Here is a 115,343-nt window from a genome sequence, read left to right on the forward strand (position 1 = left end):
CATTCGGGCCAGTTGATGACAGCTAATCGGATGCTCGTCCAAGTGTATCTTTTAAAAAAAGCGCGAACTCTTTGGTGAGTCGTGCTCCTTTCATAACCAGATCCCAGTTACGAGATACAATTTCGCCTGTAGACTGAACTTCCCAACGGCGACGTTTTATGCTTAATTCTACTTTGTTCTCGCGAATCGGAAAGTCCTGTACACGAACTTCCGGATAAAACCCTTTGGAGTGAAGCGTTTGACCTGCGTATTCGGCCGGAGGTAGGTTCTTTTCTTCTAAAAATAAAACCAACCCTACTTTATCTTTTACAAAATGCGTTATATCAAAATATTCAAGTGTCCCTGCTGGTAAAAAATAGCCTAACAATTCTTTTTCCTGGTCCTTTTCCAATGTTTCTTGTCCGTTTTATTAGGCTGCAAAACAACAACTTTCTCCTAAATCCCCCAATTTTTCAACCTGATCCGGTAAAGGCACCTGGTATGCTACGAAAGTCTGAAGATGTATCTTTTCAGCAAATAATGACAAAAGAGGTTCCAGTTTGTTGGAACCTCTTTTGTCTTGAGTGCTCCCCCTGCTGGACTTGAACCAGCGACCCTCTGATTAACAGTCAGATGCTCTAACCAACTGAGCTAAGGAGGAATATATTTTCCCATTCCGAATCCTCTTACAATCAGGTGATTATTTATCACCTCTCCGAAATGGGCAGCAAAAATAAGGAATTTCCCATTTTAAAAACCAAGGAAAAAAGAAAAAATCACAATGATTTGTACATTTTTTTAGGTTCCGGGAGCTTGATTCCCCGGCTAACAAATATTTCGATCATCAGCGGGCATCAGATCCCGATCTTTCCCGATAAAGCGTTAAGCATTCAGCGCAAGGGCCAACAAAGTTTGCCTGTTGGCGGCCATCCTGCTGCTACAGCCAGCCAAACAAGCCTCCATCGGGTATTCCTACAAAGATCGCTTCCTCCCGCACTTCAACCGGGTAGGTCTTTAAATAATAACCCTCCCCACTCGTATTGCGGCCATTTTTTAAACTGAATTTATACCGGTGCACCGGGCAAACTACATTACCCGCCGCATCAATATACCCTTCCGACATAATACCACTGGCATGCGGGCATTTATAGGCAAAGGCAAACCACTCGCTCCCGAACTGTGTTATACAGATCTTTTTGCCTTTTACTTCCACCACGGCAATGCCTTGCTGGTTAAAAGCCAGTTCAGAGGAATGGTCAGCAATATGATGATACTGGAATTTTTTTTCAGTCATGGAACTGTGTTCGCCGTCATCGATGGTAAGCGGTCATTAATAAAAGCCTGTTTTATAAGGATACCGTATAGTATATAACTCCTTTACCTTATGTAATATAGTGCTTCGAAGCTCGTCGATATTCTTCCTTTCGGTAGCAGAAATAAACACACAATTGCCCTGTAACTGGTTTTCCCAACGTTCTTTCAGGTCTTGCAGGATCTCGGTCCTGATCTCTTCTTCCAGCCAGGGATCAAATGTATTTTTTTCATATTGATCCATCTTGTTGAAAATGGTGATCGTTGGTTTATCTATGACATCCAGTTCCTGCAGGGTTTTGTTCACGACACCAATTTGATCTTCATACTGCGGATGCGAGGTGTCTACCACATGTAACAGGATATCAGCCTCGCGCACTTCGTCGAGCGTGCTTTTAAAACTTTCTACCAGGTGATGCGGCAATTTGCGGATGAACCCAACCGTATCGCTCAAAAGGAAAGGCGTGGTCTCAAAAACCACTTTGCGGGTAGTGGTATCGAGCGTAGCGAAAAGTTTGTTTTCGGCAAACACTTCACTTTTGGCCAGCAGGTTCATGATGGTGCTTTTGCCAACATTGGTATACCCCACCAGCGCCACGCGAATAAATTCACCCCGGTCTTTGCGCTGGGTAGCCGCTTGTTTATCTATTTCGCTTAACCGCTTTCTTAACAGAGCTACTTTTTCACGTACAATACGACGGTCGGTCTCAATTTCCGTTTCCCCCGGTCCCCTGGTTCCAATACCACCGCCCAAACGTTCGAGGTGTTTCCACATCCCACGCAGGCGCGGCATCAGGTACTGGTACTGGGCCAGTTCCACCTGTGTTTTTGCCTGTGCTGTTTTGGCACGCCGGGCAAAAATATCCAGGATCAGGTCACTTCGGTCAATGGTCTTTACATCCAGCACTTTTTCAATATTGGTGATCTGCGACCCGCTGAGCTCGTCGTCGAAAATCACAATATTGATGTCCCGGCCGTCGATATAGTTTTTTATTTCCTCCAGTTTTCCCTTTCCCACAAAAGTGCGGCTATCAGGATGTGGCAGCTTTTGTACAAAACGTTTGACGGCTTTGGCGCCGGCTGTTTCTGCCAGAAATGCCAACTCATCCAGGTATTCGGTAACCTGTTCTTCCGTTTGAAGTTTGTGTACCAGTCCTACCAGTACAGCCTTCTCTTCTTTTTGAATAATGTTCTTCTTATCTAACAAATTCCTTTAATTTTCGGTGCAAAAGTAAGTTGAAAATCCGGAAATGCCGGTGGCTTCGCTGATGGCGCGAATCCTGCTGCACTGGTGCAGCCTCGCCGCATTCATATCTATTCAATTTTTTGGCCAGGAAAGAAAAATCCGGAAGAAGCCTCGCTTATGCGAAATCTCCTTCCGGACCATATAAAACGTTTCTATTAAAATGCTTACCTGAAATTACTGGCTGGTTTACAGACCGCTGATCGATATTCCGATCTGGAAGGGCCTGATGTCTACCAAACCGGCGTTCGGCGAAGCCCCATCTTTTATTAACTGGTTGATCTGGTACATGCCATAAATGCCAAACACGCCTTTGCTGAGTCGGCCCGTAACCGCCAACCGGGTAGTGTTGAAGAACCGTTTTGATTTAATTTTTTCTGTATATGACAAGGTTCCGCCATTGCTGCTGATGAGGTTCTTCCCTTTTGCCATCGCGCTCAGCATGGTGCCCACTTTGGCGCCAATAGCCGCTTTCCAGCTTTTATTGGTGTTTTCGGGGTTGGCTGCAAACCTTAGCTCAATGGGTAGCTCGGCGAAAGTAGTAGCGATCTTGTATTTTTTGAAATAAGTAGAATCACTTCTGAAGGTAAGCTGGCCGGTTTCTCTTCCTGAAATGTCTACTGTCATTTTATCGAGGTAGAAATTGTCGGTTCCCAAACCAACACCAACACCTACGCTAAAGCGTGGATCGGTTTTGAAGGGAAAATCGAACATGAAATACATATTAAAACTACGGGGGATGCCTTTGGTAGCAATAGTATCTGGTATCGACGCCCACCCATTGTAGCCAATTTGTAACATGAAGTGATCATTAGGCCGGTTGGAGAGATTGATCTTGCTCCAATCCCTTTTCTTAGGTTTTGCTGCTATGGTAGAATCCTGTGCAAATAAGGGAAGTACAGATGCCAATGCGAGGGAAAGCGTAATCAATTTTTTCATACTGTTCTCAAATGATTGTCAAAAGTATCTTTCACAGGGTTAATGAAAGGTTAAGGTTACAAAAAAGCCCATAGCACTGCCATGGGCAAAATGAGGTAATGGTTGACTTTTGCGGATCACTCCATTGGTTTGCTATCGGGCAGCGATACGTCAAACATGGAAATATACACTACAGAGACCCTGTTCTAATCGACTAATGATAGTCGCTTGTGTAGGGGGTACTCTAACCCTTCCCGATAATTTTTGGAAAGAAAGCCAACAATGAAATAAGAACTGTGTGGATCCTGTTGGGATCGAACCAACGACCCCCTGATTATGAGTCAGGTGCTCTAACCGTCTGAGCTAAGGATCCATCCCGGTTTTAACCGGAATAATATCTCTTAATTTAAGAACTTTCAGTTTCAAAGAGCAGCAAAATTAGAAAAATTCATTCAGTACCCGGCACAAATCTTATTTAATTTTTTAAATTACCTTGCGCAGCAGCTTTCAACCGACCTCTTTGGTCTATTTTTTCTGAACGTTTTGTGGTTTTTTATTATGCTTGCTAACGCTCACATCCAGGAACTGCAACAGCGTATTGCGTTATATGACGACCAGTCCGCCTATAAGCAATTGTTTGCCCTTTTCTATAAGTCGCTTCAGCAATTCGCCATCTCCTTTGTTCGCTCGCCCGAAACTGCTGAAGAGATCGTTTCCGATGTATTTATAAAGGTGTGGAAAAAGCGGGCCGGCCTCCACCGCATTCAGAACCTCAAGCTTTACCTGTTCGTAAGTACAAAGAATGGCGCCCTCAATTATCTCCGTACACAAAAGAAGGTATTCCTGCAACCTGAGCAATACTTCGTACAGCTGCAAAGCATCTATTTCGATCCGGAAAAATTAATGCTCACCGCCGAGATGATGAACCGGGTGCAAAAAGCCATTAACGATCTACCTCCGCGCTGCCAGCTCATCTTTAAACTCGTAAAAGAAGATGGTTTGAAATACCGGGAAGTAGCGGACTTGTTACAGGTTTCCCTGAAAACTGTTGAGAACCAAATGTCTATTGCCATCCGTAAGATCGGGCTGGCTATTCATTTCGATATTCGTACTACACTGTCGTCCTAGTTAAAGCGGGGCACCATTTTCCCTATGGTGGAAAATACGACACTATCGATAACCAGTTATCTAAAAAATCTTTCACTGCCTTGGGGGTATGACTTTTATAGTAGTGTCCTTATGAGTATATATTACTATTATACACATGAGTAAGGATAGAATCTGGTTTTTAGTTGGCAAAAAACTGGCTGGTGAGGCAAGCACTGAAGAATTGAATGAACTGGAAGGGCTGCTGCGTAGCGATCCGGATATGCATTATGCCCTGCAAAATATAACTGACTTATGGAACCTGCCTGCCCCCGCCAATCCCGAGGTGGAGGCTGTATTTAACCGGCATGTTAAGCGATTAAAAGATGCTGGTACAGACTGGGATCAAAATGAAGAAACAGAACCTCAACCTTACTACATACCTTTTCAAAAGCGTTCCCGAAAAAAAATAATGCTCATAAGCGCAGCAGCGGCGGTGCTTATGGCAGCCAGCATATACTGGTATCACTCCGTAACAGACCGGGCAACATCAGCCCGCCCTTTTGTGGCCAGCAAAAACGGCGAAAAAAATGAAGTGAGTACCCGCAATGGTTCCAAAACCACCATCACCCTGCCCGATGGCTCCAAGGTCTGGTTGAATGCAGGAAGCATACTCACCTATAATAAAGACTTCGGCGGTAAAATACGGGAGGTGCATTTAAGCGGGGAAGCTTTTTTCGAAGTGCAGCCCGCTGTTTCACCTGTAACCGAACAAAGAATTCCCTTCATCATCCATACCCAACATATTGATGTACGCGTGCTGGGCACTGCTTTTAATGTGAAATCGTATCCCGGCGAAAGGCAAACGGAAACCAGCCTGGTGCATGGCAAGGTGGAAGTGGTGATCCATAACCGCCCCGATGAAATATTCACGTTGCGCCCCAATGAAAAACTGGTGGTGATGAATGAGGAAATGAACCCTGCAGATTCCAATAAAACAAGCGAAGCCAGGCATGAACCCTTTGTTTCTCTTAGTAAATTGAATTATACCGATGCCGACAGCCTGCTTGTAGAAACTGCCTGGGTGCAAAACAAACTGGTTTTTGACAATGAATCATTTCTTGCAGTGGCTGCAAAAATGGAGCGCTGGTATAATGTGGAGATTGAATTCAGGGAGGAAAAAATGCAGGAACTGCGCTTTACAGGGATTTTTGAAAATGAAACCATCCAACAGGCATTGGACTATATGGCTATAACTGCTCCCTTTCATTATACAATGCATGGGAACAAAATAACGATAGGTAGATGATTTTTTAATCAAAACGAATTGCCAAATGATAAACAACAGCTCCTAAGCCTCCAATAAAAAGCGGAACCTCATTGCAGTGAGATTCCGCCAGGTAAATACAGGCTGAAATTAGTTTCCTGTTTAAGGCCAGGAAACACCTATTATTTAACCTTCCAATTAACAAAGTATGAAAAAAAACGGAATTCTGCTGAGTTTCGGCAGTGACCCGCTTTTGTTAAAGTTCATCCGCATTATGAAGCTTTCGTTTGCCATAATTCTGCTTAGTTGTCTTCATGTTGCAGCCGGTGGCTTTTCCCAGAACAGGATCAGCGTCGACTTTCAATCAACACAACTGAAACGCGCGCTGTCACTCATTGAAAAGAAAAGCGACTTCAGGTTTTTGTACAATGAAAACCTGGTTACCAATGCCCCCCGCATCACCCTCACCATGGTAAATGCGGAGGTGACAGATGTTTTGAACCGTGTGCTCAACAACACAGGGCTATCGTATCAATTAATGGCCAATAAACTCATCATCCTGAAAACAGGGATCTCGCCTGTTCAGGATCTGAGGGTTTCCGGCCGCGTTACCAGTTCTACCGGTGAACCAATAGCAGGGGTTTCGGTACTTGTAAAAAATACCAGTATCGGTACCACTACCGATGCGTCTGGAAACTATGCACTAACAGTTCCCGACAGCGCCATTCTCGTGTATTCTTCATTGGGATTCGAAACCCAGGAAATTCCCGTCAACGGCCGCACTACCATCGATGTTAGTTTAAAATCGGCAGACGCTTCTTCCCTGCAACAGGTGGTGGTCATCGGTTATGGTACCACTTCGCGAAGGGACCTAACAGCCCCGGTTGGTGTGGTAAATCCGGAAGATCTCAATAAACGTATGACGGCCACTCCCATGCAGGCCTTACAGGGTAACGCACCTGGCGTTCAGGTGGTAACCAATGGCGCTCCGGGCGGCTCACCTACCGTTCGCATCAGGGGGGTGGGGTCTTTCAATAATACAAATCCGCTGTATGTGGTGGATGGCATGTTCGTTGATAATATCGACTTCCTAAACACCAACGATATCGGTGACATGTCGATTTTGAAAGACGCTTCTGCAGCCGCCATTTACGGCGTGCGCGCTGCCAATGGGGTGGTAATTATCACTACCAAAAAGGGAAGATATAATATGAAGACCCGGGTAACATATAATGGTTACTTCGGGGTTCAGCGGCCCACGGGAGACTTTAAACTGGCCAATGGCGCTCAATATGCCGCCATGCAGTTGGCCAAGGGCACGGCCACTGATAGCGCCCGCGTCACCTTATCCTCTTCAAGGTTTGGCGGTTCTGGCGTAAATCCAACCACAAGCACCGACTGGTACGATGAAATATTGAAGAGCTCTGCCCTCATGCACAATCACAGCATCGACCTGGCAGGAGGCGCCAGCAAAGTAAATTACACCCTTGGGTTGAATTACCTCTACCAGGATGGGATCATGGAAACGGAAAATAACTTTAAACGGTATAATGTCCGTTTTCAACTGGAAGCAAAACCCTACGAATTCCTGAAACTGGGCATCACCTCGCATTTAAGCAATTTTACCCAGCGCAACCCGAATATCGGGGCATTTTCGCTGGCTTATATGGCTTCACCGCTGTACCCGGTTTTCGATGAAAGCAATGCACTGGCATTTCCTGAGAAGTATACTTCATCTTCTTCCCTTGGCTTCGCCAACGGCGTGTTCAACAACCCCGTGGCCGCTGCCAATTACTGGTTCGATAAAACGAAAGGATTCCAGTTTTTACCAACCGTATATGCAGAAGCAGACATCATCAAGAATAAATTGTCGTTCAGGTCGCAGCTCAGCCAGCGTTATGGTTCTAACCTCAATCAGAATTACCTGCCCGAGTATTATGTAGACAATATTCAACGTCAGGTGGTATCTACATTAACTACTACTGAAACAAGATCAGAGAACTACATTCTCGATAATCTGATAACCTACAGAGATGAGATCGGGGATCACCACTGGACCTTGCTGTTAGGTCAATCGGTGCGTGATGAGCGGTTCCGGAGCACCCAGGTAATTACCGACAGTGTGCCCTCACAGGAAACCTTCTGGTATGCCGACCAGGGCATCCGCCGCACCAATGGATATAATGAAACCGGTTTCAGAAATTCATCGGCATCATGGTTTGGAAGGATCAGTTACGATTTTGCCGGCAAGTACCTGCTCACAGGTACCTTCCGTGCCGATGGTACTTCGAAGTACCAGGACAAATGGGGCTATTTTCCTTCAATTGGTTTAGGCTGGGTCATTTCAGAAGAAGGATTTATGAAAGGCCAGCAATTGTTCGATCAGTTGAAGATCCGCGGATCCTGGGGCAAATTGGGTAATGATAATGTAAGCCCAAGCACCGGTTACGCAGTTGTATTCACCGGCAACGACTATTCAGGCGTATTCGGCAGCACCAGTGGAGCCAATGGCACTACTCAGACCGGTTATCGCATCGATCCTATTTTTGGTACGGTTAACTGGGAAGTAGTTACCGAGTGGGACGCAGGTATTGATTTTTCGCTGCTGAACAGACGGTTGAAAGGATCGGTGGATTATTATCACCGTCAAACAGAAAAACTGGCATTTGAAAGAAACATCCCTTTCATTGGTATTCGCCAGTATGGGAACTGGGGTAAAGTAAATAACAGTGGTATTGAAGTGGATCTAAGCTGGGCCGATAAGATAGGGAAACTGGGCTACCGGTTCAGTGGTAACCTCAGTACGCTAAAGAATGAGATCGTAGATCTGCAAGGCTTGAAAAACCTGCCTGGCGGTCCTGCAGAATTTCCAACCCTGTCGCGGGTAGGCGATCCTTTCAATTTCTTCTATGGCTACCAGGTAGCAGGTATTTATCAAAATCAGGCAGAAATAGATGCTGACCCAATTGCCCAGGCAAACGACGTAAAACCTGGTTACTTCAAATATGTAGATCAGAATGGTGATAAAGTGCTTGATGCCGAAGACAGGGTGAACCTCGGAAGCTATTTGCCTAAGGTTACCTATGGATTCAACATGGAGTTGAATTATAACAATTTTGACCTGAGTATTTTCTTCCAGGGCGTAGGTGGCAACTCCATTCTTAATTACAACCGGGCTACCCGGCAGAAATTCCCCGACATGAATGGTGATGAAGAATTCGTAACAGGCTTGTGGACTGGCGAAGGATCTACCAATAAATTCCCGTCGGCCATAGCTACTACTGCATCGTGGAACAACAATGCGAGTTCATTTTATGTAGAGAACGGCTCTTACCTGCGCTTGCAGAACGTTCAGCTGGGCTACAATTTTAAATTGGGAAAAGATGGGAATGGCCCTTCCTTCCGCGTGTATGCAACAGCTGACAGGCCTTTGATCTTTACCCGGTACAGCGGTGTAACGCCTGAAGTAGCTGGTTCTGCCGTTTTGCAAAAAGACAGGCAGGCAGCACCATCCAATACACCGGCCACCGTTATTTCATCAACAGGATATGATAATAACGTTTACCCTACCACCGCTGTGTATACGATCGGTGTAAGGATCACTTATTAATTTTTAATACTTCGCATCATGAATACGATAAAAAATATATTACTGCTCTTATTGGCGACAGAGATAGCGGGGTGTAATAAACTCCTTGACCGCGATGTGGAAGACCAGACCAGAAGCACCATTATAAATTATACGAACCTGAATTCGATGTATTCACCCGTGTCGGGCGTTTACAGAACGGCAGCAGGCGATAACCCGGGGCTGGTTCACTGGATGGATGTTGGTGTGCGCACGGTACGCGGCGATGATGTGGCCAAAGGCTCAGCGCCCAATGACCAGTTAACGCTCACTGATATCAAAAATTTTCAGAACAATAACCCTGGCGTCGTTTCTTTCTGGGGAAATAACAATTACTGGAATGACCATTTTGGCCTCGTGTTGTATTGCAATGAAGCCATAAACGATTTGAACAGGTATGAAGTTAATATTCCTGCCGGCGATAATCCCAACCGGGCAAACTATAATCAGTACAAATCAGAGATCCGGGTGATCAGGGCCTTCGCACATTTACTGGCCTCCCGGGTTTTTGGCGATGTGCCCATTGTATTGGATAATACAACGCTTACCCAGGTACCTAAAAGCACAGTACGCGAAGTACGCGAATGGATCATCAGTGAAATGGATTCTTCTATTTCATTTCTGGAAGATGCCAGGCCAAACCAGTCGGTGCACAGGGGTGCAGTAACAAAGTATACGGCGCTCCTGCTGAAAGCCAAAGCGGCCGCAGATCTGGCCGGTAATGATAATGGAAGTACGTACTGGGATGTTGTACTGTCTGCTACCAACGAAATTATCAACAGCAATAAGTTCAGCCTCTTCCCCGATTTTTATCAGTTGTGGAAAATTCCGGGCAAACTCAGCGATGAATCTTTGTTCGAATTGCAGTATACAGATTTTGGAACAAGTACAGGAACAAGTATTAAACCGGGCGCATTTTGGGACTTTCAGGGTCCAAACGGAAACCAGCGGGGCAGTTTTATAAGCGGCTGGGGTTTCCTGGAACCTACGCAGAACATTGTTGATTTTTTCAATACCCGTAATGATTCTGTTCGCCTTAAAACAAGTGTACTTTTTGCAGGTCCTGATGAAGATACATATGTAATTACACCCAGTGGTGATAGTATCTATGGCAATACAAACGGCCAGCGGCGGTTTATGGGCAAGGCTTACCTGCCCAGGAACCAGGTTACATCCGGAAGAAGGGAGTATGGAACAAACAACAACGTGCGGGTGCTGCGATATGCCGATGTATTGCTGTTAAATGCTGAAGCAAAAGTGCGCAAAGGTCAAAATGGGGATGCTCCTTTTAACCAGGTTCGCCAGCGGGCCAAATTGAATCCAATAACAGGTGTTACCTTACAACAGGTATTGGACGAGCGCCGCGCCGAGTTTGCCTGCGAATGGTGGGGTGAGCGGTATAACGACCTGATACGAACAGGCCAGGCCGCAACTGTGTTGGCGCCTGCAGGCTTTAATCCGGGCGAAGAGTACCTGCCCATTCCCATAGCGCAAAGAGATCTGAACCCAAATTTGTAGCAAGCTGATCAACTGGTTAAGGTCACCTGATCCGATGGCTGGGTTTTCGCGCCGGCCATCGGATCATTGAAAATGTTCGATCCATACCCCAACAAGTACCGAAACCAAACGCAACGCCGCAATGATAAGATACAGGGTAACCCTAATTACAGTTTTGTTTTCTTTTTTACTGATCCGTTGTACCAATACGCAAAAATCCGTAAACCATGAGGTTAAGTTCACCCCGGAAGATGAAGAGCTGTTCACGACAGTGCAGGAACACACCTTTCATTATTTCTGGGATGGTGCCGAACCTGTCAGCGGCATGGCAAGAGAGCGTATACATGTAGATAATATTTATCCGGAAAAAGATCAAACCGTTGTTACCAGCGGAGGTAGCGGCTTTGGCGTAATGGCCATCCTCGTGGGTATCCACCGCGGCTTCATTACGCGTGACCAGGGCCGCGAGCGCCTCGAAAAAATTGTGGAATTCCTGAAGACGGCCGACCGTTTTCATGGCGCCTGGCCGCATTGGTGGTATGGTCAAACCGGTAAAGTAAAACCCTTTAGTCCCAAAGACAATGGTGGCGACCTGGTAGAGACCTCTTTCATGTTACAGGGTCTCTTGTGCGCCCGGCAGTATTTTCAACGGGGCGATTCCGCCGAACAGGTGCTTGCCGCCCGTATCGATACCTTATGGCGCGAAGTCGAATTCGATTGGTACCGGAAAGGCGAAAATGTATTATACTGGCATTGGAGCCCTGATCATAAATGGGAAATGAATTTTCCGGTGCGTGGTTATAACGAATGTTTGATCATGTATATCCTGGCGGCTTCTTCACCAACACATGGGGTGCCGCCTGAAGTATATCACGAAGGCTGGGCACAGAACGGCCGCATCGTTGAACGGGCGCCCGTATACGATTATTCCCTGCAGTTGTATCACCAGGGCGATTCGCCGTACGGGGGGCCCTTGTTCTGGGCGCATTACTCTTACCTGGGGCTCGATCCGCGTGGATTGCGTGACCGTTATGCCGATTACTGGACTGAGAACAAAAATCAAACGCTGATCAATTTCACCTGGTGTGTAAAAAATCCTAAACACTATGTAGGATATGGGCCTGATAACTGGGGGCTTACTGCCAGTTATTCTGTACGTGGGTATGCAGCGCATGCGCCCGGCAACCTTTCCGATCATGGAGTGATCTCACCCACCGCAGCTTTATCCTCATTTCCCTATACCCCACAGCTCTCTATGCAGGCCATGCGCCATTGGTACAATGATATGCGCGACAGGTTGTGGGGGCCCTATGGTTTTTACGATGCGTTTAGTCAAACCGCCAACTGGTATCCCCAGCGTTACCTGGCCATCGATCAGGGGCCTGCCGTTGTAATGATGGAAAATTATCGCAGCGGTTTATTATGGCGATTGTTCATGAGCTGTCCCGAAATAAAAACAGGGTTGAAAAAGCTTGGGTTTACAAGTCCGCATTTAAAGTAAAACGGGCGCCCAGGCGAAACCAAAACCTGCAGGCAGCCGGATGCTGCATGTAGCCGGCGCTGCCGGGTATGCCGGAAGCCGTGCGGTGGAAGTTCGAATTAAAAAATTTTTTAGAAAATGTTTACAAAACTTCTTTATAAAGTCTTTTTGTTCATTGTTATACTACCAGTACCACAGGTGTTCCCTCAAAGCAAGGTTGATAATAAAGGTGGGTCTCTTTCTGACAGGAGGCCCGCCTTACCTAATTCTTCTCCCCGTACCTACTGCAATCCCCTGAATATTGATTACGGCTATACCCCCATACCCAACTTTACCGAATGGGGCCGGCATCGCGCTACGGCGGATCCCGTCATTGTCACTTACAAAGGCGACTATTATCTTTTCAGCACCAATCAATGGGGATACTGGTGGAGCAGTGATATGAGCAACTGGCATTTTATTTCGCGTTTATTTTTGAAGCCTTACCATAAAGTGTATGATGAGCTTTGCGCACCAGCCGTTTGGGTGCAGGGCGATACCATGTTCGTGTTTGGCTCAACCTACACCAGTAATTTCCCAATATGGATGAGCACGAACCCCAAGGGCAATGAATGGAAAGAAGCGGTGGACTCTTTTGAAATAGGCGGCTGGGACCCGGCCTTCTTCCTAGATGATGATGGGAAATTGTATATGTATAACGGCAGCAGCAACCGATATCCGTTATATGGGATTGAAGTTGACCGTAAAACATTTGATCCCAAAGGCACCCGCAAAGAAATGTACATGCTGGAAGACTGGCGTTATGGCTGGCAGCGATTTGGTGAACATTATGATAATACTTTTTTAGATCCCTTCATCGAAGGGGCCTGGATGACAAAACACAACGGTAAATATTATTTGCAATACGGGGCCCCGGGTACCGAGTTCAGCGGTTATGCCGATGGCGTGGTAGTAGGTGATCATCCACTGGGGCCATTTACTCCGCAATCGCTTCCCTTCAGCTTTAAGCCCGGAGGTTTCGCCCGCGGCGCCGGACACGGCGCTACCTTCAAGGACCCGTTCAATAAATGGTGGCATGTGTCTACCATCGCCATTTCGGTCAAAAATAATTTTGAACGACGGATCGGCATCTGGCCGGCCGGATTCGATAAAGACGATGTGATGTATATGAATTCGGCTTTCGGTGATTACCCATATTATTTGCCGGGAAAGAACGGATCTGCTAATGATACTAACCGGGCTGAAGCCGGCGTATTTACCGGCTGGATGCTCCTGAATTATAACAAACCGGTTACGGTTTCATCTACCCTCGGCAGTTACTACCCTAATTTTGCCGTGGATGAAGATATTAAAACCTACTGGAGCGCTGCCAGCGGCAACAAAGGCGAATGGATAAGCACTGATCTCGGCAATATCGCTACCGTACGGGCCATCCAGATCAACTATGCCGACCAGGATGTAGATTTCCTGGGCAAGACAAAAGATGTTTATCATCAGTATAAACTATATCATAGTGCCGATGGAAAAAAGTGGACCTTGCTGGTCGACAAGAGTAATAACAAGACCGATGTGCCGCACGAATATATTGAACTCCAAAACCCTGTTCAAACCCGTTATCTGAAATTAGAGAACATTCATATGCCCGGGGGAGAATTTGCACTCAGCGGCCTGCGGGTATTTGGAAATGGCAATGGCAGCAAGCCCGACTCAGTTAAACAATTTGTTGTGCTGCGAACCGAGAAGGACAAGCGCAGCGCCTGGTTAAAATGGTCGCCGGTTGATAATGCATACGCTTATAATATTTACATGGGCATTGCTCCTGACAAATTATACAATTGTGTAATGGTGTATAGCAGCAATGAATATTACTGCAAAACCATGGATAAGGAAAAACCTTATTATTTTTCTATTGAAGCCATCAACGAAAACGGCGTATCGGCAAGAACCAAAATTGTAAGAGTAGATTAATAATGAAGCGGACCGACCGCAGTCCTATAGAAAAGAATTAAAACGAAAGACTCAAAAAAATATCAATATGCCGAGGTTAATTTCAACGATTGTAGGTTTATTTTTCCTGTTTCAGCTGGCTGCACAAACACCCGATGCAAAAATGAAAGCATACGTGGCCAATCTCATGAGTAAAATGACCCTTGAAGAAAAGATCGGTCAGCTGAACCTGGTAACACCCGGCTGGGGCGTTCCTACCGGCTCTGTAGTAAGTAAAGGCGTGGAAGATAATATCCGCAAAGGCCGGGTAGGTGGCTTGTTTGGCATTTTCGGTGCCGACAAAGTGCGCCAGGCGCAAACACTGGCTATTAAGGAAAGCCGCTTGCATATCCCCCTGTTATTCGGTCTCGATGTAATTCATGGTCATAAAACTATTTTTCCCATTCCTTTGGCCATTTCCTGTTCCTGGGATACGGCATTGATCGAGCGCAGTGCCCGTATAGCTGCTATGGAAGCAACGGCCGATGGCTTGTGCTGGGTATTCTCGCCCATGGTAGATATCGCCCGTGATCCGCGCTGGGGCCGCATTGCAGAAGGTTCCGGCGAAGACCCTTACCTGGGATCAAAGATCGCACGCGCCATGGTAAAAGGTTATCAGGGCAATGACCTGTCGAAAGACAATACCGTAATGGCTTGTGTTAAACATTTTGCCTTATATGGCGCTGCCGAGGCCGGCCGCGATTACAACACCACCGATATGAGCCGCATCAGAATGTACAACGAATACCTGCCGCCCTACAAGGCGGCAGTGGATGCGGGCGTAGGCAGTGTTATGAGCTCTTTCAATGAAATCGATGGCATACCGGCTACCGGCAACCGGTGGTTGCTGACCAATTTATTACGCCAACAATGGGGCTTTAACGGACTGGTGGTATCTGATTATACCTCCGTTAACGAGATGACTGCCCATGGCCTGGGCGACCTGCAGGCTGTTTCCGCCCTGGCATTGAATGCTGGTTTGGATATGGATATGGTGGGCGAAGGGTTTTTAACCACCCTGCAAAAGTCGCTGAAAGAAGGCAAGGTTACCACAAAACAGATCGATGATGCCTGCCGCCGCATCCTTGAAGCAAAATATAAGCTGGGCTTGTTTCAGGACCCCTACCGTTATATTAACGAAGCGCGTGCAGACAAAGAAATTCTCACTGAAGAAAATAGAAAAGCGGCCCGGGAAATAGCTACGCGTTCAATGGTGCTGTTGAAAAATGAGCGTCAGATCCTGCCATTGAAGAAGACGGGCACCATTGCTTTGATCGGTCCCCTCGCCGATAACCATTCAGAAATGTTGGGCACCTGGGCTGTATCGGGCGATAAAACAAAAAGTGTTACCATAAAACAGGGGATCCAGAATGTAGCCGGTACCGGCTTACAGATCATATATGCAAAAGGCGCAAACATCACCGATGACACGGCTTTTGCCAAACGGATCAGTCCCTTTGCAGAACCAACCGAAATTGATGCCCGCTCGCCGGACACCCTGATCCGCGAGGCGGTTGAAGCAGCCGGAAAAGCAGATGTGGTGGTAGCGGTAGTGGGCGAAGCAGCGGAAATGTCGGGCGAGTCGGCCAGCCGTACCGAACTCGATCTTCCCGGCAGCCAGCGTAAATTGATAGAAGCATTGGCAAAAACCGGGAAACCCCTGGTGGTGGTATTGATGAATGGCCGCCCCCTCGCAATACCCTGGCTCCACCAGCAGGCGCCCGCCATACTGGAGGCCTGGTTCGCAGGCACTGAGGCTGGTAACGCCATTGCAGATGTGTTGTTTGGAAATTACAATCCATCGGGCAAACTCACGACTTCCTTCCCACGAAGTGTGGGCCAGATCCCCATTTATTATAATCACAAAAACACCGGAAGGCCCTATGAAGGCGGGAGCCCAAAGTTCAAATCGAACTATCTCGATGAGGTAAATGAGCCCTTATATCCTTTTGGCTACGGACTCAGCTATACGACCTTTACCTATGATACAGTTACTTTAAGTCAAACTGTTTTAAGGCCGGGCCAGTCGATAACCGCATCCGTTATGGTTAAAAATGCAGGTAACCTGACCGGGGAAGAAACGGTACAATTGTATATCCGTGATCTGGTGGGGTCAGTAGCCCGGCCCGTAAAAGAATTAAAGGGCTTTCAAAAAGTACAGTTGAATGCGGGCGAATTGAAGAAGGTGGAATTCACCATCACCGAAAATGATCTGAAGTTTTATAACAGCGATCTGAAGTATGTATCAGAACCAGGCGATTTCAAACTTTACATCGGCACCAACAGCCGCGATGTGAAGGAAGCAGCTTTCAGGTTGGTAAAATAATTATGAACCGTAACTTGCGCCCAAATCAACCATCAATGGCACCTGTGAAAAGTATCATTTTTGATTTGGGCGGAGTTTTACTCAACCTCGATGTAGCGAAAACCAGTAAAGCATTCAAGGATTTAGGCATTACACAAATAGATGAACTTTTTCGGATAGGGTTCGCGGCCTCTTTTTTCAAAGACTATGAAAAGGGCACTATTTCCGACGAGGAATTTGTACAAAGCGCCCTGGAGCTAACGCATCCCGGCACTACAAAGGAGCAGGTCATCGATGCCTGGAATGTGATGCTGCTGGATTTTCCGGCCGAACGGGTAACCTTTCTTAAAGAACTGAAAAGCAAATACCGATTGTTTTTATTCAGTAATACCAATCACATTCATTTGTTGTCTTTTCATAAAACTTACCGCGAGGTGTATGGCAGCGAAATGGATGAACTGTTTGAAAAAGCATACTACTCACACCTCATTAAACTGCGTAAACCGGATGTGCCGGCTTTTGAATATGTAATTAAGGATAGTGGTGTAAATGCCGCAGAAACCCTCTTTATCGACGATGCGCTGGTAAATGTGGAGGGGGCCAGGCTGGCAGGTTTACAGGCCATTCACCTGACGGATGGCAAAACGATTTTGGAGCTGGGACTTTAAGTACCTTTTCCTGTACTTCCTTCGGGTTGTGGTTTGGTTGGGGTTTGGTTGTGGTAATATCAGGTTAACCTTTTCTTTACCCCCCGGGTAATAAAAAGGAAATAAAAAGATAAAGGCAACCAAACCCTGATATTGCCGGGACCAGAAGAAAAGGTAAGCGGGAGGTAAAGAAGGGGTAAAGAAAAGTAACCAATACCTGGGGAATAGGTAAACAAGAGGTAAAGAATAGGTAAACAAGAGGTAACCACGGTTCAAAAGCGAAAAGCTTACAAAATTGTAAATCTGATGGTTGCGACGCATAAACAAGAGAGGCAACCAGGAGCTGAAAAAAGCCTGAGCGCCTTTTAACTGCCAAATGCGAACTGTGAACTGCGACTGCGAACTATTATTCCTTTACTTCTTCAAAATCAATATATTCACCTGATTTCGGAGTTGGCGCGGTTGAGCCGTTGCCGGAAGATGGCCGGTTGGTGCTGCCGTTCTGTTGAACCGGGTCCTGCTGTTGCTGTTGCTGCCGCTGGAACTCCTTTATCTGACGGCGAACCCGCCACGACATTTTGATTACAGGCACGAGGAAGTTAACTACAAACTTGTATAGGAAGATGGCAAGAAAGATATAGAACAGAATGCGGAATATGCTCATATTACAAAAACTAAAGGTACAATTACAGCACCTAACAAATTGTTAAGGTGGCTGAATGAAAAGTAATTGTCGGCCGTCCTGGCAAAACTATGTCAAATCAACAAGTATAGTATACTGAAAGTTCATGACAGGCAATTTTCAGAATTTTTGCCCATTAATTGACAGCCGTCACATATTCATTACTGGTTTATCAAAATTAACAACCAGTATTTTGGAAGTAATTATCTATTTACCTTACCTTTGCCAAGGCAAAAGAAGATTAGAAAGGGAACGGAAATCGTTCCCTTCTTTATTTCCCATAAGGACATGGAAACACCAGTACAGGCAATTGAAAAAATGGTACAGGATATGCTGGCCAATGATCCGGCATACTTCCTGGTAGAGATCAAAGTAAAACCCACCAATAATATAAAGCTTTTTTTGGATGGTGACCAGGGTTTGACTATAGAGAAGTGTATCTCCTGGAACCGGGCTTTATACAAGAAGATCGAAGAAGAAAATCTATTCCCTAATGGAGACTTTTCGCTTGAAGTATCCTCTCCCGGCGTTGATGAACCTTTGAAATTGTTACGGCAGTATAAGAAGAATGTAGGCCGAACAGTGGAGGTCATCCTAAAAGATGGCATTAAAATTACCGGTAAAATGATCGAGGTAGGCGAAGAAACCATTACTGTAGAAGAAACAAGAGGAAAAAATAAAAAGAAAGAGGTGATAACGCACCAAATTCAATTAGATCAAATAAAATCAACAACAATTCAAACCGTATTTTAATTGATCTCCGGCGGGTAACCGTTGGGGGAAAAAATTGTTAGTATATGGCAAGCATAAACTTGATAGAGGCCTTCGCAGACTTTAAGGAAGCAGAAAATATTGATCGCCCGACCATGATGAAAGTGGTAGAAGATGTTTTCAAAACCCTGCTGCGTAAAAAATATGGCAGTGACGAGAATTTTGACGTAATTGTGAATGCAGAAAAAGGTGACCTGGAAATTATGCGCCGCCGGACGATTGTTGAAGACGGAACCGTAATGGATCCCCTGGCCGAAATCGCTTATAGCGATGCCATTAAAATTGAACCTGACTACGAAATTGGCGAAGATCTGTATGAGGAAGTGAATATCCTCGATTTTGGCCGCCGCGCCATCCTGGCAGCAAAACAAACCCTCGCCAGCCGTATCAGCGATCTGAAAAAGAACGTGTTGGTGAAAAAATATGGCGACCGGATCGGTGAAATTATCAGTGCAGAAGTGTACCAGGTATGGAAAAAAGAAATTTTATTGCTCGATGAAGAAGGGAATGAGTTAATATTGCCTAAGTCTGAGCAAATTCCGCAGGACTATTTCAAGAAAGGTGAAAATATCCGCGCCGTTGTTAAAAAAGTAGAATTAAAAAACAATTCTCCGGTCATTATTTTATCCCGTACCTCTCCCTCTTTCCTTGCAAAACTGCTTGAAATTGAGGTGCCTGAAATATTTGATGGTTTAATTGTTATTAAGAAAATAGTTAGAGAGCCAGGCGAAAGGGCCAAAGTAGCGGTAGAGTCGTATGACGACCGTATTGACCCTGTTGGCGCTTGCGTTGGTATGAAAGGTAGCCGTATCCACGGGATCGTACGGGAACTGAAAAATGAAAATATCGATGTTATAAACTGGACAAACAACGTCCAGCTGTTGATCCAACGGTCATTAACACCGGCCAAGATCACCACAATGGAGCTTGATAATGATAAAAAGCAGGCCAATGTTTACCTCAAGCCCGACCAGGTGTCGCTGGCAATTGGTAAAAAAGGCGTCAATATTAAGCTGGCACAGGAATTAACAGGATTTAGCATCGACGTTTATCGCGATACAGAAGGCGAACCCCAGGAATTCGATATCGATCTGGAAGAATTCAGCGATGAAATTGAAACCTGGATCATTGATGAACTTAAACGCGTTGGTTGCGATACCGCCCGCAGTGTACTTGACCTCACTGCCGAAGAGCTGGAAAGAAGAACCGACCTGGAAAGAGAGACCATCAATGATGTACGCCGCATCCTGAATGAAGAATTTGAAAAAGGATAGGCAAAACCGCAGGTCAAATGGGTCATTGGTCTGTAAGTTACTAATCAGATATAACTTATATGACTAGTCTGACTGAATTGACCAGGAGAAGCAAAGACCGTCAGGAAGTTGAAAAGGCTAAAAAGTCAGGTATGACTTATATGACTAATTTGACTTATGTGACCAGTTTGACTTTTTCGGAGTAATTTGCTTATCCAAACAGCGAACAAAACAAAAAATTGTCTTACAATAACGAATGGCAGAAACAACAACACTTAGATTAATGGCCGCAGCCAAAGAGTTCAATATCGGCAAGGAAACGCTGGTAGACTTTTTGGTAGGAAAGGGATTTAGCAAAGACGATCTCAAACCCACGTCAAAATTGACGGAGGAAATGTATCGTGCTTTGCAACAGGAATTCCAGAGTGATAAAGTGGCCAAGTTAAAAAGCGACCAGATAGATCTGCCGAAGGGAAGCCTGGAAGCGAAGAAGAAGAAGGAAGACGATGCTGCGGCTGTTAAAAAAGAGGTGGTTAAAAAACAGGAGCCAGCTCCGGTTGTAGAAGAGAAAAAAGAAGAAAAGGTAGAGAAAGTTGAAAAAACCGAGAAAGTTGAAAAGGTTGAAAAACCTGAAGAGCTAATACCGGAAGTTGTGCAGGAAGCGCCTGTGGTTGCCGAAAAAATCGAAACTCCGCCTGTAGAAGAGCGGAAAGAAGTGGTAGAAGAACCCAAGCAAGAGGAGAAACAGCCTGAGATTACCAAGGTGGAAGCACCCGGAATAGAAGGGCCCAAAGTACTTGACAAGATCGATCTGTCTGCAATAGATTCTTCAACAAGGCCAAAGAAAACGCCTGCTGTTGCAAAGAAAGAGGAGCCGCCGGTAAAGGCAAAGGAAGAAACGCCACAACCGGTTACTGAAGAAAAGGCATCAACGCCAATAGAAGTGCAGGAGCCGAAAGAAGAACAGCCTGCCACTGCTCCTACGCCTGTAGTTACCGCTGAGGAAAAAGTAGAAAAGCCAAAAGAAGAAGTGGCGCAACCTCAGCAGCAACAACCTGCCAAACGGGTAGTTGTTGAAAAGAAAAAAGAACAGGAGCCGGTAAAGGAAGTGCCGAAAGAAAAAGAACCGGAAAAGGAAGAAGCACTGCCGCCGGTTATTGAAAATATTAAAGCCGATAAACTTACGGGACCAAAAATTCTGGGCAAAATTGAATTACCGGTTGGCGACGAAGCCCGCACCAAACCGAAGCCCAACGAGGAAAAGCGGAAGCGCAAGCGCATTCCCATTGAAAAGAAGGACCAGCAGCAGCAAACTGCTCAGGAGCGGGCTCAACATCTTTTCAAGAAGCGAGAACCGGGTCAGCACGGAGGACAACAAGGTGGTCACCACGGCGGCCAGCATGGACAGGGCCAACAGGGTGGTCAGCACCGGCAAGGTGGTGGTCATGGTCAGCAACAGGGCGGTGGTTTCAGACGGGATAACCGTCCCAATAACCGCCCGGGACAAAACCGCCACGTGTCGCGCGAGCCTAAAGAGATCAACGAAAAAGAGATCCAGGATAAAATTCGGGAAACACAAGCCAAGCTGTCTGGCAACAAAGGCGGAAAGAGCATTAAAGCAAAACGCCGCCATGAAAAACGCCAGGGCCTGGCCGAACAGGGCGGCATGGAAGGGCAGGACAACAAACTGCAGGTCACTGAGTTTATCAGCGTAAGCGAACTGGCCAACCTGATGGATGTAAGCTTTGCCGAAGTGATCAGCAAGTGTATGAGCCTTGGTCTCATGGTGTCTATAAACCAGCGGCTGGATGCTGAAGTAATTGAGCTGGTGGCCGGTGAATTTGGCTTTGAAGCCGAATTCATTGATATGGAAAAGCAGATGGAAATGGAAGAGGAAGTTGAAGAGGATAATGAAGAAGATCTGCAGCACCGCGCGCCCATTGTTACCATCATGGGTCACGTAGACCACGGTAAAACATCTTTGCTCGACTATATCCGCAGTGCGAATGTGGTAGCCGGTGAGGCAGGTGGTATCACCCAGCACATCGGTGCATACGAAGTAACACTTCCCAATGGTAAAAAGATCAGTTTCCTCGATACACCCGGTCACGAAGCGTTTACCGCCATGCGTGCCCGTGGTGCCAAAGTAACCGACATTGCGGTTATTGTGGTTGCTGCAGACGATGCGGTGATGCCACAAACCAAGGAAGCCATCAGCCACGCACAGGCTGCAGGCGTACCAATGATCTTCGCCATTAACAAGATAGATAAAGAAGGCGCCAACCCGCAAAAGATATACGAACAGCTGGCCGGTATGAACCTGCTCGTTGAAGAATGGGGCGGTAAATACCAAAGCCAGGAATTGAGTGCCAAGAAAGGATTGAACGTTGACAAACTCCTGGAAAAGATCCTGCTCGAAGCCGAATTATTGGAGCTGAAAGCGAATCCAGACCGCGAAGCAACAGGCACCATCATCGAAGCTACGCTCGACAAAGGCCGTGGTTATGTAGCTACAGTGCTTGTTCAGAACGGAACCCTGAGACATGGCGACCTGGTAGTATCGGGTCAGTTCTTTGGCCGCGTGAAAGCAATGTTCAACGAACGTAACAAACGTGTTGATGAAGCGCCTCCTTCTACCCCGGTACTTATCCTGGGCTTAAACGGAGCCCCACAGGCCGGTGAGAAATTCAGGGTCTATGAAGATGAAGCAGAAGCCAAAGAAGTGGCTAACCGCCGTGCACAGATCCTGCGTGAACAAGGTATCAGAACGAAGAAACACATCACGCTCGATGAAATTGGCCGTCGTTTGGCACTGGGTAATTTCAAACAATTGAACCTGATCCTGAAAGGCGACGTGGATGGTTCGGTAGAGGCCCTGAGCGATTCATTACAAAAATTGTCAACCGAAGAGATCGTTGTATCGGTCGTACATAAAGCCGTAGGTGCTATCAGTGAAAGTGACGTAATGCTGGCTACCGCATCAGATGCCATCATCGTAGGTTTTAACGTACGTCCTTCCACCCAGGCAAACCGCCTGGCTGAGAATGAAGGCGTGGAAATCAAACTGTACTCTATCATCTATAACGCCATCGAAGAAGTGAAGAGTGCGATGGAGGGTATGTTGGAGCCGAAGATCACTGAAAAGATCGTGGCCAATGTGGAAGTTCGCAACGTATTCAAATTCGATAAAGCTACCGTGGCCGGTTGCTATGTGCTCGACGGAAAAATTCAACGTAACTCAAAGATCCGTGTTATCAGGGATGGTATCGTTGAATATCCTAAGGGTGAAGGGCAAAGCGCTGAGCTGCAGTCTTTGAAACGCTTTAAAGACGACGTTAAGGAAGTACCTTCAGGTATGGAGTGTGGTTTAACCGTTAAGAACTTTGCTGATATCAAAGTAGGCGATATTATCGAAGTATTCGAACTGGAAGAAGTAAAAAGAACATTATAAGTTACAGGTTACCGGTTTCAGGTTTCAGGGAGATCGCATAAGCTAACCCCTGCAACCTGCGGCTTGTAACCTGTACCATTTTAAGGCATATGCAATCCCGGTATGGGTTTAGCTTTCCTGACCGGCACCAAACTTTTGTTAAATAAGGGCTACAACTCTCCAAATGCTATGGTAACCAGTAAATTTGAGCCGATCCCTTATAATTTTTTTCAGATGAAGTCTGTATTTATACTTGTAACAGCCCTTTGTTTAGGCACCCTTGCAATGGGCCAGGCAACACGTAAAGTGGTAGCCGATAAAATCGTAGGAATTGTGGGTGATAAGATCATTTTACGGTCTGATGTGTACAACGATATCCTCGATCGCCAGCGTCGCGGTGAGCCGATTCCCGAAAATGCCGACTGTTCAATCATGGAGCAGATCCTTACCCTGAAAGCATTGGTGCTGCAGGCCGAGAAGGACTCTATCCAGGTGGGTGATGATGAAATTGACGCCCTGCTCGATAACCAGATCCGCGGCTTTGTTCAAATGTACGGTTCCAAGGAAGCCCTGGAAGAGATTGCCGGCCGTACCGTGTACCAGATCAAAGAAGATTTTCGCCAGACTTTCAAAGAAAGAAAACTTGCCGAGCGTATGCGTGATAAGATCGTAGAAAGCATCAAGATCACACCGCAGGAAGTAAAAGAGTATTTTTTGAAGAAAGATCAGAATAACTTGCCGTTTTATGAGTCTAACCTCGTGATCGGCGAAATTGTATCCTACCCAAAAGCAAGCCGGGAGCTGGATCTGCTGACCATCGAAGAGTTGAATGATTTCAAAAAGCAGGTAGAATCCGGCACACAGAAGTTCGAGACCCTTGCGCGTTTATATACCGATGATCCCGGCAGCAAGGAAAACGGCGGACAATATTCCATCAACCGTACGGAGAAGACCTGGGACCCTGCCTTTCTCAACAACGCATTCCGGCTTAAAGAAGGACAGATCTCCCCGGTATTCAAATCTAAATTCGGATACCACATCATTCAAATGGTAAGCCGTGCGGGTGACGATGCCATTGTTCGGCATATTTTGCGTATTCCGAAGATCACCGATGAAGAAGTAAATGAATCTATAAAAAAATTGGACTCTGTTCGCGCTAAATTAATTTCCGGTACCATCGAGTTCGGCGAAGCCGTGGCCAAATACAGCGACGATGAGAATGCAAAATTTACCGGCGGTATAAAGCAGGGACAAAATGGTTCTACCTTTCTGGAAGTAGGTCAGCTGGAGAAAGACCTGGTTGAATTACTGGCAACCACCAAACTTAAACCAGGCGAGTTTTCAAAACCAACGCCATTCACTGATGAAAGAGGTAAAAAAGGCGTGCGGATCGTTTATTTGAAAACACGCACTGAGCCTCACCGGGAGAATATTAAAGATGATTATGACCGTTTGGCTAAAGAAGCAATGGAATTGAAAAAGCAACGGGCACTGGAAAGCTGGTTTGCTGCCAAGATCCCTTCCTATTATATTATGATTGATAACGATTTTAAAAATTGCGGCACGCTTAGTAAATGGATGCAATATGCATCAGCAGGCAGCAAGTAAGCAATATAAGATTCAAGATCATATAATGGGCCCTGGCGATACCGTCAGGGCTTTTTTATTGGGGTGTTTGGGTAGAAATTTCGCATATACTAACGGAAAACTGCGGTTATATGCTTTTGAAATAAGGCATTATTCATTGTAATTAATAGTCATTTAATCATAAGGGTAAACCCTTAAATGGGTTAGAAACGCACTCCCGATCCTTGGCATGAAGCAGCTTTTAAGTATTTTGTATAAGTATTTACATGTAAATATCACGTAAATGTATATCATGTAATTACTGCAAACTGCTGTATGTTAAAACAGTCGAAGAAATCCATCCCTGAAGTAACACCTGATTATACCGCCCTCAGCCTGCAAACAGACAAGGCGGGTATTATCATATCAGCTTCAGCTGACTTGCTTTCTTTTACTGGAAAGCATGAGGAGGAACTGATAGGCAATTCATTTAAAAAAATCATTGACGCCGCCGATAAGCCTAAACTACAAGCTCTCTTAAATACCGGGATTGATGCCGGTCTCATCGTACAATTAGCATTAAAAGGAAAAGCAGGCGTGTGCCTTATGGGGTTCACGGCCAAATATCAAAATAACAGGAGCATACCAGGTGATATTATAGACTGGAATGCCGTTCCGCTGTACAAACCTGCAGCCGCATCAACTACCGATGCAGAAACCGCTTTACAGAAAGTTCGCCAGGAGCTGCAGGAAGTAACTGACCGCTATAAAACTTTCGTTCAGCAAAGCTCTGAGATCATCTGGCGCTGCGAATTACCTACACCCATTAGCATAAACGACCCCGAAGAAAAACAATTACAAGAATTGTTTGATGGCTATCTGGCAGAATGTAACGACCAGATGGCCCATTTTTATGGGTTTGAAAATACAGCCGGTATAATCGGCAAAAAAGTGTCTGTTTTCTTTGACCCCAAAGAACCGGTTACCGAACAGGTAGTACGCGAATTCATTCAACAGGGGTATAAAATATACCGCCGCCTGTCAATGCATTTCGATCACCAGGGCAATAAACGATACTTCATCAACAACCTGGTAGGCATAGTGGAAAACGGTAAACTATTACGCGTTTGGACCACTCAAAATGAAATAACCCAGTTGCGAATGGCTGAAAAGGCCAATCGCTACCAGGCCAGTGTGCTGGAAAATGTATTCGATGCGATATTGTCTACCGGTCCAGATTTTCTGATAAAAAGCTGGAACCAGGCCGCAGAAAAGTTATATGGCATCAGCGCCGAAACAGTAATGGGGCATACCATCCAGGAATTTATCAGTTTCACGTATCATAATACCAGCCGCGATAAACTGCTGGAAGAACTGTACGCAACAGGCGCCTGCAGTGGTGAAGTTTCATTTGTCAGACCTGCAGACGGGAAAAAAATTATTATATCGTGTGCAGTTACCCTGCTCAAGAACAATAAAGGGCATATCACTGATATCATTTCGATTAACAAAGACATTACCGAACGAAAGCAGGCGGAACAGGCGATCCGTGAGGGAGAAAAACGGTTCAGGCAGTTTGCCGATGCGGCCCCTGTTATCATTTGGGTGGCCGATGATGCCGATAATACGATCTATGTAAATAAATGTTTTGAGCAGTTTACCGGCATAACGCTGAATGAACTGGAAGGCAATAGCTGGAAAAAGATCGTTCACCAGGCCGACCTGCCGATCGCTATAGAAAAATATAAACGCTATTTCAACTATCGGGAACCGGTAGTGCTGGAATACCGTTTAAAGAATAAGGATAATGAATACCGCTGGGTGCTCGATCATGGGGTGCCGCGCTTTTTGGAAGATGGCACTTTTATAGGTTACATCGGATCCATCGTTGATATTCATGATCGTAAGCTCGCCGAAGAAAAGATCCGCTTCCAAGTGCAGGTGATGCAGGATGTTTCAGAAGGCATCATCTCTACCGACCTCGATTTTAATATTATCTCATTTAATAAAGCCGCTGAAAATATCTATGGCATTCCCGGCCATGAAATTATTGGTAAACGCCTCAACGATTTTATAAAGCTCAGTTACCTGTCGAATACCTGGGAAGAAGCATTACAGCATTTGCATGAATATGGCAGCTGGGAAGGACAAGCGTACTATAACCGGCACGATGGTAAACGCATTTACCTGAACTGCGCATTGTCATTTGTAAAAAATGACCGTGGTACCCGTATCGGTGTTGCCGGTATTTACCGCGATATTACGGAAACCCGCCAATCGCAGGAGAACCTGCGCATTAATGAAGAAAGATACCGCTCGGTAGTACATGCCCTGGGCGAAGGCATTTTGATGTACGATAAAAATGGTGAGATCATCGCCTGCAACCGCAGCGCTGAAATGATCTTGAATGTGCCCGCCAACGTACTGATAGGTAGGTTTACAGGTGTAGGCAACGCCTGCATTTATGAAGATGGCACACCTTTCCCTCCGCAGCAACATCCGTCCCTCATCACCCTGAAAACCGGGCGTTCGCTACAGAATGTGATCATGGGTTTTCAGCGCTCAGACGGTAGCCTGGTCTGGATCTCGATCAATACCGAGCCGGTTTATTATACCGAGCAGCGCGTGCATCCCGATGCTGTGGTTTCTTCGTTTGTAGATATTACGCAGAAGAAGGCTGCAGAAATTGAGTTAAAACAAAGCCAGCAACAGTTAAGAGAATATTCAGAGCGCATTACAAATATTTTAGCCAGTATAACCGATGGTTTTATTGCAGTTGATAAGAACCTGAATATCTTTTTATGGAACCATGCCGTTGAACATATCACCGGTCTGGATGCAAAGCAGGTAATTGGTACCAGCGTTGAAGAGATCTTCCCGCATTTTGCCGGCACGGCCGCCTATCAACAATATAGAGATGCCATTAATAAAGGCAGATCTTCCACCTTTGAACATTTTCTGCCAGCCTTTGGCCGCTGGCTTGAAACAAGTGTTTATCCTTTTTCCCAGGGAGCATTTATTTACTTCAGGGATATTACCGACCGGAAGAAGCAGGAACGTTTACTGGAACTGGAAAAAGAAGTGCTGGCTATAAACGCCCAGCCTACCGCTTCCTTAAAAACAACCATCGATTATTTCCTCGATGGGTTGGAAAAGACATTTCCCGGCATGTTCTGTTCGGTGATCACGCTGAGTGACGATAAACAAACCATTCAGCATTTGTCGGGGCCCAGTTTGCCCGATGAATTCACCTCAGCCATTAATGGTCTGAAGATCGGTCCAAGGGTAGCTTCCTGTGGTACGGCCATGTATTTAAAGGAAACAGTCATTTCTGTAGATATTGAGACCGATCCGTTATGGGATGGCTACCGCACACTCATTCAGAAGCTCGGACTGAGGTCCTGTTGGTCTTTCCCCATTGTGGGCGCCGGTAATGAAGTGCTTGCAACCATTGCAGTGTACCACACGCATCCATCAACGCCGACTGAGGCCGAGTTTAAATTATTTGAGCGGGTGAGCAGTCTCTTGCGGATCATTATTGAAAACAAGAATGCCGAATTAAAGATCAGGTTGAGTAATGAAAGGTATTTGCTGGTGACCAAGGCCACCAACGATGCCATCTGGGACTGGGATGTAAACACCAATTCCCTGTATTGGGGCGAAGGCATCTATACGCTTTTTGGCATTAAGCCCGGCTATGTAGATAATGCAGCCAGTTTCTGGGAAAGTTGTATTCATCCTGAAGACCGCGAGCGGGTCGTAAATGGAATAAACCGGTTCTTAAAAGACAGCACTTCGAAGATATGGGAAGATGAATACCGGTTCATAAAACCCAATGGTGAATATGCATTGGTGTTCGACCGGGGTTTTCTGATCTTTGACCGTTCCGGCAAAGTGGCCCGGATGGTAGGCTCCATGCAGGATATTACCGATAAAAAAGAACTGGAAAAAAAATTACTGAAGCAGGAGGTTGACAAGCAGAAAATAATTGCCCAGGCAGTAGTGAATGCCCAGGAAAAAGAAAGGGCTGAAATTGGAAAAGAGCTGCACGACAATGTGAACCAGATACTGTCAACAGCCAAATTATATCTCGAGTTGGCCCAAACAGATGATGACAGCCGGCTCGACCTGATCAACCGCAGCACCAAAAATATCTCTGATGCCATTAATGAGATCAGAACCATTTCCCGCTCCCTGGTGCCGCCAAGTATTGGCGACCTGGGTTTAATAGAATCGGTGCAGGACCTCGTGGAAAATATCAAAGCAACGAAGAAATTACACGTTGAGTTCTATTATTCCGGAACCATTGATAATATCCTGGATGAAAAAAGAAAGCTGATGCTTTTTCGCATCATTCAGGAGCAGGTAAATAATGTATTGAAGCATGCTTCTGCCCAAAACCTCGTCATTGAACTGATTGCAGATAGTGAAGGTTGTGCCGTAGACCTTACCATCAGTGATGACGGGAAGGGGTTCGAGCTGGATAAAGTGCGGTCTAAGAAAGGAGTGGGCTTGTCGAATATCGCCAGCCGCGCCCAGTTGTTCAATGGAAGTGTGCATGTAGTAACGGCATTGGGCGAAGGCTGCAAACTGAAAATAAATGTCCCTATTTCAAATATCTAAACCCCCTTATTGATTATGGAAAAAATTAGTGTACTGATCGCAGATGATCACAAATTGATACGGGAAACCTGGAGCTTTATTCTGAACAACGATCCCCGTTTTACCGTGGTAGCCGAATGTGGCGACTCGGAACAGGCGGTGGAAATGGCCAAGAACAAAAAGCCGCAGATCGTGCTCATGGATATCAACATGCTGCCCATTTCAGGTTTCGAAGCCACTGAAAAGATCAGGAAGGTTTCACCTGCTTCCCGCATCATAGGCATATCGATGCACTCGCAGCCGGCCTATGCCAAGAAAATGCTGCAGATAGGCGCCCGTGGTTATGTTACCAAAAACTCTTCCAAGGAAGAAATGATAACGGCCATTATGGAAGTGCATAGCGGCAATAAATACATCTGCGATGAAATAAAGAATAATATTTCAGAGCTGGTGCTGGAAGAAAATAAGGATGTGCCCAATGTAAATGCGCTCACCGAACGGGAGATTCAGATCATCAACCTGATTAAAGAAGGGCAATCGTCGAAAGAGATCGCCATGAGCCTGAATATTTCGTTAAAAACAGTGGAAGTGCATCGCCATAATATTTTGAAAAAGCTGAAGCTGAAGAATTCGGCCTCGCTGGTGAATTTCATCAACAATGTAGCTACCAGCATGTGAGATTAGGTATTTATATGTGTTTTATAATTAATATTTATTATTAAGCATCTAAGGGACCTTAATAATCAATTCGGGGGAATTGTAACACGCACCTAGGGGTAAACCTTTATTGATGGCTGAAAAAATTCATTAAGTGTTTAAAAGACATGGAATAAATTAGGATTTCTTTCAGAAAAATGATGAATTTAGCGCTACCAATATCTATAGTTAAACAAATAAAATCCAACGTCCGAATCCAGATCCTACAGAAAACCGAACCGTCCAATGTCTGTTTAGATTAAAAAACAAACAGGCGCAGATATTGATCCAATGTCCTGATGAGGAACAACCCCCATACCTATGAAGACTGGGGGTTTTTTCATTTTCTCCTTTAACTTTCCCTTGTTTCTTCTTCTCATATATTCCTTGTAACTTTGCGCTTTCTTTTTATAATCGGGAGTAATTCATGAGTGATGCAATAAAGCATGAATGCGGTTTAGCATTCATCCGTTTAAGAAAGCCGTTCTCCTACTATTTGCAACAATACGGTACAGTAATGTGGGGCCTTAACAAGCTGTACCTGCTCATGGAAAAGCAACACAATCGTGGCCAGGATGGAGCCGGTTTGGCTTCGGTGAAGCTGAATGTTGAGCCCGGTTATCCGTTCCTGCAGCGCGTTCGCAGCAGCGCCCCCCAACCCATTGCGGATATTTTCAGACAAGTAAGTCACGAAGTAAAAGAGCTGGAAAAATACCAGCCCGATGTAATGAAACATCCCGGTTTAATGAAAGGGCATATTTCATACCTGGGCGAGCTGTTGCTGGGTCACTTACGCTATGGTACGCAAGGGAAAAATAATGTAGAGTTTTGCCACCCCTTTATAAAACGCCATACGATCCCTGCGCGCAACCTGGCGCTGGCCGGCAATTTTAATCTGGTGAACACCGATGAGCTGTTCAACCTGATCAATATTGAGCCCGGCGAATTTCAAAAGCAAAGCGACCTGGCCGCAATGATGGAGGTGATCCATCATTTTATCGTAAAGAGCGATGAACAGTCACCCGGTGATATGGATGTGCTGAGTGCATTGCGCAAAGCGGTACCGCTCTTCGATGGTGGATTTACCGTTGGTGGTTTGTTGGGCAATGGCGATTCATTTGTATTTCGTGATGCCCATGGGATTCGCCCGGCCTATTATTATATAAATGAAGATGTAGTTGTAGCAGCGTCGGAGCGGTCGGCCATCCGCACCGTTTTCAATGTTGGTGAAAATGAAGTGAAGGAGCTGATGCCTGGCATGGGGCTGATCATTAAGGCAAATGGCGACATTACCGTCGATAAGGTAACAGAGCCCAAAGAACGCAGGGCCTGTAGCTTTGAGCGCATATATTTTTCACGCGGAAGCGATGAAAAGATCTACCGCGAGCGGAATGCCCTTGGTTATAATCTGAGTCCGCAGATCCTGAAAGCTATAGATTACGACCTGAAACACACCATATTTTCCTTTATTCCGAATACAGCCGAAGTGGCTTTTTATGGATTGTGGAAAGGATTGGATGATTACTTAAAGCAGGTTAAGATCCAACGTATTTTATCATGGGGCAACGATATCACCGAAGAGAAGTTGTCGGAAATGATCAATCGTAAAATACGAATTGAAAAGATTGCTATTAAAGACGTTAAGATGCGTACATTTATTACGGAGGATGTAAGCCGTAATGAAATGGTGCAACACGTATATGATGTTACCTACGGTACGGTGGAAAAGGGGGTTGATACATTAGTGGTGATAGACGATTCTATCGTTCGGGGAACTACATTGAAAGAAAGTATTGTACGCATGCTGGCCAGGCTGGAGCCGAAAAAGATCATTATTGTTTCATCGGCGCCACAAATACGCTACCCGGATTGTTATGGCATTGACATGAGCAAACTGGGTGATTTCATAGCCTTCAAAGCGGCCACGGAATTGATGAAAGAACATGGCAAGGAACATTGTTTGAAGGAATTGTACGACAGATGTAAAGAATTGCAACGTTTAGACCAGCTGCATACGGAAAACGTGGTTCAGCACGTTTATAAACCATTCACAACCGAACAGATCACAGATAAAATTGCTGAATTGATTACCCCTAAAGGGCTTAACTTGCCAGTGCAGGTAATTTTTCAGACAATAGAGTCCCTTCACCAAGCATGCCCAACCAATACAGGCGACTGGTATTTTACCGGTAACTACCCGACCCCCGGTGGCAACCGAGTGGTAAATAAAGCTTTTATTAACTACATGGAGGGTAAGAACGTAAGAGGGTATTAATGAAAATCTATAAGCTTGAATACTATAAGATTATTAATTCATTTTTAATCTTAAGTTTGCGTATATCAGGAAAAATGCTTAATATCAGGTACGGGATTATATGTAACCTCTTCTATACCCCAAAGAAAACAGCGGTATAAGACTCATCCATTAGTAGTTGCACAAAAGCGCTAAAAACGGCTTTGGCTGTTTTGCGTGCATTGTGCAGAAACTAAGCTCATTCTCACACTAATGAAAAAAAAAATTCGTATGAGTAAAATTACCATCATGATTGTTGATGATCACACTTTGATCCGCGAAACCTGGTCATATTTGTTAGGACGGAATGAAGAGCTGGAGGTTATTGCTGAATTAGGGGATGGTCAGCGAGCCATTGAGATCGCAAGGGATAAACGCCCTAACATTGTCTTGCTTGATATCAATATGTCGCCTCTCAATGGATTCGACATCCTCAAAATGATCCGTAAACTATCACCCGGTTCAAAAGTCATTGCGGTGTCAATGCACTCACAACCAGCGTATGCCAAGAAAATGCTGCGGCTGGGCGCCCGTGGATATGTAACCAAAAATTCTCCCCGTAAAGAAATGTTGGATGCAATTCACCAGGTGACTGCGGGCAATGTTTATATATGTCAGGAAGTGAAGAATATTCTATCAGAACAAATGATGAGTGAAGATGAAGGTGGAGATGGACTGAATCAGCTTTCAGAACGTGAGATCGAAGTGATCAATCTCATCAGGAACGGTTTGTCATCGAAAGAGATAGCCGATAAACTGGCCATATCAATAAAAACGGTGGAAGTGCACCGCCACAATATCTTAAAGAAACTAAAAGTAAAGAACACAGCATCCCTGATCAACTATATAAATTCAAGCGGGCTGTAATTTCACTCGATCACCCCTGTTCATAATACACATAAATTAAACGTATTTTCCCCCATGTGTGAATGCGTTTGGCAAAGTATTTGCGGCAAGTGAGCTTGCCGACCGTTTAGCTTCCTATGGGGAACCATTTTTAATAACAGGCCTGTTAAATTTCTGATTCCTTTGATCGAACTCATTATTTTTAGGGGGATTTATTCCCCCTATTATTTTTTATACAACGCCGGATGAAATCAGTTATAATCATACGTCACGCGAAAAGTAGTTGGGATCATTCCGATCTAAGCGATTTTGATCGTCCCTTAAACGAACGCGGTAAAGAAGATGCACCCAAGATGGCTAACCGGTTGCTGGAACGGAACATTAAGATCGATGCATTCATTTCAAGTTCTGCCAAAAGAGCCCGCAAGACAGCCGCGCTCTTCATTAAAGAATTCGGTGGTCATAAAGAAGACATTATACTGGTTCCTGAATTATACCTCGCCGGCCCCGATGCATTTTACACAGCCATTGCGCAGGCCCCTGAAAAAGCAAATACCATCGCCCTCTTTGCCCACAATCCCGGTATAACAGAGTTTGCGAATGAGTTAACCGATGTGCGGATAGATGACATGCCTACCTGCGCCGTTTTTGCCGTGAAAGCCGATATTGATCACTGGTCAGCCTTCAGGGATGCCGAAAAGCAATACTGGTTTTTTGATTACCCGAAAGCGAAATAAGACCGGGTCAGCTTTTTCTGATCTTCCGGATCATCTCCCCGATTACTTCCTTGTATGCCTGCATATTAAATGCATGAAGCCGGAATGGAAACTGCCTGGCTGCAGCCTGGGCTTCCGCTAACGACAACCGTGATTGTGATACTGAATACGCCAATCGTTGTTCATAAAGATGAGCCGCCAGGTATTCCTGTTCTGCCTGACCCGGCGTAGGCACCAAAATACTTTTCTTACCAAGTTTCAGCAGGTCCATAACGGTTGTATATCCTGAACGGCTGATCACCCACTCAGCTGCACAGATCAGGCTGTTCAGCAGGCTGGCCGGGGCATGATTGTAAATAGTACCATTTTCTGCATGCGCAATAGGATCGGCTGCCTGCGGCAATCCCCGGACCAATACCCATTTTACAGGCTGATCTTCCAGTTGCTTTAATATCAGGTCCTCAAACAGGCTGCGCTGGGGCTCAGGTCCCGAAAGAATGATAAGGAGATCAATTGACGGGTTAAGGCTTTCACAACCGGTAAACCGGCTAAGGCCCCCTAAATACCGCACCGGTATTGCCGGTAATTGGCGCGGGTTTGATAAAAGGCCTGCCAGTGAATCTTTTCCCTGGTAATCGGGCACCCAGCAGGTGGAGAAACGTTCAATGCGCCGAAAATTTAACCATTGCACCAGCCGGTTGGCGAACCGGCCCAGCCCTGTTTTAATGTACAACTGATGCGTAATGAACACCGACGGAATGCGAGGCGCGTAAAAACCGAACCGGTTGTCTGAAATGATAAGATCCACCGCTTGCGATTTCAGGAAATTATTCAACCAGCTATTTTCGGTATTGATTTTGGTCAATATTTTTGGTGTCTGGATTAAAATGCGAACGATGGTGCCCCACCTCGTTTTGCTGTAGGTAAGATCATATCCTGATAAATGCTCGTATTGAAGCTGGGGGAACTCCTGGATCAGTAAAGCTTTTTGCGTTGAATTACAGGCTATAATAATGTGGCAACCCTGATGTAGCAATTCGTGGATGATGGGTATACAACGGGTGGTATGCCCCAGCCCCCAATCCAACGGCGACAGTAATACGATGGGTTTTTCCGAACCGGTGTTAAAATTGTTGCTTTCCCGCAATTTGAAATACTAATTTGTTCGTAAAATAGTTTAATTTAGTAAGAACCAAGTATATGAAGAAAGTCAGTTATTCTGTGATCGTTTTGTTAATTATCAGCCTCGTTATGGCCAGTTGCAGTTCAGGTAATCGCATTGGCGGTTCATCCAAAAAATGCGGCTGTGGTTTAAACAAGGGATTTGTAGGTTATTAAAGCCGAACCAGACAATGAAAAACTCAAATCGTGATCTGCTTGTCCTTGTAAAGGATGCCTATACAAATAAAGAAGCTATGCAATATGAGCTTCAACAGTTAAACACGCTTTTGGTGAACTTTGAAACGCTCGAAAGTTTTTGCATGGCCCATGAAGTATTTGATATTCAAAAGTATCGCATACTCACCAAAAGATCACAGGTGAAGAAGATCATTGAAAAAGAATCATTGAAACCCTTTGTATTTATCTGCAATAAGAATTAGCCGGTATTTTCTACATAAAAAAAGAGAGATAGAGGATGCCCTTTATCTCTCTTTTCTTTTATAGCTGTGTCATCTGCCGGCTGGCGGATGGCACAGCTGAATATCCCTTTTTAACTTAGTTTCTTCAAAGCATTTCTAAGCTGACTGATCATTTCGCCGATCTCTTCTTTTTTACAGGTGCCCACACTCAGGCGGTACCAGGGCGAAGACTTATCGGCCCCAAAAGCATAAAATGGAACCACGGCCAGTTTAGCTTCATTCAGCAAATAAGCGGTAACATCACTTTGTTGGGTCAGCGTTTTGCCATCGGCTGTTTTTTTGCCAACCAGGTCTATCTTGATAGTAAGGTAAATGGCGGCCTGTGGCGCAATAGCGTCTACTGAAAAACCTTCGGTCTTTAATTGCTGCAAACCTGCATAAATTGCACGCAAACGTACTTCCACATCCCCTTTGAATTGCTTCAGGTAACTGTCAATTGCATCTTTATTGTACAGGAAACGGGCAACAGCTTTCTGTTCGGCCATAGGCGCCCAGGCGCCCACATGGCTTAAAATAGCTTTCATTTTATCGAGGATCACCTGCGGACCAAATGCCCAACCCACGCGTACGCCGGTGGCGGCGAACACTTTGCTGATAGCATCGATGAAAATGGTATAGGCGTGCATGGCCGGGCGTAACGATACAGGGTTGTAATGCTCAATATCGCCGAAGGTGAGCTGCCAGTACATTTGATCATACATGACGTACAATTTCTTTTCCCCTTCGCCCCGGCGGCTGTTCTCTTCGAGCACCATATCACAAATGGCTTCCAGGTCGTGTTTGGTGAAGGTGGTACCGGTAGGGTTTTGCGGCGAACAGAGGGCCAGTAAGCTTGCGCCTTTCAAGTGGGGGCGAATGTCTTTGGCAATGGGCATAAAGTTATTTTCTGCCCTGGCTTCTATCACTACGTGCTCGGCGCCTACAAAATGGGTATAATGGTTATTGTTCCAGGAAGGAACGGCATAGATCACCTTATCTTCCTGGTCACATATTGCCCGGTATAAAGAATAGATCAATGGCCGGCCCCCGGAAGCTACCAGTATTTCAGGAACAGAATAATTTAGCTGTTCGCGTTCTTTTAAAAAATGAGCAATGGCTTCCCGCAGGTCTAAATTTCCCTCTGCGGCAGGGTAATTGGTGAAATGATTGCGGTAGGCTGTGATAATTTCTTCTTCCAACGCTGCAGGAATAGGAAAGATCGCAGGATCAAAATCACCCACAGTAAAATTATAGATCTTTTCTCCTCCCCGGATCTTATCGCGTATTTCGCCGCCCAGTTTTACAATTTCCGATCCAATCAAAGTTTCTGCAAGATGGCTGAGTTTCATCTGTAAGTATTAGTTAGTGCAAAAATAGATCATCGTAATCAATACCTTACATCCCTTCACTGTAAGTTTTCACCCTGTCAAACGCCGGAGACCGTGAATTTTTGCAAGTGATTAACAACTTAGTTCTTTTTATTTTCAATAATTCAGGGATTTTTCTGTTATTGCAATACTTATGAAAAGACTATTATCGCTTACTATACTATTGATAAGCTGTAAGTTAGCTCTGGCGCAAGGTGGTTACAATATACCTATTACCTTAAAACCCTATAAGAACGCCTATATTTATCTGGGTTATTATTATGGCAAAATGAAAGCCCTGGCCGATTCAGCCTTGCTGGATGCAAACGGAAAAGGCGCTTTTACCGGCAAAAAGCCGCTCGATGGGGGAATCTACTTTATTGTTTCGCCCAAAAAAGAGATCTTATTTGAAGTACTGATCGATAAACAACAGCAGTTCTCGATCAGCGCCGATTCTGCAAGCCTGCCCAACAAGGTAGTGTTTACCGGCTCCCCTGATAATTCCCTCTTCCATTTGTATACGCGGTTCACCAATCAGATAGGCAGCGAGATCAACAACATAAATGCCAGTTTCGCCTCTGCAAAAAATGAAAAGGATTCCGCTAAGTTGAGAACCCGGTTAAAACAGCTTACAGACAGAATGCAGTTATATCGCGACAGCATGATCGCCAAAAATCCCAATTCTTTTTTAACTGCCCTCTTCCAGGCGATGAAAGAACCGGTGATCCCACCTGGGGCCAAACATCCGGGTGGAAAATACGACTCCATGTATGCTTACCAATACTATAAAGCGCATTATTGGGATGGCGTATCTTTCAGCGATGGCAGGCTGGTAAGAACCCCCTTCTTTGAAGCAAAGCTGGAAAAATATTATAAAGAACTTGTAGTGCCCAATCCTGATTCAATAAAGCGGGAAGTAGACCATATGTTGTTGTACGCAAGAAGTAATGCCGAAATGTTCAAATACCTGCTGGTGCATTTTGTTCAGAAATATATCAATCCGGAATACATGGGCCAGGATGCCGTATTTGTGCATTTGTTTGAAAAATATATCAATACCGGCCAGGCTGAATTCTTTACCGAGAAGTATCGGGAACATGTGAACAAAAGGGCCTATAGCTTAATGGCTAACCTGATCGGTCAGCCGGCAGCGAACCTCGAGCTGGTAGATACACTTAACAAACCGAATTCTCTATACAATATCAAAAGCGATTTCACGGTGATCTGCTTCTGGGACCCCACCTGCAGCCATTGTAAAGAAACAGTTCCTAAGGTGGATTCTATTTACAAAGCCAAATGGAAGAACCAGGGAGTTACTGTATATGGGGTAATGGTAGATGGCGGACTTGACCTTTGGAAAAAATTCATCAACGATAATAAACTTACCGGATGGACGCACGTATATCAATTGCCTGCACAACAAAAAGAAGAAGAAGCAGCCGGTAAACCCAATTACCGCCAGTTATACGATGTGTACCAAACCCCCGTTTTGTATCTGCTCGACAAGGATAAACACATCATAGCCAAAAAGCTTACCTACCTGCAATTAGATGAAGTGATAGATCTTAAACTTAAAAATAAAAAATCCAATTAGCATTATGACTGTTATCAGTAAAGCGGCGGGTGCTACATTATTGATCTTCATGACTGCCACCGGAAACGCCCAACAGCTTTTCACATACGGCGGAAAAACGGTTACCAGGAATGAGTTTTTAAAGGCCTACAATAAGAACAATTCGGAAAGCAAACCTACCGAAAAATCGTACCGCGATTACCTGGAACTGTTCATCCGCTTTAAATTGAAAGTACAGGCGGCGCTCGATAGTAAGCTCGATACCCTGGCCAACCAGCAGGCCGAGCTGCAGAGCTTTCGCAACCAGATCATGGATAGTTATGTGCGCGATGAGGCGAGTATCAATGAGCTCACCTCGCAAGCTATTATCCGCAGCAGGAAAGACATTCATATTGCCCATATATTCGTAGCTACCCCTAAAGAGGCAACAGAAGCTGACATTAAGAAGGCACAGGAGAAGATCAATGCAGCCTGGAACCAGTTGCAAAAAGGCCAGGATTTCGGCAAGGTAGCACTTGCCTATTCAGAAGATCCCTCCGTTTCACAAAACAAAGGTGATATCGGCTATATTACCTCGCTGGTACTGCCCTACGAACTGGAAAATGCGGTTTACGCCACCGCTCCCGGAAAATATTCGGCGCCTGTTCGCAGCAAAGCAGGTTTCCATATTTTCAGGAACCTGGGAGAACGGGAAGGACTGGGCAGAATGAAAGTAGCCCAGATCTTACTGGCATTTAAACCAGAAGATACAGACGCCCAGAAAGAAGCAACCAGGAAAAGAGCCGATTCTATTTATAATGTATTGACCAATGGCAGTGATTTTAAAGTACTTGTTACAAAATTCAGTGACGATAATGTTTCCTGGCGTACCAACGGTGAAATGATGGAGTTTGGGGTGGGACAGTACGAACTTCCATTTGAAAATGCTGTTTTTTCCCTGAAGAAAGATGGCGAGATCAGTAAGCCCTTATTGACCAGTTATGGCTACCATATTATTAAGCGTTTGCAATGGAAGCCGGCAGGCGGTGATACGGCCAATGCGCAGCTCCGCGAAGAATACAAACAGCGCATACTGCAAAGCGACAGATTCCATGTGGCGCAAAAAATGTTGTTGAAGAAAGTGATGCAGCTCACCGGCTTTAAAAAGAATAAATTCAACGAGCATCACCTGTTTGTCTTCGCCGACAGTGTGTTGGAAAATAAACGCATTCCGGTTTTTGCAGATCTGAATGCGAAAACACCTTTGTTCACCTTTACTAAAAAAACGGTGACCGTAAAAGATTTTCAGGATAACCTGGAAAGCATACGCAATTATGAAACCATGAAATATGGTAAAACCAAAGCGCAATTGTTTGAAGAATTCATTGAAGTAAGCGCCTTTGATTATTACCGGCAACACCTCGAAGAATTCAATAAAGAATTTGCCTACCAGCTCAACGAGTTCAAAGAAGGCAACCTGTTATTTGAGATCATGCAGCGCAAGATCTGGGATCCCGCTTCGACAGATTCAGCAGGATTAAAGAAATATTATACAGCGCATAAAGACAAGTACTGGTGGGATGCCAGCGCGGATGCCATCATTTTTACAGCCGGCAATGAAAATGCATCGGAGGAGTTCAGAACTAAAATAAAAGAGAATTATAAAGACTGGAAGAAATTGATCGAGAACAGTGGCGGGCAATTACAGGGCGATTCGGGCCGCTTTGAATTAGCGCAGATCCCTGTCGTTGGAAGAACAAATTTTACCGAAGGCCTGGTTACAGCCAATGTAAAAAACGAAGCAGATAATTCCGTAACATTCGCTTATATCGTTAAGGTATATATGGATCGGGAACCCCGTGGGTTTGCCGATGCCCGTGGTTTTGTGATCAATGATTACCAGGTAGAACTTGAAGAAAAATGGATCGCCGAATTAAAGAAAAAATATCCGGTAAAAATAAATGAGGCGGTAGTTGCAGGACTTACCAAATAAGTTTTAAACCTAATGCAATTGTGCTGGTCAAAGTTTGACTTTTACTAAAATAACCCTGTAAAAACTATCCACTATGATCTCAAAACGATTGATTAATTTATTGATTATCAGTTGTATTTCCACTGCCTCTTTTGCTCAGACCGATGCTGCCTGGTTAAAAGGCGGTGTAAATTTTGCGAATGTATCTTATAATAGCGAAGGCGAAGTAGATGATGCCAACATGTTGACTTCTTTTCACGTTGGTATTACAGGCGACATAAACATTGCAAAGGTACTGGCCATTCAACCGGGCATTTTGTTTACGGGCAAAGGATCCAGGATTCAAAGCGGCAGCCCGAACGATGTAACCTATTATAAAGCTACTGTTAACCCTTTGTACATTGAAGTACCTGTAAATCTCGTTTTTAAATTGCCCCTCCCATCCGACGGATCAAATATCTTCTTTGGCGCTGGTCCTTATATAGCAATGGGCGTCGGCGGAAAAAGAAAAATCGAGGGCAAGTATTTGAATGTGGCGTTCAGCGGCAAGGAAAAGATCGAATACAGCAATGATGACCCTTCTACCTTTAACAATGAAGAAGGTACCGGATTAGGCGTCATGAGAAGATTTGATTACGGCTTTAATGGTACAGCGGGATTTCAGTTTAAGAGTACAATGCTGGCCGTTAATTATGGGTATGGCCTGGCAAAACTGCAATCCGGTTCAAACAATTCAGCGGACAATAATAATAAACACCGGGTATTGAGTATATCTGTTGGCTTTAGATTATAATGTATTATAAGAAACACCGGGAGCTTCGGTAACAATGCGTACCAAAGGCTCCCGGTTTCCTTTTGCCTCCAATTGATCTCCTGCTTGTTCACCGTATCTCGTAGATATAGAGGCTGGTATTTTGCAATAAAAGTTTTTCTTTCAAAATAAGAAAAGGAAAAGCGGCATAGTCTTTTTTCGAAACCAGGTAGCGGATCGGAAATTGTTTAAGGGATTCATAGCGATTATCGGTCCAGCTACCGTAATACCTGCATTTCAAATAATAACAAAGTTGTGTTGATTCTGTACTATAGCCATCAGAAGCAATAGACTGATGGCGCAGAAATGCCAGTTGCGGTAAATGCTGGTAAAAGCTTTTATAATATTGGTATTCGCCTGAACTGCGGGCTAATTTACGCTGGCCCATGATGGCAAATGGTATGATACTTACCGCCAGCAAAACTGCCATAACAGGCATGAAGATCTTTTTATGTAGGAACTGCCATGCCAGCTGTACAATGAAAAAAAGGAACAGGTGAAAAAGAATAATGCAAACCAGGACATACCGGTCAAGAACAAAGAGCGGCAGGTACAACAACGGATAACAAATAAAGAACAAGGCGATCTTGTAGATGCTTTTATTATATTTAATGGTGAGCTTCTTTCGGTTTATATATAACACTAAGAGGGAAATGCCAAACACAAACCACTTGGCGCCGGTTGAATCAAGATAATTGATGAGGGTTACCAGCGATTTTCTGATCAGGTTTACCTGGTGCGAAAAGCTTCGCCCGTCGGCAAGCGGCGACCAGCCATATTCATCTAACAAATGTGCCGGGTTTGTGTGGGCGCTATATGCTTTTTCATAAGGAGGCGCATATAAATTTACGTCAGTGGGATATGATTTACCCCAATCAGGGCTCATGAAATTATGGTTGAACCGGCCTGCCGTGGTAACAACCGGCTTGCCTTCATGAATACTCAACACGGCTATCCAGGAACAGGAAAGCAATAGAAATACAGCGTATGCTTTCAATAGAGGCCAACGTTCTTTAGCAGGGGCGGATCTTTTATTTATAAATGTGAGCAATACCGATATACCCATGAATATGTTGACCGGTACAAAATTGTATAACTTTGAAAAATAAGCACAAGCTGCTGCCAAGCCAGCCAGCAGCGGCATTCGTTTGTCAAATACAAATTGCGCATCTGTGACCAGCAAGAGGAACCAGCAACAAAATACGGCAGCCATGAGGTCGGGCGTTAAAGCCGACATGGCATAGAATAGCATCAACAGGAGGGCATACAGGCTGAATATGCCATAAAAAAGAAGATGGGTAATATACCGGCTGGCCAGCTTGCAGAGAATATACAGGCCAATCCCTGCAACGAAGAAGTTGATCACATAACAGCTTTGTAATAACGGCAGTCCCGCCAGTGTACAAACGCATAAAATCCAGCAGTACATGGGCGACCAAAACCCATTAATGGCGTGTTGCCAATCGCCCTCCGCATATCTTTCAGCAATATTGATATAAGATAGGGTGTCGTTATTTAAGAATTTGTGGTAGCTGAACTGGAAGTATAGCCCAACAACGGCTCCAATAACAAACAGGCTGGCGGTGAGTATTTGTAAGCCTGCTTTTTTGGTCATGTTGAGTGGGTTTATATGATCGTATAAATAACGAAGGGTTTAGCAAAGCATTGTAATACCTGGCTAAACCCTTCCTTATAAAAAGCTTTTTGAGTTACCTGATCTCTTTTACTACGTTGTAGATCACCTTCGGTTTTCCCAATGTATAATAATGCAGCACGGGAACGCCGGCCTTTTTCAATTCTTTCGACTGCAGCAGCAACCACTCGGTGCCTACTTTTTCCACATCTGCATCCGTTTTACAGTTCATGATCTCATTGCTGAGGTCATCGGGAATATCAACATGGAAGGTGCGCGGAATAACAGACAGTTGTTTTTTGCTGGTAATAGGCTTCAATCCCGGAATGATGGGAATATTGATATCGTTCTCACGGCAACGTTTTACGAAATCAAAATATTTCTGGTTATCGAAGAACATTTGCGTTACTACATAATCGGCGCCGGCGGCAACCTTGGCTTTTAAAAAGGCCAGATCGGTTTGCAGGTTGGGCGCTTCAAAATGTTTCTCAGGATAACCGGCTACGCCAATGCAAAAATTGGTGCGGAAGCCATCGCGGATATCTTCTTCGAGGTAAATGCCGGTATTCAGGTTTTGAACCTGTTTCAGCAGGTCCAGTGCATACTGGTTACCCCCTTGTTCTGGTTCAAATACGGTTTCATTCTTGGCGGCATCACCCCGTAAGACCAGTACATTGTCAACGCCGATAAAATGCAGGTCGATCAGGGCGTCTTCTGTTTCCCGTTTGTTAAAGCCACCACAGATCAGGTGAGGAACTGCGTCTACCCTGTAATGGTTCATCAGGGCAGCGCAAATGCCAACGGTACCCGGGCGTTTGCGCACTTCTACTTTCTCAAAAGTGCCATCTGCCTTTTTCTTGAAAACATGCTCACTGCGGTGATAGGTAACATTGATGAAAGAAGGTTTGAATTCCATCAAAGGATCCAGATGTTCGTATATCGAGTTGATGGTCTTTCCTTTTAACGGGGGCAATATTTCGAAAGAAATAAGTGAATCTTTTGCCTGACGGATGTGGTCAATGACTTTCATGTAAATTAAGACAGTTTTTCAAAGGCCTCACCATTATGCCCGTTTCTGAACAGAACACCGGTGCACCTTGCATGTATGCTATTTATTTATGTAAATGAACCCAATTTGTACCATTGAATATAAGCGCATTAGTAAAAATGCGCAGGTTTATGCCGTAAATCCGGCCTGCAAACATAAGGCAGGAAATCCGGATGGCAAATAGCTGTTAAATTACCGTACCGGAACCCTTCTATTTAAATTAGTTCTGGTATTTTTGCCGGAAACCTTAAATACAATTGGTCAGCGAGATTTATACACAGGAACTTGTAAAAATTTACCGTAACCGTACCGTGGTAAATCATGTTTCGGTAAACGTTAAACAAGGTGAAATAGTAGGGTTGCTGGGTCCGAACGGAGCCGGAAAAACCACTACGTTCTACATGGTGGTCGGTTTAATTAAACCAGATGAAGGTAAAGTATTCCTTGATCAGCAGGAGATCACCAAACTCCCTATGTACAAACGGGCCCAGATGGGCATTGGTTATCTGCCCCAGGAGGCTTCGGTATTCCGTAAGCTGAGTGTGGAAGATAACATAAAGGCCGTACTTGAAATGACAAAGCTTACCAAAGCCCAGCAACGTCAGAAACTGGAAAGCCTGCTCGATGAGTTCCGACTGCACCATGTGCGCAAGAACAATGGTGATTCCCTGAGCGGAGGCGAACGCCGCAGAACAGAAATAGCCAGGGCATTGGCTGTGGATCCTAAATTCATATTACTGGACGAGCCATTTGCCGGGGTTGATCCCATTGCCGTAGAAGATATCCAGGCAGTGGTAGCCCGCCTAAAATATAAGAACATCGGCATTTTGATCACCGACCACAACGTAAATGAAACGCTCTCTATTTGTGACCGCGCTTACCTGTTGATCGATGGAAAGATCTTCCAGCATGGTACGGCCGAAGAACTGGCCGAAAATGAACAGGTACGCCGCCTGTACCTCGGCCGCAATTTCGAATTACGCCGCAAAGATTACCTGCACGAGGAAGCACTGCGGGGTATGGACATTACGCCCAACAAATAGCCGGGGCTGGTCCGTTTATTGCATAAAAGATAGCACGTCAATTAGTTATTAACATTTTGGGACGTATAAGGCCAGTTTTAGAGGGATATTCGCGCTGACCTTATGCCGCCTGATGTTTATTCCGTCAAATTCTTTATTTTGCCGGTGTTGAAACTCCTATTGTGAAATTACTGTCGCCTGCCATATCATCTTTAGCCCGCATGCGCTTATGGCGCATCGAGGGATGGAAAAATAATCCTGCAGATGCCCAACGGGAAGTGTTGCAGGACCTGGTCACCTCTGCCCAATACACAGAGTTTGGCAGAAAATATAATTTTTCCTCGCTGTTCAACGTAAAGACCTTTAAACAAACGGTTCCTGTTCATGAATATGAAGACCTGCAGCCATATATTCAGCGCATTATGCAGGGAGAACAGAACCTGCTGTGGAATACACCGGTGTACTGGTTTGCCAAAAGCAGTGGCACTACGAGCGATAAAAGCAAGTTCATTCCCGTAACCGATGAAAGCCTCGAAGACTGCCATTACAAGGCTGCCAAGGACGTGCTTACATTATATTACCAGTTCAATCCCGATTCTGACCTCTTAACCGGCAAAGGCTTGGTCATCGGCGGAAGTCATACCATCAATCCACTGAATGCTGATGCGCAGTACGGTGACCTGAGTGCTGTATTGTTACAAAATTCCCCTTTTTGGGGGCATTGGCTGCGGGTGCCCGATCTGAGCATTGCCCTGATGGATGAATGGGAAAGCAAAATTGAAAAACTGGCCAACAGTACGATTAAAGAGAATGTCACCTCTATTTCCGGTGTGCCCACCTGGACTTTGGTGCTCTTCCGGCGGATCCTGGAGCTGACCGGCAAAAGCACCATGGCTGAAGTATGGCCGCACCTGGAATTATATATGCATGGCGGCGTATCATTTACTCCCTATAAAGAACAGTTCGAGAAAATAATCGGCAAGCCTATTCATTACCTGGAAATGTATAATGCCAGCGAAGGTTTTTTTGCAGCACAGGACATTCCGGGTGAAGAAGGTATGCTGCTGTTCACTGATCATGGCATTTTTATGGAATTCATGCCATTGGAAGAGTATGGAAAACCGCATCCCCATACCATCGGTTTACAAGAAGTGGAGCTGGGCAAAAATTACGCGATGATCATAAGCACCAATGGTGGCCTATGGCGGTATTTATTGGGCGATACCGTTCAGTTTACGTCATTACATCCATTCAAGATCAAGGTGAGCGGGCGCGTAAAGCATTTTATCAATGCATTCGGTGAAGAAGTGATCGTTGATAATACCGACAAAGCCATAGCAGTAGCCAGTGAAAGAACAGGCGCCATTGTGAATGATTATACCGCTGCGCCGGTGTACTTCAGCGACAATGGCAATGGCGGTCATGAATGGTTGATAGAGTTTGAAAAAGAGCCCGCCGATCTGAACCATTTCGCGCATGAGCTTGACAACGCATTGAAAAGTGTGAACAGCGATTACGAAGCCAAACGCCATAAAGATATTGCGCTTTGCAAACCATTGATCAGGCCCCTGTCGAAAGGGGTATTCACCAACTGGCTAAAAAGTAAAGGTAAACTGGGCGGCCAGCATAAGGTACCCCGCCTGAGCAACGACCGGAAATATATTGAAGAAATACTTTCTTTCCATTGATTGAGGTCTGAAGTCGGAGGTTTGAACCCCCAAGCTCAGAGATGCGAAGATTTCCTATTCGGGTCTTAAAATTATTGGTTACCTGGGGCATGGTACTTCGTACGTCTTTCTTCCGGCTTTTGAGGTGCGATCTCCATCTTCTCACTTCTGACTCCTGGCTCCATGCCTCCCCTCCGTTTTCCGGCTTCATTTCTGTACTTTTGCTCACCCAAATACGATACTATGAAATTATTAGAAGGAAAAATTGCTATTGTAACCGGTGCAGCCCGTGGCATTGGTGAAGCTATCGCTTATAAACTGGCTGAACACGGCGCTCATGTGGCATTTACCTACGTGAGTGACAGCAGTGCCGAAAAGGCGGCTCAGCTGGAGCAAAGGATAAAAGCACTGGGCGTTAAATCCAAGGCCTATAAAAGCAATGCCGGTAATTTTGCCGAATGCGAGGCATTCGTAAATGATGTAGTGAAAGAATTCGGTACGGTAGATGTTTGCGTAAACAATGCAGGTATTTCAAAAGATAATCTGTTGCTGCGCCTTTCACCTGAGCAATGGGATGAGGTAATAGATATAAACCTGAAAAGCGTTTATAATATGACCAAACAGGTCATCCGTCCCATGATGAAGGCCAAAAAAGGCAGCATCATCAATATGAGTTCGATTGTAGGGGTACGGGGTAATGCGGGGCAAGCCAGTTATGCTGCCAGTAAAGCCGGGATCATTGGATTTACAAAATCCGTAGCACATGAACTGGGCAGCCGCAATGTACGTTGCAATGCCATTGCGCCTGGTTTTGTTGAAACAGATATGACCCATTACCTGAAAGACGGGGAGGGTGCAAAGGCATTTCTCGAAAAAATTCCTTTAGGCCGCTTCGGCAGTGCAGAAGAAATTGCCAACACCACTTTGTTCCTGGCTTCTGATATGAGCTCTTATATTACCGGCCAGGTGATCAGCACCTGCGGTGGTTTGAATATTTAGTATGTTTTGCAGCTGCCGGTAGAGGCAGCGTTTACATATCGTATCTTTAAGTGAATGCCTTCTGCAAAGAAGGCATTTTTTTTAGCAGGTCTTTCCGGCGAAGTAAAAGTTGCATGTGCCAGTCATGCAGGCATTGTCAGAAGCCGGAACATGTAACAGCCTCTTATTTGGTTTTCGCTTTAAACTTCTCAATAGCCATTCGCGTAAAAGCGCTCAATACCAGTCTGCCGCTGATGGCCGCTCTTTGCAGCAAGAGCTGATCCCAGTTTTCAGTGCCCTTCCAGAACATTTTTTTCATTTCTTCCATTGCCTCCGGATTGCTGTGCGCCAGGGTATATGATAAACGGTCAACCGATTCATCCATATCCTCAACAGAAGCATGCAGTTCAGAATACAATCCTTTTCTTTTTGCCCATTCGGCATTGCGCCACATGGTGGCATCGATGGCCAGGTTGTTGAAAGCGGCCAGCCCCACTTTCCTTTCTACCGCAGGGCCAACAACAAATGGTCCAATGCCAACGGCCAGCTCACTAAGTTTGATATCGGCGCCTTCGGCGGCAATGGCATAATCGGCGGCGGCTGCAATACCAACGCCACCACCTACACATTTGCCCTGGATGCGGGCTATGATGAATTGGGGGCATTTGCGCATGGCATTGATCACATGGGCAAAGCCACTGAAGAACTCGATGCCTTCTTCCTGGCTTTTTATGGCCACCAGCTCATCGAATGAAGCCCCGGCACAAAACACTTTTTCGCCGGCACTGCGCAGCACGATCACTTTGGTATCGTCATCATTGCCGGCCCCGTGAATGGTTTGCGCCAGTTCTTCCAACAGCTTACCCGGCAGGGAATTACTTTGTGGGTGGAAGAATTCTATGGTATTAATGCCGTTATGATCAATATGCGATTTTACATATCCTGAAGACATAACATTATTTTTGTAAAAGTGAAAGAAAAGAAAGGTGTCTGATATCAGCAGTAATCCCTTTATAAAGTTATCAAATACCGGCCTAAAAAACAGCAGGTGTTCAGGGCCTTAACGAACCGTTATCAACGCACCCTTCGATGTCATCAGTGAGTTTATTGATCTTTTTTGGCAACCATGGTGAGAATGGTGGCAACGGCAACCTGCTCACCGGTTTCGTCTGTTACCTGCACCAGCCATTTTACAATGCCTTTCGCAATATCGTTCTCGTCCTTCTTCTCCTGCTCGATCTTTTCTTTGCAGGTGAGTTGTACGCCGATGGTTGCGCCGGCATACACCGGTTTAATGAAGCGGCATTCTTCCAGTCCGTAGTTCAGCATAACCGGTCCTTTTTTAGCATCCACGAACAAACCGGCTGCAGCACTTAATATAAAATAACCATGGGCTACCGGTTTTTCAAAAATTGTTCCCTGTAAAGAAGTATGATCAGTGTGTGCATAGAAATGATCCCAGCTTACATTGGCGAAGTTCACGATATCGGCTTCAGTAACGGTTCGTTTATGCGTAATGATGGTATCACCGATCTGCAGCTCTTCAAAGTATTTTCTGAACGGATGTTTATCTTCTTCGCGGGTTAAAGCGCCGGTTTGATATACATTGGTAATAGCTGTCATGGCAGTGGGCGATCCCTGCAGGGCCACCCGTTGCATATAATGATGTACGCCCCGCACGCCGCCCATTTCTTCTCCACCCCCAGCACGGCCCGGTCCGCCATGGACCAGCATAGGTAACGGGGAACCATGGCCGGTGTTTTCTTTTGCGCATTCTTCATTCAGCACCAGGATCCTGCCATGATGCGTCGCTGCACCCAATACAAATTCCCGTGCAATGCCATAGTCAGCGGTAACAATGGAGCAAACGAGTGAGCCTTTTCCTTTTTTGGCCAGTGCAATGGACTCATCGATCGTATTGTAAGGCATAATGGTGCTTACCGGGCCAAATGCTTCTATGGTATGCACCGCCTCGCCGTCGAATGGATTTTCATTCTTCAACAGCAGGGGGCTCATGAAGGCGCCTTTTTGGGCATCGGCATCGATCACCTGTACGCTGTCGAGCGAACCATACACGATCTGCGAGGAAGCTAATAATTTTTGTACCTGGGCTTTTACTTCATCCCGCTGGATTTGCCCCGCCAGGGAGCCCATGCGAACCTTTTCATTTTCGGGATTGCCGATGGTGGTCTGGCTGAGCGCTTTTCCGAGGGCCAGCCATACGTCTTCCATTTTATTTTGTGGAACGAATATGCGCCGGATGGCTGTACATTTTTGTCCGGCTTTTGTGGTCATTTCTCTGCGCACTTCCTTAATGAAGATCTCCCATTCCGGCATAGAGGGGGTAACGTCTTCACCCAACACAATACAGTTCAGCGAGTCGGCCTCCATGGTAAAGGGTACATTTTCCGCCAGCACGCGGGGGTGCGATTTCAGTTGTAAACCGGTAGACGCTGAACCGGTAAAGGTGATTACATCCTGCGCGCCAACATGGTCGAGCAGGTCACCGGCCGAACCACAGAGGAGCTGCAGCGCCCCTTCCGGTAAAATGCCGGATGCTATAATTTCCTGCACGACCGCTTCGGTAAGGTAGGAAGTGATGGTAGCCGGTTTTACGATAGCCGGTACGCCTGCCAGCAGGTTTACGGCGATCTTTTCAAGCATGCCCCAAACGGGAAAATTGAAAGCGTTGATATGAATGGCTACCCCTTCTTTAGGCACCAGGATATGCTGGCCGATAAAAGTGCCGCCTTTGCCCAGGGCATGTGGTTCGCCGTCCATACAATAGGTTTCATTAGGAAATTTCCGGCGCAGCGAGGCATAGGAAAAGAGGTTGCCAATGCCCCCTTCAATATCAACCCAGCTGTCGGCTTTGGTGGCGCCGGTCTTATAACTTATTGCATAGAATGTAGAAAGATGATTGCGCAGGTGTAAGGCCAGGGCCTTCAGCATTTTACCGCGTTCGTGAAAGCTGAGTTTGCGCAAGGCCGGGTTACCTGTTTTTCTTCCATAGTCGAGGATGGCCTTGAAATCGAGTCCGCGGGTAGATGCATAGCCAATCGTTTCGCCGTTCACGGCATTGTACAATGCCTGACCGTCGCCGTCGCCGGTGATCCAGCGGCCGGTAACATAATTACCCAGTTTTTTCATGTAAAAATGTAGTTTTTGTATTTTTTCAATGGCAGCGGTTCACCTTATCTAATGATGATCGCTGCTGCTAATGTAGCATATCCGCGGCTAATACCGTCATACTGTAAACCGGTATAGGCCACCTGAACGTTCAGGCGGTTGGTTTTTTTAGGCAGGTTGATGCCACCGGCCAAGCCATAGCCTAACCGTACCCGCGCCGAGGACATATGGTTAAGGAGGAAATAAACTGCCCCCGTTCGCAAAGCAGCATAGATGTTGGAAGTGGGGTATGCTTTTATGCCGGCCAGCAGTGGAATGGCGTAGGACTTATTTTTGGCATCAGCATATATCGTTTTATCGCCTGTAAAGTAATTATAAGAGGCTTCCGTTTCAACAGCGAAGTGTTTTGAGATCATTTTTTCGGCGCCAACAAGGCCGCCGATGCCAACATGATTAGATGTAAGATTTGATAATCCAAAGGAAACCGTAGCCCCGAGCCGGAATATGGGAGGCGCTGGTTTCATTTGAGCAGTACCGGTTTTTACAAGCATAATAAATGCTAAAAAGGTAAGCCGGACACAATGTACCATTGTTCTGCAGGATTAATGGTGCGAAAATAGGTAAACCCGATAATTAAACGGATTTAAAACACCGTAGCGTATAAAAGAAGTTAACTTTGACGGGATTTTTTAAATAGCCAAAAACAAACATATTTATGTCGCGGTTTATTATAGCCATTGTAAGCATGGCGCTGCTCACCAACACCTGTAATGATGAAGCTTCCTCCAATGAAACCGATCGCAAAAACGGGTATGCGCCTGTATTAAAAACGCGTGAAGATTCATTGTTTCACGATGTGATGGAGGGGCACGATGCAGGCATGGCCAAAGTGGGTAAACTGCGCAGGAATATCAATGAAACTGCCCGCCGGCTCGACAGCCTGAATAAACTGCCGGCCAGCAAAGTAAATGCAGCCTATAAGCAAGCCCTGACCGATGTGCATGCTGCCTTGAACACTGCGAACGATGAAATGAACAGCTGGATGGAATCCTTTAAGCTGGATTCTGCTTCAGATAATAAGGAATTGCGTATTAAGTACCTGCAAGGTGAAAAAGAAAAGGTAGCGGTGGTGAAAGAACATATCTTTTCTGCTTTGCAGCAGGCGGATTCGGTGTTAACCAATAAGTAGTTAATGGGCGTGCTGCCGCAGCCTAAAAAATTTCTGAAGTCCAATAAAAATTTATAATATCAACTATTTTACAACAGGGCCTCGAAACAAAATGGCCGCACCATTTTTGTTTTTTCTGACCATCTAATTTTTAGCGGCCTGGTTATATTCTTTCGATCCATTTAATTTTCTGAAAGCACCTTAAAATAAATAACTGCTATTGTTTTTCTTTTTTCAGCCCCATTTTTTTCATCATCTGGCCTTAACTAGAGACTTTGCTGTCATTTTATTTTTTTTCCGGGTCATTTAATTTTTAACTGCCCCCTGAAGTGAAATTTCACTATCAAAAAATTTATAAACCAGGTCGGAAAATAATTTGAAGGGTAGCAGAATTTTTTCCCGGCCCAATTAATTTTTAACTAAGGCATAAAATAAAATATACGACCCAAAAGTCGAATTAAAAGGAGGCTCAAAAAGTTTTGCAGGTGGAATTTCATTTGCAAGGACATTATTAAAATATCGAAACCTGTCCCCATTTCAACTGCGCTCATCCCAACTTGTCCCCGGCTTTAATAGGGCGGTTGCTCCGCCATTGTGGCACAAAACGGCTTCGGCAGATAATTTGCGACCTGCCTGGCTATGGAAACCATTCAAACTACTCCCGTTCAATTCATACAGCATACCGACCAAACACTGTTGGATGCTTATTCAAAGACCATCACCGGCGTTGTAGGCAGTGTCGCCGAATCCGTTGTACATATCGAGGTGGCAAAAAAAGTGTCGGACCGGCGTACCAGACAGGAACGCATAGCCCAGGGCAGTGGTTCCGGCTTTATCATTTCTTCTGATGGCTTTATCGTTACCAATCATCACGTTATTGAAAATGCCAGTGCAATTAAAGTGTCCCTGGCCGATGGGCGAACCGTAAGCGCCGAATTAAAAGGCAGCGACCGCAGCACTGATATTGCCGTTCTTAAAATATATGAGAACAGTTTGAAAGCATTGTCTTTTGCGAACAGCGACCAGCTGCACGTTGGGCAGATAGCCATTGCCATTGGGAACCCGCTCGGTTTACAACATACCGTTACTGCAGGTGTGGTAAGCGCCCTGGGCCGAACGCTCCGCGCTTCCGATGGCCGCCTTATCGATGATGTCATTCAAACAGACGCTTCGCTGAATCCCGGTAATTCTGGCGGTCCGCTCGTGAACTCCCTGGGCCAGGTCATTGGCGTTAACACGGCCATGATACCTACGGCACATGGCATCTGCTTCGCCGTATCGTCGAACCTGGCGGCCTATGTAAGCGGCAAACTTATTATGCAGGGAAGGGTTAAACGCGCGTATCTGGGTTTGGCCGGACAATTAGTAAACCTCACCGAACGGATGGTGGCCGCCAACCGGCTGCAGCGTCATACCGGTGTTTATATTTCAGAAATAGAAGCCGATATACCGGTGTATAACAGTGAACTGCATGTGGGCGATATCATTGTTGGCTTTAATGAACATCCCATTGCTACCATCGATGATCTGCATAAACAGCTGAATGAAAGAACGATTGGCCAAAGGATCATCGTACAGGTGCTGCGCGGCGGGCATAAGACAATGGTTACCGTTATACCGGGGGAAATGAGATAGAAGGCGGATCTTGTCAGGCTACAAGCTTATTTTCCCGGCTACGCTATCATCAAATGTGCATAACGAAATGGACATCAACCGTGAACCAACGGGCGCCCCTCCGGGGCCAACCTTCACCGGCTGGCGGGATTAAAATAAACAAGGCGTGCTTCGACTAAACGGAAGCCCGCCTTGCAAATTTATTGGTGCAGTTATAGTCCTGGTTTAAAGAAGAACTATAAACTGTGAACTTTGAACTGTTTAAGCCGGTTGTTTGGCTTCAATCTTAGCTACCAGCAGCCGGAAGATGTCGTCGATGCTGCCTTCACCCTTGATCTTGGCCACTTTTCCGAATTTAGCATAGTAATCAGCCACGATAGCTGTTTTGTTATGGTACTCCTGCAGGCGTTTGCGGATAACATTCTCATCGCGGTCGTCGCTGCGGGAAGAAGTTAAACCTCTGTTCAACAGCCGGGCTACCAGCTCTTCTTCACTAACTTCCAGCGCCAGCACCAGGCTTATTTCACTGCCTTTGCCGGCGAGTAAATTATCCAGCGCTTCTGCCTGGGCTTCTGTTCTCGGGAAGCCGTCGAACAGAAAGCCTTTGGCATTTGGGTTTGCGTCCAGCGCAGAACCGATCATGCCTATCACTACTTCATCAGGCACCAGTTGGCCTTTGTCAATAAAAGCCTTTGCTTCCAGTCCAAGCTGGCTGGCATTGGCTATTTCCTTACGCAACAAATCGCCGGTCGACAGGTGGATCCAACCAAATTTTTCGATCAGTTTTTCCGATTGAGTTCCTTTTCCGCTGCCGGGAGGTCCGAATAATATAAGATTAAACATGTTTTCTGAGTCCCTTTGTGAGGCGGCAAATATAAACCAACCCTAGAAATAATCCCTTTAGAATATAGGCTTTCTGATTAAAAATTATTTAAAGGGAATGTGGTTTTTTTGCGCTGAATGCTGCCAATGGATGGGGTTAACGCGTTTTTAGTTAACAGGTTAGCCTGGCGGCGGAGGCCCTGATGCAACTATCGCCTACAACAAAATGTTAAGCTCCTGTACAGTGTCGTTCAGCAGACATCCAAACAGCTGGCGGGAAACGTACATTTGAGCATACAATCAATTTTTTATGAAGCGTGTTTTACAGTGCCTGTCACTCCTGATGCTGGCTGTTACATTACAACAATGCACTTATTCTCAATCTAATACAACGAAAAAGGAAAATATGGATACATCTAAAAAGAACCCGGTTTATTCCCGCACCGATTCGGCGAAGGTGAATATCAGCGAAGAAGAATGGAGAAAGATCCTGCCGGCCGATGTGTATGCCATTGCGCGCCAGAAAGGAACCGAAAGGCCCTGGACCAGTAAGTATGAAGAATCAAAGGAGGTGGGAACCTATTACTGCGCCGCCTGCGGCAATGCGCTGTTTAAAAGTGATACCAAATTTGAAAGTGGCTGCGGCTGGCCGAGTTTTTACCAACCCATCACCAAAGGCAGTATTATTTATGCGCCCGACAATTCTCATGGCATGAGCCGTACAGAAGTGATGTGTGGCCGGTGTAAGTCGCACCTGGGTCATGTGTTTGAAGACGGACCGCCGCCTACCGGCCTGCGCTATTGCATAAACGGGGTGGTTCTTGACTTTGAAAAAGCACAGGCTGCGGAAAAAAAGTACAACGAAGGGGGCCAGCAAAATGGCGCCGGCAAAACAAGTGAGTAAGAAGCTGGTTTTCAATCTAAACTTTTCCCCAATACAAGGCTAAAGGAAAAGGTTTACCAAATGTAAAATAATAAGCAAAAATCAAAATAACAGCAACCTTATACAACCGGTCTTTGTTATTTAATTAACGACTGTGGTTCTTTAATCACTGGTCTATTTTTGCTTGTAATAATAGCGTGAAGGTGGCAGCCCTGTTAATTCAGGGCTGCCTTTTTTGTTATACCCAAACCCCACTTAATTATCTTTGCGCAATGAATAAAAAGAAGACGGTGTTACAACAGGTTACTGTTGAAGATTATGCGGCAGAGGGCAAGGCGCTTAGCAAGATCGACGGTAAGGTAATCTTTATTGAAGGGGCGGTCCCTGGTGATGTGGTGGATGTACAGTTATCAAAGAGCAAAAAAGAATGGGGAGAAGGGAAAGCCATTCATTTTCATACCCTGAGCCCCGACCGGGTAACACCGTTCTGCCAGCATTTTGGCGTTTGCGGCGGCTGTAAATGGCAAATGCTGCCTTATGAAAAGCAATTGTTATACAAGCAGAACGAGGTGGTGCAAAACCTGAAGCGCATCGGCAAAGTGCAGTTGCCCCCGATCCAACCCATCATTGGTTGTACCGAAACCGCCCGCTACCGTAATAAACTGGAATTTACTTTCAGCAACCGGCGCTATCTGCTGCCCGAGGAAATTGCAGCGGCTAAAGAAACGGTTATTGAGCAGGAGAATGCCCTCGGTTTTCACGTGCCCCGCCTTTTCGATAAAGTGATCGATATCACTACCTGCCATTTAATGGCCGAACCGGTAAATGCCGTTAAGAATACCATTCGTGATTATGCCCGCCAGCACAACCTGCCTTTTTACGATATCCGTTTTCACCAGGGCTGGCTGCGAACGCTGATCGTTCGGGTGGCAACCACCGGCGAAGTGATGGTGAACCTGTGCCTTGGCTACGAAGACGAAAAAGAAAGGATCCGCCTGTTCGATCACCTGTTGAAGCAGGTGCCCGGCATTACCACTTTGCTGTATACGATCAATCCCAAAAAGAATGACACCATCTACGATCTGGAACCAAAGGCCTACCATGGCAAAGGGTATATCATAGAAACCCTTTCGCGGGGAACAGGTGCAGAAGAACTGAAGTTCAAGATCGGACCAAAATCATTTTTTCAAACGAATACGCGCCAGGGCGAACGCCTGTACCAGGTTACGCGGGACCTGGCTGAACTGACGGGCCGGGAAACGGTGTACGACCTGTATTGCGGCACCGGCAGTATCGGACTTTTCGTTAGCGACAAAGCCAAAAAGATCATTGGGGTTGAGACCGTGCAGGAAGCCATTGCCGATGCGAAGGAAAATGCAGCCCTCAACCATATTGAACATGCGCAGTTCTTCGCCGGCGATGTAATAGACGTTTGTACCAGTGAATTTTTTCAGCAGCACGGGAAACCCGATGTGGTCATTACCGACCCGCCCCGCGCCGGGATGCATGAAAAGCTGGTGCGTAAGATCCTGGAAACCGCAGCCCCGCTGGTTGTGTATGTAAGCTGTAATCCGGCCACCCAGGCTAGGGACCTGAACCTGCTTGACGAAAAATATGAAGTGACCCGGGTACAACCGGTAGACATGTTCCCGCACACCCATCATATAGAAAATGTAGTGCAATTGAAACTTAGGAGCCAGGGTTCTTAAATATTGTTAAGATGCCCGATATTCAAAGAAACATACCGAAATTCACGTAATAAATTTTGAAGAATGGCAGATATCCGAATGCGGGGGTTTCAATCAATTCCGCCGGTAATTAAGAACCTTGTAATTATAAACGTTTTATTCTGGCTGGCTGAGATCACTTTCAAAGAACCATTTATAAATATTCTTGCGCTTCATCATCACGGGAATCCTTCTTTCGGCATATGGCAGTTGGTGAGCTATATGTTCCTGCACAGTCTGGCGCCATTTCATATCATCATGAACATGTTTGTGCTCTGGATGTTTGGCTCCCCGCTCGAAGATATCTGGGGCAGCAAGCGCTTCCTGATCTTTTATCTGATCTGCGGTGTTGGCGCCGCCCTGGTGCAACTGGGCGTTTTGGCCATTAGTATGAATATGCTGTATGATAAACTGGCCGATGGCAGTATCTCACTGGAGCAATTCAGGGAGAGGGGTTCCGTTGTATATAATACAACTGTTGTTGGGGCTTCGGGCGCTATCAACGGGGTAATGGCGGCTTTTGCCTATCTTTTCCCAAACACACCACTGTTCATTTTTCCATTACCGGTTCCCATAAAAGCCAAATACGTTGTTATCGGCTATTTCCTGCTCGACCTGTTTGGCGGCATCAACCCATCGTATGGCGACAATGTAGCTCATTTTGCCCACGTGGGAGGCGCAATAGTTGGTTTAATTTTAGTAATAACTATGAACAGATCAAATCGCCGCACCTTTTATTGACCGTTTGCAACTTTAACAGGCCTTTAGCTGTTAATAAAGCGGATTGCAGGTAAGGGAAACGTACTAAGAAAAAGAGACGGGGTTTGATGGATTGACCGGATGCGAAGGAATTTGTAAATTCACTAAAATATATTCCGTGCTAAGAGAAGATCGGTATAGGAAAAGGATTGGTCTCGGCCAGGAGGGAAATTCCCTGGTCCTCTTAATTGGTGTCATTGCCATCATCTTCTGTATTTTCAAATTCATCTGGCTGGTATATAAGATTGCCGATAAAGACCTATCGGCCTACGACCAGAATATCTTCAACTGGTTGGTGATACCCGGCGATTTTGAAAAAATGATGACCCGCCCGTGGACCCTGCTGTCGTTCATGTTCATGCATAGCAATCCCTGGGAAATGGTTGGGAATTTGTTATGGCTATGGGCATTTGGTTATATTTTCCAGGATGTTACCGGAAACCGGAAACTGATCCCGCTTTTTATCTACGGAAGCGTGGGAGCCGGCATCTTCTTTACCTTTTGTTATAATCTTATTCCCAAGCTGGTGCCCATGGGGCCGGCCGTTACCCTGGTGGGGGCATCCGCCGGTATTTTGGCCATTGCAGTAGCCGCAACTTCCATGGCGCCCGATTACCGCATTTTTCCCATGATCAATGGCGGCATCCCGTTATGGATAATGACCGTATTATATTTGATCATTGATTTTGCACTTATAGCGGCTCAAAAAAGCCCGCCCGGTTATTTTGCACATCTCGCCGGTGGTTTTGTTGGATTTTTGTTTATTTATCAAATGCGCCGGGGGAACGACTGGAGCAACTGGATGAACAATTTCTTTGACTGGCTCGGCAATCTGTTCAACCCCGACCGGCAGAGTTGGAAGAAGACCGCAAGGACCGACCTGCATTACAATGCACGGGGAACCCAGCCGTACAAAAAAATACCGAATATAACCCAAAAGAGGATTGATGAAATATTAGATAAAATCAATCAACAAGGCTATCGTTTTCTCACCGATGAAGAAAAAGATATTCTAAAGCGGGCCGCAGAAGATGAAGAATTGTAATTTTAAATATGGCCCGGTTTGTTAGAACATTCACAAAGCGGTTATGCATTATATTGAACGTGGTTATCGCCGGTCTGTTCCTGATAGCCTGCGCCAATGCCTGGCTGCATCCTTCTAAATGGTGGTTCTTTTCTTTGCTTGGACTGGGTTTTCCGGTGCTGCTGATCTTTTTATTTGCCTTCCTGGTCTTCTGGCTCATCTTTCGCTCAAAATGGGCGCTGTTACCGGCCCTGGTGCTCTTGATCGGCTTCAGTAATATCCGCGTCTTCCTGGGCCTTCATTTCGCTGCCTCCTTCAAACCCGAAAAAAAAGAGAACGCCATCCGCGTGCTTACCTGGAACGTGCACTGGTTCGATGAGCATAACAGAAAGCTACCCGAACACCGCGACTACCGTAAAAAGATGATCGAATTCATCAAAGAACAGCATGCAGATATCCTGTGTTTCCAGGAGTTCCTGGAAATGGGAAAGACCTTCGCCAACAGCAATACCAACGCTATTATACAGCTTAATTATCCTTACTATTACCGGGTGATTGATTATGGAGCCGCCAGTGGCGGCCGCTTTCAGGCGGGGGTGGCCATATTCTCGCGTTTCCCTATTGTTGATACCCAACGCATACGGTTTCCTGATCCGGCCAAATTGCGGGCTGCTGAAAGCCTGATAGGGGTCGACGTGCTGGTGAATGGTAAAAAGATCAGGGTGTACACTACCCACCTGCAATCTGTGCTCTTCCAGAAGAATGATTACCGGAATATCGAGATCATAAAATCGGCTGATGACAGTATGGTCACCGCCTCCCGTTCCATTATAAAAAAGCTGCGGAATGGCTATGCCTCCCGCGGGTTCCAGGCCGACCTGGTGCGTAATAAACTGGACAGCTGCCCGTACCCCGAGATCATTTGCGGCGATTTTAATGATGTGCCCAACTCATATACTTATTTTAAAATAAAAGGGAACCGGCAGGACGTCTTTGTGAGAAAGGGCAGCGGCATTGGCCGCAGTTTTACTGCAGTGTCGCCTACCCTGCGCATTGATTATATCCTGGCCGACAAAGCATTTGACGTACTGCAATACAATCGCTTCCTGGTGCCTTATTCAGACCACTACCCGGTGGTGGCGGATTTAAAACTGGCTGAGGATTAAAATGTACATGCCGGCCCTGAAGAAACAGTTACAGGGTACAAGTTGCAAGTTACAGGGAGCCCCCATTGCAGACCTGGAACCTGTAACCTGAAACCTGCAACATCTAACCCGTAACTTTCAATATTACAATAATTACTTTTATATTTGATTCATGATCCATTTCTTCACATCTTCCTGTTGTTGCTGATTCCATTCGCCGTTCTGGCGGGATACATTTACTTTTGCATTTACCGGCTTTAATTTAACTATCAGAAAGATTAATGAATTTTTATGAGTGAACTGAAAGTGCTCAACTCCTATACAAGGCAAAAAGAAGTATTCACACCGATCACGCCCGGCCATGTGGGCCTCTATGTGTGCGGACCTACAGTAAGTGGTGAAAGCCACCTCGGCCATGCGCGGCCGTATGTGACCTTCGATGTGATCTACCGCTACCTCATGCACCTCGGTTATAAGGTACGCTATGTGCGCAACATCACCGATGCCGGCCATTTTGAAGAAGAAGGAAGGGAAGCCGAAGATAAAATTGCCAAGAAAGCGATACTCGAGAAACTGGAACCGATGGAGCTGGTTCAAAAATATACCAACCTCTTTCATTGGGGCATGAAACAGCTCAACAACCTGGACCCCAGCATTGAACCTACCGCCACCGGTCATATCGTTGAGCAGATAGAAATGATCAAAAAGATCATGGAAGAAGGGTATGCATACGAAATGAACGGCTCCGTATATTTCGATGTAAAAAAGTATGCGGAAAACTATCCCTACGGTAAACTCAGCGGCCGTGTAATGGACGACCTGTTGGAAACTACCCGCGAGCTGGAAGGACAGGAAGAAAAGCGGAACAAACAGGACTTTGCTTTATGGAAAGCGGCTCCGCCCGAACACATCATGCGTTGGGTAAGTCCCTGGGGTGAAGGCTTCCCCGGCTGGCATATCGAATGCTCGGCGATGAGCAGTAAATACCTGGGCGCGGAGTTCGATATTCATGGGGGTGGTATGGACCTTCAATTCCCGCATCATGAAAGTGAAATTGCCCAAAGCACCATTTGCAATAAACATGTGCCTGCCCGGTATTGGATCCATAACAACATGATCACCATCAATGGCCGTAAAATGGGTAAAAGCTATAACAACGTGATCAAGTTAACGGAACTGTTCAGCGGCGAACATCCCCTGCTTGAAAAAGCCTATAGCGGGCAAACCATTCGTTTCTTTATCCTGCAAACGCATTACCGCAGTACGCTCGATTTCAGCAATGAAGCATTGCAGGCATCTGAAAAAGGATTGAAGCGGTTATGGGAGGCCTATGAAGTGTTGCAGAAGATAGATATTGCCGCATTTAAACCAGCTGCCGGTGATGCAGAGCTGGAGAATAAGATAAAGACCTTATTGCTGGAGCTGGACGAATTCATGAACGATGATTTCAACACCGCCAAAGTGCTGGCGAATATCTTCGAGCTGGTGCCGGTGATCAACTCCATAAAAGATAAACATTTTACGCCCGATGCCATCAGTGCCGATACGATGAAATTGTTGCAGCAGTATTTTAAACAATACCTGGAAGATATACTCGGCCTGAAAGGTGACATGGAAAAAGAAGATGGCAAGCTGGAAGGGGTGATCGGACTGCTGATTGAAATAAGAAAAGAAGCCAAATTGAGAAAAGACTATGCGACCTCAGATAAGATCCGCCAGCAATTGCAGCAGCTGGGTATTTTATTGAAAGATGAAAAAGACGGCGGCGTAAGTTATTCATTTGCCTAACCCTAACGCATCAATAGAAATGTGCCACACTTTCAAAATGTGGCACATTTCTATCACTGTCTTCAAACTGCGTGAAACTATAAGTAAGCGATCTTACGGATTTTGTTTTCATTAGCACATTGGCAAATTATCGCATCAGCGCATTGCTCGTATCATTTCCCTTTTGCCGGGCGGTCCCGGAATTTTCTCCACGCTGAAACCCGCTGCTATCATAGCCCGTCGTACATCTCCCTTGCTACAATAGGTTACAAGGATACCATCCGGCGCCAGCATATTCAGCAATTGCTCAAATACTGTTTTCGTCCATAATTCAGGCTGTGCAGCCGGGGCAAAGGCGTCGTAGAAAATAACATTTACCGGTTCCCCGGGTGTATAGTCGGCGAGTGCGGTTTTCATCTTTTTAAAAGAGAAGAATTTGGTGAGGGTTTGCGTTGAGTTCCATTCAGCGGAATGCAGCGATTCAAATACCGGTTGCCACTCCGCCTGCTCCAGCGCCTCACAATAATTCAGTTGTTGAGTTATAGCAGGCTCCAGGGGAAAGGCTTCTATCGTTTCATATAGTACACTTCGTTCAAGGCGTTTGGCCTCCATGGCCGTCAGCAGGGCATTGAGCCCGGTACCAAAACCCATTTCGAATAGCACGCAGCGGCTGGCAGTTTCATGCCGGCTGAACCAGTACCGCAAGCCGGCTTCGATAAATACATGCAACGACTCCTGTACAGCACCATGTACCGAATGATAGGTGACCTGCCATTCCGGAATACCAATAGTATGAGACCCATCCTTTGTAAGGATCAAATTTCGTTGCATGAGAACAAAATTAACCGGTAAATTGCAAATGAGCCGGAACAAACGCCATCAAAAGAATCAGAGGCAAGCCCGGGCAAACAGCAATCATATGGCCAGCGAATACACCTTACACCTTTCAAAAGATAAAAAACTCAAAAAGCTTATAGAGCAGAACGGTGTTTTTAAGCTCAGGAAGCAAAAGAATGTATGCACATGGCTTTGTGCATCTATTATGAGCCAGCAGCTCTCAGTGAAAGTGGCCGACGTGATCTATAGACGCTTCCTGAACCTGTACCAGGGCAGTGAGCCTACACCGGAGCAGATCGTTGCTACCCCGCCGGAAACCCTGCGCAGCATTGGCCTGTCGAACGCCAAGGTAAGTTATGTGCTGAATGTAGCGCGCTTTACATTGGAACAGGGTATGGACCACCGTAAGCTGCATAAAATGGATGATGAAGAAGTTATTGAGTACTTGACGCAGATCAAAGGAGTAGGCCGCTGGACGGTTGAAATGCTGCTGATCTTTGCGCTGAGCCGCGAAGATGTATTTGCTATAGATGATCTTGGTATTCAGAATGCCATGATCGCGCTGTATAAACTCGATCGTACCGATAAAAAACAATTTCGCCAAGACATGCTGCGTATCGCTAAAAAATGGAGCCCTTACCGCTCCTATGCATGTATGTATCTGTGGCGTTATAAAGACAATGCACCCCCCTTAAAGAAAGCATAGCCGGATTCATTAGCCCATTAGCCAATTAGCACATTGCCTATACCACGTTCCACCAGGGTTTATCGTTATCCTCTTTCTTAGGCGTGCCGTTATTATTTTGAACCGGTGGTGTTTGTTGTTTACTTTTTGCATTGGTAGTTACTGCAACCGGATATGGCAGGCGGTTCGTTTGCAACAGGCTCAGGATTTGCTGCTGAAAGGCGGCGCCCTGTGCCGGTTTTACCATCTTTACAAAATTGGCATAACCGGTTACCGCACTCGCCAGGTTGCCCTGGCCCCACTTAAGGGTATCGGCTTCTTTGGTTTTTAACTGGTGCAGCACGGCGCGGAACTGCCGCAGCTTCTTACGCGGGATACCGGCTTTTTCATTGACAACAATGCCCGTTACTTCCTGGCAGGCTCCCTTTCGCATAATACGGATCTTTTCGGGATGCACCGTAAAGCCTTCATCGGCCAGTATTTTTTTAATGCGCCACACCAATTGCTGCGCATTGGTAGCGGGGTTATTAAAGGAGAAGGTGATATCATCGGCATACCGGGTGAAACTGCATTGGTTTTGAACAGCCAGGCCTTGCAGCCTTTTATCCAGCTGATAACAAAGGATATTCGTAATGGCCGGACTGGTTGGTGCTCCCTGCGGTAATACCCGGTTTCCCTTCTGCACAAAATAATTTTTACCGTCAATGCTCACCTCTTCTGTTACTGCTTCGGTGCATATCAATGCCAGGATCACCGCGATCTTTTCAGAAAATCCTAACTGTTGTAATAATCCTTTTACCCTTTTATAATGAATAGAAGGGAAGAAATCTTTCACGTCGATATTCACCACAACAGCTTTGCCAATATGCGGCTGGGCATTGCTGACGATCGACCGTTGCAGGGTAAAACCATGCACAGCCGGGTGAACAGCGATCTTATTGAAAATATTTTCCAGGATCCAGTATTGTACCTGTTTCAAGCGGGGCATGGGCGCCGAGATCAATCTTTTGCCGCCCGATTTTTTAGGAATGTAAAATTTGCGGTAGTGCGATACGGTAGATACTTTGCGGGAGAATGATAAAAAGCGCAGCTCTTTTAAAGGAATGCCAATTGCCTGCGCCAGTTCGTTCTCATTATTAAAAACAGGCAGATGGTGTTTTTGTAAAGCCGCTACATTGTTATCGGTGTTGTTCAGTCCAACAGATACGCCTTCGCCCAGATAGATGATCTCTTTTTCTTTTTGCTTTTTCCAGGCTTCTGCTTTTTCGAAACGTTCCTTTTCTTTTTTCTTTTTGTTTTCCTCGCGCCTCAGTTTGGCTTCCGCCATCCGCTTCATGCGCATTTCCTTCAATACGGCTTCCTTATGCTGGTACTTCCGTTTCTCTTCATAAAGTTTGTTAAGCTCTTTATTAAGCTCAGCTTCTTTTTTGATCAACAGCTCGGGAACGGTAGGCCCTTTGTCGTTTTTATTCCAAAAGCCCATTCGCTTCATTTCTTCCAGTACCACTTCGTCTTTCGAAGCTGCGCGGATGCGGTCATATAACTCCTGCCGGATATTTCTGTTATCTGCCATGTTGGGTGAGGAAAAGAGATCATGTTCTGACAGAGGGAAGCATGCTGCCTTCGTGCCTGCTGGTGACCAGATTAATCAACGCAAGGCATATGGGTACCATTGTACTATTTAGGCACATAGTGCCAGTACTGAAAATAGTACAATGGTACCTATATGCCATAGTAAAGATTACATTTGGTGATGCATGAAATATTCATGTTGCATGAGCGACGAAACATCGCTCTTTCCTTTCGGAAGCAAGGTGCATGTTGTTATTTCCCCTCTGTCAAAGAACACGAAATGTGGTTAACAAATATAATTTCCTATTTTTTAAATTCTAAATAATTCAGCCTTCTTTTTTTATTACTTATTCACGTTCTTCCTCACCTGAAACCTTCGTTTATTCTCGTTTTATTAAACGACTGGCGAATTGCCAGCATATGTTCACAAGGCCCCTTGTATAATTTATTTTCTATATAGTAACTGCAGTCGCAACTGGCCGATCTTATTTTTTCGTCGGCATCTATCAGCAATTGTATATTATACGTTTTACGGCTGGCTTTCACAGTTCCGTTTAGCTGTATGCTGCCATCGGCCTGCGGCTGAGCCGTGTATTTTATTTCCTGCGATTGCAGCAGGGCCGCCGCCATTTCTTCCCTTGGGTTATCGAACCGGAGTTTGTCAAATGGCAATGGCTCGCGGCTCAATTCGCGCAGGCGGTATACATTGCGGTTAAGGTCATAGATCACCCGGCCGGCCTGCGTATAAGCGCTTAAAGCACCCGACACCTGGGCGGTATCGAGGTTCAGTTGTTTGGCAAATTGCTGTGAAGTGCCAAACCAGTCTTTTTGAATGGCACTGAAAACTTTTGCTTTGATGGCATCATCTACCTGAAGCCTCGGCGCCAGCAGATCAAAATTACCTGCATGACTCCAGTCGTTGGTCGTCCACCCGCTTAAGCCCAGGGTGAAATTCATATCACCCAGGTCAGCTATATAAAAGGAAGGTAAACCGGTGCCCAGCAAATGAACGGTGAATTTTCTGGCAACGGGGATCAGTCTCTCCATTATCAGTAACCGCCTTCTGCCCCAGGTTCTTACTTCCTGTTTGGTTGGCCCGGGATAAATACTGCGCGCGCAAATAATTTCCCTGCCCCAGGGCTCCAGGATGATCTTTACCGGTTGACCGGGTTCGAGCACATAGCGCAGAGAGCGCGGGCCTCTCTTTTCTTTAAAGCGGCGCAGCAATAAACAGATATTGTAAATATCCATCGGGTGCAGGTCGAACTGAATGGTGGGCAGGGTCATGGCGCTGCTCACCTGTAAAAATCCACGCACCCAGCTATCGGGCAGATCGATCTTTACTTCCTTGTACTGCTCCTCGTGGCTGGTTTGCACGGTGAACCCGCTGGGATCCACTTTCAATTCTGTTTCCTTATAATCGCGGATCTTCTGAAATTCTTCATACAGGGCAGAAGAATAATCAACATTGGTAGTACCGCATTTATAATCGTCTATTTCCTTGAACACATTGTAATTGCAGCCCAGCTTTCCATAGGTAGATTCATCCTGGCTAAAGCATTCGAAGAACAGCTCGTCGGGATGAATGGTGATCACGGGGTCAAGCACGATCCAGGCTTCCCGGTTCTTTTCATACAGGTAATTGAAATATTTTGACCGGGCGTTGTAAAAAGGCGCCAGTAATTTTTCTTTCTGTGCACGAACTTCGTTCAGTTCCTGCCTTAATTGTTCAATGCGGTTATTGGCCGCATCGGCATCATAACCGGCCATATATTCGGCCAGGAACAAGGCCTCATTTTGCGCCACCCATTCTTTATAGGCGGTCTTATCTTTCGGTTTAAAGCGCAGATCGCTTATCACCACATCGTGCAGGGCGGAGATCGCTTCGCGAAAGGCGAGCTTTTTGTGCAGTTTGCCTACAAACCAGGCGCTTTCCCGAAGGGTATCGGGCGCAAACGACAATCCGGTCTTATGCGATGTACTGGTTACAGTACTGTTACCTGCAAACCTGTAATTAAATAACATGAACGATATTTTAGTGCTATGAGTGCTTTGTTTCAGTTGTTCCTCGTTTTAACTTGCGTCACCGGTTACCAGTTACCAGTCACCGGAAAAGGAAACATTTGATGAGCTGTTTGTAATAAATTCCCGGCAACCGGTGCCCGGTAACCGGTAACTTTAAACCACTCACCATTAACTACCTCGTTTCAATTTCTTTAACCAATAACGGTGATTCCACCTCATACAAGGACTTCAGTTGCAGCAAGACCTCAATACATTTGGCCTTGTCGCCGATGGCGGCTATGGCCGAAATATCGGAAAGCAGGGCGCTGATCACTTTGGCAGCGGCTTCTGATTTGCGCCCCTCGGTTAGGAGGAACTGATACAGCCTGTTCTTGGCGATCCGACTTTTGTTCACCCGCGTTAATACCGAACGGAAATAAAATTCCAGCGATTGTATTCTCTCCACGTCATCAGCCGCAAACCGCTCCAGGTAATTGGTGGCGAACAGCTGCATATTTTCGCTGGGGTGCTGGCTTAGTTTTAATAAATAGGTTAAGCCATTTTCACTGGTGAAGAATTTTGTGATCAGCTCACGGCCATAGGCTTCCACATCGGGTTTTACTGAATCTGCCAGGGCGATCAGGGCTTCCGGCGACCAGTCATCAGCGTTAAACTGTTCCCGGAAATACTGCATGGCAAACTGGCGGCTATCGCCCCACTTGCTATCGAGTAATTTAACGGCAGCATCTTTTTCATATTTGATCCGGGCGACCTGTTCTTTATAAAATTTCCAGCACCAGTTACGTACGTTCAGGTTCTCATGACCTCCCAGGGCAATTACCTGCGGTATGGTCAATTGAGAAGGATCAGTATATTTTTCCAGGATGATAATGCCTACCTGTTGTGCGGCAGTATAATTGCCGTACAGCAGGTTTAAGGCCGTTTCCTTATTGGCATTTTGTAAATAATTGCTCAGTTCATTGCATAAGAGCCTGCTTACATCATCGTGCAGGCCTTCGCTGCTTTCTTTTCTCAGCAGGAATGGCATTAACAGGTCGGCTGCTTTTTCACCAAAGGTCCTGTCTTTTTGCGCCAGGCGGTAAACGACCGGCGCTATACCGCGCCGCACCTGCTGGAAAGGAGATGTACAACTGAGTATGATCTCATCCGCATATTTAAACAGGATCTCTTCTGGCAGATCGTATAATAAAGTAAGTCCAGCCTCGCGTACCGGTGCATAGCTGTGTTGCAGCAAACCGAATAACAAAGAACTGTTCAGGTGCTGCAGGTTGAGGGATGGCTGTCTGGCTTTTAACAATTGCAAGCCGAACAGCAACACCGGCGGTACATCGTGTTGCAGCAGATCGCTGATTATTGTAAGCGGAACCTCGTTCAGTTCCTCGTTGAAATGTTCCTTTAAGGCATGGGAAACCCGGTTGATGATCTCCTCATGCTCGCTGGTCATCTCCCTAAATGACATCAGGGCTGCAATGGATTTGCCAACGACCACTTTTTTTATTTCGTTACCAGGCTTGTTTTTCGCGATCAGGTCCAGTGCCCAGCTGAAAATATCGGCATCCGCCGCAAAGATCAGGTCTTTGACAAAATCACTTTGCTGCAGGTAATGCTGAAGGTATTGAGTGGTCCATTCTTTTCCTTTCTGGCGCGCATCGGCATGGCGGGAATTCAGCAGGGCGCTTAGCAGGTCGGCATCGACCTGTGTGCCGGAGAATTTTTCCGTGGTAATGCGAAAGCCAAAAGCCGCCGGTATAGTAAATGGAGACAGGAGGAGCTTTTTGCAGGCATGTTTGTCGAGCTTTTCCCTGATGGCAGGCCATTGCGGATGGCTGGTTAAACCACCCTGTGCAAATTCATGGATCTCTTCCAGCTGCGCTTCCATAAGCAGCTGTACATACGACTGCGGCAGTTTATTCCATAAATGCAGAAAGGGTGTTCCATTTTCATTAACCGCCGAACTGGCTGCATCAGCTGTCTTGTCTGCAGGAGCTTGCGCTGCTTCTTTCTTTTTCCCAAAAAGACCGGTGATCTTCTTTAATAAACCGGAACTATCTTTTTTGCCAGCAGCTGCATTATTCTTCGCCCTGGCCGCCAATAACTCATGTTCTGTTTTAATTCGCCAGATATCATTGCGCAGTAAGACCAGTTCGGGATGATCGCCGCTTAATATTTTATGCAGAAAAAAAGCATGTGCATTCTGTGGGAACCGGAGCTCCGTTCTAACATAATTGCGGCCATTCCATTTATAATCGGAAGTGGAATAGGCCTCTTTGATATCGGTGTTCTTATAAGAAAGCAGGATACCGGTAGCCAGTTTTACATAATCCAGGCTGTTCACTTGCCCATACATTTGTAAACGGCGGTTCACCCGGTGGCGCAAATAACGGCGGGTTCTTTGTGAATAAGCAAGCCGGCTGTTCTTTTTGCGCAGTTCTACGTTTGGATTTACATATCCATTCACCTGAACAAAATAATTTTCTGCTTGCAGGTTTGTATTGGTGAAGTGGTGAACAAATTGTTCCCGCTCCCGCTCAAAGCGCAGGGCCAGCATGCCCGAAAATTCGAAATCATCTAACAGCTCTGCCTGTTTGAAGATGGCGCGGATATGTTTAAAAAAGCCGGCTTTTAAAGGCACTTCCAACAACAGATTTTTCAGCACCGGGCGCATCCATCTCTTTTCCGTGCCAATGAGATAAAGGGCTTCGAGCCAGTTATATTGCGGTTCCTGCTGTTTGATCCTTTCCATTACAATTGGCTCCAGCGCATCCGCTTTATTGGCATCAACAGCCGCTTTTATCGTTTCAGGTAACGATTTCAAAAAGATACCGAGGTGATCCTCCTTTGCAGTTCCATTTAATACCTGCAATAAGCCGGCGCCTGCTACTTTCCTGATCACCGGCGATGTATGTTCCAGGAAAATTTGTTGTAACGCCGAAGCTGCGGATCCATTGCCACAGCGCGCCAGGGCCCAGGTACAACAGTATTGATGAACAAGGTCGTCGGCATTGTTATACAACCTGATTATGTATTGGGCTGCCTCGGGGATCCTGTATTCTCCGGCTTTCCAGATCACCCGGGAGAGTTTCCAACCGCTGCGGTAAGCAGTGGTATTGCCCTGTACAGCATTATATAAGCGCTGCAGTATTGCTTTGGTACGGCCGGGCGGCATCGACATAAAGTCGGCGCCAATGGTCGTTTCTGTCGTTAATTTGAATGTGCTGGTCTGCGGGGCGGAAGAAACGCCGCTTTCTGAAGCAGTATAGCCTTTTGATAACTTTTCATTTTCCACTTCATGAAAAAGTCTTTCTGCTTCGGTGAGCGCAACGGGCACCGGGGTTTTACTGCCTTCTTTTAATTTGGAATACCTTCGACCATACCGGAAGTTCACCACGTATTTATCATTGCCTACATCGCAAAGGTCGATCTCATATACTTTGTCGGAATTCCCTTCTTTAAAATATAGAATACTTTGTTTAACAAGGCGCATGGATAAGCTACAAATTAGGTGCGGGTAAGATAGATAAAAACATTTGATAAAACCAGTCCCCTAATTATATTTAATATGATTAAAAATGGAAAGTGAAAATACCCATTGCTATTTTATTTTTTGCAGGAAGAAAGTCACAATGGCCCGTCATTCGGGTAAATGGGTACTGTATTATTAATTATAAGCACAGGAATTTATACACAGTACGGGGAGATATTAGGGAAGGGAATTTGAATAATTGCCCTATTTTAGGCCCTGCTGCTGGATGAACCTGAAAATCATTACAGGAGTTGTGAATATGAAACAGGAAGACATTCTGTATTTGCTTACTGCCAATCCTGCCATACAAATGATCCGGTCACGGAGTGCCCGTTGGTATTTACCGTTTTTATATCATGTATATAAAGAGGAGAACCGCTTTGTTATCGGGGAAGATACGCTCATACAGTTATTATCAGAAACCCTGTCACACCAGGAAGATGGTACCGAAGATTTTGAAGAAGCTAAAATAGTTTTTGGGGAAGATGAAGAAACCCGAAGCCGCAAATACATTTTGAGCTGGGTACAGAAAAGAATTCTGCAGGACCTGCAGGATGCGGAAGGTAATATTCAATACCAGTTGAGCGCCCATACTGAAAAAGTGTTTCAGTGGCTGCTTACGCTGCAGGCCCGCAATCATGTTGGAACGGAAAGCCGGTTTAAATTATTGTTCAACTCATTACAGGATATTGTAGAAAAAACCGAAGACGACCGGCCCAAACGCCTGCAAATGTTAAAAGACCGCCGTGCAGAGATCGATAAAGAGATCAAGGCCATAGAACTGGGTGTAGCGCCCGATAATTACAGCAATGCGCAGGTGCAGGAAAGGCTCGATCTGTTCACCCGGCTTTGTTATGAGCTCATCAGCGACTTCAGGGAAGTGGAAGACAATTTCAAACAGATCCACCGCGCGATTGTAGAGCAACATACAAAAGCGGAGCAGAACAAAGGCGCTATCGTTGGGTTTGCCTTTGCTGCGTATGATGCCCTGCGTAATAGCAACCAGGGCAAAAGCTTCTATTCATTCTGGGACTTCCTGATCTCCCGGGCGGGTCAGCAGGACTGGAAAGAACTAACCGAACAATTGCTCGATCTGTTAAAAGACCGCGGCATTGAAGCCGATGAGCAGTTCCTGCAAAACATAAAATCCCTGCTGCTTGAGCAGGGTAAGACCGTGTACGATGCCAACGATAAAATGGCCGAAAAGCTCAGCCGGATCATTTCTGAAAAAGAAATAGCGCGGCACAAACGCCTGCGGCAGCAGATCGGCAATATCAAGGAACTGATCTTTGATCTCATGGATGAAGAAGTAAATGGTGGCATTCATTTGGATGAAGGCGTGGAAATAAAAATGCTGATGGAGCGGAAGCTGCAGTTCGAACAGAAAAAAGCAACCGCATCGGTCAAACAACCAGTGACCGCCACTGAAAAGATCGCCGATCCCGAAAGGTTCAGCCGCATCATGAACACAAAACATATTGATAAAAAAAGGTTATGGCAAAAAGTGGAGCACGCGTTAAAGGAAAAGCAAACGGCCACCCTCAAAGAAGTGCTGGAACAGCAGCCGCTTGAGAATGGCATTGCCGAGATTGTAAGTTACTTTGGTTTTTTGCGCGATAAAGCAAGCCGCGTTCAGGTGATCCATAATACCAGTGAGCATATTCCGTTAAATGAGGCTGCCACCAAATTTGTAGAAGTACCTTATTTATTATTCAGCAAATAACCGATATGAGCACTCAGCAAAGAATATTACCATATACCTCTGTATTTATAAAACTCCTCAAAGGGCCCGTTGAATATGTAGAGAAAAGCACCTGGGAAAAACTGATCCAATATAAGGTCGAATTGACCGGTTTCCTGCTGCAAATGGGCCTGGCCCTTGTACTCGATGAACAGGATGGTTACGCTTACATAAAACATTACCCGTTTGAAGAAGATGAGAACCCGGTAAGCTGGATCCAAAGAAGGGCGCTTACCTATGAAGAAAGCGTGATGCTGGTATTGCTGCGCGAAATGATGGCAGAATTTGAAGTAGGTGAAGCGACCAACCGGGAACTGATAAAAAAACGCCGCGAAATAAAGGAATATGCAGAGCTCTTCTTTAAAGAAAATGCGAGCCGGGTGAAATTCCTAAAAGAAATAGACCGGCTGATCGATAAGGCGGAAGAAAATGGTTTCCTCGATAAAACAGAGACCAGTGACCTGGCCGATGAACAGAAGTTCCGTATAAAGAAGATCATCAAAGCAAAGGTCAGCAGCGAAGAGCTGGATCATTTCTACCAGCAATTGGTAAAGATCAAGGAAGAAAAGGATAATAAAGCTGACCAGGAACAATTGGAAGGCCATAAGGAATACCTAAGGTCTGAATAGTTAGAGGTTCTAAAAGTAAGCCAGGACCTGGCAGGCTTAAATACCAGATCTGACAGGCATGGCGGTTCGATATAAAATCAGGAATAACATTTATGCAGTTAAGCGTTTTTAGTACTGATAGTCAAAAGAGCGGATTCCGGTTGCAATACATGGAGATCTTTAACTGGGGTACCTTCGACGATGTGGTGCATAGCATCAGGCCGATGGGTGAAACCTGTTTACTTACTGGCGCTAACGGAAGCGGTAAGACCACTTTTGTAGATGCCCTGCTTACCCTCATCGTTCCCGAGAAAAAGTACCGTTTTTACAACCAGAGCAGTGGTAGTGAAAAAAAGGGCGATCGTACGGAGGAAACCTATGTTATGGGCGGCTACGGCACTATGAACAGTGAAAGTACCGGTTCCCTGAAAACCCTGTATCTCCGCGAAAATAAAGAGGAGGCCTACAGCATCCTGCTGGCGCATTTTGCCAATGAAGCGGATCAGGCTGTCACACTTTTCCAGGTTCGCTATTTCTCCAATGGCGATATGAAAAAGCTTTTCGGTATTGCCCATAAAGCCTTGCGCATCGATGAAGACTTTAAACCTTTCGACTTGAACGGCCAGTGGAAAAAGACATTGGATCAACGGTACAACAAGGGAAGCCGTAAACAAATTGAATGGTTCGATGCCGCCAGCAAATATGCCCAGCAATTAGTGCATGTATTGGGTATGCAGAGCGTGCAGGCCTTGCAGTTGTTCAACCAGACCGTAGGTATTAAGGTGCTGGGTAACCTCGATGAATTCATACGCACCCATATGCTGGAGCCCAGGAATATGGAAGAATCTTTCCAGGACCTGAAAAAACACCTGGCTACCCTGCTCGATGCCCGCCGGAATATTGAAAAAGCCGAAGAGCAAATAAAGCTGCTACAACCGGTGGAACAACATTTCAAAGCATTTAATACTTTAAAGAATGATATTGATCTAACGGAGCAGTTGTTACAAACTGCCCGCATCTGGAACAGTTATACCCGCAACAAATTGCTGCACCAGGCCATTGAAGAGAGCGATGCAACCATCAAAGACATTCAGCAAAAACAACAGGTTGTAAAACTCACTTATGATCAGTTGCAGGAAGAAGAGCGGGTTATAAAAAATCAGATCGATCAGAACAAGGCAGGGCAGCGGATGCAACAGCTGGAAAAAGAAGCGCAGGAGCTGGAATTGGAAAAGCAGGAAGCGACCGCTGACCTCGCTTTATTTGCCAGCTGGTGTGAGGAGCTGCATCTGGAAGAAAAACTACCTGCCGATGAAGCCGCTTATCACCGCATCGTAAAGGAAGTAAATCGCAAAAGACTCGAGCTGGAGACGAAACAAAGGCTCAATGAAGAAGATGAATACAGCGCTAAACGTAATAAAGAGAAGGCGGATGCAGAGAGGAAGAAAGTTGAAGATGAATTGAATAACCTGCTGCAAAGTAAGAACAATATTCCGGCCAACCTCATTCATGTGCGCAGGCAGCTCTGCGATGCATTGAATATAGATCAGAATGATCTTCCCTATTGCGGCGAATTGATGCAAGTGAGAAGCGATAGCATAGAATGGCAGCCGGCCCTGGAAAAACTGCTGCGGGCATTCTCACTTCGCCTGCTGGTGCCCGATAAATACTACAAAAAAGTGAACAGGTATGTGAACAATAACAACCTGGGCATCCGCCTGGTATATGAACACGTTACCGATAATCCGCTGCAGCTGAATCCGCAAAAGGATACAGTTTGTGAAAAGCTGGAATTTCATCCCGACAACGTCTTAAGCAAATGGGTTGAACAGCAGATCATCATGTACTTCGACCATGTATGCATCAACGACGAAAAGACGCTCGACCGTTATGATAAAGCCATTACGCTGAACGGGTTGACCAAGAACAAATCGCGGCATGAGAAGGACGACCGAACCGGTAAAAACGATCCGGGCAAGTATGTCATGGGCTGGAACAATGAGAAGAAAAGGGAATTCCTGATAAAACGGAGAAACCAGTGGGCCGATCAGTCGGTCAGGGCGAATGAAACACTGGAAAAATGTAAAACCAAATCAGACCGCCTGCAAAAGCAGTTCTATGCGGTAACCCGTATCCGTGAACATAAGGGTTTTGCCGCCCTGGATATTGCCGGCATTCAACGCAGCATTCACAAATTACAAGAGCAGATAAACGGCTTGCGCAAGGCCAATAAAGAGCTGGATAACCTGAAAGCGCAGTTGCTCGAGATCCAGAAGAAGAAAGAAGAAGCAGAAGCACAGCGCGGCCAGTTGCTGATCGACGAAACCCGGTTGAAAGACAGGATGGAACAGTATCACCAGCAACAGGAAGCCTTGCAGCCGCTCCTGCAACATATCGGCGAAACGGATAAAGACGGCTTGCTGCAGTTCCAGCAACAACAGGCGGCATTGTTATCAAACATAACCCTGGAAAATATTGATGAAATATACGAAGGGCTGAAGGCGGAAAAGACCCGTTTGCACGAAAAGCAAAAGGATGAGCTGCACCGCGAAGAAACGCAGCTGAACAAATGCATTAACCGCATCAAGAACCCATCTACTGAACTGAAAAGTAAATTCTCGCCCGAATGGGATGGCGATGTACAACACCTGCCTGAAGATGCAGCTTATGCCAATGAATACATCGATTGGCTGAACAAACTGGTGCATGAGAACCTGCCCAAATACAAACGGGATTTTGAAAGTTATATCAATGATACCATTACGTATAAGATCGGTGGATTGAATGAGGAAATGGAAAAATGGGAGCGCGATATCAATAACAGCGTTCAACGCCTGAATCAATCGCTGAGTGGGATCAACTTCAACCGACTCCCCGATACTTATATTCAATTGGGAAAAAGGCCAGTGCCTGCGGGAACCGATATCAAAGAGTTCAGGGGCCGCCTGCTGGATGCATTGCCACAATCGGCGAACTGGCAGCAAAGCAGTTTCGAAGAAAAATCAAAACATTTTACGCAGAAGGTACAGCCGCTGATCGATGAGCTGGATAAAAACGAGAGCTATCGCAACAAGGTGATGGATGTACGTAACTGGTTCGAGTTCTGGGCCGATGAAAAGTTTCGTAATACCGATGAGCTGAAGAAAACCTACCGGCAGATGGGACAATTATCGGGTGGGGAAAAAGCGCAGCTCACCTATACCATTTTGTGCAGCGCCATCGCCTACCAGTTTGGTATTACCCGCGAAGGGAAGAACAGCCGGAGTCTTCGGTTCATTGCGGTGGATGAAAGTTTCAGCAACCAGGATGAAGAGAAGGCAACCTACTTGATGGAGCTGTGTAAACAGCTGCACCTGCAATTGCTGGTGGTTACGCCAAGCGATAAGATCCAGATCGTGCAGAACTTTATTGCCCATGTGCACCTGGTGCAGCGGGTAAATAACCGCCATAGCGTGTTGTACAATATGACCATTAAAGAGTTGAAAGAAAAGATCGAAGAAGTGAATGCGGTATTATCCTGATTCGAATTGAATGTAGCAGTTGCAAGTGACAGGTTGCCGGTTTCAGGATGTCGGATCGCCGGCTTTCTTTGTGCCCGTAACCTGAAACCTGTACCTGTATAACATACGAATGCCACACCATAACGATGTGGCATTCTTTAGTGATAAAATGAAATTATCGTCCCAGCCTGATCAGCTTGATCGTCTCTTTTATATCTCCCTGTTTTACTTCCAGGTAATAAACGCCCGGTGTATAACCGGCGCCCAGGTAAAATAAGCCGGTTGCCGGCACACCGCTTCTTGATTCTATCAGCGCTCCTGCATTGTTAACTACAGTAATACTGAGTGGCTTAGGCGATGTGCTCAGTGTCATAATGATGAACTGGCCCGGTGAAGGATTAGGAAATGCCTTCACCGTGAGGATACCATCGTTTTCGCCCGGTAAGCTGGATACTCTTACGGTAGTAGAACCGGTGCTCGTATTGCCTGCGCTATCGGTAGCCGTGATAGCAATGGTATAGGTTCTGTCTTTATTGAAATGTGATTTTTCAGCCCTTAATTTAACATGATGGTTGTCTACGATCACCCAGTCAGGCTCAAAATGATTAGCCGGTTCATCGCTGCTAACAGTCAATGAACTGGTCACGCCGCCGCAACTGTCACTAAGTTGGTAATTGATGGTAACATCGCGCAATTGGTGGTTTGGTGGCCATAACACCTGGGGAGTGGCTGATACATTCGTGATAAGCGGAGCAGTATGGTCAACTGTTCGTACCACGAAGCTGCAGGTGTCGGCATTGCCGGCGATATCTGTAGCGATAAGGGTAATAATGGTGTTCAATTGGCCATTTATGATGCTACCCGCTGCCGGCAGCTGCGTAATGGTAACGGGTGATGAAGCCTCTACGCTGGCTGCGCGGGTGAAATCGGGCAACACAAGCGAGCAATCGTTGTTGAGCACGAGCAGCGTATCGCCCGGGCAGGCAATAACCGGCGCCAGGTTGGAAACGGTGGCCGAGGCGACGCTTTCGTTGTGAAAACGGTCGGTAGTGGTAACTGTGTAATAGTAGGTCGTATCAGGGCCAACCGATCGGTCGGTATAAGCGGTAGTGTCGTTATTGGTTATATACAGGATGTTTTCAGCCAGGTTAATATCGATCACCGGGTTGGTGGAGCGATAGACCACAAACTGCCAGGCCTTATTCAGGGGATCGCTGCTAACGGGTTTGGTCCATTTCAATACAACCGAATCATTGCCATACTTAACTGCGCTTACATCCACAGGTTTCTCAGGCGCAACACTGTCGCGCCAGGGCATACTCGGCAGCAGGGCCGGTTTGTTATAAAAGAACAGGCGTAAGGAATCGCGAAAGCCCAGTTTGGAAGCGCTGCGCATGCTGCTGGTATTGTAAACCGCTTGTCCGTGAATATTGGCCAGCGAACGGTTCAAACGTACTTCATTGGGGATCATTGACGGGTTTGCCCAGTTCACGCCCTGCGCAGGATCATTTACTTTATAACCGGCAAGGCCTATATACATATGCCGGCCATACGTGTTGTTGTTCCACCAGGGAACTACTACGCCGTAATTGGCGCCGGGCTGACCGATATACCAGTAAACCTGCGGACATAAATAATCAACCCAGCCCTGTTGTATCCATTTGCGGGTGTCGGCAAATAAAGAAGTGTAATGTTCAAGGCCGCTGGTGGCTGAACCGATCTCCGGATTGGTACTATTGCGGTAGATACCAGAAGGGGACACGCCGAATTTTACCCAGGGTTTTATGCTCCTGATGCTATCATATACCCGGGCGATCAGCAGGTTCACATTATCCCTGCGCCAGTCGGCCTTCACCGTAAAGCCGCGCGGATCTGCAGCAAAGGAAGCACTATCATTGATAGGTGTAACACCGGCGCCGGGCGGTGAAGGATAAAAATAATCATCGAAATGGATGCCGTCCACATCATAACGGTGTACGATATCTGTGATCACACTGGTCACGTAATCGCGTACCGCTGGTAAACCCGGGTCCAGGATGCGCAAGGTGCTTTGGCTTAACAACCATTCAGGATGGGTTTTAGTTACATGGTTCGCCGCAAAGGAGGGAATATTGTTCGAATTACCCGCCGCACGGTAAGGGTTTAACCAGGCGTGAAATTCAATGCCCCGTTTATGGCATTCTTCGATGGCGAATTGCATCGGGTCCCAGTAAGGCTCGGGCATTTTGCCCTGGGTGCCGGTGAGATCGGCCGACCAGGGTTCAATGGCGCTGGCATACATGGCATCGCATTGGCTGCGTACCTGGATGAACAGGGCCGTTAAACCGGTTGCTTTGTGATGATCGAGAATGTTTAATAAAGCCGCCTGTTGTTGGGCCGGGGTCTGACTGCGGTTGGGCCAGTCGATATTGGAGTAAGTGGCGATCCAGGCGCCTCTGAATTCCCGTTTCGGCGTATTTTGTGCAAATGCAGCAACACATAGCAAACAAGTTGCATAAACAGTTAGTAGATTTTTTAACATGGTAGGTTATTTTTGCAGGTGTTGCCGAATTTACAGCCTCCCTTGCAAATATGGCCGCACTTTATAGCCGCAAAAACTTGCAAGTGCAGGCATTTCATAAATAATTCATGGAGCAGCTTACTTTTGTGCGGAAGCAATCGATTGCATAAGCGGGTTATAGTAGATACGGCCACCGGTAGGTGAAGCCAAATAAGGAAACTGACTAATATGTATCGGAAAAAAATAGATGTAGACGTTGTGATGGACATCCTGAAAGCTTTGCTGGAAGCACAGCCGCATTCCACCTTTGTGGCCAGCCTGTACCAGCAGTACCAGGAGCGTGGCGGCTTAAGTAAAAAGCAGCTGGAAGGATTGTATAATAAATCACTCAAAGTGCCTTCCATTCCCGCCAACAAGCTGGCTACGCTGGAAGCAATGATCCTGAAAAGGCCTACCCGGTATAAATCAGCGCCGCCGCCGCCGAAGCCACTGTATGAAAAAGATGAAAAGATCGGTCAAATGATGGATTCGATACTGGCGAAATACCCCCAGCACAAGCGGGTTTTATTTTTGAAATCGAAATATGATAACAACGAAACACTCTCGTCGGCTGAAGTATTGGAGATAGAACGGTTTACTAAGGTGCTCAAGTAGCGTTATGGGTTGCGTTGTTCGTAAAACGTTTATGGTTTGATGTTTATGGTTTATGGTTACAAAAACCCGCTGATGAAGGAAAAGACTGCAGAAGATAAGTAATGAATGCGGAACCAAAATAACCACAAACAACAAACCATAAACCACAAACCGTAACTAGCTTTCTTCATCAAAGAACAGCTTATAATATTTCTTCCCGCTCATTTCATCAACCCCCTTTTCAATGAGGTCGCGGCGGCCATGGATATAGATGTGAAAGTTCTTATCGAGCTTCAAAACGGTTTTAAATGCACGCTGTTGCTGTTTAACGGCCGACACATGGATGGCGAACTCGTCCTGGATCTCAAAATTGCGCGATGATTCAAAGTTCTTTTTATAATCCATAAAGGTATCAACCACTTCCTGGTGATGGATCACCTCATTGGTGAATTCTTCTATACTGAACTGCTCTTTGGTTTTAAAGTATTCCATAGAGCGGTTGAGCATATCTATCTGATCACTTTTCGATACATCAAATTTTTCTGGATATTCATTGGTGATAAAGCTCTTGCAAAGGCTCAGGTATTTGTCGGTATGATGGAAGCTGTCGGAATAGGGCTGCACCTGCAAAAAATCGGTGACCCAGTATTGGGCATCATTTTGTTTATTGGTAGCATCCACTACACATACTTTATACCCTTCATTGGTATTGGTGTTGAAGATGAGGCAGCCTTTATCAAGTTTATTGATGTTCACGCCTTCTTCCTGGATCACTTCCCAGCTTTGGCCATGTTGAAATACTTTCAGAAACGTTTCTTTGGTTTCTGACTTGAAAAGACCCACGGCGCGGATAAAATCTCCTTCAAAAGGCACGTCCTCGAACAGCACAACGTAAAATTCACCTTCCTTCACTTTTACATGGGTCGATTTGCTGTACAGGAATTGCGCCAGTAAGGCGGATTGTTGCAGAAAGCTTTCCCTGTCTTCAAAGATCTTCCGTACAAAACTGTATACTTCATTCATTTGTACGTCGCTGATATGGGTAAAGTGGTAAACTTCATTCTCATTGAAAGGCCCCAGGAAATACTTGGTGAGCAAGGCCCTTACGATATCGTCGTTCAGGGTGAGCGGGTTGGCAGAAAGCTTTAGATCTTCGCCTCTGGACGGATTCCCAACTTTATGAACAATCACCTGTTGCAACTGTACGCTGTCAATGCCGGTCATAACCTGTTTTTGAGGCCGCGAAGATAAAAGGAAGAAAGTGAAAATGAGAGGTGGTAAAACCGGAAAGTTTTGCTAAGGAAGGACGGGATGTTAATAAGTTTTGGCGTTATTTAATATCAAAGTCGATCACCACTTTTTCCGTGCGCGGGTGGCTTTGGCAGGTAAGGATATAACCGGCATCTACCTCCTCCTGCTCCAATGCATAGTTGGTGTCCATATCAACCTTGCCTTCCATCAGTTTGGCCTTGCAGGTGCTGCATACGCCGCCTTTACAGGAAAAGGGAAGATCCGCACCCTGCTGCAGGGCTGCTTCCAGGATGGTTTCACCATCGTACGGCAGCTTGAAGTCAAAAGCAATACCATCCAGTTTCACCGTAACCTTACTTTCGGGCGTGCCTTCTTCTTCTTTTCTTAGCTCCGGCTTCTTAGTTCTTACTTCGGCTTTTTCTCCCGGTGTAGTGAACAGTTCATAATGGATCTTCTTTTTTTCTATACCATGCCCCTGCAGCCAGTTCATTGCCGTGAAGATCATTTGTTCAGGACCACAGACAAAGATCTCATCCATGCCCTGTACATTGATGAGTTTTTCACTCAGCTGGTCCAGCTTTTCGGCATCGATACGGCCTGAATAGATAGCGGCATCGGTTTGCTCGCGGCTCAACAGGAAATGAACGGCGAGCCGCCTGATGAATTTATTCTTTAATGCTTCCAGCTGTTCTTTAAATATGATACTATTGCGGTTCTGGTTGCCGTATACCAGGGTGAAAGAACTGCCGGGCTCCGTTAACAGGGTTGTCTTGATAATGGAGATCAACGGAGTAATACCGCTGCCTGCAGCAAAAGCCAAATATTTTTTATTGTGTGCGGGATCCAGTTCAGTAAAGAAAGTGCCGGTGGGCGGCATTACTTCCAGCACATCGCCTTTCTTCAGCATATTATTCGCCCATACAGAGAATTTTCCATAAGGCGCTTTTTTGATCGCTACGCGAAGTTCATTATCGGCCGGACAGCTACAGATAGAATAGGACCGGCGTACCTCTTCATTATTGATTACTGTGCGTAATGTGAGGTTTTGCCCCTGTTTAAAGCGGTAAGTCGCCTTGAGGTCATCGGGCACCTCGAATGCGATGGACACACAATCGGGCGTTTCTTTTCTGATATCAGCAATCGTCAATGGATGAAAATGCGTAGCCAAACGGGCGAATTTTTAGTGAACTATGCTTGTTTTCGGAGGCCGTCAACCAGTATCTGCACCATATTGTCTTCCAGTACTTCGCCGGCAATTTTTTTCTTACTGCGATGCCAGGATTCGATACCGCTGACAGCATGCAACATGATCAATACGGCGGTGGGTGCGTCTATTGGTTTAATTTCTCCCTTGCGGATCCCTTCTTCAATAACGGAAGCGATGCGTTGCCGGTAAGCCCTGCGCTGGCTTTGCATGTTCGATAAGTAAGGATCGGTGAGGTGTTTCCACTCGCGATCGCTTACATATACCTCTTCATAGTTATCGAGCATTTGCTTTATATGGAACCGAAGGATGGCCTGGATCTTTTCAATGGCGGTTTTATTGGGCGTGGCATCCACTTCCTCAATATGCGACATGAAGTTATTAGCCGTCTTAAAACAGATCTCCTGCAGGATCTCGGCTTTTGAACTGATATGGTTGTACAGGCTCGCTGCTTCAACACCTACATGTTCGGCCAGGTCGCGCATGGAGGTTGCGCTGAAGCCTTTCTCGCGGAACAGCTTGGCTGCTTTGGCGATGATAACGTCTTTCCGTGTACCGTTTCTGTTTCTTTTAATTTTAGCCATATAAATCGGGGGTCAAAGATAATAAAATGCTAACAAATGTTAGCGTGAATTACTTGATATAAGGTTAAAAAATAAAAATAGCCTACTAACGAATAATCGGCAATAACACTAAGTGGGCAGTAGTACGGAAACAGGTCATAATCATGGCGGCCGTATAACGGCTGCAGTAGTCAATGTAGTTTAGCGTTCTATATATTAACGCAATTTGTTAGCGATCAGGTGTAACAAGATGCCGGCAAGTTAATAAATAGTCCGTCAAAACCGGCTGGTTGTTTCAACACTTGCAGAATTTCGCGTACGTTTGCACGCCGCAGCAACCCGGTTTCAACCAATGGCAGGGCCAGCAGCGGTTTTATCTGATTCCTTCATTAATAATTAATTAGTCACCCGGTACCCCCGTTATGGAAGGGCTATGGGTTAAAAATTTACTTATGTCATTGATCGTTGTAGGCACCATGGCCTTTGATGCAATTGAAACGCCTTTTGCTAAAATAGACCGGATTGTTGGCGGATCTGCCACTTATGTTGCGTATGCAGCCAGCAATTTCATTCAGCCAATACAGCAGATCTCTATCGTGGGATTCGATTTCCCGAAAGAAGAGATGCAGGAGCTGCAAGGCAGAGGGGTTGAATTGGAGGGCGTTAAAGTGGTGCCTGATAAGAAATCCTTTTTCTGGAGCGGCCGCTATCATATGGATATGAACAGCCGCGACACATTGGTGACCGACCTGAACGTACTGCTCGATTTTGATCCGGTTGTACCTAATTCCTACCAAACTGCCGAGTTCCTGATGCTGGGCAATCTAGATCCAAAGATCCAGATGAGTGTGATTAGGCAAATGAAGACCCGTCCGCGCCTGATCGTGATGGATACCATGAACTTCTGGATGGAAAGCACCATGCCTGAGCTGGAAGCTGTATTGAAAGAAGTAGATGTGCTGATGCTGAACGACAGTGAGGCCCGTCAGCTGAGCGCCCAGTTCTCACTGGTTAAAGCCGCCAAAGAGATCTTAAAGATGGGGCCCCGGTACCTGATCATTAAGAAAGGGGAACATGGCGCCCTGTTATTCCACGGCGACCAGGTGTTCTTTGCGCCCGCCCTGCCACTCGAAGAAGTTTTCGACCCAACTGGCGCCGGAGACACTTTTGCCGGTGGATTCATCGGTCATATTGCCCGCACCAAAGATATTTCTTTCGACAACATGAAAACAGCCATCATTGTAGGTTCAGCCATGGCATCGTTCTGCGTGGAGAAGTTTGGTCCGCAACGTCTGAAAGAGATCACCCGCGCCGATATCGATACCCGTATTCAACAGTTTGTTGACCTGGTGAACTTTGATATCGAGTTGGTATAATAAAAACATATTCAGCTAAAATTATAATAAGAGACCCTGCCAGCGGCAGGGTTTTGCTTTATCTATTATTGCCTTCTCGCCAGGGTAACTACCTGTTTAAATTTTCTTGTTTTGCCCTGCCCATTAAAGAGTTCGGTTAGTACCACGTAAATGCCAACGGGTAGCTTATTCAGTTTGTCGTCCAGTCCATCCCAGCGAAAGCGGCCCGTTACCGCCAGTGTGGCGTTTTGCGCCAGGTGGCGAACGGTACGGCCATTGGCATCGAAGATGCGGATATTGGCCACATAACCAGGTTCGTTCAACTGGTAGTCAATGGCCGCAAAATCATTGAATCCATCATTGTCGGGGGAAAAAACGGCGGGTGTCACTGCCACCTGGCCGGAAGGCTGGCCGTCGCTCATGCGCTGTGAATTGGCATAACCCGGGGTGCCGAAACCGGCCGTAGAAGCGGCCGACGACCAATTCGATCTTTCCTGGGTGGGCTGGTTGTAATTAATGCGTTCAAGCGCAATGCCTTCTTTATTGCCAATGAGCCCGAAATGCCAGCTATGGTCATAGTGTAGCTCATCAACAACAGTTCCCTGTACATTCAGTAATACAACGCTGCCCTTATCATCGGGCAGGGATGGAAGGGCCGGCAATTCCATGATCAGGGCCGGATCCTTAATGAGGTAGCGTTGCTGTAACCAACGCCTGTTCTCAGTAAGAACGAGGTGATCGCCGGGAAAAAATAAACGGGGAACAGCGCTTGCCGGTATAGCGCCGCTTAACTGCCCGGTGGCATTGCGGGTAGCGAGGTAGAGCTGTTTCAGATCAATTACCCGCTTACTGCGATTGTAGATTTCGAGGTAATCAAAACCGTCGGGTTCGGGGTTGAACAGCACTTCATTAATAATGATGTCCTGGCTGCCGGCCGCCACCGGCAATCCGGTTTTTACGCTATTCAATTGATGAATGGTGTTGCCTGCGCAGTCTTTGACCTGCTGAACGCTTAATTCATATAAAGTAGCATGCTGCAGGGCGGCGCCCAGTTTTAATACAACTTCTGTGCATAAGGGCATGAGAACGGCAGCGGCAACCGGATGTGCTATTCCGTTATTTATAGTATAGTTGTAGGGGGAAGCAGCGGAAGCGCTATCGAGCGGTTCGTCAAAGAGCAGTGAGACGGTGAGGCTGTCTGGAGTAAAGCTTCTTAATAAAGCCGGCGGCTGCACATCGGCATTATTGTCGTTTACGGCGTTTGGTGCTGCAGGTGAACCACCCTGTACGTTCGTGCTGGCTTTCCAGTTGTTCATGCCGGTGCAGGGGTTTTTGGTATCTACCATTTCGAGGCTCCAGCCGCCATCGCTTTTGACGGCGTTCTGATACCAGCTATTATCATAACCAACCGCATGAATGAGGCTGCCGTCGGGGCCATACAGGGAGATGATATCGGCATCATTGTTCAGGGAAGGGAAATTGCTTACGCCGATGGCCGGTCCATATGCGGCAAAAGCGGCAACCGCGCTGGCCGCACAAATAACAACAAAACTATCGGGTTGCAGAACGAAGGAGCTTGTTATCGTAGCCGTAGTGCTGCCGTCGCTCAGCTTCCAGTTGCGCATATTAAAAGCCGTTGCAGAAACATTTTTCAGTTCAATGAATTCAGCATTAGGTAATTGAACGGGCGGAGCGGGATCGGGCAGCAGTTCGTCAATGACCACATCGAAGCGTTTTGGCAACTGGGCCATGGAGCCGGCCATACAACAAAGTAAGCAGGCGGCCGGAAATAGCAGCCGGAATACAGGTAGCATCATGGTTCTAGATAGATTTAATACTACCTAAGCAGAGCCATGATCGAATGCGGGCAAATATATTGGATATTAACATGATAACAGGGGGGCCGCGCGGCGAACATTCATTTGTTGATGATGATTAAGTGCCGGAAAGCAAAAATTAATTTGGGGATAAAGCGTTTGGTGACTAATTTTGGCCACGAAATGCAAAGAATAAAGAAATATACAAAGGTTACCAAGACAAGCTCCATACACGGGGAAGGTTGAGGACTACTTTGTACATCAACATATTCAGGAGCCTTCCCACAGAACGGGAAGGCTTTTTTTATTTAAACATACGCTGCCTGTAAAGGGGAGTGTTCAACCAAAAAACAAAACAAAAGGAGCAAAACATGAAAGTCGCGGTTGTAGGCGCCACCGGTTTAGTGGGCACCAAAATGTTACAGGTTTTAGCAGAACGGAATTTCCCGGTTACAGAACTTCTTCCGGTAGCCTCTGAAAGGTCAGTTGGAAAAGAAGTAAGCTTTAAAGGAAAGAAATTCAAAGTGGTGAGCATGACAGATGCTATTGCCGCAAAACCTGCCGTGGCTTTATTTTCAGCCGGTGGCAGCACTTCGCTGGAATGGGCGCCGAAATTTGCTGAAGCCGGTATTACCGTTATTGATAACTCTTCAGCCTGGCGTATGGACCCTACCAAAAAACTGGTAGTTCCTGAAGTGAATGCACATGTGCTGGGCAAAGATGACAAGATCATTGCCAACCCGAATTGCTCCACGATCCAAATGGTTGTGGCCTTACAACCTTTGCATAAGAAATATAACATCAGCCGTATTGTGGTTTCAACCTATCAAAGTGTTACCGGTACTGGTAAAAAAGCGGTTGACCAGTTGATGGGCGAACGTAGTAAAGCGCTTCAGCAAGCTAATGGCGAATATCCCATGGCGTATAAATATCCTATTGACCTCAATGTAATTCCACAGATCGACGTGTTCCTCGATAATGGCTATACGAAAGAGGAGATGAAAATGGTGAATGAGACCAAAAAGATCATGGGGGATGATTCCATCAGGGTAACTTCTACGACTGTGCGTATTCCGGTAATGGGCGGGCATAGTGAGAGCGTGAATGTTGAGTTCACCAAAGATTATGAGCTGAATGAAGTTAAACAATTGCTGGCTTCGGCGCCTGGCGTTGTTGTGGTAGATGATCCGGCCAACCAGCAATACCCTATGCCGATGGATGCGCATGAAAAAGATGAAGTATTTGTAGGAAGATTGCGCCGTGACGAAACACAGCCCAATACCCTTAACATGTGGATCGTTAGCGACAACCTGCGTAAAGGTGCGGCTACCAATGCCGTTCAGATCGCTGAGTACCTGATGAGCAAAGGCTTGTTGAACTAGTCGGTAAAGTATATTGGATCAAATAAGTGAGGTAAGTTAGTAAGTAAGTGTATTCAATATATGGTCCGGAAGATCGTTAGCATAAACGCAACTTTCTTTCGGACCTTTTTGTTGACTGCTTTAACTCTTTTGACTGATTTGACTTTTTTGACTGCTTTGCCTAATCTTCCATCGTGCGGTTAATGAACCGGATCATGGGCAGCAGGGTCTCAAAAGCGGTGAGGGTCTTTTTAACGAGGTCTTTGGCGGTGAGCTCTGTATCTTTCAGCGATTGCATGGCGATCCAGCTTTTCAGCTTCAAATACTCGGCAGCCGGATTGTCTTTATCGAAGCCCTGGGGCACCCGGCTTAAGCCGATACCGTCTTCTTTGTACAGGTCGCCATAAACGGTTACGAACTTCTTCGACTGAACGATCTTTTTAAACTCGTTGTAGCAATAATCGATCTCCTGTCTTACCTTTTTCATTTCTGCAGGCATGGGCATCCATATGCCGCCTCCTACAAAGCTCTGGCCGGGTTCCAGGTGAAAGTAATAACCGGCAAAGATCGACTTGCGGCCGCCGCGGTTTATGCTGGCGCCCATATTTGTCTTGTAAGGTGATTTGTCTTTCGAGAAGCGCACATCGCGGTTAATGCGGAATAAACATTTTTTGGCTTCCTGTTCGCGAATGGTCTCGTCTTTTTTGGCATGCCGGTCAATAACAGCCTGAATAAAGGTTTCAAAATCTTTTTTCGCATCCTCGTATTGTTTACGGTGCGCATCGAACCAGGGCTTGTTATTGTTCTTTGATAGGTCTTTAAGGAATTTGAGTGTGGATGGTTGCAGCATAGCCAAAGATAGTGCAAGGAGGCAAAAAGGCAAAGAGCAAGAAGGCAAGGAGGCAAAGAGGCTAGGAGGCAAGAAGGCAACAAGGCAAGGAGGCAAGGAGGCAAAGAGCAAGAAGGTAAGAAGGCAAGGAGGCAAAGAGGCAAGAGGCGGCGCAAGTTTGGTTATTGATCTCAAATCCTGATAAGCCATTGACCATTGACGATGTCTATTGTTCATTGACCATTGCCCATTGCCTATTGCCCATTGACCATTGCCCATTGCCCATTGCCGATTGTCCATTGCCCATTGTCCATTGCCCATCGCCCATTGCCGATTGTCCATTGCCCATTGTCCATTGCCCATCGCCCATTGCCGATTGTCCATTGCCCATTGTCCATTGTCCATTGTCCATTGTCCATTGACCATTGACGATTGTCCATTGACCATTCACCATTGCCCATCGCCCATTGCCAATTGTCCATTTACTATTGACCATTGTCCATTGCCCATTGCCCATTGACGATGTCTATTGTCCATTGACCATTGCCCATTGTCCATTGCCCATTGTCCATTGCCCATTGACTATTGACCGTTCACCATCCACCAGTGATCCCCCAAAAAAACAAGTGGTGTGAGTCGCTAGCCTTATGCGATCACACCACTTATTATGTCTGCATCAATTACCGGGCACTATTTGATCCTGCCCCAGTTTTCACCACTCTTAATGCGGTACATGGTCATCTCAGAGACGCCAAATTTTTCCGCTAATTTTTTAATGGTGATCTTCCGGTTCTTGTCGTTGAGGATCTTCTTAATGCCCTTGACCTGACTCGCATTCAGCTTCAGACCTTCGGTTCTGTTTGCCTGTACTTTTTTGTACGCAATTTTCGCCGGGCTGTGTTGCTGATGTTCAATCATTTCTTCAAGTGTAGCCCATTTCAGGTTCTTCACTGCGTTGTCAAGTTTATTGTGATTGATGTGAATCACGTACTTGTTCTTGAGTGAAGGTTTTTTAAGAAACAAACGGGCAATCTCACGGTGAATGTACAAAGTACCGTTGTTGCCTGGACGATGGAGATTCAAAGTTCTGTAACCGGTAGTCAGGGAGCCTTGAAGCAATTTACCGTCTTCAACAACGTCTTCTGTGTAGCTGGCTATGCGTCCCATGGAGGATAACGCATACTTTTTTCGGAGGTGCTTCCAGCCTGGAAACTGCAGGGGTTTCCACACCTCATTGGGGAGTTTTTTTATCATCGCCTTTTCCTTTTGGCTAAAGTTACAAAAAAACAAATGTGAAATTCAAACAATTGATAAGAATCATATCAATGATGTATAAGGGACAGGAATTCGGCTTCGGTTATGATCTTGATGGAGGTTATCTTTTTGGCCTTTTCGAGCTTGCTCCCTGCCTCTTCTCCCGCTACCAGATAGTTTAAGTTGGCGCTAACGCTGCTCAACAGCTTGCCTCCGTTAGCTTCTACCATTGCCTCGGCATCACTGCGTTTGAGCGTAGGCAAGGTGCCCGTAAATAAAAACGTTTGACCGCTCAGGTTGCCTCCGGTGCTCAGGTCTCTTTTGTCGTTTTTCAGCTTCAGACCTAACGCTTCGAGCTTTTGAAGGGTTTCTATATTGTCCCAATTATGGAAAAACTGATGCACACTTCCGGCCACTTTGGGCCCTATATCTTCCAGCTTTAACAGGTCTTCGAGTGAGTAGTCTTTTAATTCCAACAAATGCTTAACAGCATGGGCAAGCGTTTTCGCAGTTGTTTCTCCTACATACCGGATGCCCAGGGCAAAGATCAGGCGATGGATGGGTTGTGCTTTCGAGTTTTCAATGGCCGTTTGCAGGTTGGTGATGCTTTTCTTACCAAACCCTTCCAATGTTCCTATTTTATCGAAGGGCAGCTGATAAATACCAGGTACATCTTTCAGAAAACCTAACGTATAGAACTTACGAATGTTGGCTTCCCCGAGGCCCCTGATGTCCATGGCATCCTTGCTGGTGAAGTGAATGATGCGCTCTACCACCTGCGCTTCGCAGTTGATATTGCTGCAACGCCAAACAGCTTCTTCCTCTGGCTTTTCAAGCTTGTCGCCACATACCGGGCAATGGGTAGGAAATTCTATTTTCTTTTCGCCGCCATTGCGTAATTCTGGTAAGGATTTCACAATGTAGGGTATAACATCCCCTGCCCGCTCAACCAATACCGTATCGCCGATCATAAGGTCTTTGTCCCTGATCACTTCTTCATTAAATAATGAAATAGAACCCACTGTAACACCGCCGATAGGCACCGGATCAATTTTCGCTACCGGGGTAACCGAACCGGTACGCCCAACCTGGAACTCAACCGCTTTCAGCTTGCTGGTAGCCTGGCGGGCCTTGAACTTGTAAGCAATTGCCCAGCGGGGATGGTGTGTGGTCATACCCAGTTGCTCCTGCTGGTGGATGTCATTCACCTTGATCACCATACCATCGATCTCGTAAGGCAGATCGTCGCGCTGGCTTTCAAATTCATGGCAATATTCAATAACCGCTTGAATACCTTTCAATACCTTTTTTTCTTTGACCGGACTGCGAAAGCCCAGCTCCCATAACATATTCAAACAACCGCTGTGGCTCTCCAGCGAATTGTCAAGGATCTCATTGGGTAATTGGGTATAATGGCTCACCTGGTATAAGAAAGCTTCCAGGTTTCGTTTACTCACTTCCTTGGGGTCTTTGATGCGCAGGGTGCCGGCAGCGGCATTGCGCGGATTGGCCAGTGGCGGCAGATTTTGTTCGGCCAGCTGATCGTTATATTTCTTGAAGTTCTGCTTGCTCATTAACACTTCTCCCCTGATCTCGATCTGCTCGAGCCCATATTTGGAAATGTTAGCCCTTAAGGGAATCGATCTGATCTGCCGGATATTGGTCGTTATATCGTCGCCCTGCACGCCGTTGCCGCGGGTGGCGCCACGCACCAGCATATCCTTTTCGTATATGAGGGAAATACTGGCTCCATCAAACTTGGGCTCCACACAATATTCCAGCTCGTTGGTCCTGGTTAGTTCCCGGGCCCGCCGGTCGAAGTCGATGAGGTCATCGGCATTGTAGGAGTTATCGAGCGATAACATGGGCACGAGGTGCGATACGGTTGGAAATTCCTTAGTAAGCTCTTTGGCCACCCGCTGGGTGGGTGAGTCGGATGTACGCAGGGCAGGGTTCGCCTGCTCCAGTTTATCAAGCGCTTTATATAATTGATCGTACTCATAATCGGCAATCAACGGATCATTCATGATGTAATACCGGTGTTCATGAAAGCGAAGCACCTCGCGCAGGGTGTCGATATCCTTCTCGGTTATATGACCCTGCGCGTTCTTCTCCATTAAACCGGTAGTAAGCTTTTGGATAGCTTTTGTTTGGTCGGGCGAATACATAAATTATTATTCAGTTTTAGGCGAAGTTAACTCAATGACCTGTTTCATGTACAGGCCTGACTGGCACAGTTAGGGAAATGCGATATTGACGAATATCAATTACTGAGAATTTGAAAACCGGCTGCTACAGCCGTTTTATGCAATAAAAATGCTATGTCAGGAATCCCTAAACGGCCATGAAACTTGTTAATATGCAATGAGTTGCATATGTGTTACCGCTTAAGGAACAGGTATGGTATTTAAAACATGTCCATCGTCAAAAAGTGGCGGAAAAAATTTGGAAGCGTTCGGGAGTGAAACAATCAGTATATCTTTACCTGTAAGTTAATATGATAACCGGTTTTACCGGCCCATTAGGATCGAAGAATGAAGCGCTGTATTACGATTGCGTGTCAATGGAGCTCCTTCCGGTTACATCATTTGCTTCGGAATTTTGTGTTTACTTAACCTGCCTGCTATTTTTCAGGATAGGTTGGCCTGATATAAATTCAAGTATTTATTAACCCTGACAATCTGCTCATAGCCATGGGAACAGCATTACAACGGACCATTCAGCAATTACGCTCTGAAGACAGCGAGTTTTTTCAGATAGCGATCTCTGTTGATTGTGTGATCTTTGGATTCGATAAGAACGAACTGAAAGTATTACTGATCAAATCTGATCTCGAAGAATTTAAAGACCAGTGGTCTTTACTCGGCGACCTCGTCAGGCCCGATGAAAACCTCGACAGCGCCTCTTACCGCGTATTGAAACATCGTACCGGTCTCGATGATGTATACCTCGAACAGGTGTATACTTTTGGCGAAGTGACCAGGCACCCGGCCGGCCGGGTGATCAGCACCGCCTATTATTCATTGATAAATATCAAAGACCACCAGCCTGTGTTATCAGACAATGAACTGCACTGGCATCCGGTGAATGAGATCACCACCCTGGCTTTTGATCACAAGATCATCCTCGATACCTGCTTGCAACGCCTGCAATCAAAGATTGAAGAACATCCCATCGTATTCAACCTCCTGCCTGAAAAGTTCTCCCTCCGCGAGTTACAGAACCTGTATGAGGCCATCCTGGGCGTAAAAATGGACCGCCGCAACTTCAGGAAAAAATTCTTCCTCATGAACTGGCTGGAGGATATGAATGAGCTGGAACAGGACGTTCCGCACCGGCCAGGCAAGTTATACCGGTTTAATACTTCCCGCTTCCCCAACGGCAAGATGAAGACCCCAATGCCGGTATAATTAAGATTTATCATTTAAAAACACCCTCTAAGCAGCATTTTAATGTTTCACCTGTCTATCTAATCAGAAGGATACACTAATCACTACATACCAGTCAATCCGGTGCATGGTTACAAGCTTCTATACCGTGGCGTCGGAGCTATAATCCCTTGAGTCAGGCACTAATTGCGTAGCATTAAGTTTTTGGAGAACAATGGCTAATTGGCTTTAATTTTTTTTGGAAGTCTTGAAAATTAAGTATAATTGTGTATAGGTTACACAGTGGTATCATTTGTTTCTTAACCAATAACTACTTCTATTATGCCCTCAAAACGATTGCTAAAGGCAATACTGCCTTTATTGACTGTCATGTATTCTCTCACCGTTTACGCACAAACCAAACAAGTTACGGGAAACATCAAAGACAGCAAGGGCGCCGGCATTGTTGGTGCTTCTGTTGTCATTAAAGGTTCCCAAGGAGGAACTACTACAGGTACTGAAGGATTTTTCCGGCTCACGGTGCCGGAAGCAACGAGAACGCTCACCGTGAGCGCCGTTGGCTATGCTACCCAGGATGTTGACATTTCAGCCACAAACACCGTGAATCTTACATTGGCTGAAAGTACCGCCGATCTTGGCGAAATTATCGTCGTTGGCTATGGAACGGCCAGAAGAAGGGATGTTACCGGTTCCGTTCAGTCTGTAAAGGCAAAGGACTTTAACAGAGGTGTGATCGTATCCCCCGACCAGGCCATCCAGGGTAAGGCTGCCGGCGTGATGGTGATCAGTAACAGCGGACAGCCAGGGGCTCCCACCACCGTTCGCATTCGGGGTAACGCCTCAATCCGCTCAGGGCAACAGCCACTATATGTATTAGATGGGGTGCCGCTTTCAGGCAGCTCCGCCCGCCCAAATGCCATCAGTAATGGTATCGGAACCTCCACACCCGGTACCAACCCGTTGAACTTCATTAATGCAAATGATATTGCTTCCATGGAGATCCTGAAGGATGCTTCGGCCACAGCCATTTATGGTTCCAGAGGCGCCAATGGAGTGATATACATCGTTACTAAAAAAGGACAAACCGGCAATCCTGTAGTGGAAGCAGGCGCTTCTTTCGGGGTAAGCCGGATGATGCGGCAATTAGAGGTGCTGGATGGTAACGAGTACAGGGACGCGCTCCAAAAGTATAATCTGACCGGCGGAAATTTCGGAGGTAATTATGATGCCATGGATGAAATTACCCGCACCGGCTACACGCAGAATTACAATGCGGCCATAGGCGGTGGTTCAGAAAATGCCAAATACCGCGTTTCTTTCAGTTACCTCGACCAACAGGGCGTTGTGAAAGAATCGAATTTTAAGAAATACACCGCCAACCTGAACAGTAGCTTCAAACTGCTGAACAACCGGAAACTGAATGTTGACTTCAGTTTGTTTACAACGGGTACAAATGAACAGTTGGCTCCCATCTCAAATGACGCCGGTTTTACCGGAAGTTTGATCGGTCAGGCATTACAGTGGAATCCAACGCATGCGTTTTATAAACCCGGTACTGACTCTGTGTGGATTGACCCCGCTGTTGGTGAAACAACCGTTAACCCGGTGGCCATGCTGGAAGCATACGATGCAAGAACCAACGAGAATATAACTTTGGCAACCATCGTGCCCTCCTATAAGTTCACTGATTGGCTGGAGTACAGGCTTCAATACAGCATCACCCGGCGTACCGGCAGATCCAGAGGCGAATTGAAAAGATGGATCAATATCGAGGGAATTAAAGACAAGGGTGTAGCAGGTATTTTTAACGCCGAAGAAACTGCGCAACAGGTGACCAATTACCTGCAGTTTACCAGGGAGATCGGGAACAATATCAACCTGAATGCAACAGTCGGCCATGAATACCTGAAATACGTATCCACAAATTCCGGTGAATCAGCAACCGATTTTACCGATGCCGGTGGTTTACGTTATTATGATATGATGCAGTATTCAACGCAGGGTAACAGGCAGATCTACTCTTTCCTGACACCTACCACTGAACTGCAATCTTTTTTTGGCAGAGCCATCTTCAATTTCAATGACCGGTACCTGTTAACAGCTACCCTACGTGCCGATGGTAGTACCAAATTTGGTGAGAACAAAAAATATGGTTACTTCCCTTCACTGGCATTCGCATGGAACCTTTCCAATGAAAATTTCATGAAAGGAGTGGATGTTGTAAAGAACCTGAAATTGCGCATTGGCTGGGGTAGAACCGGCAACCAGGAATTCCCCTCAGGCGCTTCTTTACGCAGGTATGCACTTGGCCAGCAATCGATATCCCAGCTGAACATCGAAAATCCTGATCTGAAATGGGAAACTGCTACCACTACCAATGGTGGTATCGATTTCAGTGTACTGGGCGACCGGATCACTGGTTCACTCGACTATTTCTATAAGAAAACAACCGATGTATTGTTTGAACAGATCGTGCCTCAACCGGGTCCTGCAGGTACCAAGTTCTGGGTGAATTTACCAGGTAATATCGTGAACAAGGGCGTTGAGTTATCACTGTACGGCGGCATTATCAGGAACAGGGATATCAACTGGAACATCGGCGTGAATGCATCCTTCCTGCGCAATAAAGTACGGGGCATATTGGGTTATTACGAAACAGGCGCTTTGCATGGTCAGGGTATTTCAGGCGCTACATCCCAACGCCTCGTAAGCGATCAGCCGCTGAATGTGTTCTACCTGGCTAATTATGAAGGATTAGACAAAGCAACAGGTCAGGCTATCTATACAGGTGGCGACCCCTCGATCAACAGGTTCTACCAGGGCAGCCCCAATCCCAAAACGTTACTGGGTATCAGCACCGATTTTTCTTACAAGAACTTTTCGGCTGTTGTTAATATGAACGGAAACTTCGGGCACTATATATATAATAATACCGCTAACACCGTATTGCCGATCGGTAACCTCGGAACACGTAACATAGCGAAAAATCTCATTGGCGGTGACGTACAGGAAGATCCTTCCAACCCCATTACACCATCTACCAGGTATCTCGAGAAAGGAAATTACCTGAAGATGGCCAATGCGACCATTAGTTATTCGTTCGACAATCTGGGCAAGACCTTTAGAAGCTTAACGGTATCCTTAACCGGCCAGAACCTGTTTGTAATAACCGACTTTACCGGTTTTGACCCCGAAGTGAATACCGATAAAGCGGTGGGAGGTATCCCATCCCTGGGTATTGAATATACGCCTTACCCAACGGCAAGAACCTTCCTGTTAGGGGTAGCAATGTCATTATAAGAATATAAATACAGCCTATATGAAACAATATAAAGTAATAATATATAGTTGTCTTTTCATGCTGGTTTTGGGCGCCTGTACAAAACTGGAAGAAAAATTTGAATCGGAACTGGAACAAACATCTGCTATTCCGGTCAATGACCTGCTAAGAAGTGCATACAATTCACTGCAGAGCCCGTTCATGGATCAATCGAGATTATGGGCAGCCCAGGAGCACACCACCGACGAGGTGATTGGACCCACCAGGGGGCCCGACTGGGATGATAACGGTGTATGGCGGGTATTGCACAGCCATGCCTGGACCGCCGAACATACTTTCTTAAGAGAAACTTTCAGGGAACTGTTGCAGGCAGAATATGCAGCTACAAACGTGTTGCAATTCAATCCTTCTGCGCAGCAGGCTGCAGAAGCAAGATTTATCAGGGCGCTTACCATGTTCGTAGTTGCCGATGGATGGAACCAGGTGCCTTTCCGCGATGACCTGCAGGATCTGAAAAAAACGCCGAGGGTGATGACAGGAACCGAAGCAGTGGATTTTGTAATCAGCGAGCTCAATGCCATTATGAGTGCACTGCCCGACGGACCAGCAAACGTTGCCAATAAAGATGGCGCCCGGGTATTACTGATGAAATGTTATCTTAACAAAGGCACATTTGCCAACCGGCAGAACCCTACATATCCTGCCGCCGATATGAACCAGGTAATTACGCTCGCCGATCAGATCATAGCCAGTAATAAATATACCCTGGCAGATAACGTATTCGATAATTTCGCGCCTGATAATGATGCCCGCTCAACAGAGAACATCTTTACATTGTACAATAAAGATGGCGACAGAGGTGGTAACGTACGCTCAAGATGGTTCCTGGGATTACACTACAATCAAAAGCCAAGTGGCTGGAACGGGTTTACCACATTGTCAGATTTTTACAACAAGTTCGGCGCTACCGATCAACGCCGCGGTGGTTCCTATCCGGGCATGACCGATGTAGGTGGCGTTCGCACCGGCTTCCTCGTAGGGCAGCAATTCAATGAAAAAGGAGAAGCCTTAAAAGACAGGAAAGGAAATCCCCTTGCCTTTACGCCTGAAGTTAAACTGAAGGAAACGGGCCCCAACCTGGAAATAACCGGGATCCGGGTAATGAAATATCCGATCGACTATACCGGTGGCGACCAGGCCGATAATGATTATGTAATATTCCGTTATGCCGATGTGCTGTTAATGAGAGCCGAAGCCTTGCTGCGAACAGGCAGTGCCGGCCCTGCATTGACAATCGTAAATACGATCCGGGCAAAACGCGGCGCTACACCCCTGCTTTCATTAGACCTGCAGACATTGCTCGATGAAAGAGGACGGGAATTATATTGGGAAGGATGGAGAAGGCAGGATCTGATCAGGTTTGGCAAATTCCTGGAACCCTGGCAGGAAAAACCTACAGACGATCCCAAATACCTCATATTCCCGATTCCGGCTGAACAGCTTGCTGTTAATCCAAATCTCACACAAAACGAAGGCTATTAACAGATCTTATAAATTAATTTCAATGCAAAAAGGTCATTCGATGTAATGACCTTTTTGTTTTTACTTAAATTGTATATGGGTGTTAACAACCCCTTTTCAGCATGAGCATGCCCCTCAAAATTATTCACGGTTGCGCCTTGGCCATTTTGCTGTTTTCCTGTGGCGGCAAAAAGAATAACGAGCCTGTGCTTTTTCAGTTAATGGAAAATACCGGTATCCGTTTCTCCAACGATGTGCAGCAGACAAAAGACTTTAATATTTTAACCTTTCGCAATTTTTACAATGGCGGCGGGGTTGCCATTGGTGATGTCAATAACGATGGACTGGCCGATGTTTTTTTTACGGCCAATATGGGCGGTAACCGGCTCTACCTCAATAAAGGCAACTGGCAATTCGAAGATATATCTGTTAAGGCCGGCTTTCCCGAAAAAGCGCAATGGAGCACCGGCACAGTTATGGTTGACATTAATCACGATGGCTGGCTCGATATCTTTGTAGCAAACTCCGGTCATATCAACGATGGCGTATCAAGGGCCAACCAGCTTTTCATCAACAACCGGAATTTAACTTTTACCGATTCGGCACAGGCCTATGGCCTCGCTGATAGCGGTTATACGACACAGGCCTCCTTCTTTGATTACGACCTCGACGGTGATCTGGATTGTTTCCTGGTAAATAACAGTCCGATCCCGGTGAACACCCTGAACTATGCCAATAAAAGGGATGTTCCTACCCAGGATTGGGCCATAGCCGATTATCTCAAAGGTGGTGGCGATCATTTGCTGCGGAATGACCATGGAAAATTCATTGAAGTGACCCGTGAAGCAGGTATCCATGGCGGATTGATCAGTTTAGGACTGGGCGTAACAGTAGGCGATGTAAATAATGATGGATATCCCGACATTTATGTGTCGAACGATTTTTTCGAACGCGATTACCTGTACATCAACCAGCAGAACGGCACCTTTAAAGACAGGCTGGAAGATTGTATGCAACATACCAGCCTTGCATCGATGGGTGCTGATATCGCCGATATAAATAACGACGGTTATCCTGATATTTTTACGACCGATATGCTGCCTGATGACGATTACCGCCTAAAAACAACTTCCTCTTTTGATAATATCGACGTATATCGTTTAAAGGAAAAGAATGGATTCTATCGCCAGTACATGCAAAATACCCTGCAGCTGAATAACCGGCATGGCGAGTTTATGGACATCGCCCAATACAGCGGGGTGGCGGCCTCTGACTGGAGCTGGGGCGCGCTCATGTTTGATGCTGATAACGATGGACTAAGCGATATCTATGTTTGCAACGGCATTTACCTGGATGTTACCGACCAGGACTTCATTGATTTTTTTGCCAATGAGGTTATCCAAAGAATGGTAATGACGGGTAACAAAGAAGAAGTGGATTCCATTCTCAAAAGAATGCCCTCGCGTCCGCTGGTCAACAAAGCCTATAAAAATGAAGGGAACCTGAAATTTACCGACGCTGCAGAGACCTGGGGCTTCAAACAGGCTTCCTTTTCGAATGGTGCGGCCTATGGCGATCTTGATAATGATGGTGATCTCGATCTTATAGTGAGTAATGTAAATCAACCGGCATTTATCTATCGCAACCAAAGCAGGGAAACAGCAAAGAATCATTACCTGGGATTAACAGTAAAAGGGAACGGCCAGAACACATTTGCGGTGGGCACTAAGATCAATGTATATGTGGGTAACCAGGTCATTAGCCGCGAAGTAATGCCAAGCCGGGGTTTTCAGTCATCGGTAGATTATAAAGTGATCATAGGCCTGGGCCAGGCCCGGCAGGTAGATTCCATGGTCATAACATGGCCCGATCGTTCGCTGTCGAAATATGAACGGCCGGCAATAGACACGGTGCTTACTGTAACGCCATCTGCCATAAAGATCTGGAACACCGCTCAAACAACCATGCAGCCAGATGCAGCGATCACTCTGTTTGAATTGGCGAAACATCCTTTTGAAAAACATCGCGAGGATGATCATATCGATTTTTATTACGAGCGAAATATACCGAGGATGCTTTCACGTGAAGGGCCGAAAGCCGCTTCTGGTGATGTAAATGGCGATGGATTGGTGGATATTTATATCGGGGGCGCAACCGGACAGGGCGGGCAATTGTACCTGCAAACTGCCAGCGGCAGTTTCGTTAAAAAGGAAGAACAGCTATTTAAGCAGTTGTCCGACTTTGAAGATGCAGCTGTGCTGTTCTTTGATTGCGATAACGACAAAGACCTTGACCTGTTTGTAGGCGCAGGGGGAAATAACGTACCACAAAATCAACGGCAGTTGCAGCACCGTTTATACATAAATGACGGGAAAGGTAATTTTGATATTCAATCAGGCGCTTTCCCGCCGAACAGTATGAATATTTCAACAGTAGCGGGCGATGATTTTGACAGGGATGGTGATATCGATCTATTTGTGGGTGCTTTGAATGTTCCTTATAACTATGGAATGGATCCTGTTAGCTACCTGTATGTAAACGATGGCAATGGCCGTTTTACAGAGATGGCTAAAGAAAAGATTTCCGATATCGCTCATATTGGAATGGTAACCGGCGCCGTGTGGACCAACCTCAGCGGCGACGAGCAGAAAGAGTTGGTTATTGTAGGTGAATGGATGGCGCCCCGCATCTTCTCCTGGACCGGTGCTCAATTCAAAGAAGTTAAAACCGATTTGATGGATCTTTCCGGCTGGTGGAAATCAATAGCCGCAACCGATCTTGATGGCGATGGCGACCAGGACCTGGTATTGGGCAATATGGGTGAGAACTTTTATTTGCATCCCAACCGGCAAAACCCGGTGAAAATGTGGATCAATGATTTTGACCAGAACGGTTCTGTCGAGAAAATAATCACCCGTTCCATTGCAGGAAAAGATAAACCGGTATTCTTAAAGCGTGAAATGACCGATCAGCTGCCTTCGCTTAAAAAGCAGAATTTACAGCATCGTGAGTTTGCGAAGAAAAGTGTACAGGAGTTGTTTGACGCCGAACAGATAGATAAGGCAACAGTGAAAGAAATTAATTATACCGCCTCCTGTATAGCGATCAATGAAGGCGATGGAAAATTCAGGATTCAGGAGTTGCCCCTGCCCGTTCAATTTTCTTGTGTGAATACTATTAAGTGCACCGATATCAACAACGACGGGAAAACCGATCTTATCCTTGGCGGCAATGAATTTGGCTTTCAACCGCAATTCGGCCGGCTCGATGCCTGTGGGCTTACCGTATTATTGAATACCGGTGGTAAAGGAAAATTACAGTTCATTGATACCCGTAAAAGCGGTCTGCAGGTGAACGGTGCGGTAAGAGATATTGCGGAGATCAGGGGCGCAAAAGATACTTATTTTCTTATACTTCAAAACGACAGTGTACCGGCTTTATACGTATCGAAAACGAAACCATGAAACGATCCAATTTATTATATAATCCAGGCCTTTCCTTAATTCTTTTTTATTGCACGATAATGGCCCTGTTGCCAGGCTGCTCTTCGAGGCCGGCTGAACCTGCCTTGTTCGAAGCGCTCGATCATCAACAAACGGGATTGCATTTTTCGAATCAGCTGGCTGCTCAAGGCCAATTTAACCTGTTCACCTATATGTATTTTTACAATGGGGCAGGTATCGGGGCCGGCGATTTTAATAATGACGGCCTCATTGATCTATTTTTTGCAAGCAACCAGCAACAAAACAAATTGTATTTGAATGCAGGCGGGTTACAGTTCAAAGACATTACTGCCGCCGCTGGCATTCCGAATGATGGCGGCTGGTCCACCGGAGTTTCAGTGGTGGATATCAACAACGATGGACTGTTGGATCTTTATGTATGCCGGGTAGGCAATTATGAAGTGCTGCATAGCAGGAACCAGCTTTTGATCTGCCAGGGCATTGACAAAAATGGTATTCCTGTATATAAAGACAAAGCGGGCGAATATGGGCTCGATTTTTCTGGCTTCAGCACCCAGGCTGCTTTTTTGGATTATGATAACGACGGTGATGTAGACATGTTCCTGCTTAATCATTCCGTACATGCCAATAGCAATTTTCGCCCCCGGAAAACATTTGCAGGAACCTATGATGCATTATCAGGTGACCGGTTTTACCGCAATGATGGAAACAGGTTTACCGATGTGACCCGCGAAACCGGTATCAATAGTAGTGTTATAGGGTATGGACTGGGCGTAACGGTAGCTGATATCAATCTGGATGGTTATCCTGACATATATATCGGTAATGACTTTCATGAAAACGATTATGTATACATTAATCAGCGTAACGGCACTTTTAAGGACGATATCGATTCCTGTATGATGCATACCAGCCAGTTTTCGATGGGTGTTGATGTGGCAGATGTAAACAATGATGGTCTGGCAGAAGTCATTTCCATGGATATGCTGCCGTCTGACCCCTATATCCTCAAACGCTCATTGGGCGAAGATGCCTATGATATCTTCTTTGAAAAGATAAGGAATGGCTACAACTATCAATACACGCGCAATAATTTTCAGCTGAACCGCGGAAACGGAATGTTCAGTGAGGTGGGTTTATACAGCGGCGTGCATGCAACCGACTGGTCATGGGCGGCCTTGTGGATGGATTTTAATAATGACGGCCTGAAGGATCTTTTTGTTTCGAATGGTATCCCCAAAAGGATGAATGATATTGACTACATCAATTATGTCTCTAACCAGGAGATCCAGGGAAAGATCCGGGCTAACAAAGTGAATGAGACCGACATGGCCTTGCTGGAGAAATTTCCTGAAATAAAAATACCCAATAAGTTTTTTGTAAATACCGGCCAGGGCCAGTTTAAAGATGATGAGAAAAAGATCCATAATAATGAATCAACGTTTTCCAACGGCGCCATATACGCAGATCTCGACAATGATGGCGATCTCGATGTAGTGGTAAACAATATTAATGAACCCGCTATTCTGTATCAGAATAAGAACAATGACCCCGGTAATAAGCGGTATGTTCAGATAAAACTACAGGGCCCGGAAAAGAACATCAATGCACTGGGTGCGAAAGTAGTTGTATTTGCCGGCCAGGAGATCTGCTTGTATGAAAAGCAACCGGTGCATGGATTTTTATCGGCCATGGAAATACCCATTCATATCGGGTTGGAAAGAATAAAACCGGATTCTGCATTCCTGGTATGGCCGGATAACACCTGTCAAAGGTTAGCGTTCCCAAAAGACAGCACGGTATTGCATCTTCGCTACCAGCAGGGATTACCACGATTCAACTACGAGATGATCACCAGTCGCCACAAGTACAACAGCAAGCCAATGGAAAATATTACCCAGGCCGTTAACTTAAAGCACCGCCATATAGAGAATCCTTTTGTTGAATTCGACCGGGAACCGTTGATCCCGCATATGCTTAGTTCGGAAGGACCTGCCCTTGCGGTGGCAGATATCAATAAAGACGGCCTGGAAGATGTTTTTATCGGTTCAGCCAAAAGAGAAAAAAGCGTCATTTATATTCAACAAGCGGCCGGTAAATTTAGTAAGCTGGAACAGCCGGCGCTCGAGGCCGACAGCATGTATGAGGATGTGGATGCCTGTTGGGTAGACGTGAACAATGATGGTAATATAGACCTTGTGGTGGCCAGCGGCGGCAACGAATATTTTGGCGAGGATGAAAATTTATTATCACGGGTTTATCTGAATGATGGCAAGGGCCGCTTCAGCAGGCTTAAAAATGCTATTGAAAACGTGTATATAACTGCATCCTGCGTTGTTCCGTATGACTTTAACAAGGATGGTTTTGTCGATCTGTTCCTGGGCGGAAGAGCGGTTCCCTGGGAGTATGGGCATGCGCCCCGTTCCTATCTCTTGCAAAATGATGGAACCGGTAAATTTAAAGATGTAACCGCCCAGCGTGCAAAGGAACTGGCGGATGCCGGTTTTGTAACGCGGGCTGCCTGGTGCGATCTGGATAAAGATGGTGATGAAGACCTAATCGTTTCATTGGAATGGGGTGGCATCGATGCCTATCTCAATACGAATGGTGTTTTCAGCAGGAAAGAGCTCATCACTAAAAAAGGCTGGTGGAATTTTATATTGCCATATGATCTTGACGGCGACGGTGATCTTGATCTGGTGGCGGGGAACCTGGGACTGAACAGCCGCTTAAAGGCTTCCGACAAAGAACCGGTGCGTTTGTATTACAACGACTTTGACGACAATGGCAAAAAAGAACAGGTACTTACCTATTACGTTGGTGGCAAGGAACTGCCATTTGCCAACAAATCGGAATTGGAAAAAAAGATGCCTGTTTTGAAAAAGCGCTTCCTGTATGCAGAAGATTTCGCAAAAGCATCCCTGAAAGATCTTTTTACGGCCGATAAGCTGGAAAAAGCAAGTGTATTGTCGGCCGATTATTTTTCAAATGCAGTTTTAGTGAATGATGGGAAAATGAATTTCTCATTGCAGGCCCTTCCCTGGCAAGGGCAGTTAAGCTCTTTTCGCGATGCCGTGGTGGTAAATGCAAACAACGACTCTTTGCCCGATCTCTTATTGATGGGTAATTACTACGAGAACAATATAGAAATGGGACGTTATGATGCCGATTTTGGAACCGTATTAGTTAACAAAGGTAAAGCTTCTTTTGCCTGTGAATCCATCAACGGCCTCACCATTAAAGGACAAACCCGTCGAATAAGACCAATAACAATCGGGAAAAAGGAGGCGTTTATACTTGCAAGGAACAATGACAGTACCATGATCATCCGCTATAAAGAATAGGATCGGTCATTAAAATACAGGGTAATTGATCCGGGTGACCCATTTGGTGGTATCTGTTTCTGTCAGCCGGTTTGTTACCAATGAATAGAATGGGATGGCAGGTGATTCATAACGATGGTCTGCCAGGTAATTTTCCATTTGGGAAAATGCATGGGCAGCCGTAAGATCACCGCCGCTGACTTCCGCAACCAGGATATAGCCCGGAACCATCTTTTTTATAACCATATCATTTGTCTCCTTAACCGCTTTATTAATGGGAATAGCCACCATGGTCTCAAAAGGCCGGCTGTTTTTTGGCTGAACGTTCAGCATGGGATAGCCGGTTTCTATGGCGCCCTCTTGTTGAATGTAGGTCTTCAGTTTATTAATTAGGCTGTAGATGTTTTGCGTGGAAGGCCGGGCGTTGAACACCTGCCGGGTAGACAGCAGCAAGGTATCTTTAACAGTGGTTTTTTGAATCGCAATCCCATATACATTCTCGGTTTTTTCAAGGAATTGTTTCAGTCCATACATGATCTCATCAATATGTTGTTCAAGGGTCCCTGCCTGCAGGTATCGTTGCACCCTCGTAACAGGGTTCATGCCCGTGTTGTATTCATAATTCCATTGAATGGATACCGAATCTTTATGTTTCGGTATTAAGATGATCTTGCTGTCAATAGTAAGATCATCGGCAGTGATGTGTACGCCAATAGCGTCGAACATCCTTTGCCGGGGCTGAAAAGAATAATCTTTATAAAAAAAGGAATTGATCTTTCCTTCCCGCTTTGCTGAGACCGATGTAGTTGATGGCCACCATTTGAACCAGTTGGAATCATTCACAAGGAACCGGTTGACCGCTCCATGGGGGCAGTGAATCGTGACGGCACGCGCCAGCTTCATTTTTTTGGGCACTACGATATAAATAGCAACAAGGATTACCGCGATGAGGGCGGTTGGTACAATGATCCATTTTTTCATACATTAAATAACAAGCAGGGTGAATATACATAAAATCGGCAAAGAATTACCGCTTTGGAAGGCCGGTTATTGAATGTCTTTTTGATGATCGATAATAAACTTGATGATCTCTTCCAGCGGGGTATTGATCTGTGCGATGGCATCGGTAATATCATCGCGGTTTACCTGGGCGGCAAAAGAGGGTGTTTTTAGTTTTTTCAGTACGCTTTTGACGTCCATGCCATCATACCGTGTTGGCCGTATAAGGGCGGCCGCGTGAATAAAGCCAGATAATTCGTCGAACACATAGATCATTTTATCCATGGTATTATTGGGCTGCACCCCAAAATAGCGCGGGCCGTGTGAGGCAATACAATGAATGACTTCAGGGTCCTGCCGGCGGCGTTCCAGTTCTTCAATGATGATGCGGCAATGGTCGTCGGGATATTTTTCCCAGTCCGCATCGTGCAGGAGACCGGCCAGTTCCCATTTGCGGGCGGTGAGTTCGTCGGCCTGTTCTTTTTCAAGGGCCCAGGCTTTCATTACGGCGGCTACCTGTTTCATATGCAGGCGCAGCCGTTCATTAGGTACCCATTCATTGAGTAATTGGTGAGCTTCTTCAACAGGCATCAGGTTTCCGGTATTGGCAACATCACCAAACTTGTTGCGGCCGAGTAAGTGGGTGGACATGGTTATTTGGATGATTGTTTTTTTTCTGGGCTTGTTCTTGTTTGTTCTGGTTATGCGGGTTTCCTTAATAGTGACTTCAAGACCAATAGCATCGAGGAACCGCAGCAGGTTCTTAAAGGTAACACTTCTGAAGTTATCGGCTTTGTCCTATTGCCCACTGCCCACTGCCCATTGGAAAACACTGCAACAGCAACGAAAAAACAGATTAAGGGAAGATCCGGGGCAAAATAAGAGCCAGGTGGAGGAATACAAAGGGCGAACATCCTAAACGACTGGTAACTGCAGGCTCTGTCTGTCACCAACTGTTTAAAATGGCCGGCTCTTGGCCGGCAGATCAAGGTTTGTTCCATACCGTTAGAGCAGTTTGGCGGAAGACCTGCCCCAGCGCCTGCCAATTCAAAGTGAATTCATCACAATGATTTAATATTTGCATAATATAGGGTGCGCCTTGCATTTAGTAAATTGGACCTTAAACCTTATTTCGTTAACCAAAAAGCCTTATTATGCAAAGAATTTCAGCATGGGTGATCCTCATCCTGGTCACTACATTTATTTCCTGCCGTAAAAACGATCTTTCTTCAAACACAAACGGATCTTCTTCTACCACCGACAAGGAGTTATATAATACTTTGTTACAGGCTGGTATTCCTGCGAACAGGATCGAGGATAAGGGAGAACACTACGTTGTGTCAGGCGATTTGTATTTTAAAAAAGGGAGCACCGACCTTAACCAGGTAAAGGCTTATTTCAAAAAAGGCCCCCGGGAAGAACAGCGGCAATTCCATACACTCAATACAGATATTGCCGAATCGCTCAGAACAAGAATTGATCTCTCTTTGTTTCATACCTGGGAATTTCCTGCACGTCTTGCCATGCAGGCATGGGCAAACGTTCCGAACTGTAAGGTCAATTTCCTGTATGTAAATCCTAACGAACCGCCGGGCAGCGAAGATCTCGTGATTGTGCCTGATAATGGTACATTAGATGAAAATGTCATTGCGGCTGCCGACTTTCCTGCCGGAGGAAATACCTGGAGGATAAGGATCAATACAAATTTCTATGATCAGCCGGGTCAAAATGTTCACCCCGATAACCGTGGCTCAAATATGATCTATAACATGGCGCATGAAATTGGCCATGTTCTTGGATTTCATCATACCAACGAAAGCTGGGGATGGCAGATTCCGGGAACTCCCGGCATTGGCGGTGATCCCGCTTCTGTTATGAATGGCGGAACCGCTCTTCATCTATGGAATGGGTTATCTGCGAACGATGTGGCCGGTGTTCAGTGGATGCATCCATACAATCCATTGGATAACTGGATCACTGCCCCACAGGTAGATTTTCATGCTAACTGGTTACTTCCTATTGAATCGTATGCAGGTATTGAGGTCACCTGGAATGCCAGCCTCGTAAGTACATCCACGGTAACGCTGCAGATTTACAAGAACAGGGCTTTATTGGGTACGGTTGCATCAGGCATACCGAATAATGGGCACTTTTCTTTTACCGAAGGTCATTACAACAGCTTCTTTCCGCCCATGTCTGACCATTCCGGCGTTCAGTTCCGCATCATTTCCGATGCCAATGCCAGCCAGTCAGACTACAGCTGCATGTTCTTCCTGAACTGGGAATAGACCGGTTGATCATATTGATTTTTCGAATTTATTGCCACGCCGCCGCCCCTTATGGCGGCGGTTTTTTTGTAACCGGCCACCCGGGGGTGAGCACCCGGGTTTTGTATACATATGAGTCCCCAAAAATGCTCCCGAGCACGCCATTTACCCATTTCAACCCCTTTGAAGCGCCCGCCGGGCGGGCCTTTCAGGCAGTAGTAAAATTTATATGTCAAAATATTTATTGTAAATCAAGCAATTATAAAGATGCGATGAAAAATAAATGCTGTAAATGTTTGCCATGCCGGTTTTATCAGCCTATCTTTGCGACCCGTTTTTAGTTACCTGACTATTGGCGGAAACGGCAGGCGGGATGGCGCTGCTGTTTATTTCTTAACCGGCTGAAGTTGACAAAACAGCTATCAGCTAAAAGTTTTTTATAATGAGCAAACTACATTTCACTACCCAACATGCGAATGCGGCTACCGTAAAACGCAACTGGTATGTTGTAGACGGTACCAATCAAACCGTGGGACGCATGTGCGCGAAAATAGCAGCTATTCTTCGTGGTAAGAATAAGCCCTATTATACGCCACATGTTGATTGCGGAGACTACATCATCGTTATCAATGCCGAGAAAGTAAAATTCACCGGCAACAAGACCGAGGAAAAAGAATACCTGACCTTCTCAGGTTATCCCGGTGGTCAGAAAGCCGAAACAGCCCGCGAACTGCTGCGCCGTCGTCCGGAAGTAGTAGTAGAAAGAGCTGTAAAAGGTATGTTACCTAAGAATCGCCTTGGCCGCAAAATGTTCAAGAAATTATTTGTGTATGCCGGCGACCAACACGAGCATGCTGCACAGAAACCTCAATCATTAACTTTCTAATTGTTTAAACATACATGGAAAAGCAAAAAAATGCCGTAGGTCGTCGTAAAGAAGCTGTGACAAGAGTTTGGTTGTCACGCGGAACCGGTAAGATCACCGTTAACGATAAAGACTACAAAGAATATTTTTCACTGGTATATCTGCAAAATCAGGTTGAACTGCCTTTAAAAGCAACTCAATCGATGGATAAATTTGATGTAAAGATCAATGCTGCCGGCGGTGGTATGAAAGGCCAGGCCGAAGCTGCGAAACTGGGCATCGGTCGTGCTTTACTCGAGATCAGCGCTGAATACCGTCCTGCATTAAAAGCAGTAGGCGTACTGAAACGCGATCCGAGGTCTGTTGAGCGTAAGAAATTCGGTCACAAAAAAGCCCGTCGCAGCTACCAGTTCAGCAAACGTTAATCATTTCTTCTGTCTTTTGGCAGCATGTATTTGGAACCGTTTGTGTTTATCATCAAATTATCAAAACACATTTTCAACTTAGTTTAAATGGAAAATAACACTTCATTGCAACAGCAACTCCTGGATGCCGGTGTACACTTTGGTCACCTGCGTAAGAAGTGGAACCCAAAAATGTTGCCCTACATTTTTGCTGAAAAGAAAGGCATTCACATCATCGACCTCAATAAAACGACCGAAAGCCTGCAGGAAGCGGCTGCTGCCTTAAAACAGATCGCCCGCAGCGGTAAGAAGATCATGTTCGTTGGTACCAAGAAACAAGCTAAAGAGATTGTTACTGAGTGTGCCCGTAAAGTGAACATGCCTTTCGTTACCGAGCGCTGGCTGGGTGGTATGTTGACGAACTTCAACACCGTTCGCAAAAGCGTTAAGAAAATGCAGAGCATCGACAAAATGCTGGGCGACGGCAGTGCTGAGTCTCTCACTAAAAAAGAGAAATTAACCCTCGGTCGCGACCGCGATAAAATGGATAAAGTACTGGGTGGTATCAGCCAGCTGGGCCGTGTACCTGCCGCTTTGTTCATCATCGATATCGGCCATGAGCACATTGCGCTGGCAGAGGCCAAAAGACTGGGCATTACCACTTTTGGTATGGTTGATACCAACTGCGATCCTAATAAAGTTGATTTTGCGATCCCCGCAAACGACGACGCTACTAAATCTATCGCAATCATCACCCAATACGTTACTGCAGCTATAGCTGAAGGTCTTGCTGAAAGGCAAGCGGCTAAAGATGAAGAAACAGAAGAGCAGACAGACGACGAAAAAGAAAAGAAAGCACAACGCCTGCTGGCTGAAGCTGAAGCAGAAGCCGGTCGCGGTAAAGGCGGCGGCGGACGTGGCCAGGGTGGCGGCGGTGGCCGTGGTCATGGCGGTGGCGGTGGTCATCGCGGTGGCGGTCAGAACAGAGGCGGTGGTAACCGTCCTGGTGGCAACCGTGGACCTGGTGGTGGCAGAAGATAGTTCACAGTTCTTGGTTTATAGTTCATAGTTCTTTCAGGTACTGCCCTTCACTGCCTTTGTGCAGTTCGATCGTGCAGCCTTATTATGAACCCGGCTATAGAACAACTATTGAGCCCCGCTTGCGTCGCACACTTTTACAGTTGTAACGCTGCTGAACAGACAGAATTAATAAAATGAAAATGCTTCACAAAGGCGCGATTTGAATAGAATCTGGTTCTTTGTGACGCATTTTCAAATTTTTATAATATTTAAACTATCAAATCATATGTCAGGTGTTGCTATTACTGCCGCTGATATTAACAAGCTGCGCCAGATGACCGGCGCCGGAATGATGGATTGCCGTAAAGCATTGACAGAAACTAATGGCGATTTTGAAGCTGCTATCGACTGGCTTCGTAAAAAAGGCGCCAAGGTAGCTGCACTGCGTGGCGACCGCGAGGCTAAAGAAGGTGTTGTACTGGCTAAGACCACAGCCGACAATAAAACCGGTATCGCCCTTTGCGTTAGCTGCGAAACCGACTTCGTAGGTAAAAATGCCGACTTTATAGCCTTCGCACAAAGCATTATCGATGCTGCCGTTGCCAACAACGTAAAAAGCCTCGATGAGCTGAATGCTGTATCTATCAATGGTGCTAAAATAGCCGACCTGGTGAACGATAAACTCGCCAGCATTGGTGAAAAGATCGGGATCACCAAGTTCGAACGTGTTGATGCTGATTATGTAGCTTCTTATATTCACGGCGCTAACCGTATTGGCGTACTGGTAGGTTTGAACAAAGCCGCTGCTGAAGCCGGTAAAGACGTAGCTATGCAAATCGCTGCGATGAACCCGGTAGCTGTTGATGCCAGCTCAGTGCCTGCCGCTACTATCGAGCGTGAGCGCGCCATCGTTACCGAGCAGATCAAAACCGATCCGAAAATGGCCGGTAAACCCGATGAAATGATCAATAAGATCGCTGAAGGTAAACTGAATGCATTTTTCAAAGAAAGCACCCTGGTTAACCAGGCTTTCGTAAAAGACAATGGTAAAACCGTTGGCGATTACCTGAAAAGTGTTGACGGTGGCTTACAGGTTACCGAATTCAAACGCGTAGCTTTAGGGTAAGAGATCATCCGATCAAAATAAATGAAAGGGAAACTGCTTATGGCGGTTTCCCTTTTTTTAGGCCTGCGTGGCAGACAAAGAAGGCCGTGGCTGCCAATGTAGACAACTCATTTTAGTGGTGATCTTCTTTCCAATGAATTAAGGGAAACCAGTTTACGGTTTCTCTTTATGTTTTAATAAAAAGTCCTTTCTTTGCACAGCCTTAATGGTTTGTGGTTTATGGTTTGTAGTTTGTGGTTGCTGCCAAAGGCGTAGGCTCACTATCGCTGGCGGCCTGAAGCAAAAGCAGCAATCTGTTTACCATTAACCGTTCACGAAAATCAGTCATACATGGTACCAAAGTACAAGCGCATCTTAGTAAAGCTCTCCGGTGAATCGTTGATGGGCGATAAAAGTTTTGGAATGGACCCCGCTATCCTGGCACAATATGCACACGATATCAAAGAAGTAGCAGATCTGGGCGTTCAGGTGGCTATTGTAATTGGTGGTGGAAATATATACCGGGGTATGAATGAGGCGGAAACTGGTATTGAACGCGCTCACGGCGATTATATGGGCATGCTGGCCACCGTGATCAATGGAATGGCCATGCAGGCCATGCTTGAAAAAATTGGGGTTTTTACGCGGTTACAAAGCGCCATTAAAATGGAGCAGATCGCTGAACCTTATATCCGCCGCCGCGCTATCCGCCATGTAGAGAAAGGCCGGGTGGTCATTTTCGGTGCGGGTACCGGTAATCCTTACTTTACCACCGATACTGCCGGTTCACTGCGGGCCATAGAAATTCAGGCCGATGTGATCCTGAAGGGAACCCGGGTGGATGGCATATACACGGCTGATCCGGAAAAAGATCCTACTGCCAAAAAATACGAGACCATCACCTTCCAGGAATGTATCTCCAAGAACCTGCGGGTAATGGATATGACGGCTTTCACCCTTTGTATGGAAAATAAACTGCCGATCATTGTATTTGACATGAACAAACCGGGCAACCTGCGCCGCGTAGCCTGCGGCGAAAAAGTGGGTACCCTGGTAAAAGGCTAGTATTTGGCTGGTATACAGTTGCTTAAATTTATTAAGCCCCCTTTTTGCAATTATCGAATTAACGTATTAAATTTCCTACATGAAAAACCACCTGCCGGGTGGTTTTTTCATTGTCTTATCTCAAGATCCCATGAAAAAATAGTGCTGTGCTTGAAAGATTACTTTCTGTGATGCGGTGTATCTTCTAATTCCGAAGCCGTTATGAACTATTTATTGTCGGTGATACTGGGGTATCAGATGTACGTTGGGTTTATTGAAATAATTGTTTTCCTGCTGGGCGGGGTGGTCCTGGGCTTTTTTATTCATTTCTTCCTGGTAAGCCGAAGGACCATGTCATTAAAGCTGCCAGAACCCGAACCTCCCATCATTGCCGACGCCGCTTTTCAAAATACCGACGAATGGCGCGTAAAATATTACGAGGATATGGAACTGCAGGAGAAAGTACAAATGCAGTTGCGCCGCGAGCTCGATGAAGTACGCGATAATGAAGAATTGCTCACTATCGAAGTGGAAGAGCTGCAAAAAGAATTAAAACGCCGGCATGCAGCCCCACCGCCCCCCGAGCCGGTAGCCAAACCTGCCCTTTCCCAGGAAGAACAATCTGAAGAATACCTGCTTCGCCTGCAAAAGACCCAGGAAAGCCTTATTGAACAAAACCAGCAGATCACCTTATTGCTCGATCAGATAGAGCTGTTGAAGCAAACAGAATACAAACACATTGATACGCTGAAGACCAATGAGGCCCTGAATGCCCGATTGAACGAAATGCTCACGGTGCTTGCCAATAAAGATGCCCGTATCCTGGAGCTGGAACAAAGCCAGCTCTTATCCGGCGAAATGGAAGAGCGCCTGACCAAAGCCTATGAGGAATTCAACGCCCTGCGCGAGAAGTTGTCGAAAGTAGAGAACCTTTCTAACCCGCCCAGCCGCCAGTATGAGTTTGAGGAACTGCAACAAACGCATTTCAAACTCATCAGAGAATTTGATGAATATAAACAGAAACATCTTGGCCTGCTGGAAGAGAACCAGCGCCTGTCGCGGCTGCTGGCCGATACGGAAGAGAAATTGCGCGAATCGAATTTCCAGCGCCAGCAATTGCTGAAAAAGATCAGCTTCCTCGAAGAACTGAACCGCGATCTGCAACTGATATCTGAGCATAATAAAAAGCTCGAAAGCCAGCTGCGCCGGATGAGTGAAATAGAAGTGATGCTGGCCCGGGTGCAGGGTAAGGATAGCAATAAAGGGAATGAACCTCCGGAATAGGCAACGAGGCAACAAGGCAACGAGGCGACAAGGCAACGAGGCAACGATGAAACAAGGCGAGGCATACAGGCAAGTGCAGCTCGCTATATCTCCAGGATGGCTCAGCTACATTCAAACTGATATCATTCAAAAATAAGCACCCCGCAATACCTGGTATGGCGGGGTGATTTCGTTTATGATGGGGGCTTTCTTTGATCAATTGATTCCAACCAGCTTTTTAAAAGCTGGGTTTAAACAATTGCTCAGTTCTTTAAACGGAATATATACCTGAACGTTTCCTAACGCATAGGCGCCGACCTCATACGGATTATAATGGAAACCAATACCTTTCGAAGTAAGGAAGAAATTGTCTGTGAGCGGAATATCGTCCGCAAAAAGCACCTCAGATAGTTTTTCATCCGGTTTGAGCTTGTAAGCAGCGCGAAACTTTTTAACCAATAAACTATGCAGGTTTTTCCGGCATGTCAAAGTATCCAGCACATCGGTGATAGCAAGCTTGCGGTTATTTATGAGATCTATGCAAACGTATACTGTACCATAAATGCCATGGGCGCCACCTCCGTCAGTATAGCCAAAGTCGGAAATGGTAAGTAATTGCGCATTTTGATATTCCACTTTTGCTTTGGAACTAAGCGCATATTCAGTAATTTCTTTGTCTTTTTCGTAGTTAAGAAAGCTGTTTTTCCGTGCGATCATGATCTTGCCGATCTCATCTTCCCCTTCCTTTACACCAAATGTTTCACGGATGACCTGCTTTATCAGGTTCGTTGCAGGATGTGTTGACGATGCTGCCGGCCATATAGCGGCAGCGTCATATGAAAGTTCAGGCCGGCTATAGTCATCTCCTTTTGGCAATTTTTTTGAACCGGTGGTGTAGATATAATCAAAGGCCAAGCCGTTATTCTCTTTTTTCTGCGTGATTCGAAATGATAAAAGTTTGCCATTATATGACCAGGTACCTGCATAGGAACTATCCTTAAAGTTCCCGGAAAGTATTTCTGATTCATTGTATTCACTGTCGTAATGCACCAGTTTCAAGAAATTGTCCTTTCCTATTTCTCCCGATAGTTCAATCGGTTCCTCAGCGCTGTTATAATAATAATTGCCTGTAAATTTTTCATTGATTCTGTACAAATGAAAAGTGACCGGGTATTTGTCGATGGTGCCGGTAAAATAGTAATAACGGCTTATAACAGGGCCCGTGGCCGGTTTGCTTTTTTGCGAAAATGCGGCATTGTAACTGCTTAATACGAACAGCAAAATAAATGTATATCTCATACGGGTAGTAAGTTAATCTGTAAATGCGGATGATCAAAATCAGTGGGGGGAATGAACGATGCTATTACCTTTGTGTTATAAAACAAAGGCCATGTCATCGACAATCGCTGATATAAGGAAAGATTACAAGCTGAAATCGCTTCTCGAAAATGATGTAGATCCCAATGCCATCCGCCAGTTTGATACCTGGTGGCAGGAGGCATTGAACAGTGCGATTGATGAGGTGAATGCCATGACCCTCGCAACGGCATCTGCCGACGGGGTACCGGCTGCCCGCATCGTGTTATTAAAAGGCTACGATGAACGGGGATTTGTGTTTTTTACCAATTATGAAAGCTTTAAAGGCCTGCAGCTGGCCGAGAATCCAAGGGCCTGCCTGGTATTTTTCTGGAAAGAGCTGGAAAGGCAGGTGCGCATTACCGGATTGGTGGAGAAAGTAAGCGCCGGGGAAAGCGATCTTTATTTTAACAGCCGCCCTGAAGGCAGCCGTATTGGCGCCTGGGCCTCGCCGCAAAGCCAGGTAATTGCGAATCGCGAATGGCTGGAGGAACGGGAGAAAAAGTTCCGTACCGATTTTGGCTCGCAAGCCCTCATACGGCCCGCTAACTGGGGCGGTTACCGGGTAAAACCCATAACTATCGAATTCTGGCAGGGGCGTCCCAGCCGCCTGCATGACCGTTTGTTATACACGTTACAGCGTGATAATACGTGGACAATTGAACGATTGGCGCCATAATAACCGAGATTACTGGTAAACGTTGGAAACGAGGGCCGGCAACTTATGAAAATGAAGTTAGCCGGTGCCCGATAAAATGATATAACCTGCGGCGTGAAGTACTGGGGGGAAGGAAGTGTAAGGAGTGTCGAGATAAGAAGTAACAATTAAATGACAGGATAATTCTTACTTCTTATCTCTTACTTCTTTGGCCTTAA

Annotated in this window: 81 protein-coding genes and 2 tRNA genes; 52 read left to right on the plus strand and 31 right to left on the minus strand. The window is 46.0% G+C overall.

Annotation, left to right across the window (positions count from 1 at the left end; translation table 11 throughout):
* Positions 1 to 22: 22 nt before the first annotated feature.
* The 6 genes from JT717_RS20565 to JT717_RS20590 all read right to left on the minus strand — a co-directional run bounded on the left by JT717_RS20565 (position 23) and on the right by JT717_RS20590 (position 3,824).
* Positions 23 to 391: an ISAon1 family transposase N-terminal region protein gene (locus tag JT717_RS20565; protein ID WP_205512924.1), complete on the minus strand. Its 369-nt coding sequence runs from the start codon at positions 389 to 391 to the stop codon at positions 23 to 25.
* A 175-nt stretch (positions 392 to 566) separates the two neighbouring features.
* Positions 567 to 640: transfer RNA gene (locus JT717_RS20570), tRNA-Asn, on the minus strand.
* Between the two features lie 276 nt (positions 641 to 916).
* The gene (locus JT717_RS20575; RefSeq protein WP_205512925.1) at positions 917 to 1,273 is read right to left on the minus strand and encodes a Rieske (2Fe-2S) protein; all 357 of its coding nucleotides are present in this window, start codon (positions 1,271 to 1,273) and stop codon (positions 917 to 919) included.
* A gap of 36 nt (positions 1,274 to 1,309) precedes the next feature.
* Complete coding sequence (gene hflX, locus JT717_RS20580; RefSeq protein ID WP_205512926.1) at positions 1,310 to 2,497, minus strand: GTPase HflX; 1,188 nt, start codon at positions 2,495 to 2,497, stop codon at positions 1,310 to 1,312.
* 225 nt (positions 2,498 to 2,722) lie between these two features.
* A complete protein-coding gene (locus JT717_RS20585; RefSeq protein ID WP_205512927.1) occupies positions 2,723 to 3,472 on the minus strand; it encodes an outer membrane beta-barrel protein in 750 nt (249 codons plus the stop codon).
* Positions 3,473 to 3,750: 278 nt separating this feature from the next.
* Positions 3,751 to 3,824: transfer RNA gene (locus JT717_RS20590), tRNA-Ile, on the minus strand.
* Between the two features lie 185 nt (positions 3,825 to 4,009).
* On the opposite strand from JT717_RS20590, the gene JT717_RS20595 reads away from it, so the two are divergent.
* From JT717_RS20595 to JT717_RS20630, 8 genes are all read left to right on the plus strand, one after another.
* Positions 4,010 to 4,579, plus strand: a complete 570-nt coding sequence (locus JT717_RS20595; protein WP_205512928.1) for an RNA polymerase sigma-70 factor — start codon at positions 4,010 to 4,012, stop codon at positions 4,577 to 4,579.
* Between the two features lie 136 nt (positions 4,580 to 4,715).
* A complete protein-coding gene (locus JT717_RS20600; RefSeq protein WP_205512929.1) occupies positions 4,716 to 5,846 on the plus strand; it encodes a FecR family protein in 1,131 nt (376 codons plus the stop codon).
* 166 nt (positions 5,847 to 6,012) lie between these two features.
* On the plus strand, positions 6,013 to 9,414 hold the full coding sequence (locus tag JT717_RS20605) for a TonB-dependent receptor (protein ID WP_205512930.1): 3,402 nt from the start codon (positions 6,013 to 6,015) through the stop codon (positions 9,412 to 9,414).
* An 18-nt stretch (positions 9,415 to 9,432) separates the two neighbouring features.
* Positions 9,433 to 10,950: a RagB/SusD family nutrient uptake outer membrane protein gene (locus JT717_RS20610; RefSeq protein ID WP_205512931.1), complete on the plus strand. Its 1,518-nt coding sequence runs from the start codon at positions 9,433 to 9,435 to the stop codon at positions 10,948 to 10,950.
* Between the two features lie 121 nt (positions 10,951 to 11,071).
* Entirely contained in the window at positions 11,072 to 12,430 is a 1,359-nt protein-coding gene (locus JT717_RS20615; protein ID WP_205512932.1) for a glucoamylase family protein, read from the plus strand.
* Between the two features lie 117 nt (positions 12,431 to 12,547).
* Positions 12,548 to 14,377, plus strand: a complete 1,830-nt coding sequence (locus JT717_RS20620; protein WP_205512933.1) for a family 43 glycosylhydrolase — start codon at positions 12,548 to 12,550, stop codon at positions 14,375 to 14,377.
* Between the two features lie 67 nt (positions 14,378 to 14,444).
* The gene (gene bglX, locus JT717_RS20625; protein ID WP_205512934.1) at positions 14,445 to 16,721 is read left to right on the plus strand and encodes a beta-glucosidase BglX; all 2,277 of its coding nucleotides are present in this window, start codon (positions 14,445 to 14,447) and stop codon (positions 16,719 to 16,721) included.
* A 35-nt stretch (positions 16,722 to 16,756) separates the two neighbouring features.
* A complete protein-coding gene (locus JT717_RS20630; protein ID WP_205512935.1) occupies positions 16,757 to 17,368 on the plus strand; it encodes an HAD family hydrolase in 612 nt (203 codons plus the stop codon).
* 385 nt (positions 17,369 to 17,753) lie between these two features.
* On the opposite strand, the gene JT717_RS20635 is transcribed toward JT717_RS20630, so the two are convergent.
* On the minus strand, positions 17,754 to 18,011 hold the full coding sequence (locus JT717_RS20635) for a hypothetical protein (protein WP_205512936.1): 258 nt from the start codon (positions 18,009 to 18,011) through the stop codon (positions 17,754 to 17,756).
* Positions 18,012 to 18,317: 306 nt separating this feature from the next.
* Here JT717_RS20635 and rimP point away from each other — a divergent pair, with 306 nt between their 5' ends.
* The 9 genes from rimP (at position 18,318) to JT717_RS20680 (ending at position 34,223) form a co-directional block, all read left to right on the plus strand.
* A complete protein-coding gene (rimP, locus tag JT717_RS20640) occupies positions 18,318 to 18,782 on the plus strand; it encodes a ribosome maturation factor RimP (protein ID WP_205512937.1) in 465 nt (154 codons plus the stop codon).
* 44 nt (positions 18,783 to 18,826) lie between these two features.
* Positions 18,827 to 20,074 (plus strand): transcription termination factor NusA, encoded by a 1,248-nt coding sequence (nusA, locus tag JT717_RS20645; protein ID WP_205512938.1) that lies wholly within the window; start codon positions 18,827 to 18,829, stop codon positions 20,072 to 20,074.
* A gap of 235 nt (positions 20,075 to 20,309) precedes the next feature.
* Positions 20,310 to 23,504 (plus strand): translation initiation factor IF-2, encoded by a 3,195-nt coding sequence (infB, locus tag JT717_RS20650; protein WP_240348315.1) that lies wholly within the window; start codon positions 20,310 to 20,312, stop codon positions 23,502 to 23,504.
* A gap of 213 nt (positions 23,505 to 23,717) precedes the next feature.
* Positions 23,718 to 25,091 (plus strand): peptidylprolyl isomerase, encoded by a 1,374-nt coding sequence (locus JT717_RS20655; protein WP_205512939.1) that lies wholly within the window; start codon positions 23,718 to 23,720, stop codon positions 25,089 to 25,091.
* A gap of 294 nt (positions 25,092 to 25,385) precedes the next feature.
* The gene (locus JT717_RS20660) at positions 25,386 to 29,672 is read left to right on the plus strand and encodes a PAS domain S-box protein (RefSeq protein WP_205512940.1); all 4,287 of its coding nucleotides are present in this window, start codon (positions 25,386 to 25,388) and stop codon (positions 29,670 to 29,672) included.
* A 15-nt stretch (positions 29,673 to 29,687) separates the two neighbouring features.
* Complete coding sequence (locus JT717_RS20665) at positions 29,688 to 30,329, plus strand: response regulator (protein ID WP_132554895.1); 642 nt, start codon at positions 29,688 to 29,690, stop codon at positions 30,327 to 30,329.
* A gap of 445 nt (positions 30,330 to 30,774) precedes the next feature.
* Positions 30,775 to 32,622: an amidophosphoribosyltransferase gene (locus JT717_RS20670; RefSeq protein ID WP_205512941.1), complete on the plus strand. Its 1,848-nt coding sequence runs from the start codon at positions 30,775 to 30,777 to the stop codon at positions 32,620 to 32,622.
* A 249-nt stretch (positions 32,623 to 32,871) separates the two neighbouring features.
* On the plus strand, positions 32,872 to 33,507 hold the full coding sequence (locus tag JT717_RS20675) for a response regulator (protein ID WP_205512942.1): 636 nt from the start codon (positions 32,872 to 32,874) through the stop codon (positions 33,505 to 33,507).
* Positions 33,508 to 33,731: 224 nt separating this feature from the next.
* Entirely contained in the window at positions 33,732 to 34,223 is a 492-nt protein-coding gene (locus JT717_RS20680; RefSeq protein WP_205512943.1) for a SixA phosphatase family protein, read from the plus strand.
* A gap of 7 nt (positions 34,224 to 34,230) precedes the next feature.
* On the opposite strand, the gene JT717_RS20685 is transcribed toward JT717_RS20680, so the two are convergent.
* Positions 34,231 to 35,349: a glycosyltransferase gene (locus JT717_RS20685; protein WP_205512944.1), complete on the minus strand. Its 1,119-nt coding sequence runs from the start codon at positions 35,347 to 35,349 to the stop codon at positions 34,231 to 34,233.
* A gap of 205 nt (positions 35,350 to 35,554) precedes the next feature.
* Here JT717_RS20685 and JT717_RS20690 point away from each other — a divergent pair, with 205 nt between their 5' ends.
* The gene (locus JT717_RS20690) at positions 35,555 to 35,803 is read left to right on the plus strand and encodes a hypothetical protein (RefSeq protein ID WP_205512945.1); all 249 of its coding nucleotides are present in this window, start codon (positions 35,555 to 35,557) and stop codon (positions 35,801 to 35,803) included.
* A 110-nt stretch (positions 35,804 to 35,913) separates the two neighbouring features.
* Here the strand turns inward: JT717_RS20690 and JT717_RS20695 are convergent, their stop codons facing one another.
* Entirely contained in the window at positions 35,914 to 37,170 is a 1,257-nt protein-coding gene (locus JT717_RS20695) for a pyridoxal phosphate-dependent aminotransferase (protein ID WP_205512946.1), read from the minus strand.
* A 172-nt stretch (positions 37,171 to 37,342) separates the two neighbouring features.
* Here JT717_RS20695 and JT717_RS20700 point away from each other — a divergent pair, with 172 nt between their 5' ends.
* From JT717_RS20700 to JT717_RS20710, 3 genes are all read left to right on the plus strand, one after another.
* Complete coding sequence (locus tag JT717_RS20700) at positions 37,343 to 38,782, plus strand: DUF5106 domain-containing protein (RefSeq protein ID WP_205512947.1); 1,440 nt, start codon at positions 37,343 to 37,345, stop codon at positions 38,780 to 38,782.
* A 4-nt stretch (positions 38,783 to 38,786) separates the two neighbouring features.
* Positions 38,787 to 40,733 carry a peptidylprolyl isomerase gene (locus tag JT717_RS20705; RefSeq protein WP_205512948.1) on the plus strand — a complete coding sequence of 649 codons (1,947 nt, stop codon included), beginning with the start codon at positions 38,787 to 38,789 and terminating at the stop codon, positions 40,731 to 40,733.
* Positions 40,734 to 40,806: 73 nt separating this feature from the next.
* On the plus strand, positions 40,807 to 41,505 hold the full coding sequence (locus tag JT717_RS20710; RefSeq protein ID WP_205512949.1) for an outer membrane beta-barrel protein: 699 nt from the start codon (positions 40,807 to 40,809) through the stop codon (positions 41,503 to 41,505).
* An 88-nt stretch (positions 41,506 to 41,593) separates the two neighbouring features.
* On the opposite strand, the gene JT717_RS20715 is transcribed toward JT717_RS20710, so the two are convergent.
* Positions 41,594 to 43,138: a hypothetical protein gene (locus tag JT717_RS20715; protein WP_205512950.1), complete on the minus strand. Its 1,545-nt coding sequence runs from the start codon at positions 43,136 to 43,138 to the stop codon at positions 41,594 to 41,596.
* A gap of 94 nt (positions 43,139 to 43,232) precedes the next feature.
* On the minus strand, positions 43,233 to 44,186 hold the full coding sequence (gene metF / locus JT717_RS20720) for a methylenetetrahydrofolate reductase [NAD(P)H] (RefSeq protein ID WP_205512951.1): 954 nt from the start codon (positions 44,184 to 44,186) through the stop codon (positions 43,233 to 43,235).
* 275 nt (positions 44,187 to 44,461) lie between these two features.
* Between metF and lptB the strand changes: the two genes are divergently transcribed.
* From lptB to fabG, 3 genes are all read left to right on the plus strand, one after another.
* Positions 44,462 to 45,247: an LPS export ABC transporter ATP-binding protein gene (gene lptB, locus JT717_RS20725; RefSeq protein ID WP_205512952.1), complete on the plus strand. Its 786-nt coding sequence runs from the start codon at positions 44,462 to 44,464 to the stop codon at positions 45,245 to 45,247.
* Between the two features lie 161 nt (positions 45,248 to 45,408).
* Positions 45,409 to 46,914: a GH3 auxin-responsive promoter family protein gene (locus JT717_RS20730; protein ID WP_205512953.1), complete on the plus strand. Its 1,506-nt coding sequence runs from the start codon at positions 45,409 to 45,411 to the stop codon at positions 46,912 to 46,914.
* A 222-nt stretch (positions 46,915 to 47,136) separates the two neighbouring features.
* A complete protein-coding gene (fabG, locus tag JT717_RS20735; protein WP_205512954.1) occupies positions 47,137 to 47,892 on the plus strand; it encodes a 3-oxoacyl-[acyl-carrier-protein] reductase in 756 nt (251 codons plus the stop codon).
* 163 nt (positions 47,893 to 48,055) lie between these two features.
* Here the strand turns inward: fabG and JT717_RS20740 are convergent, their stop codons facing one another.
* From JT717_RS20740 to JT717_RS20750, 3 genes are all read right to left on the minus strand, one after another.
* Positions 48,056 to 48,823 carry an enoyl-CoA hydratase/isomerase family protein gene (locus tag JT717_RS20740; RefSeq protein ID WP_205512955.1) on the minus strand — a complete coding sequence of 256 codons (768 nt, stop codon included), beginning with the start codon at positions 48,821 to 48,823 and terminating at the stop codon, positions 48,056 to 48,058.
* 152 nt (positions 48,824 to 48,975) lie between these two features.
* Positions 48,976 to 51,021, minus strand: a complete 2,046-nt coding sequence (gene paaZ / locus JT717_RS20745) for a phenylacetic acid degradation bifunctional protein PaaZ (RefSeq protein WP_205512956.1) — start codon at positions 51,019 to 51,021, stop codon at positions 48,976 to 48,978.
* Positions 51,022 to 51,065: 44 nt separating this feature from the next.
* Positions 51,066 to 51,524 (minus strand): hypothetical protein, encoded by a 459-nt coding sequence (locus tag JT717_RS20750; RefSeq protein WP_205512957.1) that lies wholly within the window; start codon positions 51,522 to 51,524, stop codon positions 51,066 to 51,068.
* 191 nt (positions 51,525 to 51,715) lie between these two features.
* Between JT717_RS20750 and JT717_RS20755 the strand changes: the two genes are divergently transcribed.
* Positions 51,716 to 52,189: a viral A-type inclusion protein gene (locus tag JT717_RS20755; protein ID WP_205512958.1), complete on the plus strand. Its 474-nt coding sequence runs from the start codon at positions 51,716 to 51,718 to the stop codon at positions 52,187 to 52,189.
* Between the two features lie 618 nt (positions 52,190 to 52,807).
* Positions 52,808 to 53,803: a S1C family serine protease gene (locus JT717_RS20760; RefSeq protein WP_205512959.1), complete on the plus strand. Its 996-nt coding sequence runs from the start codon at positions 52,808 to 52,810 to the stop codon at positions 53,801 to 53,803.
* Positions 53,804 to 54,043: 240 nt separating this feature from the next.
* On the opposite strand, the gene JT717_RS20765 is transcribed toward JT717_RS20760, so the two are convergent.
* Positions 54,044 to 54,625: an adenylate kinase gene (locus JT717_RS20765; protein ID WP_205512960.1), complete on the minus strand. Its 582-nt coding sequence runs from the start codon at positions 54,623 to 54,625 to the stop codon at positions 54,044 to 54,046.
* A 289-nt stretch (positions 54,626 to 54,914) separates the two neighbouring features.
* Here JT717_RS20765 and msrB point away from each other — a divergent pair, with 289 nt between their 5' ends.
* The 6 genes from msrB to cysS all read left to right on the plus strand — a co-directional run bounded on the left by msrB (position 54,915) and on the right by cysS (position 61,930).
* A complete protein-coding gene (msrB, locus tag JT717_RS20770) occupies positions 54,915 to 55,508 on the plus strand; it encodes a peptide-methionine (R)-S-oxide reductase MsrB (RefSeq protein ID WP_205512961.1) in 594 nt (197 codons plus the stop codon).
* A 251-nt stretch (positions 55,509 to 55,759) separates the two neighbouring features.
* On the plus strand, positions 55,760 to 57,196 hold the full coding sequence (rlmD, locus tag JT717_RS20775) for a 23S rRNA (uracil(1939)-C(5))-methyltransferase RlmD (RefSeq protein WP_205512962.1): 1,437 nt from the start codon (positions 55,760 to 55,762) through the stop codon (positions 57,194 to 57,196).
* A 63-nt stretch (positions 57,197 to 57,259) separates the two neighbouring features.
* Positions 57,260 to 57,955 carry a rhomboid family intramembrane serine protease gene (locus JT717_RS20780; protein WP_240348317.1) on the plus strand — a complete coding sequence of 232 codons (696 nt, stop codon included), beginning with the start codon at positions 57,260 to 57,262 and terminating at the stop codon, positions 57,953 to 57,955.
* 136 nt (positions 57,956 to 58,091) lie between these two features.
* Positions 58,092 to 59,018, plus strand: a complete 927-nt coding sequence (locus JT717_RS20785; RefSeq protein WP_205512963.1) for a rhomboid family intramembrane serine protease — start codon at positions 58,092 to 58,094, stop codon at positions 59,016 to 59,018.
* An 8-nt stretch (positions 59,019 to 59,026) separates the two neighbouring features.
* Entirely contained in the window at positions 59,027 to 60,163 is a 1,137-nt protein-coding gene (locus tag JT717_RS20790; RefSeq protein WP_205512964.1) for an endonuclease/exonuclease/phosphatase family protein, read from the plus strand.
* Between the two features lie 270 nt (positions 60,164 to 60,433).
* Positions 60,434 to 61,930: a cysteine--tRNA ligase gene (gene cysS, locus JT717_RS20795; protein WP_205512965.1), complete on the plus strand. Its 1,497-nt coding sequence runs from the start codon at positions 60,434 to 60,436 to the stop codon at positions 61,928 to 61,930.
* 135 nt (positions 61,931 to 62,065) lie between these two features.
* Here the strand turns inward: cysS and mnmC2 are convergent, their stop codons facing one another.
* Entirely contained in the window at positions 62,066 to 62,740 is a 675-nt protein-coding gene (gene mnmC2 / locus JT717_RS20800; RefSeq protein WP_205512966.1) for a tRNA (5-methylaminomethyl-2-thiouridine)(34)-methyltransferase MnmC2, read from the minus strand.
* Here mnmC2 and JT717_RS20805 point away from each other — a divergent pair.
* Complete coding sequence (locus tag JT717_RS20805; RefSeq protein ID WP_240348319.1) at positions 62,739 to 63,452, plus strand: DNA-3-methyladenine glycosylase family protein; 714 nt, start codon at positions 62,739 to 62,741, stop codon at positions 63,450 to 63,452. The genes mnmC2 and JT717_RS20805 overlap by 2 nt on opposite strands.
* A gap of 37 nt (positions 63,453 to 63,489) precedes the next feature.
* Here JT717_RS20805 and JT717_RS20810 read toward each other — a convergent pair whose 3' ends face one another.
* The 3 genes from JT717_RS20810 to JT717_RS20820 form a co-directional block, all read right to left on the minus strand.
* Positions 63,490 to 65,004: a reverse transcriptase family protein gene (locus tag JT717_RS20810; protein ID WP_205512967.1), complete on the minus strand. Its 1,515-nt coding sequence runs from the start codon at positions 65,002 to 65,004 to the stop codon at positions 63,490 to 63,492.
* A 362-nt stretch (positions 65,005 to 65,366) separates the two neighbouring features.
* On the minus strand, positions 65,367 to 67,028 hold the full coding sequence (locus JT717_RS20815) for an SWIM zinc finger family protein (RefSeq protein ID WP_205512968.1): 1,662 nt from the start codon (positions 67,026 to 67,028) through the stop codon (positions 65,367 to 65,369).
* Between the two features lie 172 nt (positions 67,029 to 67,200).
* Positions 67,201 to 70,512, minus strand: a complete 3,312-nt coding sequence (locus JT717_RS20820) for a hypothetical protein (RefSeq protein ID WP_205512969.1) — start codon at positions 70,510 to 70,512, stop codon at positions 67,201 to 67,203.
* A 298-nt stretch (positions 70,513 to 70,810) separates the two neighbouring features.
* On the opposite strand from JT717_RS20820, the gene JT717_RS20825 reads away from it, so the two are divergent.
* From JT717_RS20825 to JT717_RS20835, 3 genes are all read left to right on the plus strand, one after another.
* A complete protein-coding gene (locus JT717_RS20825; RefSeq protein ID WP_205513065.1) occupies positions 70,811 to 72,274 on the plus strand; it encodes a DUF3375 domain-containing protein in 1,464 nt (487 codons plus the stop codon).
* Between the two features lie 5 nt (positions 72,275 to 72,279).
* Positions 72,280 to 72,921 carry a DUF4194 domain-containing protein gene (locus JT717_RS20830; protein WP_205512970.1) on the plus strand — a complete coding sequence of 214 codons (642 nt, stop codon included), beginning with the start codon at positions 72,280 to 72,282 and terminating at the stop codon, positions 72,919 to 72,921.
* Between the two features lie 92 nt (positions 72,922 to 73,013).
* Entirely contained in the window at positions 73,014 to 76,421 is a 3,408-nt protein-coding gene (locus JT717_RS20835) for an ATP-binding protein (RefSeq protein WP_205512971.1), read from the plus strand.
* A gap of 154 nt (positions 76,422 to 76,575) precedes the next feature.
* Here the strand turns inward: JT717_RS20835 and JT717_RS20840 are convergent, their stop codons facing one another.
* Positions 76,576 to 78,921, minus strand: coding sequence for a family 10 glycosylhydrolase (locus JT717_RS20840; protein WP_205512972.1), 2,346 nt, complete (start codon positions 78,919 to 78,921; stop codon positions 76,576 to 76,578).
* A 207-nt stretch (positions 78,922 to 79,128) separates the two neighbouring features.
* On the opposite strand from JT717_RS20840, the gene JT717_RS20845 reads away from it, so the two are divergent.
* A complete protein-coding gene (locus JT717_RS20845; RefSeq protein WP_205512973.1) occupies positions 79,129 to 79,554 on the plus strand; it encodes a hypothetical protein in 426 nt (141 codons plus the stop codon).
* 156 nt (positions 79,555 to 79,710) lie between these two features.
* On the opposite strand, the gene JT717_RS20850 is transcribed toward JT717_RS20845, so the two are convergent.
* The 3 genes from JT717_RS20850 to JT717_RS20860 all read right to left on the minus strand — a co-directional run bounded on the left by JT717_RS20850 (position 79,711) and on the right by JT717_RS20860 (position 82,572).
* Positions 79,711 to 80,757 carry a nucleoid-associated protein gene (locus tag JT717_RS20850; RefSeq protein WP_205512974.1) on the minus strand — a complete coding sequence of 349 codons (1,047 nt, stop codon included), beginning with the start codon at positions 80,755 to 80,757 and terminating at the stop codon, positions 79,711 to 79,713.
* A 106-nt stretch (positions 80,758 to 80,863) separates the two neighbouring features.
* On the minus strand, positions 80,864 to 81,952 hold the full coding sequence (gene paaE / locus JT717_RS20855; RefSeq protein ID WP_205512975.1) for a 1,2-phenylacetyl-CoA epoxidase subunit PaaE: 1,089 nt from the start codon (positions 81,950 to 81,952) through the stop codon (positions 80,864 to 80,866).
* Positions 81,953 to 81,972: 20 nt separating this feature from the next.
* On the minus strand, positions 81,973 to 82,572 hold the full coding sequence (locus tag JT717_RS20860) for a TetR/AcrR family transcriptional regulator (RefSeq protein ID WP_205512976.1): 600 nt from the start codon (positions 82,570 to 82,572) through the stop codon (positions 81,973 to 81,975).
* Between the two features lie 431 nt (positions 82,573 to 83,003).
* On the opposite strand from JT717_RS20860, the gene JT717_RS20865 reads away from it, so the two are divergent.
* A complete protein-coding gene (locus JT717_RS20865; RefSeq protein ID WP_205512977.1) occupies positions 83,004 to 83,927 on the plus strand; it encodes a PfkB family carbohydrate kinase in 924 nt (307 codons plus the stop codon).
* A 65-nt stretch (positions 83,928 to 83,992) separates the two neighbouring features.
* On the opposite strand, the gene JT717_RS20870 is transcribed toward JT717_RS20865, so the two are convergent.
* The gene (locus JT717_RS20870; RefSeq protein ID WP_205512978.1) at positions 83,993 to 85,723 is read right to left on the minus strand and encodes a lamin tail domain-containing protein; all 1,731 of its coding nucleotides are present in this window, start codon (positions 85,721 to 85,723) and stop codon (positions 83,993 to 83,995) included.
* A gap of 371 nt (positions 85,724 to 86,094) precedes the next feature.
* On the opposite strand from JT717_RS20870, the gene JT717_RS20875 reads away from it, so the two are divergent.
* Complete coding sequence (locus JT717_RS20875) at positions 86,095 to 87,105, plus strand: aspartate-semialdehyde dehydrogenase (protein WP_205512979.1); 1,011 nt, start codon at positions 86,095 to 86,097, stop codon at positions 87,103 to 87,105.
* 160 nt (positions 87,106 to 87,265) lie between these two features.
* Here JT717_RS20875 and JT717_RS20880 read toward each other — a convergent pair whose 3' ends face one another.
* The 4 genes from JT717_RS20880 to ligA all read right to left on the minus strand — a co-directional run bounded on the left by JT717_RS20880 (position 87,266) and on the right by ligA (position 91,335).
* Positions 87,266 to 87,934, minus strand: a complete 669-nt coding sequence (locus tag JT717_RS20880; RefSeq protein ID WP_205512980.1) for a DUF2461 domain-containing protein — start codon at positions 87,932 to 87,934, stop codon at positions 87,266 to 87,268.
* Positions 87,935 to 88,139: 205 nt separating this feature from the next.
* Entirely contained in the window at positions 88,140 to 88,430 is a 291-nt protein-coding gene (locus JT717_RS20885) for a hypothetical protein (protein ID WP_205512981.1), read from the minus strand.
* A 173-nt stretch (positions 88,431 to 88,603) separates the two neighbouring features.
* Entirely contained in the window at positions 88,604 to 89,167 is a 564-nt protein-coding gene (locus JT717_RS20890) for an NUMOD4 domain-containing protein (protein WP_205512982.1), read from the minus strand.
* A 68-nt stretch (positions 89,168 to 89,235) separates the two neighbouring features.
* Positions 89,236 to 91,335: an NAD-dependent DNA ligase LigA gene (gene ligA, locus JT717_RS20895; RefSeq protein WP_205512983.1), complete on the minus strand. Its 2,100-nt coding sequence runs from the start codon at positions 91,333 to 91,335 to the stop codon at positions 89,236 to 89,238.
* A gap of 525 nt (positions 91,336 to 91,860) precedes the next feature.
* On the opposite strand from ligA, the gene JT717_RS20900 reads away from it, so the two are divergent.
* From JT717_RS20900 to JT717_RS20920, 5 genes are all read left to right on the plus strand, one after another.
* The gene (locus JT717_RS20900) at positions 91,861 to 92,577 is read left to right on the plus strand and encodes an NUDIX hydrolase (RefSeq protein ID WP_205512984.1); all 717 of its coding nucleotides are present in this window, start codon (positions 91,861 to 91,863) and stop codon (positions 92,575 to 92,577) included.
* A 300-nt stretch (positions 92,578 to 92,877) separates the two neighbouring features.
* Positions 92,878 to 95,856, plus strand: a complete 2,979-nt coding sequence (locus tag JT717_RS20905) for a SusC/RagA family TonB-linked outer membrane protein (RefSeq protein WP_205512985.1) — start codon at positions 92,878 to 92,880, stop codon at positions 95,854 to 95,856.
* A 19-nt stretch (positions 95,857 to 95,875) separates the two neighbouring features.
* A complete protein-coding gene (locus tag JT717_RS20910; protein WP_205512986.1) occupies positions 95,876 to 97,378 on the plus strand; it encodes a RagB/SusD family nutrient uptake outer membrane protein in 1,503 nt (500 codons plus the stop codon).
* Positions 97,379 to 97,485: 107 nt separating this feature from the next.
* On the plus strand, positions 97,486 to 100,821 hold the full coding sequence (locus tag JT717_RS20915; RefSeq protein ID WP_240348321.1) for a VCBS repeat-containing protein: 3,336 nt from the start codon (positions 97,486 to 97,488) through the stop codon (positions 100,819 to 100,821).
* Entirely contained in the window at positions 100,818 to 104,165 is a 3,348-nt protein-coding gene (locus JT717_RS20920; RefSeq protein WP_240348323.1) for a VCBS repeat-containing protein, read from the plus strand. Before JT717_RS20915 ends, JT717_RS20920 begins: the two co-directional genes overlap by 4 nt.
* A gap of 9 nt (positions 104,166 to 104,174) precedes the next feature.
* Here JT717_RS20920 and JT717_RS20925 read toward each other — a convergent pair whose 3' ends face one another.
* Entirely contained in the window at positions 104,175 to 105,125 is a 951-nt protein-coding gene (locus JT717_RS20925) for a GyrI-like domain-containing protein (protein WP_205512987.1), read from the minus strand.
* Positions 105,126 to 105,191: 66 nt separating this feature from the next.
* Positions 105,192 to 105,794: a hydrolase gene (locus tag JT717_RS20930; RefSeq protein ID WP_205512988.1), complete on the minus strand. Its 603-nt coding sequence runs from the start codon at positions 105,792 to 105,794 to the stop codon at positions 105,192 to 105,194.
* Positions 105,795 to 106,297: 503 nt separating this feature from the next.
* Here JT717_RS20930 and JT717_RS20935 point away from each other — a divergent pair.
* The 7 genes from JT717_RS20935 to JT717_RS20965 all read left to right on the plus strand — a co-directional run bounded on the left by JT717_RS20935 (position 106,298) and on the right by JT717_RS20965 (position 113,132).
* Complete coding sequence (locus JT717_RS20935; RefSeq protein ID WP_205512989.1) at positions 106,298 to 107,431, plus strand: zinc metalloprotease; 1,134 nt, start codon at positions 106,298 to 106,300, stop codon at positions 107,429 to 107,431.
* A 421-nt stretch (positions 107,432 to 107,852) separates the two neighbouring features.
* Positions 107,853 to 108,296 (plus strand): 50S ribosomal protein L13, encoded by a 444-nt coding sequence (gene rplM, locus JT717_RS20940; RefSeq protein WP_205512990.1) that lies wholly within the window; start codon positions 107,853 to 107,855, stop codon positions 108,294 to 108,296.
* A gap of 14 nt (positions 108,297 to 108,310) precedes the next feature.
* Positions 108,311 to 108,700: a 30S ribosomal protein S9 gene (gene rpsI / locus JT717_RS20945; RefSeq protein ID WP_205512991.1), complete on the plus strand. Its 390-nt coding sequence runs from the start codon at positions 108,311 to 108,313 to the stop codon at positions 108,698 to 108,700.
* Between the two features lie 87 nt (positions 108,701 to 108,787).
* Entirely contained in the window at positions 108,788 to 109,720 is a 933-nt protein-coding gene (gene rpsB, locus JT717_RS20950; protein WP_205512992.1) for a 30S ribosomal protein S2, read from the plus strand.
* Positions 109,721 to 109,985: 265 nt separating this feature from the next.
* Complete coding sequence (tsf, locus tag JT717_RS20955) at positions 109,986 to 110,825, plus strand: translation elongation factor Ts (protein WP_205512993.1); 840 nt, start codon at positions 109,986 to 109,988, stop codon at positions 110,823 to 110,825.
* Between the two features lie 330 nt (positions 110,826 to 111,155).
* The gene (gene pyrH, locus JT717_RS20960) at positions 111,156 to 111,869 is read left to right on the plus strand and encodes a UMP kinase (RefSeq protein WP_205512994.1); all 714 of its coding nucleotides are present in this window, start codon (positions 111,156 to 111,158) and stop codon (positions 111,867 to 111,869) included.
* 201 nt (positions 111,870 to 112,070) lie between these two features.
* Positions 112,071 to 113,132 carry a coiled-coil domain-containing protein gene (locus tag JT717_RS20965; RefSeq protein ID WP_205512995.1) on the plus strand — a complete coding sequence of 354 codons (1,062 nt, stop codon included), beginning with the start codon at positions 112,071 to 112,073 and terminating at the stop codon, positions 113,130 to 113,132.
* Positions 113,133 to 113,327: 195 nt separating this feature from the next.
* Here JT717_RS20965 and JT717_RS20970 read toward each other — a convergent pair whose 3' ends face one another.
* Positions 113,328 to 114,410, minus strand: coding sequence for an RsiV family protein (locus tag JT717_RS20970; protein WP_205512996.1), 1,083 nt, complete (start codon positions 114,408 to 114,410; stop codon positions 113,328 to 113,330).
* 91 nt (positions 114,411 to 114,501) lie between these two features.
* Here JT717_RS20970 and pdxH point away from each other — a divergent pair, with 91 nt between their 5' ends.
* Positions 114,502 to 115,146 (plus strand): pyridoxamine 5'-phosphate oxidase, encoded by a 645-nt coding sequence (gene pdxH, locus JT717_RS20975; RefSeq protein WP_205512997.1) that lies wholly within the window; start codon positions 114,502 to 114,504, stop codon positions 115,144 to 115,146.
* Positions 115,147 to 115,343: the final 197 nt, after the last annotated feature.

Source organism: Longitalea arenae, from assembly GCF_016924755.1.
Lineage (GTDB): Bacteria > Bacteroidota > Bacteroidia > Chitinophagales > Chitinophagaceae > Niastella > Niastella arenae.

Coding starts and splice junctions, on each gene's coding strand:
- JT717_RS20575 (WP_205512925.1), bottom strand. CDS start 1,273: ATGACTGAAAAAAAATTCCAGTATCATCATATTGCTGACCATTCCTCT.
- JT717_RS20585 (WP_205512927.1), bottom strand. CDS start 3,472: ATGAAAAAATTGATTACGCTTTCCCTCGCATTGGCATCTGTACTTCCC.
- JT717_RS20595 (WP_205512928.1), top strand. CDS start 4,010: ATGCTTGCTAACGCTCACATCCAGGAACTGCAACAGCGTATTGCGTTA.
- JT717_RS20600 (WP_205512929.1), top strand. CDS start 4,716: ATGAGTAAGGATAGAATCTGGTTTTTAGTTGGCAAAAAACTGGCTGGT.
- JT717_RS20605 (WP_205512930.1), top strand. CDS start 6,013: ATGAAAAAAAACGGAATTCTGCTGAGTTTCGGCAGTGACCCGCTTTTG.
- JT717_RS20610 (WP_205512931.1), top strand. CDS start 9,433: ATGAATACGATAAAAAATATATTACTGCTCTTATTGGCGACAGAGATA.
- JT717_RS20615 (WP_205512932.1), top strand. CDS start 11,072: ATGATAAGATACAGGGTAACCCTAATTACAGTTTTGTTTTCTTTTTTA.
- JT717_RS20620 (WP_205512933.1), top strand. CDS start 12,548: ATGTTTACAAAACTTCTTTATAAAGTCTTTTTGTTCATTGTTATACTA.
- bglX (WP_205512934.1), top strand. CDS start 14,445: ATGCCGAGGTTAATTTCAACGATTGTAGGTTTATTTTTCCTGTTTCAG.
- JT717_RS20630 (WP_205512935.1), top strand. CDS start 16,757: ATGGCACCTGTGAAAAGTATCATTTTTGATTTGGGCGGAGTTTTACTC.
- JT717_RS20635 (WP_205512936.1), bottom strand. CDS start 18,011: ATGAGCATATTCCGCATTCTGTTCTATATCTTTCTTGCCATCTTCCTA.
- rimP (WP_205512937.1), top strand. CDS start 18,318: ATGGAAACACCAGTACAGGCAATTGAAAAAATGGTACAGGATATGCTG.
- nusA (WP_205512938.1), top strand. CDS start 18,827: ATGGCAAGCATAAACTTGATAGAGGCCTTCGCAGACTTTAAGGAAGCA.
- infB (WP_240348315.1), top strand. CDS start 20,310: ATGGCAGAAACAACAACACTTAGATTAATGGCCGCAGCCAAAGAGTTC.
- JT717_RS20655 (WP_205512939.1), top strand. CDS start 23,718: ATGAAGTCTGTATTTATACTTGTAACAGCCCTTTGTTTAGGCACCCTT.
- JT717_RS20660 (WP_205512940.1), top strand. CDS start 25,386: ATGTTAAAACAGTCGAAGAAATCCATCCCTGAAGTAACACCTGATTAT.
- JT717_RS20665 (WP_132554895.1), top strand. CDS start 29,688: ATGGAAAAAATTAGTGTACTGATCGCAGATGATCACAAATTGATACGG.
- JT717_RS20670 (WP_205512941.1), top strand. CDS start 30,775: ATGAGTGATGCAATAAAGCATGAATGCGGTTTAGCATTCATCCGTTTA.
- JT717_RS20675 (WP_205512942.1), top strand. CDS start 32,872: ATGAGTAAAATTACCATCATGATTGTTGATGATCACACTTTGATCCGC.
- JT717_RS20680 (WP_205512943.1), top strand. CDS start 33,732: ATGAAATCAGTTATAATCATACGTCACGCGAAAAGTAGTTGGGATCAT.
- JT717_RS20690 (WP_205512945.1), top strand. CDS start 35,555: ATGAAAAACTCAAATCGTGATCTGCTTGTCCTTGTAAAGGATGCCTAT.
- JT717_RS20695 (WP_205512946.1), bottom strand. CDS start 37,170: ATGAAACTCAGCCATCTTGCAGAAACTTTGATTGGATCGGAAATTGTA.
- JT717_RS20700 (WP_205512947.1), top strand. CDS start 37,343: ATGAAAAGACTATTATCGCTTACTATACTATTGATAAGCTGTAAGTTA.
- JT717_RS20705 (WP_205512948.1), top strand. CDS start 38,787: ATGACTGTTATCAGTAAAGCGGCGGGTGCTACATTATTGATCTTCATG.
- JT717_RS20710 (WP_205512949.1), top strand. CDS start 40,807: ATGATCTCAAAACGATTGATTAATTTATTGATTATCAGTTGTATTTCC.
- JT717_RS20715 (WP_205512950.1), bottom strand. CDS start 43,138: ATGACCAAAAAAGCAGGCTTACAAATACTCACCGCCAGCCTGTTTGTT.
- metF (WP_205512951.1), bottom strand. CDS start 44,186: ATGAAAGTCATTGACCACATCCGTCAGGCAAAAGATTCACTTATTTCT.
- fabG (WP_205512954.1), top strand. CDS start 47,137: ATGAAATTATTAGAAGGAAAAATTGCTATTGTAACCGGTGCAGCCCGT.
- JT717_RS20740 (WP_205512955.1), bottom strand. CDS start 48,823: ATGTCTTCAGGATATGTAAAATCGCATATTGATCATAACGGCATTAAT.
- paaZ (WP_205512956.1), bottom strand. CDS start 51,021: ATGAAAAAACTGGGTAATTATGTTACCGGCCGCTGGATCACCGGCGAC.
- JT717_RS20750 (WP_205512957.1), bottom strand. CDS start 51,524: ATGAAACCAGCGCCTCCCATATTCCGGCTCGGGGCTACGGTTTCCTTT.
- JT717_RS20755 (WP_205512958.1), top strand. CDS start 51,716: ATGTCGCGGTTTATTATAGCCATTGTAAGCATGGCGCTGCTCACCAAC.
- JT717_RS20760 (WP_205512959.1), top strand. CDS start 52,808: ATGGAAACCATTCAAACTACTCCCGTTCAATTCATACAGCATACCGAC.
- JT717_RS20765 (WP_205512960.1), bottom strand. CDS start 54,625: ATGTTTAATCTTATATTATTCGGACCTCCCGGCAGCGGAAAAGGAACT.
- msrB (WP_205512961.1), top strand. CDS start 54,915: ATGAAGCGTGTTTTACAGTGCCTGTCACTCCTGATGCTGGCTGTTACA.
- rlmD (WP_205512962.1), top strand. CDS start 55,760: ATGAATAAAAAGAAGACGGTGTTACAACAGGTTACTGTTGAAGATTAT.
- JT717_RS20780 (WP_240348317.1), top strand. CDS start 57,260: ATGGCAGATATCCGAATGCGGGGGTTTCAATCAATTCCGCCGGTAATT.
- JT717_RS20790 (WP_205512964.1), top strand. CDS start 59,027: ATGGCCCGGTTTGTTAGAACATTCACAAAGCGGTTATGCATTATATTG.
- cysS (WP_205512965.1), top strand. CDS start 60,434: ATGAGTGAACTGAAAGTGCTCAACTCCTATACAAGGCAAAAAGAAGTA.
- JT717_RS20805 (WP_240348319.1), top strand. CDS start 62,739: ATGAGAACAAAATTAACCGGTAAATTGCAAATGAGCCGGAACAAACGC.
- mnmC2 (WP_205512966.1), bottom strand. CDS start 62,740: ATGCAACGAAATTTGATCCTTACAAAGGATGGGTCTCATACTATTGGT.
- JT717_RS20810 (WP_205512967.1), bottom strand. CDS start 65,004: ATGGCAGATAACAGAAATATCCGGCAGGAGTTATATGACCGCATCCGC.
- JT717_RS20815 (WP_205512968.1), bottom strand. CDS start 67,028: ATGTTATTTAATTACAGGTTTGCAGGTAACAGTACTGTAACCAGTACA.
- JT717_RS20820 (WP_205512969.1), bottom strand. CDS start 70,512: ATGCGCCTTGTTAAACAAAGTATTCTATATTTTAAAGAAGGGAATTCC.
- JT717_RS20825 (WP_205513065.1), top strand. CDS start 70,811: ATGAAACAGGAAGACATTCTGTATTTGCTTACTGCCAATCCTGCCATA.
- JT717_RS20830 (WP_205512970.1), top strand. CDS start 72,280: ATGAGCACTCAGCAAAGAATATTACCATATACCTCTGTATTTATAAAA.
- JT717_RS20835 (WP_205512971.1), top strand. CDS start 73,014: ATGCAGTTAAGCGTTTTTAGTACTGATAGTCAAAAGAGCGGATTCCGG.
- JT717_RS20840 (WP_205512972.1), bottom strand. CDS start 78,921: ATGTTAAAAAATCTACTAACTGTTTATGCAACTTGTTTGCTATGTGTT.
- JT717_RS20845 (WP_205512973.1), top strand. CDS start 79,129: ATGTATCGGAAAAAAATAGATGTAGACGTTGTGATGGACATCCTGAAA.
- JT717_RS20850 (WP_205512974.1), bottom strand. CDS start 80,757: ATGACCGGCATTGACAGCGTACAGTTGCAACAGGTGATTGTTCATAAA.
- JT717_RS20860 (WP_205512976.1), bottom strand. CDS start 82,572: ATGGCTAAAATTAAAAGAAACAGAAACGGTACACGGAAAGACGTTATC.
- JT717_RS20865 (WP_205512977.1), top strand. CDS start 83,004: ATGTCATTGATCGTTGTAGGCACCATGGCCTTTGATGCAATTGAAACG.
- JT717_RS20870 (WP_205512978.1), bottom strand. CDS start 85,723: ATGATGCTACCTGTATTCCGGCTGCTATTTCCGGCCGCCTGCTTACTT.
- JT717_RS20875 (WP_205512979.1), top strand. CDS start 86,095: ATGAAAGTCGCGGTTGTAGGCGCCACCGGTTTAGTGGGCACCAAAATG.
- JT717_RS20880 (WP_205512980.1), bottom strand. CDS start 87,934: ATGCTGCAACCATCCACACTCAAATTCCTTAAAGACCTATCAAAGAAC.
- JT717_RS20885 (WP_205512981.1), bottom strand. CDS start 88,430: ATGGGCAATGGGCAATGGACAATGGTCAATAGTAAATGGACAATTGGC.
- JT717_RS20890 (WP_205512982.1), bottom strand. CDS start 89,167: ATGATAAAAAAACTCCCCAATGAGGTGTGGAAACCCCTGCAGTTTCCA.
- ligA (WP_205512983.1), bottom strand. CDS start 91,335: ATGTATTCGCCCGACCAAACAAAAGCTATCCAAAAGCTTACTACCGGT.
- JT717_RS20900 (WP_205512984.1), top strand. CDS start 91,861: ATGGGAACAGCATTACAACGGACCATTCAGCAATTACGCTCTGAAGAC.
- JT717_RS20905 (WP_205512985.1), top strand. CDS start 92,878: ATGCCCTCAAAACGATTGCTAAAGGCAATACTGCCTTTATTGACTGTC.
- JT717_RS20910 (WP_205512986.1), top strand. CDS start 95,876: ATGAAACAATATAAAGTAATAATATATAGTTGTCTTTTCATGCTGGTT.
- JT717_RS20915 (WP_240348321.1), top strand. CDS start 97,486: ATGCCCCTCAAAATTATTCACGGTTGCGCCTTGGCCATTTTGCTGTTT.
- JT717_RS20920 (WP_240348323.1), top strand. CDS start 100,818: ATGAAACGATCCAATTTATTATATAATCCAGGCCTTTCCTTAATTCTT.
- JT717_RS20925 (WP_205512987.1), bottom strand. CDS start 105,125: ATGAAAAAATGGATCATTGTACCAACCGCCCTCATCGCGGTAATCCTT.
- JT717_RS20930 (WP_205512988.1), bottom strand. CDS start 105,794: ATGTCCACCCACTTACTCGGCCGCAACAAGTTTGGTGATGTTGCCAAT.
- JT717_RS20935 (WP_205512989.1), top strand. CDS start 106,298: ATGCAAAGAATTTCAGCATGGGTGATCCTCATCCTGGTCACTACATTT.
- rplM (WP_205512990.1), top strand. CDS start 107,853: ATGAGCAAACTACATTTCACTACCCAACATGCGAATGCGGCTACCGTA.
- rpsI (WP_205512991.1), top strand. CDS start 108,311: ATGGAAAAGCAAAAAAATGCCGTAGGTCGTCGTAAAGAAGCTGTGACA.
- rpsB (WP_205512992.1), top strand. CDS start 108,788: ATGGAAAATAACACTTCATTGCAACAGCAACTCCTGGATGCCGGTGTA.
- tsf (WP_205512993.1), top strand. CDS start 109,986: ATGTCAGGTGTTGCTATTACTGCCGCTGATATTAACAAGCTGCGCCAG.
- pyrH (WP_205512994.1), top strand. CDS start 111,156: ATGGTACCAAAGTACAAGCGCATCTTAGTAAAGCTCTCCGGTGAATCG.
- JT717_RS20965 (WP_205512995.1), top strand. CDS start 112,071: ATGAACTATTTATTGTCGGTGATACTGGGGTATCAGATGTACGTTGGG.
- JT717_RS20970 (WP_205512996.1), bottom strand. CDS start 114,410: ATGAGATATACATTTATTTTGCTGTTCGTATTAAGCAGTTACAATGCC.
- pdxH (WP_205512997.1), top strand. CDS start 114,502: ATGTCATCGACAATCGCTGATATAAGGAAAGATTACAAGCTGAAATCG.